The sequence below is a fragment of the Streptomyces sp. 7N604 genome (assembly GCF_052245475.1).
In the GTDB taxonomy this organism is placed as follows: Bacteria; Actinomycetota; Actinomycetes; order Streptomycetales; family Streptomycetaceae; genus Streptomyces.
Map to the genome: position 1 here is coordinate 115,344 of NZ_JBQQBX010000004.1, position 115,343 is coordinate 230,686.

Consider the following 115,343-nt stretch of genomic DNA (forward strand, 5'->3'; position numbering starts at 1 on the left):
GTCATCATCATCACCCACGACCTGGGCGTCGTCGCCGAGCTGGCCGACGACATCCTGGTGATGTACGGCGGCCGGTGCGTGGAGCGGGGAAGCGCCGAGAAGGTCTTCTACGAGCCCCGGCACCCGTACACCTGGGGCCTGCTCGGCTCGATGCCGCGCATCGACAAGGAGCAGACCGAGCGGCTGATCCCGGTCGAAGGGGCCCCGCCGTCGCTGATCAACGTCCCGAGCGGCTGCGCCTTCAACCCGCGCTGCCCGTACGCGGACGTACCCAAGGGCGGTGTCACCCGCACCGAGCGGCCCGAGCTGCGCGAGGTGGGCAGCGGCCACTTCTCCGCCTGCCACATGTCGCCGGAGGACCGGCAGCGGATCTGGACCGAAGAGATTGCGCCGAAGCTGTGAGCGAGGACGAGCACATGACGATCCCCGACCAGGCCGGCGCGGCCGGGACCGCTGTGACCAAGGCGGACCCGGCACCCGGTGAGCCCCTGCTCAGGGTGACGGGCCTGAAGAAGCACTTCCCCATCACCAAGGGTGTGCTCAAACGCCAGGTGGGCGCGGTCAAGGCGGTCGACGGCATCGACTTCGACGTACGGGCGGGGGAGACCCTCGGCGTCGTCGGCGAGTCCGGCTGTGGCAAGTCGACCATGGGCCGGCTGATCACCCGGCTGCTCGAACCCTCCGGCGGGAAGGTCGAGTTCGAGGGACAGGACATCACGCACCTGAGCACGGGCAGGATGCGCCCGCTGCGCCGGGACGTCCAGATGATCTTCCAGGACCCGTACTCGTCGCTGAACCCGCGGCACACGGTCGGCGCCATCGTCAGCGCCCCCTTCAGGCTGCAGGGGGTGCGGCCGGAAGGCGGCGTCAAGCGCGAGGTCCAGCGCCTCCTGGAGATCGTCGGGCTCAACCCCGAGCACTACAACCGCTATCCGCACGAGTTCTCCGGCGGTCAGCGGCAGCGCATCGGCATCGCGCGGGCGCTGGCCCTGAAGCCGAAGCTGGTGGTGGCGGACGAGCCGGTCTCCGCGCTCGACGTGTCGATCCAGGCCCAGGTGGTCAACCTGCTGGACGACCTCCAGGACGAGATGGGCCTGACGTACGTGATCATCGCCCATGACCTGTCGGTCATCCGGCACGTCTCGGACCGGATCGCGGTGATGTACCTCGGCAAGATCGTCGAGCTGACCGACCGCAAGTCGCTGTACGAGTCGCCCATGCACCCGTACACCCGCGCCCTGCTCTCCGCGGTGCCGGTGCCGGACCCCAAGCGGCGTGCCAAGCGCGACCGCATCCTGCTCCAGGGCGACGTTCCCTCGCCGATCTCGCCGCCGAGCGGCTGCCGGTTCCACACTCGCTGCTGGAAGGCAACGGAGATCTGCAAGACGCAGGAGCCGCCGCTGCTGGCGCTGAAGACGGGGCACCAGGTGGCCTGCCACCACCCGGAGAACGCGCCGGACCAGGCGCCGGCGGACGCCCCGCTGCCGGGTGCGGCGGAGGCTGTGCAGGTCGTCAAGGCCGAGAAGGGCGACGCCTGAGGAGCCGTACGGTGCCCCGGCGCGCGCCGGGGCACCGCAGGGGCAGTGCCGGGCACCTGCCGGTTTACGCGGTCCGGTCCGGCCGGTTGCCGTGCGGCCGCGGCAGGTGCAGCCCGAAGTAGACGGCGGCGATGCGCAGGGCGAAGACCAGCCCCGCCGACAGAGCGGCGTTCGGCTCGTCGCTCACGCCCGCCGCGTCGAGCGCGAGATAGAGCGCGGCTCCGGCCGCCGCGGCCGTCGCGTACACGTCCTCGCGGAGCAGCAGCGGCGGGAACTCCCCGCACAGCACGTCGCGGATCACCTCGCCCGTCACCCCGGTGATGACGCCGAAGATGACCACGGCGAGGGGCGTGACGTCCGAGTCGATGGCCGCGCGGGCGCCGATCACCGTCACGACCGCGAGCCCGGTCGCGTCGACGACCAGCAGGGAGCGCTGGGGCAGCTGCCAGAAGCGCAGATACGCGATGGTGGCCACGCCGACCCCCATGATCACGGTCAGCAGCACCCAGTCGTGCGTCCAGTACAGCGGGTGCCGGTTGAGCATCAGATCCCGCAGCGTGCCGCCCGAGATGGAGGCGGCGAAGGCCAGCGCCAGCCCGCCGAACGGATCCATGTTCGCCCGGTGTGCGGCGAGCACCCCGCTCGCCGCGAACGCCGAGACGCCCACCAGGTACAGCACGTGCAGCATGATCTTTCCCAGCGTCGGTCCGTGCCCCAGCCGCCGGAGCACCGGCGCATCATCTCAGGTCCCGGGATGTTGTTGAAAATGGGGCTACCCGCGAGTAATAAATCCGTGTAGCCTGCATGCCCATGGCACAGGGCATCGCACAGGCAACCATCGGGGACAGCGAGTTCGACCGCGACACGACGGTCACGCGCCGCGCCCCGGGGGTCTACGGCGTCGAGCTCTCCGAGGGCTGGACGATCATCCACGCCGTCAACGGCGGCTATCTGCTCGCGCTGCTCGGCCGGGCCCTGGGCGAGGCGCTCCCGCACCCCGACCCGCTCACGATCACCGCCCACTACCTCACTGCATCGCGGCCGGGACCGGCCGAGATCCGCACCGAGACCGTGCGCGCCGGGCGGAGCATGTCCACCGGCCAGGCCTCCCTGTTCCAGCGCGACGAGGACGGCGCCGAGGTCGAGCGCATCCGCGTCACCGCCCACTACGGGGACCTGTCCGCCCTGCCCCATGACGTCCGTACGTCCGCCGAGCCGCCGGCCATCCCGCCGTACGAGCACTGCCTCGGCCGCGGGGACGCGCCGGACGGCTCCTCGCCCATCCCCGGCAGCACGGCGATCACCGACCGCCTCGACCTGCGGCTCGACCCGGCCACGGCGGGCTGGGCCGTGGGGGCGCCGTCCGGACGGGGCGAGATGCGCGCCTGGTTCGGCCTGGCCGACGGGCGGGACGCCGACCCGCTCTCCCTGTTGCTCGCCGTTGACGCCCTGCCGCCCACCGCCTTCGAACTCGGCCTCATGGGATGGGTTCCCACCCTCGAACTCACCGTCCACATACGCCACCGCCCCGCGCCGGGCCCGCTGCGGGTGGCGGTCACCACCCGGAATCTCGCGGGCGGTCTCCTGGAGGAGGACGCGGAGGTCTGGGACAGCGAGGACCGCCTGGTGGCCCAATCCCGCCAGCTGGCGCGGGCCGTGATCGCCTGACGGCGTCCGGCCCTGATCGCCTGAGGCGCTCGGCCCTGATCGCCTGAGGCGCTCGGCCCTGATCGCCTGAGGCGCTCGGCCCTGATTGCCTGAGGCGCTCGGCTCTGACGCCTGACGGCGCCCGGCGCCGCGGGCGCGGGGCGGAGGCCCGGGCCGCGCTCGTAGAATCGGGGGCATCATGGCCTACCTCGACCACGCCGCCACCACCCCGATGCTCCCGGAGGCGGTGCAGGCGATGACCGCCCAGCTGACCGTCACCGGGAACGCCTCCTCCCTGCACGCGGCCGGGCGGCGAGCCCGCCGTACGGTCGAGGAGTCCCGCGAAGTCCTCGCCGCCGCGCTGGGCGCGCGGCCCAGCGAAGTGGTCTTCACCGCGGGCGGCACGGAGTCCGACAACCTCGCCGTCAAGGGGCTGTACTGGGCCCGCAGGGCTGCCGACCAGCGGCGCACGCGGGTGCTGGCCAGCCCGGTCGAGCACCACGCGGTGCTCGACGCCGTCGACTGGCTCGCCGAGCACGAGGGCGCGCGCGTCGAGTATCTGCCGGTCGACCCGTACGGCCGGGTCCACGCGGATGCGCTGCGCGAGGCCATCGCCCGCGATCCCTCGGACGTCGCGCTCGCGACCGTCATGTGGGCCAACAACGAGATCGGCACGGTCATGCCGGTGCGCGAACTCGCCGACGCGGCCGGTGAGTTCGGGATTCCGCTGCACGCGGACGCCGTGCAGGCCTTCGGGCAGCTGCCGGTCGACTTCGCGGCCTCCGGCCTCGCCGCGATGACCGTCAGCGGGCACAAGATCGGCGGCCCGTACGGCATCGGCGCGCTCCTGCTGCGCCGCGAGGAGGCCCCGGTCCCGCTCCTCCACGGCGGCGGGCAGGAGCGGCACGTACGCTCCGGCACCCTCGATGTGCCCGCCGTCGCGGCGTTCGCGGCCGCGGCCGGGCACGCCGCCGGGCACCACGACGACTTCGCCCGCGAGATCGGCGCGCTGCGCGACAAGCTGATCACCGCCGTCCGTACGGCGGTTCCGGACGCCGTCCTGGGCGGCGATCCGGACCCGGCGGGCAGGCTGCCCGCCAACGCGCACTTCTCCTTCCCCGGCTGCGAGGGCGACTCGCTGCTGCTGCTCCTGGACGCTCAGGGCATCGAGTGCTCCACCGGCTCGGCCTGCACCGCAGGGGTCGCGCAGCCCAGCCACGTCCTGCTGGCCACCGGCACGGACCCGGACCTGGCCCGCGGCACCCTTCGCTTCTCGTTCGGCCACACCTCCACGGCCGAGGACGTGGACGCGGTCGCCGAGGCGATCGGCCCGGCCGTCGAGCGGGCACGCACCGCGGGTCTGTCGTAACGCGGCAGGGCCGCGGGTCGGGGGATCAGGCCTCGCGTATGAGCTTCATGTAGCGGTCCCAGTCCCAGTGCGGGCCCGGGTCGGTGTGGTCGGTCCCGGGCACCTCCACGTGGCCGACGATGTGCTCGCGGTCCCTCGTTATGCCGTACCGCGCGCAGATCCCGGCGGCCAGGCGCGCCGACGAGCGGTACATCGCGTCGGTGAACGAGCCCGGACGGTCCACGAAGCCCTCGTGCTCGATCCCGACGCTGCGCTCGTTGTAGCCCAGGTTCCCCGCGTGATACGCGACATCGAGCTCGCGGATCATCTGCGCGACATGCCCGTCCTTGCGCACCACGTAGTGAGAGGCGGCGCCGTGCTCCGGATCCTGGAAGACCTTGAGCGCCACCGCGTAGCTGCCCTGCACGACATGGATGACCACACGGTCGATCACGTAGTCGGCGGGCCGGTCCGCGCGGCGCCAGTTGGCGGTCGAGGCCGGTATCCACTCGGCGCCCCTGTGGTCGAGCTCGCCCTCCTTGCGGGGCTTGTCCACGCCCGGCAGGCGCCACCACCACCGGGGAGGGCCCTCCGCCGCCACGTAACCGGCCGAACCGGCCGTGCCCAGCAACGCCGCGCCGCCGATCAGCAGACCACGGCGGCCGATGCCCGTACGGCGGTCACGGCGGTCGCGGTTTCCACGGCTGTCGTGACGTTCAGGGTTGTCGTCGCTGTCGTAGCTTTCACGGCTGACCTTGCGGGCGTCCTCGCCGGTCCGCTGCTCCATCCGCCCCCCTCCTCCCCGGCTCTCCCCGGCCCCGGCACGTACGCCGTCGTTCCCCGGCCACAGCCCGTCTGCCGTTCACCGCACCGATAACGCTTTCGGGGCCCCGGCTGGTTCCCCTTACTCTGGTAGAGCTATGAACAACTTCCCAGGCGCACCGACCGGTCCCAGCGACGGGCGCCGCCTCCGTGTACTCGCCGCCATGTCCGGCGGCGTCGACTCCGCAGTCGCCGCGGCCCGCGCCGCCGAGGCGGGTCACGACGTGACCGGCGTCCACCTCGCCCTCTCCGCCAACCCGCAGTCCTTCAGGACCGGAGCCCGCGGCTGCTGCACGATCGAGGACTCCCGCGACGCGCGCCGGGCGGCCGACGTGATCGGCATCCCCTTCTACGTCTGGGATCTCGCCGACCGGTTCCGGCAGGACGTCGTCGAGGACTTCGTCGCCGAGTACGCGGCGGGCCGCACGCCCAACCCCTGCCTGCGCTGCAACGAGAAGATCAAGTTCGCTGCGCTGCTGGACAAGGCCCTCGCCCTCGGCTTCGACGCCGTCTGCACCGGCCACTACGCGCGCGTGGACGTCCGCGAGGACGGTACCCGCGAGCTGCACCGCGCCACCGACATGGCCAAGGACCAGTCGTACGTCCTCGGGGTCCTTGACGAGCGCCAGCTGGCCCACGCGATGTTCCCGCTCGGCGACACCCGTACCACCAAGGACGAGATCCGCGCGGAGGCAGAGGCCCGCGGCCTCGCCGTGGCCAAGAAGCCGGACAGCCACGACATCTGCTTCATCGCCGACGGCGACACCCAGGGCTTCCTCACGCGCCGTCTCGGCACGGCCGAGGGCGACATCGTCGACGAGAACGGCGCCAAGCTGGGCACCCACTCCGGCGCGTACGGCTACACCATCGGCCAGCGCAAGGGCCTGCGCCTCGGCGTCCCCGCCCCCGACGGCAAGCCGCGCTACGTCCTGGACATCTCCCCGGTGGACAACACCGTCACTGTCGGCCCCTCCGAGGCCCTCGACGTCATCGCCCTCACCGGCACCAAGCCCCGCTGGTGTGGCACGCCCCCTCCAGGACCCGGCACGTACACCGCGCAGCTGCGCGCCCACGGCGGCGAGACCGAGGTCAGCGCGGAGCTGGTGGACGGCGCGCTGCGCGTGACCTTCTCCGAGCCCGTCCGCGGCGTGGCCCCGGGCCAGGCGGTCGTCCTCTACGAGGGCACGCGCGTCGTCGGCTCCGCGACGATCGCGACGACGGAGCGGCGGGAGCGGGCGGCCGCGGCGCAGAGCTGAGGGCGGCGGCGCAGAGCTGACAGCCGCGGCGCAGAGCTGAGGGCGAGCCAAGGGGTAGCGCTGCGTAAGCGTTCACGCACGGCAGTGGCCGGTTGCAAGGCCGGTCCTCACCGTGCGGCAAGCTGGGTCCATGACTGCACATCTGATCACCGGAGCGGGCTCCGGCATCGGCGCGAAGGTCACCGAGCGGCTGGCCGAGCGGGGTGACGAGCTGTGGCTGCTGGCGCGTGACGCGGGCCGCGCCAAGGAGCTGGAGCGGCGCTTCGCCGGGGCCCGTACGGTCGTCGGAGACCTGGCCAACCCGGAGAAGCTGTCCTGGGCGCTGAGCCACCAGGAGCTCCCGGACCGGCTCGACTCGCTCCTGCACATCGCGGGCGTCGTGGAACTCGGCGACATCGGCGAGTTGACCCCCAAGGCGTGGAACGCGCAGCTCGCCGCCAACCTCGTTGCCCCCGCGGAGCTGACCCGGCTGCTGCTGCCCCAACTGCGGGCCACCCGCGGCCATGTGGTGTTCGTCAACTCCGGCGCCGGGCTGCGGGCCAACGCCCAGTGGGGCGCCTACGCCGCCAGCAAGCACGGCCTCAAGGCGCTGGCCGACTCCCTCCGCGCCGAGGAGCACGACAACGGTGTGCGCGTCACCTCCGTCTACCCCGGCCGTACGGCCACAGCCATGCAGGCCGACGTACACCGGCAGGAGGGCAAGGCGTACGACGAGTCCCGCTGGATCGACCCCGCCTCGGTCGCGACGACGATCCTGACCGCCCTGGACCTGCCGCGCGACGCCGAGATCACGGACCTGTCCGTACGGCCGGGGCGGTGAGCGGCATGACGGGCATGAACTCTCCTTGGCGCCCGGCGACCGCCACCGGCGTCGGGTCGATGCCGGGGACGGACGCGCGGGAGGCCGCGAAGACGGTCACCGGGTCGCTGGAGGAGTTCCCGCACCTGCCGGAACTCCCCGCCCGCGGGCCCGGCGCGGACATGATCGGCCGTACGGCGGGGCTGCTGGCCGAGATGTACGCGCGCGTGGAGCCGAGCGGCTGGCGGTTCGGTGACCGGCCGGGCCGGGACACCCGGCGCGCCTGGTCCTGGCTGGGCGAGGACCTCGACGCGCTCGAGGAGTTCACCCAGGGCTACGAGGGCCCGCTGAAGGTGCAGGCCGTCGGACCGTGGACACTCGCGGCCGCGCTGGAGCTGAAGAACGGCGAGGCCGCCCTGTCCGACGCGGGAGCCTGCCGGGACCTCGCCGGGTCGCTGGCCGAGGGGCTGCGGGGCCACCTCGCCGAGGTGCGCAGGCGAGTGCCGGGCGCCCAGGCCGTCCTGCAGCTCGACGAGCCGTCGCTCACCGACGTGCTGCGCGGCCGGGTGAAGACAGCCAGCGGCTACCGCACGCACCGGGCCGTCGACCGGGCCGTGGTCGAGGGCGCGCTCCGGGACGTGCTCGCCGTGGCCGGGGACGGCCCGGCCGTCGTCCACTCCTGCGCGCCGGACGTGCCGTTCGGGCTGCTGCGGCGTGCCGGGGCCACCGGCATCTCCTTCGATCTCGGACTTCTCACGGAGCGTGACGAGGAACAGATCGGCGAGGCCGTCGAGGGCGGCACGGCGCTCTTCGCAGGAATCGTGCCGGGCACGGACGGTCCATTGTCAGACCCTGCCGGTAGCGTCGGGGGTGTCAGGACGCTGTGGCGCAGGCTGGGGCTGTCGCCGGGGACACTGAGCGAGTCCGTGGTGATCACTCCGGCGTGCGGTCTCGCGGGTGCCTCGCCGGGGTACGCCCGCGCGGCGCTCGCCCACTGCGTCCGGGCGGCGAGATCGCTCGCGGACAACCCTGAGTGACGGGAGGATGCAACGGTGGCTGGCGAACAGCAGGCGACAGTGCCCGCCGAGATGCGGGAACAGCACCGACAGCTCGCTGAGCAGGTCGAGGAGCACCGCTTCCGGTACTACGTGAAGGACGCCCCGGTCATCAGCGACGCGGAGTTCGACCAGCTCCTGCGGTCCCTTGAGGCGCTGGAGAACGAGTATCCGGAGCTGCGCACCCCCGACTCTCCCACCCAGAAGGTCGCCGGGCAGTACGAGACCGAGTTCACCGCCGTCCAGCACCGCGAGCGGATGCTCAGCCTCGACAACGCCTTCGACGATGCGGAGCTGGAGTCCTGGGTCGACAGGATCGCCCGCGAACTGGGCGATTCCTCCTATCACTTCCTGTGCGAGCTCAAGGTCGACGGCCTCGCCGTCAACCTCACCTACGAGCGCGGGCGGCTCACCCGCGCCGCCACCCGCGGCGACGGCCGCACGGGCGAGGACATCACGCCCAACGTCCGTACGATCGCCGAGATCCCGGAGCGGCTGCGCGGGGACCGCATCCCGGACCTTGTGGAGATCCGCGGCGAGGTCTTCTTCCCGATGGAGAAGTTCGAGGAGCTCAACGCGGCCCTGGTGGAGGCGGGCAAGCCGCCGTTCGCCAACCCGCGCAACGCCGCGGCCGGTTCGCTGCGCCAGAAGGACCCCAAGGTCACCGCCACCCGCCCGCTCCACATGGTGGTGCACGGTATCGGGGCCCGCGAGGGCTTCGGCATCAGCCGCCTGTCGGAGGCGTACGGGCTGCTGCGCGAGTGGGGCCTGCCCACCGCGAAGGCGTACAAGGTGGTGGACTCCCTGGAGGGCGTGCGGGAGTTCATCGCGTACTACGGCGAGCACCGCCACTCGGTGGAGCACGAGATCGACGGAGTGGTCGTCAAGCTCGACGAGGTGCCGCTGCAGGGCCGCCTCGGCTCCACCTCGCGCGCCCCTCGCTGGGCCATCGCGTGGAAGTACGCGCCCGAGGAGGTCAACACCAAGCTGGTGGACATCCGGGTGGGCGTGGGCCGAACGGGCCGGGTGACGCCCTACGCGGTAGTGGAGCCGGTCAAGGTCGCAGGCTCCGAGGTCGAGTTCGCCACGCTGCACAACCAGGACGTGGTCAAGGCCAAGGGCGTGCTGATCGGGGACACCGTCGTGCTGCGCAAGGCGGGCGATGTGATCCCGGAGATCCTCGGTCCCGTCGTGGACCTGCGGGACGGCACCGAGCGGGAGTTCGTGATGCCGGCCCGGTGCCCGGACTGCGGCAGCGAACTGCGCCCCGAGAAGGAGGGCGATGTCGACCTGCGCTGCCCCAACGCCCGGTCCTGTCCTGCCCAGTTGCGGGAGCGGATCTTCTATCTCGCGGGCCGCAGATGCCTGGACATCGAGAGCTTCGGCTATGTGGTGGCCAGCGCCCTCACCCAGCCCCTGGAGCCGTCCGAGCCCCCGCTGACGGACGAGGGCGATCTGTTCAACCTCACGGTCGAGCAGCTGCTGCCCATCAAGTCGTATGTCCTGGACCAGGACACCGGCCTGCCCAAGCGCGACCCCAAGACGGGCGAGGAGAAGGTCGTCACCCTCTTCGCGAACCAGAAGGGCGAGCCGAAGAAGAACACCCTGGCGATGCTGGAGAACATCGAGGCCGCCAAGCAGCGCCCGCTCGCGCGGATCATCACCGGTCTCTCGATCCGTCATGTCGGCCCGGTGGCGGCGGAGGCCCTGGCCAGAGAGTTCCGCTCGCTGGACCGGATCGCGCAGGCGGACGAGGCCGAGCTTGCGGCTGTAGAAGGGGTCGGACCGAGGATCGCGGCCTCGGTGAAGCAGTGGTTCGAGGAGGACTGGCACCGCGAGATCGTGGAGAAGTGGCGGGCCGCCGGGGTGCGGCTGGAGGAGGAGGGCGGCGAGGAGCGAGGGCCCCGGCCCCTCGACGGCCTCACGGTCGTCGTCACCGGCACCCTCGACTCGTACACCCGCGACGGCGCGAAGGAGGCGCTGCAGAACCTCGGCGCGAAGGTGGCCGGTTCCGTTTCGAAGAAGACCGGTTTCGTCGTCGTGGGTGACAACCCGGGATCGAAGTACGACAAGGCCCTCCAGCTGAAGGTGCCCGTGCTTGACGAGGACGGCTTCGCGGTGCTGCTCGAGCAAGGGCCGGGCGCGGCGCGGGAAGTTGCCGAAATGTCAGAGGCGTCCGCCGAATAGCCGTCAGAGATCACCCGTTCAGCGCATACCGGACCGTTCCGGGTTCCTGGGTCGCATTCGGGCAACCGCAGCCGATCGCTGCCCGTTCAAGCGTTTTGCAGCCTACTGTTGAAGTGTGCGCCTCCCGTGCACAGCTGCGCGGTGGGAACTGACGTGGTGGCATCGGAAGGGGTGCCGCTTCATGGCGTGGGCACCGCCGGCTGTGAGAGGGACGGGAGATGAAACCCACCGAAAGCGCCGATCCGGCGTCACGGCTGCGCCGGATCACCGTGCCCGGCATGCCGGTCGCCGTGATCCTCCTGGCCGTACTGGCCCTGGTCACCGGCGTCGTACGGGTGCTCGGCGAGGGGCATGCGCTCTTCCCCGACGCCACCGCCGGCTGGTCGCTCGCCGTCCTCACCGGCATCATCGTCGGCCATCTGGTCGCGCTCGGCCGTGACCGCTGGTGGGGCGGCACCGGCTCCGGCGCCGCCCTCACCCTCGCGGTCCTGCTGCTCTACGGCTGGGTGTCGGCCGTACTGGTCAGCCTCGCTGTCGTGGTCCTGGTCAGCGCCGCCCGCAGGCACCGCTGGAAACAAGGGGTGTTGCACGGCGCCGTGGACATCCTCGGCATCGGGGCCGCGGCGCTCACGCTGGCCGCCTTCGGCACCGTGCCCACCGTCGAGGCGCCCTGGTCGCCCCGGACCTGGGGCTTCCTCGACCTCCCCGAGGTGGTGCTGGCCGCGCTCGCGTATCTCGCGGTGACCCGCGCCCTGCTCTGGTCCTCGATGGCACCGCGCGGCGGCGGGCTGCCGACCATCGCCCGGACGGCCCTGGCCCGGCAGGCACTCGTCGGAGTTGCGCTGCTCGGCATCGCCCCCCTCATCTGCGTCGTGGCGGTCGCCAAGCCGGTGCTGCTGCCGCTGTTCGCCGTCCCCTTAATCGCCCTGGACTCCACGCTGTGGATCGCCCGCGCCCGGGCGGAGGAGCAGCTCCGCGACCCGCTCACCGGGCTCCCGAACCGTCAGTGGCTGCTGGAGCGCACCTGGACCGCGCTCGACGAAGCCGAGCGGATCGGCGCGCGATCCGCACTGGTCCTGATCGACCTCGACCGGTTCCGGTCGGTCAATGACACGCTCGGGCATCTGGCCGGAGACCGCCTGCTGCTGCAGATCGCCGAGCGGCTGCGCGTCGCCCTGCCCCGCGGCGCGGAGGCGGCCCGCCTCGGCGGCGACGAGTTCGCGGTCCTCCTCCCCACCGCCGACTCCACCACCAGCGCCACGCGCGTGGCCCGCCAGCTCGTCGCCGCCCTCGGCTCCCCGCTCGACCTCGACGGGCTCACGCTCGTCCTGGAGGCCAGCGCCGGAGTCGCCGTCTTCCCCGAGCACGCGCTGGATGCCGAAGGGCTGCTGCGCCGTGCCGACGTGGCGATGTACCAGGCCAAGCGGGACCGCAGCGGTGTCGAGGTGTACGAGGCGAAGCGGGACGGCAACACCCCCGACCGCCTTGGTCTGCTGGGCGATCTGCGACGCGCGCTCGACGCGGGCGATGTCGAGCTGCACTACCAGCCCAAGGTCGGCTTCGACGGGCGGGTCGCGGGACTCGAGGCGCTCGTACGGTGGGTGCATCCGGAGCGCGGCCGGGTCAGCCCCGACGAGTTCATCGCCATCGCCGAGTCCTCCGGCCTGATGCCGCACCTCACCGAGTACGTCCTGGAGACCGCGCTCGCCCAGGTCGCCAAGTGGCGCGCTTCGGGCCTTGAAGTGCCGGTCGCCGTGAACGTCTCGCCGCGCGACGTCCATACGCCCGGCTTTGCGGGCGCGGTCGCCGCCCGGCTCGCCCGGCACGGCGTCCCGCCGGGTGCGCTGCAGCTGGAGATCACGGAACACGTCCTGCTCGAGGACCCGCAGCGCGCCGCGGACACCCTGGCCGGGCTGACCGGCCACGGCGTGAAGATGTCGCTCGACGACTTCGGCACGGGTTACTCGTCGCTGGTGCACCTGCGGCGGCTGCCGGTGAGCGAGCTCAAGATCGACCGGTCTTTCGTGGCCCGTCTCGCGGTCGACACCGAGGACGCCGAGATCGTCCGGTGCACCGTCGACCTCGCGCACTCGCTCGGGCTGCTCGTCGTCGCGGAGGGCGTCGAGGACGACGAGACGTGGGAGCGCCTCCGCGACCTCGGCTGCGACGCGGTCCAGGGCTGGCTGGTCGCCGCTGCGATGCCGCCGGACGAGACGACGGCGTGGCTCCGCCTGCGCGGCGAGCGCGGCTGGCACCGCCTCGCCTCGGGCGAGACCGAAGACGAACCGGAGCCTGAACACGCGGCGATCGAAGGCGCCGAAAGCCCCACCGGCCAGCCGGTGAAGTAACCCCCAAGTAACCCCCGACGTGGCACCTGCCCGGCCGCGCGCCCCCGTACGCCGTGCGCACCCCCGGCACCCTGCGGCCGGTCCGGCGCACGGCCGGGCCCCGCCGCGGCGGGAAATCTCCCGGCGGCCGGTCCGGCGCCGCCGGACCCGCTACGACGGAAGACCTCCCGGTCAGGAAACCCGCCCCAGGCGAACCGCACCCGCCGCGCACGGACTCGTACCGCCCCTTGCGCGCCTGGTGTCCCGTGCGTTGACACCGCGGCCGGTCCGGCGCACGGCCGGACCCCGCCGCGGTGGGAAGCCCTCCCGGCCGGGCGAGACGCCCAGGCGAATCCGCCCCGCCGCGGGCGCGGACCCGTACGGCCCTTGCGTGGCCGGCGTACCGCGCGTTGCGGTCGGCCCGTGCTTGGGCACCCCCGGACAGCACCGCGGGCGCTGCCCGCCGCGCGGGCGCCTTTCTCCGCCCCGCCGCGGGCGGGCCGCCGGTGCGGTGGGCGGAGGCTGCGCGGGGTGGGTGAGCGGGGTGGGTGAAGAGGTGCGGCCCCTTCTTGATTTTGGGGCGGGTGGGCGGGGACGAAGCGGTGCCGGGCGCAGCCCGGTGGCCCTCAACCCACAGCGGGAGGCGAAAGGGTTTCGCGACCACCGTCGCCGCCGCCATAGGATTGGCCCGGAACCTACACACTCACCCTGAGGATCGCTGCATGCCTGGCATCACGCGCGAGGAGGTCGCCCACCTCGCCCGGCTGTCACGTCTGGAGCTGACGGACGAAGAGCTCGACCACTTCGCCGAACAGCTCGACGTGATCATCGGCGCGGTCGCCCGCGTTTCCGATGTGGCCGACGAGGACGTACCCCCGACCTCCCACCCGCTGCCGCTGACCAATGTCATGCGGGCCGACGAGGTCCGACCTTCGCTCACCCAGGAGCAGGCCCTGTCCGGCGCCCCGGCGCAGGAGCAGCAGCGTTTCAAGGTGCCGCAGATCCTGGGGGAGGAGTGAGCATGACCGACCTGACCAGGCTCACGGCCGCCGAGACCGCCGCGAAGATCGCCTCCGGCGAGCTGACCGCGGTCGCCGTCGCCGAGGCCCACCTGGCCCGGATCGAGGCCGTCGACGAGAAGGTGCACGCCTTCCTCCACGTCGATCGCGAGGGCGCGCTCGCCCAGGCCCGCGCCGTCGACGAGAAGCGCGCCCGCGGCGAGAAGCTCGGCCCGCTCGCCGGCGTCCCGCTCGCCCTGAAGGACGTCTTCACCACCGAGGGCATCCCGACCACCTGCGGCTCGAAGATCCTCGAGGGCTGGATCCCGCCGTACGACGCGACGCTCACCAAGCGCCTCAAGGAAGCGGACGTCGTCGTCCTCGGCAAGACCAACATGGACGAGTTCGCCATGGGGTCCTCCACCGAGAACAGCGCGTACGGCCCGACCGGCAACCCGTGGGACCTCACCCGTATCCCCGGCGGCTCCGGGGGCGGGTCCTCCGCCTCCCTCGCCTCCTTCCAGGCCCCGCTCGCCATCGGCACGGACACCGGCGGCTCCATCCGCCAGCCCGCCGCCGTCACCGGCACCGTCGGCGTCAAGCCGACCTACGGCGGCGTCTCCCGCTTCGGCCTCGTCGCCTTCTCCTCGTCCCTCGACCAGGGCGGCCCCTGCGCCCGTACGGTCCTGGACGCGGCGCTGCTCCACGAGGTGATCGCCGGGCACGACCCGCTCGACTCCACCTCCATCGACGCCCCGGTCCCGCCGGTCGTCGAGGCGGCGCTGGGCGGCGACGTCCGCGGCATGCGGATCGGCGTCGTCAAGGAGTTCGCGGGCGAGGGCTACCAGGCCGGCGTGATGCAGCGGTTCAGCGAGTCCGTCGAGCTGCTGCGCGAGCTGGGCGCCGAGGTCACCGAGATCTCCTGTCCGTCCTTCGACAAGGCGCTCGCCGCGTACTACCTGATCGCGCCGAGCGAGTGCTCCTCGAACCTCGCCCGTTTCGACGGCCTGCGCTACGGCCTGCGGACCGGCGACGACGGCACCCGCCCCGCCGAGGACGTCACGTCCCTCACCCGCGCCGAAGGCTTCGGCCCCGAGGTCAAGCGCCGCATCATGCTCGGCACGTACGCGCTCAGCTCCGGCTACTACGACGCGTACTACGGCTCCGCTCAGAAGGTCCGCACGCTCATCAAGCGCGACTTCGAGAAGGCCTTCGAGCAGGTCGACGTGCTGGTCTCGCCGACCACCCCGACCACCGCGTTCCCGATCGGAGAGCGCGTCGACGACCCGATGGCGATGTACCTCGCCGACCTGTGCACCATCCCGTCCAACCTGGCCGGCAACGCCGCCATGTCGCTGCCCTGCGGCCTCGCGCCGGAGGACGGGCTCCCGGTGGGGCTGCAGATCATCGCCCCCGCCATGAAGGACGACCGGCTCTACAAGGTCGGCGCCGCGGTCGAGGCCGCGTTCACCGCCCGCTGGGGACACCCGCTTCTCGAGGAGGCTCCGTCGCTGTGAGCAAGCTGCAGAAGGCCAAGGGCTTCAAGAAGTCGAAGGCCGGCACGTACCTGTCCATCGGCACCTCGCTGTTCGGCGCGGTCGGCATCGTCAAGCAGGCGAAGAAGGCCCGCCTGGAGAGCGACCGGCTGATGCTCGCCGACGCGGTGATCTCCGCGGCCGCCATCGTCACCGGCGTCGCCCTGCTCGTACGCGAGCTGCGCCGCCTCGGTGACGACGACGTCCTCGCGGGCTGAAGGGTTGAAGCTGAAGTGACCGTCACTGAACTGGTGTCGTACGAGGACGCGCTGACGGCGTACGAGCCCGTGATGGGCCTCGAGGTCCACGTCGAACTCGGCACCGCCACCAAGATGTTCTGCGGGTGCTCCACCGCCCTGGGCGCCGAGCCCAACTCGCAGACCTGCCCGACCTGTCTCGGCCTGCCCGGCGCGCTCCCGGTCATGAACGCGGCCGGCGTCGAGTCCGCCATCCGGATCGGCCTCGCGCTCAACTGCGAGATCGCGGAGTGGTGCCGCTTCGCCCGGAAGAACTACTTCTATCCGGACATGCCGAAGAACTTCCAGACCTCGCAGTACGACGAGCCGATCGCCTACAACGGCTATCTGGACGTCGAGGTCGACGGCGAGACCTTCCGGGTCGAGATCGAGCGTGCCCACATGGAGGAGGACACCGGCAAGTCCACGCACGTGGGCGGTGCGACGGGCCGTATCCACGGTGCGACGCACTCGCTGCTGGACTACAACCGGGCCGGCATCCCGCTCATCGAGATCGTCACCAAGCCGATCGTCGGGGCCGGGGACAAGGCCCCGGAGGTCGCGCGGGCGTACGTCGCCGAGCTGCGCGAGCTCATCAAGGCGCTCGGCGTCTCCGAGGCCCGCATGGAGATGGGCCAGATGCGCTGCGACGTGAACCTCTCGCTCCGCCCCATCGGCGAGGAGAAGTTCGGCATCCGCTCCGAGACGAAGAACGTCAACTCACTGCGCAGCGTGGAGCGGGCGACCCGCTTCGAGATCATGCGGCACGCCGCGATCCTCGGCGACGGCGGGAAGGTCATTCAGGAGACCCGGCACTTTCATGAGGAGGACGGCTCCACGACCTCCGGCCGCGTGAAGGAGGAGGCCGAGGACTACCGCTACTTCCCGGAGCCCGACCTGGTGCCGGTCGCCCCGACGCGGGAGTGGGTCGAGGAGCTGCGGACCACGCTGCCCGAGCTGCCGCGCGTACGGCGGATCCGGCTGCGCGAGGAGTGGGGCATCTCGCAGCACGAGATGCAGTCCGTGCTCAACGCGGGCGCGATCGGCCCGATCGTCGCCACGATCGAGGCGGGCGCCCCGGCCGACCAGGCCCGCAAGTGGTGGATGGGCGAACTGGCCCGCCGCTCCAACGAGGAGGGCGTCGAGCTGACCGCCCTGCCGATCACGCCGGAGCAGGTCGCCCGGGTGTGCGCGCTGGTCGCCGAGGGGTCGCTCAACGACAAGCTGGCGCGGCAGGTCATCGAGGGCGTGCTGGCGGGGGAGGGCGACCCGGACACGGTCGTCGAGAAGCGCGGCCTGAAGGTCGTCTCGGACGACGCGGCGCTCGGCGCGGCGGTGGACGAGGCCATCGCGGGCAATGCGGCCATCGCGGACAAGATCCGCGGCGGCAAGGTGCAGGCGGCGGGCGCGCTGGTCGGCGCGGTCATGAAGGCCACCCGCGGCCAGGCGGACGCGGCGCGCGTCCGCGAGCTGATCCTGCAGAAGCTGGGCGTCGAGGCCTGACGCCCGCAGCGACGCGACCGCCCGAGGGGCGGGCCTCCCCAGTGGAGGCCCGCCCTTCTGAGGTCGGGTCGGCCGGAGGCTTGGGGTCCGGCCGTGTGCGCGAGGGTCTGCGCCTGTGAGGTCGGGCGGGCCGGAGGCTGGTGGGGTCCGGCCGTTTGCGCGAGGGTCTGCGCCTGTGAGGTCGGGCTGGCCGGAGGCTGGTGGGATCCGACCGTTTTCCGCCAAGCCGTCCGCAGGACTATCCGCGGCCACCTCCCATCACTACCGTCCCGGCGTCACTTGACGATCGGGAGGCTCTCTTGGCTACGGACATCTCACGGCGGCGGCTGCTCGCCCTGGGCGCGGGCACGGCCGGCGCGGCGGCAGCGGGCTCCCTGCTGCCCCCCTCGCTGCAGTCGGCGCTCGCCGCCGAGCCCCCACCAGGCGGCCTGAGCGCGATCAAGCACGTGGTGATGCTGATGCAGGAAAACCGTTCTTTCGACCACTACTTCGGCACCCTGCGCGGCGTACGCGGCTTCGGCGACCGGAACGCCATCCAGCTGCCCTCCGGCAAGTCCGTCTTCGAGCAGCCCAGCGGCCCGCAGAAGACCGTCCTGCCCTTCCCCGTCCGCGACGCCGCCGAGGCGCAGAAGAAGGACCTGCAGTACATCGGCGACCTCGACCACAGCTGGGACGGCGGCGCCACGGCCTGGAACAACGGCTGGATGGACAACTGGGTCCCGGCCAAGACCGCGGCCACCATGGCGTACTACGACCGCCGGGACGTGCCGCTGCACTACGAGCTCGCGGACACCTTCACCATCTGCGACGCCTACCACTCCTCCATCCACAGCTCCACCAGCCCCAACCGCAACCACCTGGTCAGCGGCTGGACCGGCTACGAGGCGAACGGCAACCGGGCCGTCGGCAACGACCCGTACGACGAAGACAGCCACCCTGGCTACACCTGGACCACCTACGCCGAGCGGCTGGAGAAGGCCGGCCGGAACTGGAAGACGTACCAGGAGTGGGACAACTTCCAGGACAACAATCTCGAGTTCTTCGCCGGCTTCAAGGCGGTCGCCCGCAAGGCTCTCGCCAAGGCCGGGGACTTCAAGAACACCGAGGGCTTCTACGCCAAGGTGCGCGACAGCGCGACGCCCGAGGACGAGCGCAGGCGGCTGCTCGGCCTCCTTGAGGAGGGCGTCGCCGCCCTGACCCCTGCCGAGCGCAGCCTGTTCGAGCGCGGGCTGCGCCGCGGCGAGAGCGGCAGCCTGGCCGAGAACTTCCGCAAGGACGTCGCCGCGGGCACGCTGCCCGAGGTGTCGTACCTGGTGCCCTCGGCGGCCGACTCCGAGCACCCCGGCGCGTCCTCGCCGGTCGCCAGCGCCACCATCGTCTACAAGGTGCTCGACGCCCTCGCCTCCCACCCGGACGTCTGGCGGCACACCGCCGTCTTCATCGACTACGACGAGAACGACGGCTTCTTCGACCATGTCCCGCCGCCCGTCCCGCCCCAGGACGGCCAGGACTCCGAGGACGAGATCTGGAAGGGCCGCCCCACCGGCCTGGGCGTCCGCGCCCCGATGCTTGTGATCTCGCCCTGGACGGTCGGCGGCTACGTCTGCTCCGAGGTCTTCGACCACACCTCCGTGGTCCGCTTCCTCGAGAAGTGGACCGGCGTCGAGGAGCCGAACATCACCCCCTGGCGCCGCAGGGTCACCGGCGACCTCACCTCCGCCTTCGACTTCCGGAGCGGCCGCCCGCTGCCCGAGCTCGACCGGCCGGCCCCGATCCCGCCCTTCACCGGCCGCTGGCGGCCGGTGCCGCCCGCCGAACAGCAGATGCCGGTTCAAGAGCCCGGCACCCGGCGGGCGCGCCCGCTGCCGTACCAGCCGGACGCCCACGCCCGGATCGACGGGCGGAAGGTCCGCCTCCTGCTGGTCAACACGGGCAGCTCCAGCGCGCACTTCGCGCTCTACCCGTACGCGGGCGAGTTCAAGGATCCGCAGCACAAGGACGTCAAGGGCATCGCGGGGTGGGAGGTGCCGGTCGCAGGGGACGCGTACCGCTTCACGGTCACCGGGCCGAACGGCTTCCGGCGTGAGTTCGCCGGTCCCGCGGCGGGCAAGCACGCGGGCGTCGGCGCCGCGGCCGAGGTCGCCACCCGTATCGACCCGCGCGACCGCGACGTCGTCCTCACGCTCGCCAACCGGGGCACCGAGCCGCTCACCTTCACCGTGCGCCCCACCGGTTACGTGGATGAGGCGGACCTGTGGGACTGGACGCGGGAGGTCGTGGTGAAGCCGGGCCGCAGCCGGACGGTCGTCCACTCGGCCGCGGACGCCCACGGCTGGTACGACCTGACCGTCGCCGTCACGGAGGACCCGGCCTTCCACCGCCGCCTCATGGGTCACATCGAGAACGGCCGGGAGAGCGTCAGCGGCTGATCCCGGCGCGTACCGCTGGACAGCCGGTCCGCAGATGGACGGCTGGTGCGCAGATGTCGGCATCCGCAAGGACGGCTCGCTCCGCGAGACCGTCCTTTCGGACATTTCGGTGTGACTAACCACACGAAACGGTCAATTGATCTCTCTCGGCTGCCACAGTGTTCGGCGTACGTATCGGGTCCTTTGAGGGCTCTTGTCCGAAAAAGATCCACGTAACGCACAGGGAGCACTGAATGCCCGCGCTTGCCCGGTGGTGTCTTCGTCGCCGTTTCTCCGTCATCCTGCTGTGGCTCCTCGCCTTCATAGGCGTCGCCGTCGCGGCGGCCACGGCGGGATCGTCGTACTCCAACGACTACGACATCCCCGGCACCGAAGCCGGCAAGGCAGGCCAGCTCGTCCAGGAGGCCTTCCCGGGCCAGAGCGGCGACAGCGACACCATCGTCTGGCACACCGACACCGGCAGCACCGTGCGCGCCCCGGGTGTCGAGGACCGGATGGCCGACACGCTCCGCGACGTGGAGCAGCTGCCCGGGGTCGCCGGCGTCACCAGCCCGTACGGCACCGAGGGCGCGGGCCAGATAAGCAAGGACGGCCACACCGCGTACGCCACCGTCACCTTCGACAAGGCGGCCGACGACCTCGAGCGCGGCGACGTGCAGAAGGTCGTCGACACCGCGAAGTCCGCCGAGGCCGAGGGACTCCAGGTCGAGCTGGGCGGCGCGGGCATCGGCCTCACCGAGAAGTCCACTGCGCACGTCAGCGAGGTCGTGGGCATCCTCGCCGCCGCCGCCGTCCTCTTCCTCGCCTTCGGCTCGCTCTTCGCGATGCTGCTGCCGATCGCGACCGCGCTGGTGAGCGTCGGAACCGGCTATCTGGCCATCGGGCTGCTCGGCCACGCGATGACCGTCGCCGACTTCGCGCCCATGCTCGGCATGCTCATCGGGCTCGGCGTCGGCATCGATTACGCGCTCTTCATCGTCACCCGGCACCGAAGGGGCCTGCGGCAGGGGCTGCCGGTCGCGGAGGCCGCGGCACGGGCCGTATCCACCTCGGGACGCGCCGTCGTCTTCGCGGGCGTGACCGTCTGCATCGCCCTGCTGGGCATGCTGATCCTCCGGCTGAACTTCCTCAACGGCGTGGCGCTCGCCGCCTCCCTCACCGTCGTCCTGACCGTGGCCGCCTCGATCACCCTGCTGCCCGCGCTGCTCGGCGTCATCGGGATGCGGGCCCTCAGCCGCCGCGAGCGCAGGCACCTGGCCGAACACGGGCCGCAGCCCGAGCTGCCCACCGGTGTCGCCGCCCGCTGGTCGGCCTTCGTCGAGCGGCACCCGAAGCTGCTCGGCGCCGTCGCGGCCGTGGTGATGGTCGTCCTCGCGATCCCGACCTTCCATCTGCACCTCGGCAGTTCCGACCAGGGCAACAACCCGTCCACGTCCACGACCCGGCAGGCGTACGACCTGCTGTCCGACGGCTTCGGGCCCGGCTTCAACGGGCCGCTGACGCTCGCCGCCGACATCGACGACGCCGCGGGGCGGCTGGCCTTCGACAAGCTGCCCGAGACCCTGCGGACCACGGACGGCGTCGCCCAGGTGTCGCCCGCCACGCTCAGCGATGGCGGCGACACCGGCGTGATCACCGTCGTCCCGGACAGCTCGCCGCAGTCCCCGGACACCACGGAGCTCATCCATCACCTCCGTGACGACGTGCTGCCGCAGGCGCAGGAGGGCACCTCGCTGGACACCCACGTCGGCGGGCAGACCGCGGCCTATGAGGACTTCGGGTCCGTGATCGTCGGCAAGCTGCCGCTGTTCGTCGGAGTCGTGGTCGCGCTCGGCTGCGCGCTGCTGCTGCTCGCCTTCCGGAGCATCGGAGTCCCGCTCAAGGCGGCCGCGATGAACATCGCCGCCGTCGCCGCCTCCTTCGGAATCGTCGTCGCGATCTTCCAGTGGGGCTGGGGCAGCGATCTCCTCGGCCTCGGCAGCGCGGGCCCGATCGAACCCTTCCTGCCAGTGATCATGGTGGCGGTGCTCTTCGGACTCTCCATGGACTACCAGGTCTTCCTGGTGAGCCGGATGTACGAGGAGTGGCGGCAGACCGGCGACAACCGGCGCGCCGTACGGGTCGGCCTCGCCGAGACGAGCCGGGTGATCAACTCCGCGGCCGTCATCATGATCTCTGTCTTCGGCGCGTTCGTGCTCAGCGGCGACCGGATCATCGCGATGTTCGGCATCGGGCTCGCCGCTGCCGTGGCACTGGACGCCTTCGTCCTGCGTACGCTCCTGGTTCCGGCCCTGATGCACATGCTGGGCGGCGCCAACTGGTGGCTCCCGGGATGGATGGACCGGCTCCTGCCGCGCTTCAGCATCGAGGCCCCGGAGGAGGTCCGCGAGCCCGTGGACGAGCGCGAGCGCGAGCTGGAGTCGGAGCTTGAGTCCGAGCTCGAGTCGGAGCTTGATACGGGGCTCCCGTCCGGGCTCGGGTCGGGGCCCAGGCGCGCGCACCGCGCGGACAAGGTCCTGCTGCCGACGCAGCGCGCGGGCAGCGCGGACGGCGCGGGCGGCGCGGACCGTACGGATCCGACGGACGACGGGACGGGCTCGCTCACGGCGTAGTCGTATGTCGTATGAGGCCCCCGGGCGGGCCTCTGAGGTCCGTAAGACCTCCCGTTCCCGGGAACTAAGGCATCCGTCCCCGAAGAGATCGGGAAGTCGCCCGATGTGGCGACCCCACCTGGGAGACGAGGGTGGAAGCAGAACAGGAACCTTCGTCAGGGGGAGACCGAGATGCTCGAGTTCGAGATGCAGCGAGTCCGCCGCGAGCAGCTGATGCGCGAGGCCGAGGAGTACCGCCTCGCCCGTCAGGCCCGGGGCGGCGGCCGCGGAAGCCGCGACGGCGCGCGCGAGTCCGCCGACTCCGAATCCGAGGGGCGGGTGAGCAGGCGCGCACGGCGGGCGGCGCGCCGGTCCGTACGGGCCGCCCGCGCCTGACGGCGTCCACGATGGGAAAAGTCAGTGCCGCACTGTCGGACCCCTGTGCGATGCTCAGCCGCGTGGAGAGCCGATCCGTCAGCCCCGTCTTCGTAGGTCGCACCGACGAACTGACCGCCCTCACCGACGCGCTCGCCCGTGCCTCCACGGGAGAGCCGCAGGCGCTGCTCGTCGGTGGCGAGGCAGGGGGCGGCAAGACCCGGCTGCTGGAGGAGTTCCTGGCCGTGGCGCAGCGGACCGGGGCGGTCACCGCGGTCGGCGGCTGCCTCGAACTCGGCGCGGACGGGCTGCCGTTCGCGCCGGTCGCCACGGCCCTGCGCGCCCTGCACCGGCAGCTCGGCGACGAGCTGGAGCAGGCGGCGGCAGGGCGCGAGGACGAACTGGCCCGGCTGCTGCCCGACATCGGTTCCGTGTCCCGCGAGAAGCAGAGCCACGACCAGGAGGGCCGGGCCCGCCTCTTCGAGCTCACCGCCCAACTGCTGGAGCGGCTCGCCGCGGACCGCACGCTCGTCGTCGCCATCGAGGACCTGCACTGGGCCGACCGCTCCACCCGCGAGCTGCTCGGCTATCTCTTCCGCTCCCTCCAGCGCTCCCGGCTCGTCGTCCTCGCCACCTACCGCACGGACGACATCCACCGGCGGCATCCGCTGCGGCCCTTTCTCGCCGAGCTGGACCGGCTGCGCACCGTCCGGCGCATCGAGCTGCCCCGGCTCAGCCGCGAGGAGGTTCACGGGCAGCTCGCCGGGATCCAGGGCGCCGAGCCCGACCGGGACCTGGCGGACGAGATCTTCGAGCGCTCCGAGGGCAACCCCTTCTTCGTCGAGGAGCTGGCCACCAGCGACTACGACTCCTGCGGGCTCAGCGACTCGCTGCGCGACCTTCTGCTGGTGCGGGTCGAGGCGCTGCCCGACGTGGCCCAGCGGGTCGTACGGATCGCGGCCCGCAACACCACCGTCGAGTACGCGCTGCTCGCGGCCGTCTCCGGGCTCGACGACGACGAGCTGATCGAGGGGCTGCGCGCCGCGGTCGGCGCCAATGTGCTGCTCCCCACGGACGACGGTGACGGCTACCGCTTCCGGCACGCACTGCTCCGCGAGGCGGTCGTGGACGACCTGCTGCCGGGCGAGCGCTCCCGGCTCAGCAGGCGCTACGCGGAGGCGCTGGAGGCCGACCCCACGCTGGTGCGCGCCGAGCAGCGCGCCACCCGCCTGGCCAGCTACTGGTACTCGGCGCACGACGCCGCCAAGGCGCTCCCCGCGGTGCTGGCGGCCGCGGGCGAAGCGCGGCGGCGGCATGCGTACGCCGAGCAACTCAAGCTCCTGGAACGGGCGATGGAGCTGTGGGACGACGTATCGTCCGAGCAGCGGGCGGATCTGCCGGGCGCCGGGACCACCGAGTCGTACCCGCCCTGCGGCTGCTACCCGGACAGCACGCAGCGGCATGTGCACTTCCTCGACCTGGTGGCGGAGGCCGCCGTCGCGGCCCGCTGGGACGACGCGCTCGAGCGGGCCTACGCGCTGGTGAAGAAGGCGCTCAAGCTGATCGACGAGCAGCAGGACCCCGCGCGGGCGGCGTGGTTCTGGATGCAGCGGTCCCGGCTGGTGACCGCCATGGGGCGGGGGGACGGCTGGGCCGAGATATCGACGGCCCAGGAGCTGGTGAGCGGGCTCCCGCCGTCCGCCGTGCACGCCGATGTGCTGGCCCACGCGGCGGCCTGGCACAGCCTCCACGTCTCGGACGAGGAGACCGTGCCCCTGGCCGAACGGGCCGTGGAGCTCGCCCGGCTGGTCGGGGCCCGCGAGGTCGAGCTCAACGCGCGTGTCACCCACGCCTGCCTCCGCTCCCAGGCGGGCGAAGCGGACCTGGGCATCGCCGAACTGTACGAGCTGCGCGAGCTGGTCGAGCACATCTGGGCTCCCCGCGCGCTCGGCCGGGTCCACGGCAATCTCGTCGACGCCCTCCACAAGCTCGGCCGGACCGCGGAGGCCGTGCGGGAGGCCGAGGCCGGAATCGAGGCACTGGGCCGGCACGGGCTGCGCGACAGCGCGACCTTCGTGGCGGGGAACTGTGCCGAGGCGCTGACCATGTTGGGGGAGTGGGACCGGGCCGACGCCATCCTGAGCGAGTGGCGCGACCGCGGCCGCACCTCCCGCCCCATGGCCACCATGGAGCTGCGCGGTCTCGACCTCGCGCTGTACCGCGGCGACTACGACGGGGTGCCCGCGATGATCGCCGCCTGCCGGGACCACCTGGGCAAGAACGACATGGAGCCGCAGTACGAACTCCCCCTGGCCCAGGCCGAGATGCGCTTCCACGCCGCCCACGGGCGGTTCGGCAGGGCCGTCTCCGCCCTGTACTGCGCCCTGAACCTGCTGCCGCTGCTCGGACAGGAGACCTACGTCTGGCAGTTGCTGGTCAGCGGTGCGACCGTGGCTGCGGACGGGCGGGGGCTGCCCGGCACCGACGACGAGGAGCACCGGAAGCTGCTGGTGCGCATCAAGGACGCCGCCCGCCGACTCGCCTGCCCATCCCCGCTGTGGACCGCCTGGTCACGCCGGTTCGACGCGGAACTCGCCCGCGCCCACGGGAGATTCGAGCCCCGGCTGTGGGCCGAGGCCGCGGCCGCCTTCGAGCCGTACCCCTACCCGTACGTCCAGGCCGACCTGCACCACCGCTGGGCGGAGGCCCTGCTGGAGTCCGGCGGCGGAATCGGGGGCGGAAACGGCGGTGGAAGCGGAAGCTCAAGCAGAAACGGAGGCTCAAGCAGAAACGGAGGCTCAAGCAGAAACGGAGGCTCAAGCAGAAACGGAAGCAATAACGGAAGTAACGGAAGCAATAACGGAAGTAGTGGAGTCGGCGGGGGAAGCGGCAACGGAGACGGAGGGGCGGAGGCAGCGGACGGCGGCGCCGTCCGCGACCGCGCCGCCGGGCTGCTGACCCAGGCGCACGAGGTCGCGGTCCGGCTGGGCGCCCGTCCGCTGCGCGAGGACATCGAGCTGCTCGTCCGGCGCGCCCGCCTGACCCTGGCAGTCGACGGCAACGGGGCCCCGGCCGCGGACGAGGGTGCCCGCGCCGCCGAGGCGGCCAGTCCCGGCGCGGGAGGCGGGCCACTCGGGCTCACCCGGCGGGAACACGACGTGCTCCGCCTGGTCGCGGCCGGGCGCACCAACCGGCAGATCGCCGAGGAGCTGTTCATCTCGCCCAAGACCGCCAGCGTCCACGTCTCCAACATCCTCGGCAAGCTGGGCGTCTCCGGCCGTGGGGAAGCCGCCGCGCTGGCCCACCGCATGCGGCTGTTCGCCGAGCCGGAATCGACGGCCTGACGGTTGCGGGCTGCCGGTCACCGTGCCTGGGCCCAGCCGGCCCTCAGGTCACCCGCAGCTGCAGGATGCGGTCGTCCCCGCTCTCCGGTGCGCCCCGGCCATCGGTCTCACTGGTGACCAGCCACAGCCCGCCCGCGCCGTCGGGCACCACCGTGCGCAGCCTGCCGTACCGGCCGTCGAGGAAGGCCTGCGGCTCCGCGACCGGCTTCGTGCCGGCCAGGGGAATCCGCCAGAGCCGCTCGCCGCGCAGCCCCGCCATCCATATCGAGCCCTTCACATACGCGATACCGCTCGGCGAGGCCTCGTCGGTCGTCCACTGCTCGACCGGATCGACATAACCGGACTTGCCGCCCTTGCCCTCCGCCAGCGGCCAGCCGTAGTTCTTCCCCGGCTCGACGAGATTGAGTTCGTCCCAGGTGTTCTGGCCGAACTCGGCCGCCCACAGCCGCTTTTCCGCGTCCCAGGCCAGTCCCTGCACATTGCGGTGGCCGTACGAGTAGACCACCGAGTCCGGGTCCGGATTGCCGTGGACCGGCTCGCCGTCGTGCGTCATCCGCAGGATCTTGCCGCCGAGTGAGGTCTTGTCCTGGGAGAGGCCCTGGTCGCCGCTCTCGCCCGTCCCCGCGTAGAGCATCCGGTCCGGGCCGAAGGCGATCCGGCCGCCGTTGTGGATGGTTCCCTTGGGGATGCCCTTCAAGACCGTGTCGGGCGCGCCCAGTTGGCTGGCCGCGGGCCTCTTCTCGTCGTAGAGCAGCCGGGCGATGCGGTTGTCGGAGTCGGTGGTGAAGTAGGCGTACACCAGGTGGTCCTCGCCGTAGGTCGGCGCGACGGCGATGCCCAGCAGACCGCCTTCACCCGCGGGCGAGACGCCGGGCACGGAGCCCAGCTCGGTCTTTTTCCCGCTGCCGGCCGCGATCCGGAAGATCTTCCCGGTGTCGCGGGAGGAGACCAGCAGGTCGCCGCCGGGCAGCGGCGCCAGCCCCCAGGGCGACTCCAGCCCCTCCGCGACGGTGCGCACCACTTTCACCGAGCCCTTCGCCGGTGCCGCAGGCGAGGTGCCCTGCGGGGCGGGAGAGCCACCGGGCTCACGCGAGGCGGAGGTGCCCGGTGATCGCTCGGGCGGGCCGGAGTCCCCGTCGCCGGACGAACAGCCCACGGCCAGCAGAAGCACGGCGGCAGCGGCAGATACGGCGGTCACAGCAAGTCGTCGCACGGTGGCCGGTCCTCTCGCTCGTAACAAGTGCACCACACACTGCTCATACACCGGTGGAACGAACGAGGTTCCCGATCAGTCCCAGGAGCCCTTCGCGGGCGGCAGCGCCGCGATCTCCGCGAGATCCTCCGCCGTCAGCCGGAGCGCCGCGGCCCGCGCATTCTCCGCCGCCCAGCGCTCCTTCTTCGTGCCCGGCACCGGAACCACGTGCCGCCCCTGCGCCAGCACCCACGCCAGCGCCACCTGCGCCGGAGTCGCCCCGTGCCGCTCGCCGACCCGCCGCAGTCCGGCCACGATCGGCTGGTTCGCGGCCATCATCTCCGCCGTGAACCGCGGGTGCCGGGCCCGTACGTCGTCCTGCTCGAATCCCTGACCCGGCGTCAGAGTCCCGGTCAGGAAGCCGTTTCCGAGCGGCATGGCGGCGAGGAAGCCTATGCCGCGCGACTCGCACCACGGCAGCAGCGCTTCCAGAGCCTCCGGCGACCACACCGACAGCTCCGCCTCCACACTCGTCACGGGAAAGACCTGCTGCACCCGTGCCAGCTGCCGGATCGTCTCGTCGTGCATGCCCGCGCCCGCGCGCCGCTGCGCCGCCCGCTCCCACCCGTCGCCCGCCACCACCCTTCTGGGGAAGCGCTGCGCGCCCTTTTGAAGCGCACACAGCCCCAGTGCCCGTATCTTGCCCGCCGTGACGAGCTCGGCCATCGCGCCCCAGGTCTCCTCGACCGGCACTTCCGGGTCCGCCCGGTGCAGCTGGTAGAGGTCGATGACATCGGTCTGCAGCCGCCGCAGCGAGGCGTCGCAGGCCCGCTTCACGTACCCCGGGCGCCCGTTGGCGACGATGTGCTGCTCGCCTACCAGCAGCCCGCACTTGGTGGAGACGAACGCGTCCGTGCGCCGTTCCTTCAGCACCCGGCCCACCAGCAGCTCGTTGGTGAACGGCCCGTACATGTCGGCGGTGTCGAGCAGGGACATGCCCCGGTCGAGGGCGGCGTGCACGGTCCGCAGCGAGCTCTCGCCGTTCTGCTGGGATGCGGTGTACGCCCAGCTCATCGGCATGCACCCGAGGCCGATCGCGCCCACCGTGAGCGCCCCGGCACCGACTGTCCTGAGCTCCACCTCGTCCTGCACCCCTCCCTGGTCGGTCCTCCAAACTAACCTCTGCCGCCGACACGTCTTCGCATAGCCTCTCGACCATGAGTGCTGACAGTGCCGACGTCTGGCTGCCCCTACCCCCCGGCGAGATCGAGGGGCTTCCCGAGGGCCTCGACTACCTCTTCTGGGACGGCGACCAGGACTTCCCCGCGGACCCGGCCCGCTGCGTCTTCTACGGCGTCCCCTATATGAAGGGCCCGGGGATCCCGGTCCGCCCGCTGCCGCGTATGAAGGCCCTGCGCGTGATCCAGACCCTCACCGCGGGCATCGACCACGTGCTGCCCGCCCTGCCCGGGCTGCCGCCCGGCGTCCGGCTGTGCAACGCCCGCGGCGTGCACGAGGCGAGCACGGCCGAGCTCGCGCTCGCCCTCACCCTCGCGTCCCTGCGCGGCATCCCCGACTTCGTGCGCGGCCAGGACGCCGAGGAGTGGCGGCAGGGCTTCTACCCGGCGCTCGCCGACAAGTCCGTGCTGATCGTCGGCTACGGCGCCATCGGCAGCGCCATCGAGGACCGGCTCGCGCCCTTCGAATGTGCGCGGGTGGCACGGGTCGCACGCTCCGCGCGCACCACTCCGCGCGGCCCCGTGCACCCGCTCGCCGACCTGCCCGCGCTTCTCCCGGACGCGGACGTCGTGATCCTCTCCACCCCGCTCACCGAAGCCACCCGCGGCCTGGCCGGCGCCGACTTCCTCTCCCGTATGAAGGACGGGGCGCTGCTGGTGAACGTTGCCCGGGGCCCGGTCGTCGACACCAAATCCCTTCTGGCGGAGCTGGAGTCGGGCAGGCTGCGGGCCGCGCTGGACGTCACGGACCCCGAGCCGCTGCCCGCGGGCCACCCGCTGTGGCACGCCCCCGGGGTGCTCATCACCCCGCACGTGGGCGGGCCGACGTCGGCCTTCCTGCCGCGCGCGAGGCGGCTGTTGCGCGAGCAGCTCGTCCGGTTCGCCGCCGGTGAGCCTCTCGCCAATGTGGTCGCGACAACGGGCTGAGCTCTGGCCCGAGGTCATTCTCTGCTCGTTTCGGCACGCTCCGAGTCCGTTCGATTGCGCTCAGTTTTCGGAATTCGCCAGGTAGTTACGCTGTGTAGAGACGCTATGTCCCTGTGTGACCGCTCTGGTGTATCGTCCGGACGGGGGCTGCGCCGCGGGAAATTTCGGCGGCCGGCAGCGACAGACAGGATCATGAGGGGGGCGACGGGCGATGCACGGCCGACGGACCAACTTCCCGGAACGGTGCGTACGCGGCAGCAGACAGCGACTCCTGTACGTATCCCTGCTCATACAGAAGCGCAGGACCGAGCCCCCGAGGGCGGTCCGGTGAGCGCCCAGGGGGCGGTGATCTCCCGCCGGACGGTCTCCCGTGCCGGGACCGGGTTGCTCCCCCAGATCACTCTCGCCCTCGTTTGCGGGGGATACGCCATCGGCGCGGCGCTGGGCTGGGGATCAACCTGGCTGGCCCTCGTCATGGGCGACTTCGGCCTGGCAGCCGCCGCCCTGGCCGCCGCCGTTTCCTGTCTGTGCTACGCGCGCGGCACCTGCAGCCGACTCCGGCCCGCCTGGGTGCTCTTCGCCGTCTCCTCCGCCATGGCCGGGTTCGGGGACCTGGTCTGGGGCTGGTACGAGGTGGTGCTGCGGCAGCCCGTACCCACCCCCTCGGCAGCCGACTTCTGCTTTCTGCTGTTCGCGCCGCCCGCCATCGTCGGGCTGCTCGTGCTCGCCAAGCGGCCCGTCACCAAGGCCGGGTGGACCTGCCTGGGCCTCGACGCCTGGCTCATCGGCGGCTCGCTGCTCACCATCTCCTGGAGCCTGGCGCTCGCCCACACCGCCCACTGGCACGGCGAGTCCGTGGCCGAGGCCGCGCTCTCCCTCGCCTACCCGCTCCTCGACATCGTGCTGGTCAGCATCGTGCTGGTGCTGCACTTCCGGCGCTCGACCAACCGGTCCGCCATCAACACCGCCATCGCCGCGCTGGCCCTCACCGTGCTCTGCGACGCCCTGTTCACCTCGCCCCTCCTGCGCGAGCACTACCGCTCGGGCCAGCTCCTCGACGCCGGCTGGTTCGCCGGCTCCATACTCCTGGCCTACGCACCCTGGGTGGGCCGTCGCGACAGCGACGGATGTGACCGGGCGCCCACCCCCTCGCGGTACCGCCGCGCCCACCCCAGCGGCCGGCCCCTCGTCGGCTCCCTCGCCGCGCTCACCCCGTATCTGGCCGCCGCCGTCTGCACGTTGGGGATTCTCTACAACGTCTTCAAAGGCGGGATGCCCGACCGCGTAGTGATCTTCACGGCCTGCACGGTCGTCCTCGCCCTGGTCGTGCGGCAGGGCATCATGCTGCTCGACAACATCAACCTCACCCATGAGCTGGCGCAGAAGGAGAACCACTTCCGCTCGCTGGTGCAGGGCTCGAGCGATGTCATCATGATCGCCGGCCCGACCGGAGTGCTGCGCTACGTCAGCCCGGCCGCGGCCGGTGTCTACGGGATCGACCCCGACGACCTCGAGGGCACCGAACTCGCCTCCCACATCCACCCGGAGGATCTGGGAGCGGTGGTCCACGAACTGCGCAGGTTCCTCACCGCCCAGCCCGCGGAGGAGCCCACCACCCGGATCGAGTGCCGCTTCCGGGCAGGACGGAGCCGCGCGGGCGGCGCCCAGTGGCTCAACGTCGAGTCCACGGTCAACCGCCACCACGGCGGCCTCATCCTCAACAGCCGCGATGTGACCGAGCGGGTCCGCCTCCAGGAGCAGTTGCAGCACAACGCGGAGCACGACCCGCTCACCGATCTCCCCAACCGCGCCCTGTTCACCGAGCGGGTCCGGCAGGCCCTCAGCGGCCGCCGCACCACCGACCCGGGCACCGCCGCGCTCTTCATCGACCTCGACGGCTTCAAGGCGGTGAACGACACGATCGGACACCAGGCGGGTGACGAGCTGCTGATCCATGCGGCCCGCCGCCTGCAGGAGTCCGTACGGGCAGGGGACACCGCGGCCCGGCTCGGCGGAGACGAGTTCGCCGCCCTCATCCTGGGCGACGGTAGTCCCGGGGCCGCCGCACGCGAGTGCCGCATCCTCGAGATCGCCGACCGGCTCCGCGACCGCCTGTCCCGCCCCTACCGCGTGGCCGGCACCGACGTGCGGGTCGCCGCCAGCATCGGCGTGGCCTTCGCCGAACCCGGGATCACCCCGACCGACCTGATGCGCAACGCCGACCTGGCGATGTACCGCGCCAAGGCCGCGGGCAAGGGCCGGGTCGAGCTGTACGCGCCGCAGATGCAGGCCGACATCGTCCGCCGCGGCTCACTGGCCGGCCGGCTGCGGACCGCGTTCCGCGACGGCGAGTTCGCCCTGCTCCACCAGCCGGTGGTGGCCCTCGACAGCGGCCGGATCACCGCGGTCGCGGCCCAGGCCCGCTGGCGTTCCCAGCAGGGCATCCTCTTCACCCCGGACGAGTTCCTGCGCGTCTGGGAGAACGGCGGCGGCCATCCGGGGTCCCGGACCCCGGGCGACGAGGCCACCCGGGGGGCAGAGCTCGTCCGCTGCCTGCTGGACGAGGCCGTCGCCCAGGCGGCCGAGCGCCACCGCGCAGGCCACACCGCCCCCGTCGCCGTACGGCTCTCGCCCCGCCGTGTCATGGACCGCGGCATGGCCCAGCGCAGCGTCGAGACGCTGCTCACGCGGCACGGCCTGCCCTCCGGTTCGCTCATCCTCGAGCTCGCCGAGAGCGATCCGCGGATCCCGCTGGATGATCTCGAGCGCCGTCTGGCAGCGCTGCGCCGCCTCGGTGTGCGGATCGCGCTCGACGGCTTCGGCGGTGGCGACGCCGCCTTCGGCGCCCTGCGCAGGCTCCCCGTGGATGTGCTGAAGCTCGACCGCTCCCTGATCGAGGGCGTCGTCGAGTCGGCGAGGCTCCACAAGATCACGGCCGGGCTGCTGCGGATCGCGACCGACCTGGGCGTCCAGTCCGTCGCGGACGGCGTCGACCTGCCCGAGCAGGTCGTCGCGCTCCAGGCCATGGGCTGTACGCACGGCCAGGGCATGGCCTTCTCCGGCCCGCTCGACGAGCACCGGCTGCGCCGTGCTCTCACCTTGGGGGAGTACCCGGTGCCGGACCCCGCCGACGCGAGGCAGGATGACCGCAAAGCGGTCCTGACCAGCAGCGCACTGCCCGTACGCATGGGCGGGGCGGCCGCTCCCGACTCGGTTGTGCATCCACCATTGCGCTCAAATAATGAGACCTCTGTCCCACCCACTTGACACTCGCTATGCGCCGGGGAGAGGGTCATGCCATGCGCACCCGAATTCTCGTACTTGGAAAGCGCGTCGGCTGAAGCTGGGCCTCATGATCGCCCTGCGGACCGCAACCGGCGCGCTCCCCTCGCTTGCCTTATGGCACGAGGGGTTTTTTGTTGCACTGGAACCTCGCAGAACACCTCAAAACCCTCATCTTCGAGAAGAGTATGTCGATGACCGAGCAGGCCACCGGGGCCCACCATCCGCAGCCGCGGGCCCGTAGCGGCGGACAGCAGCCCGCCATCACCGAGCACGTCACGGGTGCGCAGTCCCTCATCCGGTCTCTCGAGGAAGTCGGCGCCGACACCGTATTCGGCATTCCGGGTGGCGCCATCCTCCCCGCGTACGACCCGCTGATGGACTCCTCGAAGGTCCGTCACATTCTGGTCCGGCATGAGCAGGGCGCAGGGCATGCGGCCACCGGTTACGCGCAGGCGACCGGCAAGGTCGGCGTGTGCATGGCCACTTCGGGGCCCGGCGCCACGAACCTGGTCACCCCGATCGCCGACGCCCACATGGACTCCGTCCCGCTGGTGGCGATCACCGGCCAGGTGGCCTCGAAGGCGATCGGTACGGACGCCTTCCAAGAGGCGGACATCTGCGGCATCACGATGCCGATCACCAAGCACAACTTCCTGGTCACCGACGCGGCGGAGATCCCGAAGACGATCGCGGAGGCGTTCCACATCGCGGCCAGCGGCCGCCCGGGGCCGGTGCTGGTGGACATCGCCAAGGACGCCCTGCAGGCGCGGACGACGTTCGTGTGGCCGCCGCAGACCGACCTGCCCGGCTACCGTCCGGTGACCAAGCCGCACGCCAAGCAGATCCGCGAGGCGGCCCGGCTGATCGCGGAGGCCAAGCGCCCGGTGCTGTATGTCGGCGGCGGCGTGCTCAAGGCGCGGGCCACCGCCGAGCTGAAGGTGCTGGCCGAGCTGACCGGCGCGCCGGTGACCACCACCCTGATGGCGCTGGGCGCCTTCCCCGACACCCACCCGCTGCACGTCGGCATGCCCGGGATGCACGGCTCGGTCACCGCGGTCACGGCGCTGCAGAAGGCCGACCTGATCGTGGCGCTCGGTGCCCGCTTCGACGACCGGGTGACCGGCAAGCTGGACTCCTTCGCCCCGTACGCCAAGATCGTGCACGCGGACATCGACCCGGCCGAGATCGGCAAGAACCGCGCCGCGGACGTTCCGATCGTCGGCGACGCACGCGAGGTCATCGCCGACCTCGTCGTCGCCGTCCAGGCGGAGCACGACGAGGGCCGCTCCGGGGACTACACCGAGTGGTGGGAGTCGCTGAACCGGTGGCGTACGACGTATCCGCTGGGCTACGACCAGCCGGAGGACGGAAGTCTGGCGCCGCAGCAAGTGATCCAGCGGATCGGCGAGCTGGCGCCGGAGAACACCATCTACGCGGCCGGGGTCGGGCAGCACCAGATGTGGGCCGCGCATTACATCGACTACCAGCAGCCGGGCACCTGGCTGAACTCCGGTGGCGCGGGGACGATGGGGTACGCGGTTCCGGCGGCGATGGGCGCCAAGGCCGGGGCCCCGGACCGTACGGTGTGGGCGATCGACGGTGACGGCTGCTTCCAGATGACCAACCAGGAGCTGGTCACCTGCGCGCTGAACAACATCCCGATCAAGGTCGCGATCATCAACAACGGTGCGCTGGGCATGGTCCGCCAGTGGCAGACCCTCTTCTACAACCAGCGCTACTCCAACACCGTCCTGCACTCAGGCCCCGCTGAGTCGAATAGCGGCTCCGCCGCGGGCTCCGGCAAGCAGCCCAGCGCGGGCACCCGCGTCCCCGACTTCGTCAAGCTGTCCGAGGCCATGGGCTGTGCGGCGCTGCGCTGCGAGGACCCGGCCGAGCTGGACAAGGTCATCGCGGAGGCCAACGCCATCAACGACCGCCCGGTCGTCGTGGACTTCATCGTCCACGAGGACGCCATGGTCTGGCCGATGGTCGCCGCCGGCACCTCCAACGACGAGGTCATGGCCGCCCGCGGCGTCCGCCCCGACTTCGGCGACAGCGAAGACGACTGAGACCCGGGACTTAGGAAGAGAGAACGAGCAGCCCATGTCCAAGCACACGCTCTCCGTCCTGGTGGAGAACAAGCCCGGTGTCCTCGCCCGGATCACCGCCCTGTTCTCCCGCCGCGGCTTCAACATCGACTCCCTCGCGGTCGGCACCACCGAGCACCCCGACATCTCCCGTATCACCATCGTCGTGAACGTCGAGTCGCTGCCGCTGGAGCAGGTCACCAAGCAGCTCAACAAGCTCGTCAACGTGCTGAAGATCGTCGAGCTCGAGCCGAGCGCGGCCGTTCAGCGGGAACTCGTCCTGGTGAAGGTCCGCGCCGACAACGAGACCCGCTCCCAGATCATCGAGATCGTCCAGCTGTTCCGCGCCAAGACCGTCGACGTGTCCCCGGAGGCCGTCACCATCGAGGCCACGGGCAGCAGCGACAAGCTCGACGCCATGCTGAGGATGCTGGAGCCGTACGGCATCAAGGAGCTGGTCCAGTCCGGCACGATCGCCATAGGGCGCGGCGCCCGCTCCATCACCGACCGTTCGCTGCGCGCGCTCGACCGGTCCGCGTGACGCGCACCGGGTGACGCGCGCCGATCCGCATAGCGAGACCCCGACCCCCCACCCCGCCCAACCGTCATACGGTGGGACGCACAACCCCAATCAAGGAGAAACCCGAAGTGGCCGAGCTCTTCTACGACGACGACGCCGACCTGTCCATCATCCAGGGCCGTAAGGTCGCGATTCTCGGCTACGGCAGCCAGGGCCACGCCCACGCGCTGTCGCTGCGCGACTCGGGTGTCGACGTGCGCGTCGGCCTCCCCGAGGGCTCCAAGTCGCGTGCGAAGGCCGAGGAGCAGGGCCTGCGTGTGACCACTCCGTCCGAGGCCGCCGCCGAAGCCGACGTGATCATGGTTCTGGTGCCGGACCCGATCCAGTCCCAGGTCTACGAGGAGTCCATCAAGGACAACCTGAAGGACGGCGACGCGCTGTTCTTCGGACACGGCTTCAACATCCGCTTCGGCTTCATCAAGCCCCCGGCCAACGTGGACGTCTGCATGGTGGCCCCGAAGGGCCCGGGCCACCTGGTCCGCCGCCAGTACGAGGAGGGCCGCGGCGTGCCGTGCATCGCGGCCGTCGAGCAGGACGCGTCCGGGAACGCCTTCGCGCTCGCGCTCTCCTACGCCAAGGGCATCGGCGGCACCCGCGCCGGCGTCATCAAGACCACCTTCACCGAAGAGACCGAGACCGACCTCTTCGGCGAGCAGGCGGTGCTGTGCGGCGGCGCCTCCGCCCTGGTCAAGGCGGGCTTCGAGACGCTGGTCGAGGCCGGCTACCAGCCGGAGATCGCGTACTTCGAGTGCCTCCACGAGCTCAAGCTGATCGTGGACCTCATGTACGAGGGCGGTCTTGAGAAGATGCGCTGGTCGATCTCGGAGACCGCCGAGTGGGGCGACTACGTCACCGGGCCGCGCATCATCACCGACCAGACCAAGGCCGAGATGAAGAAGGTCCTCACCGAGATCCAGGACGGCAGCTTCGCCCGCAAGTGGATGGAGGAGTACCACGCCGGTCTGCCGAAGTACAACGAGTACAAGAAGGCCGACGCCGACCACAAGCTGGAGACCACGGGCAAGGAGCTGCGCAAGCTCATGAGCTGGGTGAACGAGGAGGCGTAGGCAGTCATGCGCCGAGGGGCCGCGGTGTCGCGAGCGAGCGGGAACACCGCCGCGGCCCCTTGTCCACCGTGGCCAGCCACGACCGAGTGATCCTTACGCGGAGGCGCAAGACGCGCCCCTGTCCGCCGATACACTTCATGAACAAGCGCGTCAGGCTCACAGCGTCGTGCGTCTTCCACGCGGCTGCCCCCTTCACCGCCTGCGGCCGTCGGGACGGCCGTCCGCCAAGGACAAGTGAGGACTGAGGACCCCGTGAGCCCGAAACCCGTCGTACTCATCGCCGAAGAGCTGTCGCCCGCCACCGTCGACGCTCTCGGCCCCGACTTCGAGATCAGGCGCTGCAACGGCGCCGACCGAGCCGAGCTCATCCCCGCCATCGCCGAGGTCGACGCGATCCTCGTGCGCAGCGCCACCCAGGTCGACGCCGAGGCCATCGCCGCGGCGAAGAAGCTCAAGGTCGTCGCGCGAGCCGGGGTCGGGCTCGACAACGTCGACGTGTCCGCCGCCACCAAGGCCGGCGTGATGGTCGTGAACGCCCCGACCTCCAACATCGTCACCGCCGCCGAGCTGGCCTGCGGCCTGATCATCGCGTCGGCCCGCAACATCCCGCAGGCCAATGCCGCCCTCAAGGACGGCGAGTGGAAGCGCAGCAAGTACACCGGCGTGGAGCTGGCCGAGAAGACGCTGGGCGTCGTCGGCCTCGGCCGGATCGGCGTGCTGGTCGCCCAGCGGATGTCCGCCTTCGGCATGAAGATCGTCGCGTACGACCCGTACGTCCAGCCCGCGCGCGCCGCGCAGATGGGCGTCAAGCTCCTCTCCCTCGACGAGCTGCTCGAGGTCTCGGACTTCATCACCGTCCACCTCCCCAAGACCCCGGAGACGGTCGGCCTGATCGGCGACGAGGCGCTGCGCCGGGTCAAGCCCGAGGTGCGCATCGTCAACGCCGCGCGCGGCGGCATCGTGGACGAGGCCGCGCTGGCGAGTGCGCTGAAGGAGGGCCGGGTCGCGGGCGCGGGCCTGGACGTCTTCGCCAAGGAGCCGTGCACCGACTCTCCGCTCTTCGAGTTCGACAACGTGGTGGCCACCCCGCACCTGGGCGCCTCGACCGGCGAGGCCCAGGAGAAGGCGGGCATCGCGGTCGCCAAGTCCGTACGGCTGGCGCTTGCGGGCGAGCTCGTGCCGGACGCGGTCAACGTCCAGGGCGGCGTCATCGCCGAGGACGTCAAGCCCGGTCTGCCGCTCGCCGAGAACCTCGGGCGGATCTTCACCGCGCTGGCGGGCGAGGTCGCTGTCCGGCTCGACGTCGAGGTGTACGGCGAGATCACCCAGCACGACGTCAAGGTGCTCGAACTCTCCGCGCTGAAGGGCGTGTTCGAGGACGTCGTCGACGAGACCGTGTCGTACGTGAACGCGCCGCTGTTCGCGCAGGAGCGCGGAGTCGAGGTCCGGCTGACCACCAGCTCGGAGTCGCCCGACCACCGCAATGTGGTGACCGTGCGCGGCACCCTCGCCGACGGCGAGGAGGTCGCGGTCTCCGGCACCCTGGCCGGTCCCAAGCACATCCAGAAGATCGTCGCCGTGGGTGACTACGACGTGGACCTGGCGATGGCGGACCACCTGGTCTTCCTGCGCTACGCCGACCGGCCGGGCGTCGTCGGCACCGTCGGCCGCATCCTGGGCGAGGCGGGCCTCAACATCGCGGGTATGCAGGTGTCCCGCGCGGTTCCGGGCGGCGAGGCGCTGGTCGTCCTCACCGTGGATGACAGCGTTCCGGCGGCGGTTCTCACCGAGATCGCCGAGGAGATCGGCGCGACCTCGGCCCGCACGGTCAACCTGGAGAACTGACCGGCGGTCGGTCCTCAGCAGCGAGTACTGGTCCCGTTCCGCCTGACGCAGGCGGACCGGGCCCGTTCGCGTCAGAGGCGGGCGACCTTGAGGGCCATGTGGAGGAGCAGGCGGTCCTCGCCCTCGTTCAGGTCGAGGCCGGTGAGCTTCTCCACGCGCGACAAGCGGTAGTAGAGCGTCTGCCGGTGGATGCCGAGGGCTGCCGCCGCGCGGCTCGCCTGGCCCGCGCAGTCGAGGAAGACCTCCGCCGTGTGCGCCAGCTGAGCCTGGGCGGGTTCGAGGAGCGGGGCGCCGGCGGGGTCCGGCGGGGCGGCGGCGGGGAGCCGGGTGAGCGTACGGTACGGGCCGATCGCGGCCCATTCGGCGATCGCGCCCAGCCGGGGGTCGGCGCGCGCGGCGCGGGCCGCCGCCACCGCCTCACGCCACGCGGCGGGCAGGTCGTCCAGGCCGCGGCGTGGGCCGCTGATCCCCGCCGCGGCGCCCGGCGCACCTCCCTCCGCTCCGACGGGAGCGGCACGGACCGCCGCTGCCGCGAGGCCGCCGCCCGGGCGGGCTGCGGCCGGCTCCGCGCGTGGCGAGCGCAGCAGACGCTCCGCCGCCGTGAGCGCGGGTTCGAGAGCGGTCGCCGCGCGCAGCCGCACCAGCGCGGCAAGACCGTCCGCCGCCCCGCCGGGAACGGGCGCCACGCATATCGCCGCCACTCCTGGCTGCCCTGCGAGCGCCGAGCCGGGGCTGTCGGCGGCCGTGCCGGCGTCCTCGTCACCCCTCAGCCACGGCGCGACCGCGACCACCGCCAGCAGCCCGTCGGCAGATGCGCCGAGCGCGCCCCGCAGCCCGGCCACGGCTGCGTCCTGGCCACCCGGCGGGCCGGTCAGCAGCTCGCGCAGCAGCTCGCTCGCCTCGGCACCGGCCTGCGCCTCGGCAGCCAGCTGCGCCCCGATGCGGGCCGCGGTGTCCATCGCCTGGGCCAGCCGCGGATCGGGCGGTACGCCGGGGCCGCCGGTCTCGAGCCGCGACAGATGACCGTCGTCGAGCAGCCAGACGTATCCGTGCACGACGCCCGCATGGCGTACGGGCAGGCAGATCCTGCCCATGACCACACCGGCCGCAGGGTCGGGCGGAATGCGGACGGGGCCGGTGGCGCGGGCGATGCCGAAGGCCTCGAACCAGGCGCGCACGGCTGCGGTCGAGCGGCGGTGCAGGATCGAGCGCGTACGGACCGGGTCCATCGTCAGCTTGCTGTCGTCGTCCGTGACGCTGCCGTGCGCGCCGAAGGCGATCAGCCCGAAGTCGCGGTCCTCGAGGGTCGCCGGCGCGCGGAGCACCGCCGAGATCTCATCCACGAGCTGCTGGTAGTCGCCCCGCATCAAGTCGCTCCGCTCCTCCGCGATTCCGCCGTCGAGGCCATTCTCATACATCTGTCTGAGATCCGGGCCACGGATGCGTGACAGCTGTCGATGGCCGACGATCGGAGCGATCCTTAGGTTTCACGGTGGTTCTCCTTGCCGTCGCGGAGCAGTCCGCCATGCGGCCGTTTCATCCCCATCGTGGAGGTGCCCTGTGCTGGGTCCTGTGCTCCTCGCCGCCGCGCGCAGCGACAGCATTCGCCGTATGGTCTCGGCCGCGCCGGTCACCCGCCCCGTGGTGGAACGCTTCGTCGCCGGCGAGCGTCTCGACGAGACGATGGCGGTCGTGCGGTCGCTGACCGGCCGCGGCCTGGAGGTCACGCTCGACCACCTCGGCGAGGACGTCACCGACCCGGCCGAGGCGCTGCGCGCCCGCGACGCCTATCTCGCGCTCGCCGAGGCCCTCAAAGGCGAGGAACTGGGTGTACGCGCCGAGGTGTCGGTGAAGCTGTCGGCCTTCGGGCAGGCGCTGGCCGGCGGTCACGACCTGGCGCTGGCCCATGTGACCCCCGTCGTGGAGGCCGCGGCCGAGGCCGGGACGACCGTGACCCTCGACATGGAGGACCACACCACCGTCGACTCCACCCTGGCCATCCTCGCGGAGCTGCGGAAGCGGTTCCCGCAGACCGGTGCCGTCGTGCAGTCGTACCTCTTCCGCACCGAGGACGACTGCCGTGCCCTGGCCGGGGAAGGCTCGAGGGTGCGACTGGTGAAGGGCGCGTACAAGGAGCCCGCGTCCGTCGCCTACCAGGACAAACGCGAGGTCGACAAGGCGTACGTCCGCTGCCTGAAGATCCTCATGGCGGGCCGGGGCTACCCCATGATCGGCTCCCACGACCCGCGCATGGTGGCCATCGCGCAGGAGCTGGCCGGCCGCGTCGGCCGCAAGCCGGACGAGTACGAGTTCCAGATGCTGTACGGCATCCGCGAGGCCGAGCAGCTGCGGCTCGTGGCGGAAGGACACCGTATGCGGGTTTACGTCCCGTATGGCACAGACTGGTACGGGTACTTCATGCGGCGGCTGGCGGAGCGCCCGGCCAACCTCGCCTTCTTCCTCCGCTCGCTGGCCACCCGCGGCTGAGGCCCCAGGACTCCCGCCGAGTCCACGCCGACTCCGTCCCCGACTCCGTCCCCGACTCCGTCCCCACGACCTCGATCGATCGAAGGAGAGTACGGCCACCATGGACGCTGTGACCCAGGTCCCCGCGCCGGTGAACGAGCCGGTGCACACCTACGCACCCGGCAGCCCCGAACGGGCCCGGCTCGAGAAGAAGCTCAAGGAGCTCGCGGGCAACCAGCGTGAGCTGCCGATGACCATCGGCGGCCAGAAGCGGATGGGCGGCGGCGAGCGCTTCGACGTCGTGCAGCCGCACAACCACTCGGCCAAGCTCGGCACGTACGCCAACGCCACCCACCGGGACGCGCAGGACGCGATCGACGCGGCCCTGGCCGCCGCCCCGGCGTGGCGTGCCCTGTCGTTCGACGACCGCGCCGCGATCATCCTCAGGGCGGCCGAGCTGCTGTCGGGCCCGTGGCGCGAGACCCTGGCCGCCGCGACGATGCTGGGGCAGGGGAAGACCGTGCAGCAGGCCGAGATCGACGCCCCCTGCGAGCTGATCGACTTCTGGCGCTTCAACGTGCACTTCGCGCGCCAGATCCTGGCCGAGCAGCCGGTGACGAACTCCAAGGGCGTGTGGAACCGCACCGACCACCGCCCGCTGGAGGGCTTCGTCTACGCGATCACGCCCTTCAACTTCAGCGCCATCGCGGGCAACCTCCCGACCGCGCCCGCCCTGATGGGCAACGTGGTCGTCTGGAAGCCGTCCCCGACCCAGACCCTCGCCGCCGTGCTGCTCATGGAGCTGCTGGAGGAGGCCGGGCTGCCGAAGGGCGTCATCAACCTGGTGACCGGTGATGGCAAGGAGGTCTCCGAGGTCGCGCTCGAGCACCCGGACCTGGCCGGTATCCACTTCACCGGCTCGACCAGGACCTTCCAGTACCTGTGGAAGACGGTCGGCAACAACATCGAGAAGTACAAGACGTACCCGCGCCTCGTCGGCGAGACGGGCGGCAAGGACTTCATCGTCGCCCATCCGTCGGCCGATCCGGCGGTCCTGAAGACGGCGATGACCCGCGGCGCCTTCGAGTACCAGGGCCAGAAGTGCTCGGCGGCCTCGCGCGCGTACGTCCCGCGCTCCCTGTGGGAGGGCGGTCTGAAGGAGGAGTTCGCGGCCGAGGTCGACTCGCTCCCCATGGGCGATGTCACCGACCTCTCGAACTTCATGGGCGCCGTCATCGACGAGCGCGCCTTCGCCAAGAACAAGGCGGCGATCGACCGGGCCAAGTCCGACCCGACGGTCGAGATCGTGGCGGGCGGCACGTACGACGACAGCGAGGGCTGGTTCATCCGCCCGACCGTCCTCGTCTCCACGGACCCGGACAACGAGATCTTCACGACCGAGTACTTCGGCCCGATCCTCGGAGTCCACGTCTACGACGACGAGAACTACGAGGAGCTGCTCCAGCAGATGGAGTCCGCCGCGCCGTACGGCCTGACCGGCTGCGTCATCGCCCAGGACCGAGCGGCCGCCGCGCACACCAGCGAGGTGCTGCGCTTCGCGGCGGGCAACTTCTACATCAACGACAAGCCGACGGGCGCCGTCGTCGGCCAGCAGCCCTTCGGCGGCGGACGTGCCTCCGGTACGAACGACAAGGCGGGCTCCAAGCAGAACCTGATGCGCTGGACCTCCACCCGCTCCATCAAGGAAACCCTGGTCCCCCCGACGGACTACCGCTACCCGCACATGGGCTGACTCCCTGGGCATAGCCCACGCGCCTGCCCTGACACACCCCCGCCCCCGCCCGTTCCCCTCCGGGCGGGGGCGGTTGTTCATGTTGTCGTCCGTGGTGAGCACGGGCCACCAAGTCTGTTCTGTCAACGGTTTGTTGACCCTGCTCCTGCGATAGGTTCGTACGGCATACGTGGTGTGGCTGCGGCTGTGACGGGGATTGTTCGGGGTGGGGTAGCGGCCGACGAATTGGCATGTCCTTGACCTGGATTCCGCTCCGGTTCCGGGGGATCCGGAGCGGGTCAAGGGTCTGGCGCGCAGACTGCATGCGTTCGCCGACGATGTCGGGGACGCGCTGCGGCAGATCAAGGGCATGGCCGAGGATGACGCGCTGCTGAAGTGGGCGGGCAAGTCGGCTGTCGCTTTCACGTCCGAGTTCGAGGACGTTCCGAAGAACTTGCGGAAGCTGAAGAAGTCCTACGACTTGGCCGGGGACGCTTTGGCGGCGTACTGGCCGGAGTTGGAGAAGGCGCAGGACGATTCGAAGCGGGCGCTGGAGAAGGCGAATCCAGAAGCTGCCGCCCGCGATGGATTCGGCCGAAGGATCTGACAGGGAGCATTCCATGGCACTGTCGTTTCACGCATCACTGATCGGTAGCTCGCGGGGGGTGCATCTGTACCGCGTCGTTCTGGACGGGGAAGGGGGCTCACACCTAATCCTTCGGGAGGTCGGCCAGGAGATACTCTCGGCAAGCGCTTCTGGGGAGCCCAACGGGGGAATGAGGATGACCCTCCAGGATGGGAACGTGGAGTCCCCGGCCGAAGAAGAGGGGCGAGAGGAATTCGCGCTTGTCTCCACTCATATTCGGTCCCAATGGCTTAAGACGGGTACACCTCCCACGGAGGTCAGGAAGTTCTTCGGCTGAGCTGTCGGCTCGAGGAAATGCAGCTCGCACCCGGCTTGCCGTGCCGTCTGGCCCACGTTGCCAGGTTGACCGTCTGCTTTGCCCCGCGGCGGAAGTTCGACTTCGGTGTTGGGCACGCGGATTCGGCTTTGCCAGGCGGTTCCCGGACGGTCGGCGCGGATGTCGGCAAGACATCCGTGTGCAGGCCCACTGCGCCAGAATGCGGCTCGGCGGTGAAGACCGGTCGAGCAGCGCCTGCTCTGCCCGGAGCGCCCACCCCTATATGTGTTGTTCCGCTCGACAGCGGTACCAGGTTCGCAAATTCACTCTGAAACCAAGCCCCCATGGATAGTGTCACTTCACCTGAAGTCGCGCTTGCCCACCGGGAGTTGACTGGGAACCGCCGCCCTCGCTCGTTGCTGCTGCTCTTGCCGTCTCCGCGACGCTGCTCCAGACCGCCTGCAGTCGCAGCGAAGAACTGCAGCGGCGAAGGCGCCGGCCCCGTGGCCCCGGTCGGCGACTGGCCACCGCGCTCCACTGGCCTGAAGGGCAGCTGCTCCCCGGGCAGCTTCGGGGCCACCACCGGCGTCACCGTCCAGGAGATCCAGGCGATCAACCGCTGACACCGTCGGCGCCGAGGGCCTGTCCGCGCAATGCGGGCGGGCCCATCCGTGTGATCCGTGCCGCCGCCGTCTCAGATAGTAGGAAGTCCGAGTAATTGTGCAGACAGCCGCGCCCGGCTGTCCTAACTTTGTAGGAGCCGAACGTCTCGCTCGATCCAGCGATCGGCGGGTGAGGGCCGGCGCTCCTTCGCAGGTGATCCCTGTTGCGCCCTGGCTCCCCGCCTCTCCGGCCACCTCCCACGCACTCTCGGGGATCTTCTTCGCTCTGGTTATTGGAGACGTGCACCCATGAACGAGACCACCCGCAAGCTCCGCCACCGCGCAGCCCTCCCCCATGGCCTTAGGGGCATGGGCGTTACCCCCATCGCCGACAGCGTCGCCCGCAAGAACGCCGCCGCCGCCCTCCAGCGGGCGCTCGACCGGCGGGACAACGGCGGCGCCACCGGGCACTGACCCCGGCCGCGGCCGAGGTGTCAGCGTCCGCGTTACGACGTACCGCGGACGATCTGGAACGCGTCGATGCGCTCGCCGTTCTCCGCCAGCGCCGTGACCTTCAGCTTCGGTTGCGCCCCTGGCTCCGCCTCCACCGCGAGGAACGAGAACCCGGTGTAGCGGACTCGCGACCACTCCACCGTGTCCGGGTCCGGCAGGCGCGGCTTCGTCCAGTGGAAGGTCAGGATGTGGTCGTGGTCGTGGACATGGCCCTCGTAGCTGTCCTTCACGCCCACACCGAAACTGTAGAGATCCTTGCCCGCGCCGCCCGCCGTCACGTAGACGATGCCGTCGCGCTTCGGGTCCGTCGTCGTACCGATCGGCACGGGGTTGCCGACCTCGCCGCCCTTGATCGCGTCGGTGCGCTCGTAGACGTGGTTGTGGCCGTTGATCACCAGGTCGACCTGGTGCTTCTCGAAGAGACCGACCCAGGCGTCCCGCACGCCGCCGTCCGAGGCGTGCGTGCTCGTCGAGTATGCGCAGTGGTGGAAGAAGACCACGATGAAGTCGATCCCCGGGTCGGCCCGCAGCGCGCGCAGGCGCTTGTCGAGCCACGCCGTCTGCTTGCCGTTCGTGTAGCCCTGGTTCGCCGGGATCTCGTACGAGACGTCGTTGGCGTCGAGCGCGACCACGCCCACGTTCCCGTACGTGAAGGAGTAGACGCCCGGGGCCTGCGCGGCGTCGGGGCCGTTCTCCGGGAGGGACCAGCGGGCGGACTGGCCGCCGTAGCCGTTGGGGGAGTACCACGCCTCCATGTCGTGGTTGCCGGTGGTCACCATCCACGGCACGCTCGCTGCCACCGACTCCGTCTGCGCCAGGAACTGGTCCCACACGCGGGCGTCGTAGGTGTCCGACTCCTCGCCGTGGCCGGAGGAGTCCGCGTAGCAGATGTCCCCCGCATGCAGGTGGAAGGACGGGTTCTGACCCAGGATCAACTGGTCGTTGCCGAGCGCGTCGTAGCTCACGCCCTGATCGCCGAAGGCCGTGAAGACGAACTTCTCCGCGCCTGCCGGGGCCGTGCGGAAGGAGCCGATCGTGGACAGCCGGCTCGCCTCGGCCGGGTCGAAGCCGTCGTGCCCGACGCCGTAGTAGTACATCGTCCCCGGGCGCAGGCCGTCCAGCGCGGCGTGCAGGTAGTACTGGTCCACGGCCGGGAGCTTCTTCGACAGCGAGGGCGTGTGCAGATCGCGCACCTCCGCCTCGATCTTCCGGCTGAGCTCCCAGGGCTTCAGCCCCACACGCACGTACGGCCGCCTGACCGCGAACGGCACCTGCCAGGAGATCCGCATCTGGGTCTTCGGGTCGGCGCCGAAGGCCAGATGACGGCCGAAGGGGGCGACCAGCGAGCCGTCGACCTCGGCGGTCGCGGGGGCGGTGACCAGGGTGGGCGCGCCCGCGCTCGCGGTGCTCGCCGAGCCTGCCAGCACGCCGATGCCGCCGGCCGCGCCCGCCGTCGCGACTCCCCCGATCAGCGCGCTGCGGCGGGACACCTTGCGGTGCGACACCTTCGTGCGCAGGTACTCGTGCTGCTCCGGCATGCTCATCCGGCGCTGCAGGTGCTCCGGAATCCCGACGCGTGGGGTATCAGTCATGCCGAATAACTTGCCAGTAACTTCCAACTCCCCGCCATACAGCGGGTGAACTGGAGTCGACCGGAGCGTCACCTGTCCGGATGGCGGACATGACGTGTCGATCGATGGGACGAAGAGTAGGGTGCGACCATGTCTCGCAGCATCGATCTCGCAGTGATCCCCGGTGACGGCATCGGCCAGGAAGTCGTGGCCCAGGGCCTCAAGGTCCTCTCCGCCGTCCTCCCGCAGGATGTGAAGCTGGAGACCAGGAAGTACGACCTGGGCGCCCGGCGCTGGCACGCGACCGGCGAGACCCTTCCGGACGCGGAGCTGGAGTCCCTCAAGCAGCACGACGCCATCCTGCTCGGCGCGATCGGCGACCCGTCCGTGCCGTCCGGCGTGCTCGAGCGCGGGCTGCTGCTCAAACTCCGGTTCGCCTTCGACCACTTCATCAACCTGCGCCCGTCGAAGCTGTTCCCCAGCACGGCGACGCCGCTGGCCGGCCGCCCCGACATCGACTTCGTCGTCGTCCGCGAGGGCACCGAGGGCCCGTACGTGGGCAACGGCGGCTCGCTGCGCACCGGCACGCCCGCCGAGGTGGCCACCGAGGTCAGCCTCAACACCGCGTACGGCGTGGAGCGGGTGGTCCGGGACGCGTACGAGCGGGCGAAGGCGCGGCCGCGCAAAAAGCTGACGCTCGTGCACAAGAACAACGTCCTCGTGCACGCGGGCCACCTCTGGAAGCGGATCTTCGACAAGGTCGGCGAGGAGTACCCCGAGGTCACCACCGACTATCTGCACGTGGACGCGGCGACGATCTTCTTCGTCACGCAGCCCGAGCGGTTCGATGTGATCGTCACCGACAACCTCTTCGGCGACATCCTCACCGACCTCGCCGCGGCCGTCACCGGTGGCATCGGCCTCGCGGCCTCCGGCAACATCAACCCCACCCGCGCCTTCCCGTCGATGTTCGAGCCGGTCCACGGCTCCGCGCCGGACATCGCGGGCCAGGGCAAGGCCGACCCGACGGCGACGATCCTCTCCGTCGCGCTGCTGCTCGAGCACCTCGGGTACGCGGACGAGGCCGCCCGTATCGAGGCCGCCGTCGCCGCGGACCTCGCCGACCGGGACTCCGCGAAGCCGCGGACCACCGACGAGATCGGCGACGCGCTCGCCGCCCGAGTATCCGGCTGATCAGCCGGGAGCCCGCCGCTCACCGGCCCTCGTCCCTCTCCCGGGACGGGGGCCGCTGTGCGGTCTCGTACACGCGCCAGCCCACCCGGCCGGTCAGTGACTCACCTCTATACCTCGCGGCTGACGGCCCGGCCCGCTGACAACGGCGGTGCCGGGTGCCACCATCGACCCAGGGCCGCGCTGCCGAGCCCGCCGAGGCCCCTGTTTCTCCCCTGCGGCACGATTCGCGATAATCGGACGAGGGCCGCACCTCGGGGGGAAGCTCGGACGTCCTAGCATCGCCGGAGGCGAATCGCTACGGCGCAGGCGACGCGAGCGGTCCGCCACGATCTCACGGTGAAGGACACGCAGACATGACGACCCCCTCGATCGAGCTCAAGCCATCCTCGCACCCGCTCTCCGGTGACGAGCGGGAAGCGATCCTGGCCAACCCCGGCTTCGGCCGCCACTTCACCGACAACATGGTGACGATCAAGTGGACGGAGGGGCGCGGCTGGCACGACGCCCAGCTCGTGCCGTACGCCCCGATCTCGATCGACCCGGCCAACATGACGCTGCACTACGCGCAGACGATCTTCGAGGGGCTCAAGGCGTACCGCCAGCCCGACGGCAGCGTCGCCACCTTCCGGCCCGAGGAGAACGCCAAGCGCTTCCAGGCGTCGGCCCGCCGTCTCGCCATGCCCGAGCTGCCCGTCGAGACCTTCATCGCCGCCTGCGACGCGCTGGTCACGCAGGACAGGGCGTGGGTGCCGAGCGAGGGCGAGCAGTCGCTCTACCTGCGGCCGTTCCTGTTCGCCACCGAGGTCGGGCTCGGCGTCCGGCCCTCCAACGAGTACCTCTTCATGGTCATCGCCTCGCCCGCCGGCGCGTACTTCCCCGGCGGCGTGAAGCCGGTCTCCGTCTGGCTGTCCGAGGAGTATGTGCGGGCCGCGCCCGGCGGCACCGGCGCGGCGAAGGCGGGCGGCAACTACGCGGCCTCCCTGGTCGCCCAGGCCCAGGCCGCCGAGCACGGCTGCGACCAGGTGGTCTGGCTGGACGCGATCGAGCGCCGCTGGATCGAGGAAATGGGCGGCATGAACCTGTACTTCGTGTACGGGGAGGAGGACGGCAGGCAGCGGATCGTCACGCCTGAGCTGTCCGGCTCGCTGCTGCCCGGCATCACCCGCGCCTCGCTGCTGCAGATCGCCGCCGACCTGGGCTACGAGGTCTCCGAGGGCCGTATCTCGGTGGAGGAGTGGCGGGAGGGCAACGCGGACGGTTCGCTGACCGAGGTGTTCGCATGCGGTACGGCGGCCGTGATCACCCCGGTCGGCTCGGTGAAGTCGACCCGCGCGAACTGGACGGTGGGCGACGGGCAGCCGGGCGAGGTCACGATGAGGCTCCGCAAGGCGCTGCTGGACATCCAGATGGGCCTGGCCCCGGACACCCACGGCTGGATGCACCCCCTGGGCGGTTGACCGGGCCGTTGACGCTCCGCTGAGGAAAGCGGGTTGAAGGGCGCACCCGACGATCGTCGGGTGCGCCCTTCTGCGTACGTCACGCCGTACGGACCGGATCGCGGAAGGGGCCGCCGAGCTGTCCGCTTCGAGCGCAGAGACCAGGCGGGGTGCCCGCCGTCAGGGCGGTGTACGCGACACGGTCTGCGAGGCGGCCCGCCGGGGCGACTGAGCAGGCGCCCGGGTGCTCGGCTCCGAGGACGTGCTGTCTGGTGTCGCGGACGTGGTCACCGAGGTGCATGTGGAGGCGGTCTGCCAGGGAGGAGGCGCTGCACCGCGGCGCCGCCTGCGGCTACCTCGGCGTGCCGGGTGCACCTGGCGCACCTGGCGTACGGCCAGGAGGCGTACAGGCGAAGGGAGTTCACCCCGTGGGCGTTCAGGCGGAGGAGGAGGCGGTGTGACCGTCAGTGATCCGCGCGAGTACGCCGCGGCGCACGGGCCGCGCGCCCGCGGTGTGACCGCGGGAGCCACCGGGGGGAACGAGGAAGTAGTGTTCGGTCCCGCTCGCCCCCCCCGCAAGCGCCGGCCCCCGTCGCCGCTGATTCCCGGCGCCGCGCCCACATCGTGAGACCTTGCCCCGCTCGCAGCCGTTCCGTGCAAGACTGCCCCCGTGCTCTCGTTCGCCATGATTATTGGCAGGGCGCGCCGGTCCGCAGTGACCGCCCCGTAGGACCAGCTTCGGAGCGGGCACCGTGTCCCAAGACCCGCGCGCAGACCTCTCGCACCCGCGAGGGGTTTTTTCGTTTCCCGGCCCACTCACGCCGGACGCGGAGCGCAGGGGGATCATTGAGGGACGGTGGAGCCGGATTCCCCCGGCGTTCGGCTTGGGGAACCCCAGGTAGACCGAGATCCAACAGGAGTCAGATCAGCATGACGGACGCAACCGGTCCCTCTTCCCCCGGGGACGACTTCCACGTCTTCGACACCACGCTGCGCGACGGCGCGCAGCGTGAGGGCATCAACCTCACCGTCGCGGACAAGCTGACCATCGCCCGGCACCTGGACGACTTCGGCGTCGGTTTCATCGAGGGCGGCTGGCCCGGCGCGAACCCCCGGGACACCGAGTTCTTCACCCGCGCCCAGACCGAGATCGACTTCAAACACGCCCAGCTGGTCGCCTTCGGCTCGACGAGGCGGGCAGGCGTGGCGGCCGCCGACGACCCGCAGGTGCAGGCGCTGCTCGACTCCGGCGCCCCGGTGATCACGCTGGTCGCCAAGTCGCACGACCGCCATGTGGAGCTGGCCCTGCGGACCACGCTCGAGGAGAACCTCGCGATGGTGCGCGACACCGTCTCCTACCTCCGCTCCCAGGGCCGCCGCGTCTTCGTCGACTGCGAGCACTTCTTCGACGGCTACCGGGCGAATCCGGGATACGCCAAGGAGGTCGTGCGCACCGCATCCGAGGCCGGTGCGGACGTGGTGGTGCTGTGCGACACCAACGGCGGCATGCTGCCCGCCCAGGTCCAGGCCGTCGTCGGGACCGTACTGGCCGACACCGGCGCCCGGATCGGCATCCACGCCCAGGACGACACCGGCTGCGCCGTCGCCAACACGCTCGCGGCCGTCGACGCCGGCGCCACGCACGTCCAGTGCACGGCCAACGGCTACGGCGAGCGGGTGGGCAACGCCAACCTCTTCCCGGTCGTCGCCGCGCTCCAGCTGAAGTACGGGCGCCAGGTGCTGCCCGCGGGCGCGCTGGAGGAGATGACCCGGATCTCACACGCCATCGCCGAGGTCGTCAACCTCACCCCGTCCACCCACCAGCCGTACGTCGGGGTCTCCGCCTTCGCCCACAAGGCCGGGCTGCACGCCTCCGCCATCAAGGTCGACCCGGACCTGTACCAGCACATCGACCCCGAACTGGTCGGCAACACCATGCGGATGCTGGTCTCGGACATGGCCGGCCGCGCCTCCGTCGAGCTCAAGGGCAAGGAGCTCGGCATCGATCTGGGCGGGGACCGGGAGCTGGTCGGGCGGGTCGTCGAGCGGGTCAAGGAGCGTGAGCTCGCGGGCTACACGTACGAGGCCGCCGACGCCTCCTTCGAACTTCTGCTCCGCGAGGAGGTCGAGGGCCGGGCCCGGCGCTACTTCCGGATCGAGTCCTGGCGGGGGATCGTCGAGACCCGCCCGGACGGCACGCACGCCAACGAGGCCACGGTGAAGCTGTGGGCGAAGGGTGAGCGGATCGTCGCCACCGCGGAGGGAAACGGCCCGGTGAACGCCCTCGACCGGGCGCTGCGGGTGGGGCTGGAGCGGATCTATCCGCAGCTGGCCAATATGGAGCTGGTGGACTACAAGGTCCGCATCCTCGAGGGCACGCACGGCACGGAGTCCACCACCCGCGTGCTGGTCTCCACGAGCGACGGCGCCGGCGAGTGGTCGACGGTCGGTGTGGCGGCCAACGTCATCGCCGCGTCCTGGCAGGCGCTGGAGGACGCGTACACCTACGGGCTGCTCCGCGCGGGAGTCGAGCCGCAGGAGTAAGTCGTACGAGGAGGTCTCAAGGCCGCCACGCGGCCTTGAGACCTACGGACTTCGGGCTCGCGGCCCGCGTTCACGCAGCCTGCGGCGCGGACTTGATCGCGGAGATGTCGAAGGCGAGCTTGACCTTGTCGCTGACCATGACGCCACCGGTCTCCAGGGCAGCGTTCCAGGTCAGGCCCCAGTCGGAGCGGAGGATCTCGGCGCGGCCCTCGAAGCCGACGCGCTCGTTGCCGTAGACGTCGGTGGCGGAGCCGTTGAACTCCAGGTCGATGGTGACCGGGCGGGTCACGTCCTTGATCGTCAGGTCGCCGGTGATCCGGTATTCGTCGCCGCCCGCGTGCTCCGCGGCGGTCGAGCGGAAGGTCATCAGCGGGAACTTCTCGGCGTCGAAGAAGTCGCCGCTCCGCAGGTGGCCGTCGCGGTCCTCGATGCCGGTGTCGACGCTGGCGATGCGCACGTCGAGGGAGGCGCCGGAGCGGGACGGGTCGCTGCCGTCGAGCCGGAGCGTGCCGTCGTAGTCGCCGAAGGCGCCACGGACGTTGGTGACCATGGCGTGGCGCACCGTGAAGCCGATGCTGCTGTGGGCCGGGTCGATGGTGTAGTCGCCGGTCAGGGCGGCGAGGGCCGACTCCGCGTCGCCTGCGGCGGGGGTGGCGGCGGCGGGGGCGTCATCGCGCTTGCGGTTGAACAGAGCCATGAGATTCTCCAGTGCCAGTTTTTGAACCTTCAACGAAACGCCTACTCTAGGGGCGTGTCGTTCAAGATTCAACATCTAGAGTGGGCAGGGATATTCCTTGGCCGCCGGAGGCGCGAAACCGGACCCCGGGGTCCGTGTTCCACACGCATGGCTGTACGGTCTCCATCACATGAACGCGGGGGACATGGCGGACCACATTTGTGGAGGGTCAACAGCGCCGAGCCGCTCCAGTAGTGGCGACTGGGGGTAAAGGTGGTGGTTCTGTCCAAGGGTTCCAGGAAAACCGCTGGGAGACTGTGAGAAGTCGACGGACCGTTTTCGGGGTCCCTTTTCGTAGGGTCAGTACATGACCCTTCTCGACGAGTCGCCCACCGAGGCGAGCGATGCCCGTGGGCGAGTGGCCGAGCTTCACGCGATCCGTGAGCAGGCCCGCCGCGGTCCCAGTGACCGTGCCACCGAGGCTCAGAAGGCCAAGGGCAAGCTGACCGTCCGCGAGCGTATCGACCTCCTCCTCGACGAGGGGTCGTTTCATGAGGTGGAGCCGCTGCGCCGGCACCGCGCGACCGGATTCGGCCTCGAGGCCAAGAAGCCGTACACCGACGGTGTGGTCACCGGCTGGGGCACGGTCGAGGGCCGCACGGTCTTCGTCTACGCACACGACTTCCGGATCTTCGGCGGCGCGCTGGGCGAGGCCCACGCCACGAAGATCCACAAGATCATGGACATGGCCATCTCGGCCGGAGCCCCGCTGGTCTCCCTCAACGACGGCGCCGGGGCCCGTATCCAGGAAGGCGTCTCCGCGCTGGCCGGCTACGGCGGCATCTTCCAGCGCAACACCCGCGCCTCCGGCGTCATCCCGCAGATTAGCGTGATGCTCGGCCCGTGCGCGGGCGGCGCCGCCTACTCCCCGGCCCTGACCGACTTCGTCTTCATGGTCCGCGAGACCTCGCAGATGTTCATCACCGGACCGGACGTGGTCAAGGCCGTCACCGGTGAGGAGATCAGCCAGAACGGGCTGGGCGGCGCCGATGTGCACGCCGAGACCTCCGGGGTGTGCCACTTCGCGTACGACGACGAGGAGACGTGCCTGGCCGAGGTGCGCTACCTGCTGGCGATGCTCCCGTCCAACAACCGGGAGAACCCCCCGGCCGTGTCCTCCGAGGATCCCGCCGACCGCCGTTCCGACGTGCTGCTGGACCTGGTCCCGGCCGACGGCAACCGCCCCTACGACATGCACAAGGTCATCGAGGAGCTCGTCGACGACGGCGACTACCTCGAGGTCCACGAGCGCTGGGCCCGCAACATCATCTGCGCCCTCGCCCGGCTCGACGGCCAGGTGGTGGGCATCATCGCCAACCAGCCGCAGACCCTCGCCGGCGTCCTGGACATCGAGGCGAGTGAGAAGGCCGCACGCTTTGTCCAGATGTGCGACGCCTTCAACATCCCCATCGTCACCCTGCTCGACGTCCCCGGCTTCCTGCCCGGCGTCGACCAGGAACACGGCGGCATCATCCGGCACGGCGCCAAGCTCCTCTACGCCTACTGCAACGCCACCGTCCCCCGCATCTCGCTGATCCTGCGCAAGGCCTACGGCGGCGCCTACATCGTCATGGACTCCCAGTCCATCGGCGCCGATCTGACCTACGCCTGGCCCACCAACGAGATCGCCGTGATGGGCGCAGAAGGCGCGGCCAACGTCATCTTCCGCAAGCAGATCGCCGAGGCCGACGACCCCGAAGCGATGCGGCAGAAAATGGTCAAGGAGTACAAGGCCGAGCTGATGCACCCCTACTACGCGGCCGAGCGCGGCCTGGTCGACGACGTCATCGACCCCACCGAGACCCGCGCCGTCCTCATCCACTCCCTGGCCATGCTGCGCACCAAGCACGCCGACCTGCCTGCCCGCAAGCACGGCAACCCCCCGCAGTAACGCGCCGACGAAAGGCACGAGACCCACCATGAGTTCCGAGAACTTCCTGCGCGTCGAGAAGGGTCACGCCGAGCCCGAGGAGCTGGCCGCCCTCACCGCGGTCCTGCTCGCCCGCGCCGCCGGCAGCGGCCACCACCACCGCGCCCCGGCCCGCCCGCACCGCTCGGCTGCCCGCTGGCGCCGGCTGGAGCGCCAGTCCGGCTTCCGCGCGCCGCACAGCTGGCAGCGCTGAGCCACCACCGGAGCGCCACGCTCGGCGCTCCACGTTCGACGCGAAGGGCCCCGCAACTCCGAGGAGTTGCGGGGCCCTTCGCAGGTTCGCGGGGGGTTACCGCAGCCGCGCCATCAGCGCGTGCTCGACGAGCGTGATGAGGGCGCTCTTGGCCTCGCTGCGGTGCCGGGCGTCGGTGGTGATGATCGGGGCGTCCGGGCCGATCTGCAGCGCCTCGCGGACTTCTTCCGGCGTGTACGGCTGGTGCCCGTCGAAGCCGTTGAGGGCGATGACGAAGGGCAGACCGCTGTTCTCGAAGTAGTCGACCGCGGGGAAGCAGTCGGCGAGACGGCGGGTGTCGACCAGCACGACCGCGCCGATGGCGCCGCGGACCAGGTCGTCCCACATGAACCAGAAGCGGTCCTGTCCCGGCGTACCGAAGAGGTACAGGATCAGGTCCTGGTCCAGGGTGATACGGCCGAAGTCCATCGCCACGGTCGTCGTGGTCTTGTCCGGCGCGTGTGTGAGGTCGTCGATGCCCGCGGAGGCGGATGTCATCACGGCTTCGGTGCGCAGCGGGTTGATCTCCGAGACCGCGCCGACGAACGTGGTCTTGCCCACGCCGAAGCCGCCCGCCACCACGATCTTCGCGGAGGTGGTGGAGCGGGCTGCACCGCTAGAGCTTCCGAAGTCCACTGAGCACCCTTTCGAGCAGTGTCACGTCTGGCTGACCACCGGCGGCCGCGTCGCCGCCGGGCTGATGGATGGCTACGAGCCCGGCCTCGGCCAAGTCGGCGACGAGGATTCGGGCGACGCCGAGGGGAATGGTGAGCAGGGCGGAGATCTCGGCGACGGACTTGATCTCCCGGCAGAGGTGGCAGATGCGCTGGTGCTCCGGCAGCTGCCCCTGCAGTTGGTTGGGCGCCGCCGTCGTGTGCACCAGCGCCTCAATCGCGAGCTGGTAGCGCGGCCGGGTCCGGCCGCCCGTCATCGCGTACGGCCGGACCAGAGGGTTCGAGCTGCCGCCCGCCTGGGACGGCTGCGCGGCGGGGCGCTGCGGCTGCACCGGCTGGATGCGCGGTACCGGCGGGTCGTGCGGCTCGTAGTGCTCGGGCTGCTGGCGCTGGTGGCGACGCGGCGGCGGCGTCGGACGGCTCGGCGTGGAGGGGAAGTTGAAGCGGTTCGGCTGCTCACCACCCTGCGGATGAGGCTGCTGACCACCGCCATACGGGTAGCCGCTCGGGGGTGTTGCCACGTTTCTCCTCCTCCAACTGCCTGTCTGCCGGTCCCTGCTGAGGGTCCGCGCCACCGCACCTTATGGCGCGGTGGCGCGAAACGCACTGCCTATCTGCTAGTTGAGAAGGCTTCCTTGCAGTTCGGCGCGCAGATCCGGGGTCAGGACGCTGCCCGCGCGGTCGACAAGGAGCGCCATCTCGTAACCCACGAGACCGATGTCGCACTCGGGGTGGGCGAGAACGGCCAGCGAGGAACCGTCGGAGACGGACATGATGAAGAGGAAGCCGCGCTCCATCTCCACGACGGTCTGGTTGACCGAGCCGCCTTCGAAGATGCGGGAGGCGCCGGCCGTCAGCGAGGTCAGGCCGGAGGCCACGGCCGCAAGCTGGTCGGCGCGGTCGCGCGGGAACCCTTCGGACATCGCGAGAAGGAGTCCGTCGGCGGAGACCACCACGGTGTGGGACACACCCGGGGTGTTGTCCACGAAGTTGGTGATCAACCAGTTCAGGTTCTGCGCCGCCTGGCTCATCGGGCTCACACTAACGCTCCTGATCGTAGGTGCTGCCGCCGGGGCCGAAGCCCTGGCCGTTGGTGTTCGTCCCTGCGTTGCGTCCCTGCTGGACCCCTCGCCGCAGGTTGCTCAACCTGCCGCGGACGTCCTCGGGAGCGCGGGAGACCTGGGGGCCGCCCTGCGGGGTCTGCTCTGCGGTGCCCTCGACCAGGTTGGCCTTGGGCACTCGCCGGGGGAGTCCGGACGGAGTGACTCCGCCGGCCTTGGGGTCGCGGAGCTGCTCGGCACGCTTCCAGCGCTCGTCGTTCGCCGAGCGCCAGTCGACGCGGCCCTCCTGCCGCTGGTCCTGCGGGGCCTGCGGGGTCTGCTGGACCTGCGGGACCTGCCCGGTCCGCTCCGCCTCCTCGGGCTGCTGCCACGCCTTGTCACGGCGCGGCAGGCCGGCGCCGGTCAGGGAGTGGGTGCCGCTCGAGGTCGGACCCGGACGGTCGAAGGCTACCCGCTCAGGGGCTTCCGCGGGACCCGCCGGAGATTCCGATTCTGCTCCGTATTCCGGCTCGTAGCGGCTCTCGTACGAGGCGGGCGCATCCCAGTCGCTCTGCTGCGGCACGCCGTCGTACTGGGCGTACGCGCCGTGCCCGTTGGTCGAGGGCTCGCCGTAGGCCGTCTCCTGATAGCCGCTCTGCGGGTACCCGCCGTCCTCGTACCCGGATTCCGGATAGGCGGCTCGCGGGAACTCGGCGGTGTCGTAGCCGCCCTGAGCGTCCTGGTAGCCGCCCTGCTCGGTCTGGTCCTGGTACGTCTCTTCCTGGTACGTCTCGTCCTGGTAGTTCTGGCGCTCGGCGGCCGCGGTCTGCGCCTCGAGCTGCGCCCGCCGCTCCTCGCGCATCAGCGAGCGGCCCACCGGGTCGAGGTCCCGGGCGTCGTCCGGCACCTCGTAGCGGCTGTCGTCGAAGCCCAGCTCGGCCGCGGTGCGCATGGGCGCCTGCGGCGGGTAGGCGTTGTACGACGGCTGCCCCTGCTCCGGCATGATCCGGGAGACCGTGAAGTCGTCCTCGGGGATCTCCTCGCCGCCACCGCCGTGGGTGATCGCCTCCGGGAGCATGACCAGCGACGTCGTACCGGCCTGCTCGCCCGAGGGGCGCAGCTGGACGCGGATGCCGTGCCGGTCGGCCAGCCGGCCGACCACGAAGAGGCCCATGCGGCGCGAGACCGCGGCGTCCACGGTCGGCGGGTTGGCCAGCTTGTGGTTGATGTCCGCGAAATCCTCGGCGGTGAGGCCGATGCCCTTGTCGTGGATCTCGATCATGACGCGGCTGTCGGGCAGCCGGGTCGCGGTGACCCGCACCTTCGTCTGCGGAGAGGAGAATGTGGTGGCGTTCTCCAGCAGCTCGGCGAGCAGGTGCACGAGGTCGGTCACGGCGGTGCCGTGGATCTCGGTCTCCGGGACGCCGGTGAGCTCGATCCGCTCGTACGCCTCCACCTCGGAGGTCGCGGCGCGCAGCACGTCGATGAGCGGGATGGGCTGGTTCCAGCGGCGTCCGGGCTCCTCGCCCGCGAGGATCAGGAGGTTCTCGCCGTTGCGGCGCATACGGGTCGCCAGGTGGTCCAGCTTGAACAGGCTCTCCAGCTGGTCCGGGTCGGCCTCGTTGTTCTCCAGCTCGGTGATCAGCGTCAGCTGGCCCTCGATGAGGCCCTGGTTACGGGTCGAGAGGTTGGTGAAGATCGCGTTGACGTTGCCCCGCAGCAGCGCCTGCTCGGCGGCGAGCCGCACTGCCTCGCGGTGCACCTGGTCGAAGGCGCGGGCGACTTCGCCGATCTCGTCCTGGCTGGTGATCGGGATCGCCTGGACGCGGGTGTCCACGCGGCCCGGGTCCGTACGGGACAGCTGGTCGACCAGCATCGGCAGCCGCTGCTCGGCCACGTCGAAGGCGGCGTTGCGCAGCTGCCGCATGCTGCGGCTCATCGAGCGGGCCATCAGCCCGGCGATGACGAAGGCGACGAGCAGGGCGATGATCACGATGGCGCCGTTGACGATGGCGTCCCGCCGGGCGTCGTCGGAGATCTGCGCGGCCTCGTTCACGGCCTTGTCGATGAGGTCCTGCTCGACCGCGCGGTAGGCGTCGAACTTGCCGGTCGCCGTGGCGAACCAGCTCTCCGTGGTGATGCCCTGCGTCTTGAGGTCCTTGGCGCCGGCGCCCCGGCCGATGGCCTTGACCATGTCCGCCATCTCCGGCGGCTTCACGAACGGCACGCCCGCGGCCTCGGCCTTCTGCCGGGCCTGTGCGACCTGCTTCTTGCCCTCCGCCTGCGCGGCCGCCATGGCCTTCTTGAGGGCGGTCTGGTCCGCTTCCGTGCCACCGGATATGTACTCGGCGAGGGCGATGTTCTCCAGGTACGCGTACGAGGTGAAGGCGGTGATCTGGGCGCTGCGGTCCCTGGCGCCGGGGCCGGGCTTGACCAGCAGGTGGGTGCCGATGGAGCGCTGAAGCGATTCGGCGCCCTTGGCCAGGGAGATCGCGTAGACCGTGCGGCCGTAGCTGGTGATGTTGCCGGTGCCGAGGCCGAGCTCGTTGGCGAACTCCAGCAGCGGGTGCTGGACGAGGGTGTAGCCCTCTTCGGTCTTCACGGCGTTCAGCACGGGGCTGTAGGCGCCCTTACGGAGCCGGGGGAGCTGGTCCTCGACGTCCCGGAAGGCCTTGAGCCGCCGCTGGAGGCCCGGCCGGTCCGGCATGTCCTCGACGGCTGCCTCGAACTCCTGCCGCGCGCTGTCGCTCGCGGCGTGCGCGTCGGCGACGATCTTGCTGTCCCGGTCTCCGCTGAGGAGCGGAACCGCGGTGCGGTCACGCTCGTCAATCAGAGCGTGGCCGTACGATTCTGCGGCCCGGACGAGGCGGGCGGTGCGCTCGGCGTCCTGCGCTTCGCGCCAGGTCTCGATGGAGCTGTTGACCTGGAAGCCGCCGAAGACGAGGGCGACGAGCACGGGTATGAGCAGGATGGCGTTCAGCCTGGTGGGCACTCGCCAGTTGCGAGGGGACAGCCGGCTGCCGCTCGCGGGGGCGATGTCGGGCACGTCGGCGGGCGACGCCGCTGTGCGCGACGGCGGGCTGAAGTTGCCTCGCGACGCTTGTTGCGACGCGGGGCCGGGCTTGCTGCGCCTCACTCGACCAACAACCTCTCGGCGTCGGCACCCAAGGGTGTGCCGTTGACTTTCTTCGGCCGTGACTACTCGGCAGTTCAAGGAATTGCAGCACGTCAGGGGCGTGCATTCCAAACACTGGGAGGTGGCCGTTCCCGAGGAGATAAGGGTGAGATAAAAGGGGCATCAAGGGCGAGTTCCGACAAAAAGCAGGCTGATCGTGAGCACAGCGAAGCCGCCCGGATGCATCGGGTGTTGACCGCTGAACAATTCTCTGTCGAAACGTTATGAACACAACGGCGGGCCGTGTCAAAAGACAGGGCCCGCCGGTCGATCAACTTCCGCTCCCAGCCGCCTACTTGAGACGCGCCATGAGGGCGTGCTCGACGAGCGTGATGAGGGCGCTCTTGGCCTCGCTGCGGTGCCGGGCGTCGGTGGTGATGATCGGGGCGTCCGGGCCGATCTGCAGCGCCTCGCGGACCTCGTGCGGGCCGTACGGCTGGTGGCCGTCGAAGCCGTTGAGGGCGATGACGAAGGGCAGACCGCTGTTCTCGAAGTAGTCGACCGCGGGGAAGCAGTCGGCCAGCCGCCGCGTGTCCACGAGCACGACCGCGCCTATGGCGCCGCGCACCAGGTCGTCCCACATGAACCAGAAACGGTCCTGTCCCGGCGTACCGAAGAGGTACAGGATCAGGTCCTGGTCCAGGGTGATACGGCCGAAGTCCATCGCCACCGTGGTGGTGGTCTTGTCCTGGACGTGGCTCAGATCGTCGATGCCCGCGGAGGCGGAGGTCATCACGGCTTCGGTGCGCAGCGGGTTGATCTCCGAGACCGCGCCGACGAACGTGGTCTTGCCCACGCCGAAGCCGCCCGCCACCACGATCTTCGCGGAGGTGGTGGAGCGGGCCGCCCCGACGCTAGAGCTTGCGAAGTCCACTGAGCACCCTTTCGAGCAGTGTCACATCCGGCGTACCGCCGGCCTCGTCTGCACCGCCCGGCTGGTGGATGGCCACCATCCCGGCCTCCGCCAGGTCGGCGACGAGGATCCGCGCGACGCCCAGCGGGATCGCCAGCAGCGCGGAGACCTCGGCGACGGATTTGACCTCGCGGCACAGGTGGCAGATGCGCTGGTGCTCAGGGAGCAGCCCGCCCAGCTGGGCCGGATCGGCGGTGGTGCTGACCAGGGCCTCGATGGCGAGCTGGTAGCGCGGCCGGGTCCGGCCCCCGGTCATGGCGTACGGCCGCACCAGCGGCTGGTCGCCATCGTCCCCGTACGACGCGTCCTGGTAGGCGCCGTACGGGCCGGGCGAATGGGGCGGGGTCATGAGTCCTCCGGGCGGGACAACGGTCGTCGTCTGGCGTGGCCGGTGGGGGAAGATGCGATCGGCCGGACGATAGCGGTCGGTTGACTGTACGTCGGACGGTCGTATCGGTCAGTCGGTTCGGTCAGATCGGTCACGTGGATCACGTGGGTCATGGCGTTCAGTTGAGAAGGCTTCCTTGCAGTTCGGCGCGCAGATCCGGGGTCAGGACGCTGCCCGCGCGGTCGACGAGGAGTGCCATCTCGTAACCCACGAGACCGATGTCGCAGTCCGGGTGGGCGAGAACGGCCAGGGAGGAGCCGTCCGAGATGGACATGATGAAGAGGAAGCCGCGCTCCATCTCCACGACGGTCTGGTTGACCGAGCCGCCTTCGAAGATGCGGGAGGCGCCGGCCGTCAGCGAGGTCAGGCCGGAGGCCACGGCCGCAAGCTGGTCGGCGCGGTCGCGCGGGAACCCTTCGGACATCGCGAGGAGCAGTCCGTCGGCGGAGACCACCACGGTGTGGGACACACCCGGGGTGTTGTCCACGAAGTTGGTGATCAACCAGTTCAGATTCTGCGCCGCCTGGCTCATCGGACTCAACTAGCGCTCCTGCTGGTAAGTGGGGCCGTAGCCCTGGTTGTTACTGCCGCGGCCGTCCGTGCCGGCCTGGCGGCCGCGCTGGATGCCCCGTCGGAGGTTGGTCAGCCGCCCGCGCACTTCGTCGGGCGCGCGCGACACCTGGGGACCTGTGGGGTGGGTCTGCTGAGCCGCGGTGCCCGCGACGAGGTTCGCGCGCGGCACCCGGCGCGGCAGTCCCGATGTGGTGACCCCGCCGGAGGCGGGCTGGCGGACCCGTTCGGCCTGGCGGCCGAGCTCGTCGTTGGGCGACGAACGCCAGGAGAAGTCCGCGCCGTTCTGGCCACGGGCTGGCTCGCGCCGCGGCGGGGCGGGCGGCTGCGGCGGGGCGGGCGGCTGCGGGGGAATGGGGGACGCGGGACGCCCTGCGGACTGCGGCGGTACGGACCGGGTGTCAGGGCCGGACCGGGTGGTGTCCGTGCCCTGCGGCTCGCCGTGCCGTTCGCTGTCCCGGCCACCGCCGCGGAACCAGTCCGACTCCAGGGTGTCGAAGAGCGGCGTACGGTCGTCGCCCGGGCCGGTCGCGGGCGGCAGCGAGTCCAGCTCGGACGGCGGCAGCGCGTACTGCCCCGTGGTCTGCGACTGCTCCTGCGGGGAGTTGTAGTCCGGTCGCTCGAACTGCGCGGTCGACTCGACATCCTCGTGGCCGCGCGGAGTGTCGGCGGCGTCGCGGGGAGCCGTGGTCGGCCAGTCGTCGGCACCGGCCTCGCGGCGAGCGCCCCAACCGGTGCCCTGCTGACGGCTGCCCGGGCCGCCGGAACCGCCCGGCAGCTCGGGAGCGGGCTCGCGCGGCGGCAACTGCGGCCGGCCGTCCCGGCCGGAGCCGGAGACCGGGCCACGGTGAGCGCCCTGACCGCTTCGACCGCTCTGACCGCCTTGGCCCGGACCACTCTGGCCGCCCGGACCGCCCTGGCCGCTTGCCGCACCGGCGCGCGGCGGCAGTGCCACGGGACGTCCCGGCGGGCCGTCGGCGCGGCCCGGTCCGGACGGGGGCGACCCCGTACGGCCGCCCGAACCGGGGGCGTTGCCCGCGCCCGTACCGAGGCGGCCTCGGTCGGGGCCCGGTCCCGCGCCGCGGCCGGAGGGCGGGCCGCCGAAGGAGTCGGGGGCGTCGGAGCCGAAGTTCGCGGCCGTGCCCGCGGGGTCGCCGGAACCCGTGGTGGAGCCCGTACGGCCCGCGGGGCCCGTGGGGGCGAACCCCGAGCCCTCGCGCGCGTCGGAGGAGTCGTCGGAGCCGCCGGGGCGGCCGGGGCGGCCGCCCGGGGCGAAGGCGCCGCCCGCACCGCCCGGTGCGCCGGAGTCGCCGCGGCTCGGGAGCGCGGCGCGCGCGCCGCCGCCCGACACCTGGCCGCGCGGAGTCATGCCCGCGAGGCGGCTGGTTCCGGGGGCGGGGACGTTGCCGGAGGCGCCCGTGGGCGCTCCCGGCTTGCCGGCGGCCTTGGCGCCGCCCTGGGCGACATCGACGGGCAGCATGACGAGCGCGGTCGTACCGCCGGAGTCCGACGGGCGCAGCTGGATACGGATGCCGTGCCGCAGGGACAGCCGGCCGACCACGAAGAGGCCCATGCGGCGGGAGACCGAGACGTCCACCGTCGGCGGGCTGGCGAGGCGCTCGTTGATCGCCGCGAGGTCCTCGGGCGAGAGGCCGATGCCGGTGTCGTGGATCTCGACCAGCACGCGCCCGTCGGGAAGCGCGTGTCCCGTCACCTTCACCTTGGTCTGCGGGGACGAGAACGACGTCGCGTTCTCCAGCAGCTCGGCGAGCAGGTGCACGAGGTCGTTGACGACCCGGCCCGCGACCTCGGTCGCCGGTACGGCGCTCAGCTCGATCCGCTCGTACTGCTCCACCTCGGAGGCCGCGGCGCGGAGCACGTCGACCAGCGGCACCGGGCGGGTCCACCGGCGGCCCGGCTCCTCGCCCGCGAGGACGAGGAGGTTCTCGCCGTTCCGGCGCATACGGGTCGCGAGGTGGTCCAGCTTGAACAGCGAGGACAGCTGGTCCGGGTCGGCCTCGCGGCTCTCCAGCTCGGAGATCAGCGACAGCTGGCGCTGGATGAGGCCCTGGCTGCGGCGCGAGAGGTTGGTGAACATCGCGTTGACGTTGCCCCGCAGCAGCGCCTGCTCGGCGGCGAGGCGGACCGCCTCGCGGTGCACGTCGTCGAACGCCGCGGCCACCTGGCCGATTTCGTCCCGGCTGTGCACACCGACCGACTCGACGGAGGTGTCCACGTCCTGCGGGTCGGCCTCGGAGAGCTGCTTGACCAGCTCGGGCAGCCGCTTCTGTGAGACCTCCTGCGCGGTGTCCTGCAGCCGGCGCAGCGAGCGCACCATGGAGCGGGCCACGACGAACGCGCCGACCAGCGAGACGCCCAGGACGAGGAGGATCAGGACACCGTTGATGATGGCGACCTGCTGGGCCTCGGAGCGCAGCTCGCGGGCCTTCTCCTCCATCTCGGAGAGCAGCGTCTGCTCGATCCGGGCCATCTCGTCGATCTTGGTGCTGTCCTGGTCGTACCAGTCCTTGTACGAGCGCTTCTCGCTGGAGATCTGGCCGTCGGTCTTCAGGACCCGGGCGGCGTAGGTGTCCGCCAGGATGATCTCGGAGTTGCCGCCGTCCTCCAGCGCCTGCAGCAGCTCCGAGGACTCGGACTTGCCGTCGTAGACCTGGATGAACTGGGCGAGGGAGGACTCCTCGCTCTGCTGCGCCGACTGGCCGAAGAGCCGGTCGTTGGCCGACAGCTTGGGCTTGGGCTGGTGGGCGAGGCCGGCGGAGATGACCGCGCGCTGGATGGACGCGAACTCCTTGGCCGAGGAGAAGGCGGCGAGGGCGCGGGTGGAGCGGATCATCTCGCTGTTGCTGGTGGCCTGGGCCATGTCCTGGGACAGCGAGAGCAGCGAGTTGATGAGCTCGTTGTAGCTGGAGACGGTCTGCGCGACGTAGTCGGCGTCGTCGTACGCGTTGGCGCGGATCGTCTTGATCTTCTCGAGCTGCTTCAGGATGTTGACCAGCGACGAGTTGACGCCGACCAGTTCCTCGGAGTTGGAGGCCTCGATGTCCTGGGTGGCCTCGCGGAACGACTGCTTCGCCCGGTCGGACTTGATCCGGGAGTAGACGACGTCGTCGTTCTTGGCGTCCTTCTGGGCCAGCGGGCCGGCCGAGTGGTCGCGTTCCTCCTGGAGCGCGGACGCCAGTTCGGTCGCCTGTTTGGTCATCTCGGTCAGCAGCTTCATGTTCTCGAGCTGCTGGAGGTTGTCCATCGAGCTGTCGATGCGCAGCGCGCCCAGCGTCGTCGCAGCGACGACGGGCAGGGTCAGCAGGGCGACCAGGCGGGTGCTGATGTGCCAGTTGCGCAGGGCCATGCGCGAGCCGGGGCCCGGTAGCGGCTTGGGCTGCGGGCGGGCGTCGGATTCACCGCCGCCCTTCTGCGCGCCCGTGTGTACGGGGCTCGTGGAGCCCGTGCTCTCCGGCGTGGCGCCGGTGCCCTGGACACGCTGGGGTGAGGAGCCACGGTCGGTCCCACCGCGCGGCTCCGGGTCCGCCGCAGCGCTGCCATCCCTCTTGAAACGTCCCTGCACTAGCGTCGCAACCTCTGGACCAGGCGCCCCTCCGCGCGAGCGGCGGGACGGTGTCGAGTCATTGTGGGGAACAGTGGCCCCGGCGGTCCGTGGAATTCCAGCACAGTGCCGGATCTCCAACAAGGGCGGCGGGTGAGAGCGTGACACAGATGACGCTGAGTGCGGGGGGAATGACGGGACGTGGATAGCGAAGCCCGCGATAACGGACTTTTTTCCACGAGTCGCTCACCACGGACGAGTGTCCCAGTAGCGGTGATCGGGAGCGGAACATTCACTTCAGTGCGCATTGCCCGATTCGAGTGGCTGTAAAAGGCGACCGTTATGCACGTTTTGCCGGTCTGCTGGTGAGCAAAATCACACGAAGATCAAGGCTTCTTCCGGCGAGCTGCTGGGAATGGCGCGTCTAGCCTGACGCTTTACACAGACAGGCAAAACGACAAGCGACCGACGCGAGGCACACACCGGTGAAGACGACGATGCTGTTCCGCAACATAGCCAACCCGCGACGCACCACTCTGGCGCACCTCGAGGATGCCGAAGAGCTGCAGGCCGTGGGCGCCGAGGCGCCGGAGCACAGCGTCGAGCTGCCGACGCAGACGGCCAACCCGCGGCGCACGGTCCTGATGGACGCCCCCGAGAGCTGACGCGGCCCCGGCGAGAGCCGAGGCGCACCCGGCCGGCGAGCGACCGGCCGGGCCGCGCTCGCCCGGAGGCGAGCGAGCGCCGAAAAAGGGGCGATAGCCTGGAGTGTCAGTCTCCAGCAGTGATCAGAGGGGCAGCGGCTACCCGTGCGCATCGCCAGGTTCTCCATCGACGGCAACGTCGCCTTCGGCGTGGTGGAGGGTGACCCCTCCTCCAAGGAGGGGCCCGTACTCGACATCATCAAGGGCCACCCCTTCGCCGAGTTCGAGCGCTCGGGACAGAAGATCCCGCTCAGCAAGGTCCGGCTGCTGCCGCCCGTGCTGCCCAACAAGGTCGTCGCGATCGGCCGCAACTACGCCGAGCACGCCGCCGAGCTGGGCAACGAGGTCCCTGACGTACCCGTCGCCTTCTTCAAGCCGTCCACCGCGGTGATCGGCCCGGGCGACCCCATCGCGTACCCCTCGTTCTCCAGCGAGCTGCACCACGAGGCCGAGCTGGCCGTGGTCATCGGCCGGATGTGCCGCGAGGTCCCGCGCGACCGGGTCCAGGACGTCATCCTCGGCTACACCTGCGCCAACGACGTCACCGCACGGGACGTCCAGAAGCGCGAGTCGCAGTGGGCCAGGGCCAAGGGCTTCGACACCTCCTGCCCGCTCGGCCCCTGGGTGGAGACCGAACTCGACCCCAGCGACCTCGGCATCATGTGCACGGTCAACGGCGAACAGCGCCAGCTGGGGCGTACGAGCGACATGGTGCGCTCGATCGCGGACCTGATCGTGCACATCACCGAGGCGATGACGCTGCTCCCCGGCGACGTCGTCCTCACGGGCACCCCGGCAGGGGTCGGCCCGATCAACGTCGGCGACGAGGTCGCCGTCACCATCGAAGGCATCGGCACTCTCACCAACAAGGTGATCAAGCGTGGCTAGCGCACCGGCAGCATCCCCCGCGTCTTCCGTACGAGTACGTTTCTGTCCCTCGCCGACCGGCAACCCCCACGTGGGCCTGGTCCGCACCGCCCTCTTCAACTGGGCGTTCGCCCGCCACCACGGCGGCACCCTGGTCTTCCGCATCGAGGACACCGACGCGGCCCGCGACTCCGAGGAGTCGTACGAGGCGCTGCTGGACGCGATGCGCTGGCTGGGCTTCGACTGGGACGAGGGCCCTGAGGTCGGCGGCCCGCACGCGCCGTACCGCCAGTCGCAGCGCATGGAGGTCTACGCCGACGTCGCCCGCCGGCTCCAGGAGCGCGGTTTCGCCTACCCGTGCTACTGCACCACCCAGGAGCTGGACGAGCGCCGCGAGGCCGCCCGCGCCGCAGGCAAGCCCTCCGGCTACGACGGCAAGTGCCGTGATCTGCGGCCCGAGCAGATCGAGGCGTACGAGCGCGAGGGCCGCACGCCGATCATCCGCTTCCGGATGCCCGACGAGCCGATCACCTTCACCGACCTGGTGCGCGGCGAGCTGACCTTCACCCCGGAGAACGTCTCCGACTACGGGATCGTCCGGGCCAACGGCGCCCCGCTCTACACGCTGGTCAACCCGGTCGACGACGCGCTGATGGAGATCACGCACGTGCTGCGCGGCGAGGACCTGCTGTCCTCCACCCCGCGTCAGATCGCGCTGTACGCGGCGCTCGCCGAGATCGGCGTGGGCAACGGCACCACCCCGCAGTTCGGGCACCTGCCGTACGTCATGGGCGACGGCAACAAGAAGCTCTCCAAGCGCGACCCGCAGTCCTCGCTCAACCTCTACCGCGAGCGCGGCTTCCTGCCCGAGGGCTTGCTCAACTACCTTTCGCTGCTGGGCTGGTCGCTCGCCGAGGACCGCGACATCTTCTCGATGGACGAGATGATCGCCGCCTTCGATATCAAGGACGTCAACGCCAACCCGGCGCGTTTCGACATCAAGAAGGCCGAGGCGATCAACGCGGTGCACCTGCGGGAGCTGGCGCCCGACGAGTTCGTCCGCCGCCTGGCGCCGTACCTCTTCGACGAGGAGCCGACCGCCGAGCAGCTGGAGCTGCTGGCCGAGGCGGCGCCGCTGACCCAGGAGCGCATGGTCGTCCTGAGCGAGGTCAGGGGCATGCTCGGCTTCCTGTTCGTGAAGCCTGAGGACTTCCGGGTGGACGAGGCCGACGCGGCGAAGGTGCTGAACCAGGACGCGGCGCCCGTCCTGGACGCGTCCGTCAAGGCCCTGGAGTCCCTGGGGGACTACACCGCGGAGCCGATCCAGGCCGTGCTGCGCGAGGCCCTGGTGGACGGTCTGGGCCTCAAGCCCAAGCACGCCTTCACGCCGCTGCGGGTCGCCGTCACCGGCCGCCGCGTCTCCCCGCCGCTCTTCGAGTCGATGGAGCTGCTGGGGCGCGAGGAGACACTGCGCCGGCTGCGCGCGGCGCTGGACGCGATCACCGCGTAAGGCCGCTTGCTGTCAAAGGGGTGGCAGCGGGAAGGCTGCCACCCCTTCGGCATGTTGCTCTGCTGCTCCTTCGGCAGGCGTTGCCGTGCCCACGTGGAACACCGCCGCCTCGACGTCCGGCGCGTCCCCGGCCGCCTCGGACCGTCCAGCTCGTCAGCTCGCCGGTCACCGTCAGTTCGGCGCTGCGCAGTTGCCGGATCGCGGCGCCGACATCGTCCGCGGCTCGCTGCGGGTCGATGCCGTAGGAGGCGGTGAGGTCGGCTGCGATGGTCTCGGAGGTGTCTCCGTCCAGCAGACGGCGCAGTACGCGGCTGCCGGTGATGTTGAGCTGCCAGTAGCGGCCGGTGCGCTGGTGCAGCAGCACCGTGCCGTCGTCGGTGTCCGTCAGGGATACGTCGGGGGGAGCCGCATACGGGTCAACGACCCGGTCCATGTCCCGGCAGCCGGGAGATGCCGGTGGCGAGCCGTTCCAGCCGGTCCGCGGTGACCGGGCATGGCCCGATCACGGCCAGACAGTGTGATCCGTGCCTCGCGGACCGTGTCGCCGCTGCCCGCCGACCCATGCAGCAGTGGTCGGCCTGGCGGCGCCCGTCGCGGGGCGATACCCGTTTTGGAGCGCCGTCCGCGATCAGGTAATGTTCTTCCTGCGCCGCCGGGCGGGCCGCGAGGCCGGGCCGGGGCGCAACCCGAACAAAACCCCCACAGGGGGTTGCGTTTTGGTGGGGTATGGTGTAATTGGCAGCACGACTGATTCTGGTTCAGTTAGTCTAGGTTCGAGTCCTGGTACCCCAGCAAGAGTTCCGGTCACGAAGCTCTTGATCACGAAGTGCCAAGCCCCCGTTGTGTAGCGGCCTAGCACGCTGCCCTCTCAAGGCAGTAGCGCCGGTTCGAATCCGGTCGGGGGTACAGATCCTTCCTTCCGCCACCATCCGGGTCGCTCCCGGAGGCGGCGATGAGTAAAGGATCGCCAGGGCCCCCGTTGTGTAGCGGCCTAGCACGCCGCCCTCTCAAGGCGGTAGCGCCGGTTCGAATCCGGTCGGGGGTACGCGGAGCGAAGCCTCCCGCAGTACGGCTGCGGGAGGCTTTCGTATGTCCCCAGCGTGCATGGGGCATCGGTGGCCCGGCTGATTCCGGCTCAGTTGGTCCGGCCTCGAAGTGAAAGCCTTCCTCGCGGGAGGCTTTTCGCGTGTCAGGGCGCGAACCGCCGTGCCGACTCCTCCGCGTGCGCCATCCGCCGCAGGCTCAGCAGCACCGGCTCGTACAGCACCGTCAGCGCCACCGCCGCCTCCACCTGCTCGGCGGGCCGCTCGTACTCCTCCACAAGATCCAGGTCGTGGACGGCGACTCCGGTCGCGGCGCGCGCGTAGTTCGCCAGGTGTGCGGGGTCGCAGGGGTAACCGAGGCGCTCCAGGGCGGCGACCGAGGCGACCAGCGTGCCGTGGGCCGGGGAGGGCTGCCCGCCGCTCTCGTCATGGCGCCAGCCGAGCTCCCGCAGCACCTCGGCCACGGTCGCGCGCGCCGTCTCCGTCGCGGGGTCCTCCGCGTCCGGCTCCGGCCCGTGCGGCAGAGCCCACGTCGCCGCGCCGAGCCGCATGTGCTGGTCCAGCGACTCGTCGTCGACCGCGGCGAGCACTTCGCGGGCCGTGGCCACGGGCATCCGGCCGACCTGGATCAGCGCCCGTACGAGACGGAGCCGGCGCAGGTGCTCCTCGCCGTACTCGGCCTGGGTGGCGGTGATCCGTTGGCCCGGCGGCAGCAGGCGCTCACGCAGGTAGTACTTGATCGTCGCCGTCGGGACCCCGCTCCGCTCGCTCAGTTCCGCCAGCCGCATCGCCCTTGCACCTTTCCTTGGGGAGTGGCACTATCCAAGCATGGATAGCGGCACTATCCAAAACGTGGGCGACCAGCAGCGACAAGGGGAGAGATCATGAGCGACAAGCCGATTCCAGGGCGCCGGACCGCGGCCGCGGACGGGGACGTCACCGTTTTCCACATCGGGATGCGGATCAACCGCCTTCGCGCCGTGCGCAGTTGGTGGCCCGTCTTCACCGCGATGCCGCGGATGCTGAAGGAGCTGTCGGGGGACAAGGGCAGCGGGATGCTGGGATTCCGCATCCTGCTGGGCGGCCCGCGTGTGCTGTACCTGGTGCAGTACTGGGACTCGCACGAGAAGCTGATCGCGTACGCCGCGGACCCGGGCAAGGAACACCGGCCGGCGTGGGCCGCGTTCAACCGCCGCGTGCGGGAGGGCAAGGGACACGTCGGCTTCTGGCACGAGACGTACGTCGTCCCGGCCGGCTCGTACGAGTCCGTCTACCTCAACATGCCGGAGTTCGGACTGGGCGCGGCCACCGGCACGGAGCCGGTGGGCAAGCGCGGAGAACGCGCCGCGGACCGGCTGAAGCTGAACCCGGCCGCCTGAGCTGAAGCCGACTCGGCCGCCTGAAGCCGGACGCCGGCCCGGAGGTGCGACTCAGCCGCTGCGCCGCAGAGCCTCGCTCAGCCGCGCGGCCGCGTCCACGACCGCCTGGGCGTGCATCCGGCCCGGGTGGCGGGTCAGCCGCTCGATCGGTCCGGAGACCGAGACGGCGGCGACCACGCGGTTGGACGGGCCGCGCACCGGCGCGGAGACCGAGGCCACGCCCGGCTCGCGCTCGCCGATGGACTGAGCCCAGCCACGGCGCCGTACGCCCGAGAGCGCGGTCGCCGTGAAGCGCGCGCCCTGGAGGCCGCGGTGCAGCCGCTCCGGCTCCTCCCAGGCCATGAGGATCTGCGCCGCGGAGCCGGCCTTCATGGGCAGCGTGGAGCCGACCGGCACGGTGTCCCGCAGTCCGGACAGCCGCTCGGCCGCGGCCACGCAGATCCGCATGTCGCCCTGGCGCCGGTAGAGCTGGGCGCTCTCCCCGGTCATGTCCCGCAGGTGCGTGAGCACGGGCCCTGCCGTGGCCAGCAGCCGGTCCTCGCCGGCGGCCGCGGCCAGTTCGGCGAGGCGCGGTCCCAGGATGAAACGCCCCTGCATGTCGCGCGCCACCAGGCGGTGGTGCTCCAGGGCCACCGCGAGCCGGTGCGCCGTGGGGCGGGCGAGACCGGTCGCGGCGACGAGCCCGGCCAGGGTGGCCGGACCTGATTCGAGGGCGCTGAGAACCAGCGCTGCCTTGTCGAGAACGCCGACACCGCTAGAGTTGTCCATGCAACGATACTCACGTCTCACTCTGTGAAACGCAAGTTCAATTTTCTGCGGAACACGTCACTCTTGAGTGGCGGGTCGCAGACCACGCCCCGCAGGCGCCGCCCGGAATACGGATACGGGGTCGGGCCGGGGCCCAGGGAATCGAGCAGGGCCGGCGCAGCAGCCGGCCGGAGGGAAAGCGATGGGACGGACACTCGCGGAGAAGGTCTGGGACGACCACGTCGTCCGGCGCGCCGAAGGCGAGCCCGATCTCCTCTTCATCGATCTGCACCTGCTGCACGAGGTGACCAGCCCGCAGGCGTTCGACGGGCTCCGCAAGAGCGGCCGCCGGGTCCGGCGCACCGATCTCACCATCGCCACCGAGGACCACAACACCCCCACCCTTGACATCGACAAGCCGATCGCCGACCCGGTCTCGCGTACGCAGTTGGAGACGCTGCGCAAGAACTGTGCCGAGTTCGGCGTGCGGCTGCACCCGCTGGGCGACGTCGAGCAGGGCGTCGTCCACGTCGTGGGACCGCAGCTGGGACTGACCCAGCCCGGCACGACCGTGGTCTGCGGCGACAGCCACACCTCCACCCACGGCGCGTTCGGCGCGCTGGCCTTCGGTATCGGCACCAGTCAGGTCGAGCACGTGCTGGCCACCCAGACGCTGCCGATGGCCCCCTTCAGGACCATGGCGATCACGGTCGAGGGCGAGCTGCCCGAAGATGTCACCGCCAAGGACCTGATCCTGGCGATCATCGCGCGCATCGGCACCGGCGGCGGCCAGGGCTACGTCATCGAGTACCGCGGCTCGGCCATCGAGCGGCTGTCGATGGAAGCCCGGATGACCATCTGCAACATGTCGATCGAGGCGGGCGCCCGGGCGGGCATGATCGCCCCGGACGAGACCACCTTCGCGTACCTGAAGGACCGGCCGCACGCCCCCAAGGGCGCCGACTGGGACGCCGCGGTCGACTACTGGCGGACCCTGCGCACCGACGACGACGCCGTCTTCGACCACGAGGTCGTCATCGACGCCGCCGGGCTCGCGCCGTTCGTCACCTGGGGCACCAACCCGGGCCAGGGCGCGCCGCTGTCGGCCGCCGTGCCCGACCCGGCTTCGTACGAGGACGCTTCGGAGCGCTTCGCCGCGGAAAAGGCCCTGGAATACATGGGGTTGACGGCGGGTCAGCGGCTGCGCGAGATCTCCGTCGACACCGTCTTCGTAGGCTCGTGCACCAACGGCCGGATCGAGGACCTGCGCTCGGCCGCGTCGGTGATCGAGGGCCGCCAGGTCGCCGACGGCGTCCGGATGTTGATCGTTCCCGGCTCCGTACGCGTCGCGCTGCAGGCCGTCGAGGAGGGCCTGGACAAGGTCTTCATCGCTGCCGGCGCCGAGTGGCGACACGCGGGCTGCTCAATGTGCCTGGGCATGAACCCGGACCAGCTGAAGCCGGGCGAGCGCTCCGCTTCCACCTCCAACCGCAACTTCGAGGGACGGCAGGGCAAGGGCGGCCGCACCCACCTCGTCTCCCCGCAGGTGGCCGCGGCCACAGCCGTCCTGGGGCACCTCGCCTCCCCGGCCGACCTGTCCGACGTCGACGCACGCACGCCCGAGGGGGTCTGAGAATCATGGAAGCTTTCACGACGCACACCGGCCGTGCCGTCCCGCTGCGCCGCAGCAACGTCGACACGGACCAGATCATCCCGGCCCACTGGCTGAAGAAGGTCACCCGCGACGGCTTCGAGGACGGTCTCTTCGAGGCCTGGCGCAAGGATTCCGAGTTCGTGCTGAACCGCCCGGAGCGGCAGGGCGCGACCGTGCTCGTCGCGGGGCCCGACTTCGGTACCGGCTCCTCCCGCGAGCACGCGGTCTGGGCGCTGCAGAACTACGGCTTCAAAGCCGTGATCTCATCCCGCTTCGCCGACATCTTCCGCGGCAACTCGCTCAAGAACGGCCTGCTCACGGTCGTGCTGCCGCAGGAGACGGTGGACAGGCTGTGGGAGCTGAGCGAGGCCGACCCGACCGCGGAGATCACCGTCGACCTGGTCGCGCGGCAGGTCCGAGCCGAGGGCGTCAGCGCCGAGTTCGAGCTCGACGAGAACGCCCGCTGGCGGCTCCTCGAGGGTCTCGACGACATCAGTCTCACTCTCAAGAACGAAGCCGACATCGCGGCGTACGAGGCCGGCCGCCCGTCCTTCAAACCGCGCACGCTAGAGGTCTGATCAGCACGGATTCCGCACTGCGCCCCCTGCCGCACGGCAGGGGGCGCAGTGGCGTGTGAGGCTGGCGTTGAAACCCTGCCAAGCGACAACTCGCCCCAGGTGGCACAATCGGTGCATGGACCGCGAAAGCCAACTCGAGCTTCACCGGCTCGTCGCGGACCGGCTCAAGGAGGCGCACACCAGGGTGCGCTCCCTGCAAGTCCCGGAGGACGTGCGTATGGCGCTGTCCCGGAAGCTGCTGATCATCACGTCCGTGGCCAAGCACGATCTCGCCGGTGCGGCAAGGCGTCTGGACCGCTTGATGAAGGACATCGACGAAGGCCGCTTTCCCCAAGGGGGCTGAGGCCCTACCGAGCCGACGCGGCGGTCGAGTCGGTTGCGGCACAAGGGTGATTAGCCCGTTTCGTGTTTGATTTGCGGTATATATCTGCCTAACGTGCGAAAAGGCTTGAACAGTTTCGTTCCGGCAATGTCTCCGAAGGGGAAGACGTGAACAAGGCGCAGCTCGTAGAAGCGATTGCCGACAAGATGGGCGGCAGGCAGAACGCCGCCGAGGCTGTCGACGCGGTACTGGACGCGATCGTGCGTGCAGTTGTCTCCGGGGAACGGGTCTCGGTCACCGGCTTCGGCTCGTTCGAGAAGGTGGACCGCCCCGCCCGGTACGCCCGGAACCCGCAGACCGGCGAGCGCGTCCGGGTCAAGAAGACCTCGGTGCCCCGCTTCCGCGCGGGTCAGGGCTTCAAGGACCTGGTCAGTGGCTCCAAGAAACTGCCGCGGGGCGGCGAGGTCGCCGTCAAGAAGGCGCCCAAGGGCAGCCTCCAGGTCGCGGCGGCCAAGAAGGCCGTCACCAAGAAGGCGGCCGCGAAGAAGGTCACGGGGAAGAAGGCCGCACCGGGCAAGAAGGCCGCGGCGAAGAAGGCCCCGGCGAAGAAGGCCCCCGCGAAGAAGGTGACCGCGAAGAAGGCCGCGGCGAAGAAGGCCCCCGCGAAGAAGGTGACCGCGAAGAAGGCCGCGGCGAAGAAGACCACCGCGAAGAAGGCCCCGGCCAGGAAGGCCGCGGCCAAGAAGGCACCGGCGCGCAAGACCAGCGCCCGCAAGACCACCGCGAAGAGGGCGGCAGCAAGGTAGTAACTCCTTAAGCGCCGGGCCGGACTCCCCTCGGGGAGCCCGGCCCGCGGTGTGTCCGGGGGGCTTACGGGGACCTGGTGCGGGTACGAGGACCCGGCGCGCGTGCGGGAACCGGGCAGGCCGACCGTTTCAGAGGGCCTGCGGCTTCAGAATGCCTGCGGCTTCAGAGGGCCTGCGGCTTCAGAGGGGCCCAGTTTCAGAGGGTCTGCAGCGTCACCAGGGCGATCCGGCGGCCCTCGCCCTCGCCCTCCACCTCGATCCGCACCCGCTGACCGGGCCGCAGCAGCCGCAGCCCGCCCGCGTCGAACGCCGCCGCCTCGAAGGCCAGCGGAGTCCCGTCGTCGAGCAGCACGCTGCCGCTCCGGGTCTCGGAGTCGTACGTGAACGCGGTCGCCTGCATGCGCTTCAGCCTAGTCCGTGATCAGCAGCAAGGCCGCAGCGGCCGCCGTCCTGGGGCCCACGCCCAGGGCCAGCGCCGCGAGCAAGTCCTCGCGGGTGTCCACGTCGCGCCGTACGGACTCCACTCCGTCCAGCAGGATCTCGCGCGCCCCGGAGGCCCTGTGCCGGTCTCGCGAGGGCCCTCCGAACGCCGGGGCCAGGTCCGCCCCGTGCGCTGCCGCCAGAAATGTCGTGCCGATCCCCGCCGCATCGGCCAGAAACGTCCGCGGAAATGCCCCTGCCGCCGCCAGAACGCGGGCCAGCTCGGCAGGGCGCAGTGCCGGCAGGTCGGCGTTGAGCGCCGCCACCCGCGCCTCCGGGCGCTCACCCCGCACCCACCGCGCCCCGTGCGCGAGCGCCGCGTTCAGCCCCGCTCCCGGGGCGTCCGGCAGGGTACGGGCGCCGAGCGCGGACAGTTCGGCCCGCGCGAGCGGATCGTCGGTGACCACCACCACATCCCGTACGTCCGCACAGCCGAGCGCGGCGGCCACCGTGTCCTGGGCGAACGCGAGCGCGAGGCCGGGGCGCAGGCCGGCCCCCGCCGCCTCCGCGAGCCTGCTCTTGGCCAAGGACAGCGGCTTGAGGGGGACCACAAGGGACCATCCGCCGCCCGCCGCGGCCTCTCCGAGTCTTCGCATCGCCCTCATTCTCGCCTGCCACGGAAGACGCCCTCGCGGCCGCCCGGGAGCAGCGGGGTTACGGTGTTCTCGACAGACCGGGACCCTGGGGCGACACTTGTGCGGCTGTCCGTCCGCAGCTCAGCAGGTCCCACGAGGAGGGTGTCCGAGTGTCCCGCCGCAGAATCGGCTTCTGGTACCGCCTGGCCGCGGTCATCGCAAAACCGCCGCTGGTGGTGCTGTTCAAGCGGGACTGGCATGGAATGGAGCACATTCCGGCCGACGGTGGATTCATCACGGCGGTCAATCACAACTCGTATCTCGACCCGCTGTCGTATGCGCACTTCCAGTACAACAGCGGACGCGTCCCGCGATTCCTCGCAAAGGCCGGACTCTTCAAGGCGCCGTTCGTCGGCGCGATGCTCCGCGGAACCGGCCAGATCCCCGTCTACCGCGAGTCCACCGACGCCATAGACGCCTTCCGGGCCGCCGTCGACGCGATCGAGCGCGGCGAGTGCGTGGCCTTCTACCCCGAGGGCACCCTCACCCGCGACCCCGACCACTGGCCGATGCAGGGCAAGACCGGCGCGGCCCGCGTCGCGCTGCTCACCAAGGTGCCCGTCATCCCCGTCGCGCAGTGGGGCGCCAACCACGTCATGCCGCCGTACGCCAGGGAGAAGAAGCTGCGCCTCGTCCCGCGCAAGACGCTGCGCGTGAAGGCCGGTCCGCCGGTGGACCTCTCGGCCTACTACGGGCTCGAGCCGACCGCCGAGGTGCTGCGCGCCGCCACCGACAAGATCATGGCGGCCATCACGGAACTCCTCGCCGATCTGCGCGACGAGCCCGCGCCCGCCGAGCCGTACGACCACCGTCGCGCCCGCGCGGAACAGCGCAGGAAGGCGCGGCAGCAGGCGGCGGAGAAGCAGGCCGTGAAGGAGAAGGCGGCGAAGGAGCAGGGGGAGAGCAAGTGACGCGCTGCGCCGTCTTCGGCACCGGATCCTGGGGCACGGCCTTCGCGATGGTGCTCGCCGACGCGGGCTGCGAGGTGACCCTGTGGGGCCGCCGCGCCGAGCTGGCCGAGGCCATCAACACCGGCCGTACGAACCCCGACTACCTCCCCGGGACCGAGCTGCCCGCCTCCGTGACCGCCACCACCGACCCCGCGGAGGCCGCCCGCGGTGCCGAGTTCACGGTCCTCGCGGTGCCCTCCCAGACGCTGCGCGGCAACCTCGCCCAGTGGGCGCCGCTGCTGCCCGCGGACACCGTGCTCGTCAGTCTGATGAAGGGCGTCGAACTCGGCACCGCCAAGCGCATGAGCGAGGTCGTCGAGGAGGTGGTCGCCAAGGCCTCCGCTGGGGGTCCCCCCGACGAAGTCAGGAGGAGGGTCGCCGTGCTCACCGGGCCCAATCTCGCCCGGGAGATCGCCGCCCGGCAGCCCGCCGCGGCCGTCGTCGCCTGCATCGACGAAGCGGTGGCCCAGCGCCTCCAGACCGCCTGCCACACCCCGTACTTCCGCCCGTACACCAACACCGACGTGGTCGGCTGCGAGCTGGGCGGCGCGGTCAAGAACGTCATCGCGCTGGCGGTCGGCATCGCCGACGGCATGGGGCTCGGCGACAACGCCAAGGCCTCCCTCATCACCCGCGGGCTGGCCGAGACCACCCGGCTCGGTCTCGCGATGGGCGCGGTCGCGCACACCTTCGCCGGCCTCGCGGGCATGGGCGACCTCGTCGCCACCTGCTCATCCCCGCTGTCCCGCAACCACACCTTCGGCACCAACCTCGGCCGGGGCATGACGCTGGAGGAGACCATCGCGGTCACCAGCCAGACCGCGGAGGGCGTCAAGTCCTGCGAGTCCGTGCTCGATCTGGCCCGGAGGCACGGCGTCGACATGCCTATCACGGAGACCGTCGTCGGCATCGTCCACGAGGGAAAGCAGCCGCTCGTCGCGCTGAAGGAGCTGATGTCGCGCAGCGCCAAGGCCGAGCGGCACTGACGTGGCCCGAACTGTTCGGTAGGGTCGTCGCGATATGAGCAGCGAGCACTCCTCCCAGAGCCCCAAGCCGCGCGTGGCCGTCGTCTTCGGCGGACGCAGCTCGGAACACGCCATCTCCGTGGTTACCGCGGGCGCCGTCCTGCGTGCCATCGACCGCACGCGGTACGACGTGCTGCCGATCGGCATCACGCCCGACGGCCGCTGGGCGCTGACCGCCGATGCCCCCGAGCGGATGGCGATCGCCGACCGGAAGCTGCCCAGCGTCGAGCAGCTCGCCGAGTCGTCCGAGGGCGCCGTGCTGCTGCCGGTCGATCCGGCCAGCCGCGAGGTCGTCTACACCGAGCCGGGCTCGGTGCCCAAGGTGCTCGGCGAGGTCGACGTCGTCTTCCCCGTGCTGCACGGCCCTTACGGCGAGGACGGCACCATCCAGGGCCTGCTGGAGCTCTCCGGGGTGCCGTACGTCGGCTCGGGCGTCCTCGCCTCGGCCGTCGGCATGGACAAGGAGTACATGAAGCGGGTGTTCATCTCCTACGGGCTGCCCGTCGGCCCGTACGAGGTGATCAGGCCCCGCGAGTGGGAGCGCGATCCGGCCGCCGCCCGCAAGAAGATCGTGGACTTCGCCGGCGACCACGGCTGGCCGGTCTTCGTCAAGCCCTCGCGCGCGGGCTCCTCCATGGGCATCACCAAGGTCGACGGACTCGAGGGCCTGGACGAGGCCATCGAGGAGGCCAGGCGCCACGACCCCAAGATCCTTGTGGAGTCGCTGCTGCGCGGTCGGGAGATCGAGTGCGGAGTGCTGGAGTTCGAGGACGGGCCGCGCGCGAGTGTCCCCGCCGAGATCCCCGCGGTGTCGGCCCACGACTTCTACGACTTCGAGGCCAAGTACATCGACTCCGCTGCGGGAATCGTGCCCGCGCCGCTCACCGAAGAGGAGACCGCGCGCGTCCAGGACCTGGCCGTACGGGCCTTCGACGCCGCCTCCTGCGAGGGCCTGGTCCGCGCGGACTTCTTCCTGCTGGAGAACGGGGAGTTCGTGATCAACGAGATCAACACGATGCCGGGCTTCACGCCGATCTCGATGTACCCGCGGATGTGGCAGGAGAGCGGCGTGAGCTACCCGGAGCTGGTGGACCGGCTGATTCAGGCCGCGCTGCGCCGCCCCACCGGGCTGCGCTGAGCGCGGCTCCCCACAAGCCGTACGCGCGGCTCCCCACTAGCCATACGCGCGGCTCCCCACAAGCCATACGCGCGGCTCCCCACAAGCCGTACAGGCCCCGGGGTCCTCGGTCCGGGGCTCACAGCTCCGTCGGCACGGTCTTCTTCACGGCATCCGCGAATTCGGTCAGGGCGCCGGTCTCGGGGGCGTACTTCCCCGGGACCGTCACCTCGACGAACGCCTTGCGCCCCGTGGTGGTGAACCGGAACCCGTCCTCCTGCTTCTCCAGCAGCCACAGGACGCCGTTGACCTCCACCCCCTCCGCCGTGGGGTTGTAATGTGCACTCCCAGGCGTCAGCAGCTCGGGCCGCGGCACCCCGCAGCGCAGCTGCACCGCGGGGTCGCCCCAGTCCGCGGCGAAGTCGGAATCGGGCCCGTCCTCGCTCCGGTCGAGCCCGTCAACGGTCCTGGGCAGCCGCTGGTGCAGCGCCCGGCAGACCTCGGCGGCCTGCGCCGACGGCGTGGGAACCGGGCGGGCGCCGTCGTCGTCGGTGAAGGAACAGCCCACGATGCCGGACACGCCGAGCGCGGTCAGGAGCACGGCGGCGGGCAGGCGGAACAGCCGGCGAGGAAAATCACTCACCGGCCGAGCATAGACGGGGGCTACAGATGAACGACCGGGCAGGTCAGGGTGCGCGTGATGCCGTCCACTTGCTGAACCTTCGCGACCACCATGCGGCCGAGCTCGTCGACCGTGTCGGCTTGCGCGCGCACGATCACGTCGTAAGGTCCGGTCACGTCCTCGGCCTGGATCACCCCCGGGATCTTGGCAATCGTCTCGGCGACGGTCGACGCCTTGCCGACCTCGGTCTGGATCAGGATGTACGCCTGTACCACGGAACCTCCAGGGCGGCCACGAGGATCATGTGGAGAGAAGGGACGCCACGGTATCGCGTCGCCGAGCGGCACGGGGAGACCCGCGCGGCCCACGGCGTGCTCCGCGCGGCGGACAGGAACGACTTGTTGACGGTACCGACACCATTGTGGGCACGCGAGCGCAATACCACTGGGGCAGAAGGGGCACACCGATGAAGGGCACCGTGGGCGAGCTGGGGGAGTTCGGGCTCATCAGGGAGCTGACCTCACGGCTCACCACCACCCCCGCCGTACGGCTCGGACCGGGGGACGACGCCGCGGTCGTCGCCGCGCCGGACCGGCGGGTCGTGGCCAGTACGGATGTACTGCTGGAGGGCCGGCACTTCCGCCGCGACTGGTCCACGGCGTACGACGTCGGGCGCAAGGCCGCCGCGCAGAACCTCGCCGACATCGCGGCCATGGGCGCCGTACCGACCGCCCTGCTGCTCGGCCTGGTCGTCCCCGCAGACCTGCCCGTGACCTGGACGACCGAGCTGATGGACGGCATCCGCGACGAATGCCAGGTGGCGGGCGCGGCGGTGGTCGGCGGCGACGTCGTACGCGGCGACACCATCACCGTCGCCATCACCGCGCTCGGCGACCTGCGCAACCACGAGCCGGTGACGCGGGCCGGGGCCCAGCCGGGAGACGTGGTCGCGGTCACCGGGTGGCTGGGCTGGTCGGCGGCCGGGCACGCGGTGCTCTCCCGCGGCTTCCGCTCCCCGCGCGCGTTCGTCGAGGCGCACCGGCGTCCGGAGCCGCCGTACCACGCGGGTCCCGCGGCCGCAGGGCTCGGTGCCACCGCGATGACGGATGTCAGCGACGGACTCGTCGCCGACCTCGGGCACATCGCCGAGGCGAGCAAGGTGCGGATCAACCTGCGCTCCTCGGCGATCGACATCCCCACGCAGATGTCGGACATCGGGCAGGCGGTCGGCATCGATCCGCTGACCTGGGTGCTGGGCGGGGGAGAGGACCACGCCATCGTGGCGACCTTCCCGCAGGACGTGAAGCTGCCGGCCCGCTGGCGGGTCATCGGCGACGTGCTCAACCCCTCGGCGCTGCCGCAGGTGACGGTGGACGGGGCGCCCTGGGACAAGGCGGGCTGGGACCATTTCGGGGACATCGAGGACGCCCGCCAGACCCACTAGATTCGCCGGTATGCAGAACCATCCACGGGTGCCGCCCCGCGTGCTGACCGTCGCCGGATCCGACTCCGGCGGGGGCGCGGGCATTCAGGCCGACCTCAAGACGATGCTGGCGCTCGGCGTGCACGGCATGAGCGTGCTCACGGCGGTCACGGCCCAGAACTCGCAGGGCGTTCAGGGCGCGTGGGAACTGCCCGCCGATGCCGTACGAGCGCAGTTCCGCAGCGTCGTCGACGACATCGGCGCAGAGGCCGTGAAGACCGGCATGCTCGCCACGGCGGAGCTGGTGGACACGGTCGCGGAGTTGCTGGCGGGCGTCCAAGCGCCGGTCGTCGTCGACCCGGTGAGCGTCTCCAAGCACGGCGATCCGCTGCTCGCCGCCTCGGCGCTTGATTCGGTCCGCACGAAACTGCTGCCGCGCGCGACGGTCGCCACCCCGAACACGGACGAGGTGGCACAACTCACCGGTGTGCGGGTGTCGGCGGAGGAGGATCTGCGCAGGGCGGCGGAAGCGGTGCTCGAATTCGGCCCGCGCTGGGCCCTGATCAAGGGCGGGCACCTGGACGGCGACGCCGTGGATCTGCTGACGGACGGCGCGGAGGAGCACTGGCTCAGGGCCGGCCGGCTCGACAACCGGCACACGCACGGCACCGGCTGCACGCTCGCGAGCGCGATCGCGGCGCAGCTGGCGAAGGGGCAGTCGGTGCCGGAGGCGGTGACCGCGGCGAAGGAGTACGTGACGGGCGCGATAGCGGCGGGCTTCCCGCTGGGAAGGGGTATCGGCCCCGTGGACCACGGCTGGCGCCGGCGCTGAGCGCGCGTTGTGGGCAGTCGTTCCGCGGGGCTGGGGGCACCCCCAGGCGAAGCTCTGGGGGAGGGTGGGCACGACGCGACCACCGGCCCGCACCCGACCACGAAACCGGAAATCGGACGGACCCCAACACAAAAAGCCGGTCCACCGCGAGGTGGACCGGCTCAGGCAACCGGCGAGGGCTGCGCTACGACGGAAACGTCAGCGCGAGACCTTGCCCGCCTTGATGCACGAGGTGCAGACGTTGAGCCGCTTCGGCGTCCGCCCGACCACAGCGCGCACCGTCTGGATGTTGGGGTTCCAACGACGGCGAGTACGGCGGTGCGAGTGCGAAATGTTGTTGCCGAAGCCCGGCCCCTTGCCGCAGACGTCGCAGTTGGCAGCCACGGGTCACTCCAAAGACTTCAGATGCACTTACAGTGAAATCCGGCGTCGCCGAGATCAGTCGCTGACCGGCAGTGCCAGGTGGGAAATGCCCGATTCTCATCGGGCAACCGGAGCAGCATACAACGACCGCTTCCGTACAACGAAACTACCATGGTCGGCCGGGCCCCCCGCCCCTGGCAGGCCCCGGCCCCGCGGCTACCCTGCGGAGCAATTCCCTCCGCCCCGGTCCGAGGAGGACGCAGGTGCCGCACACCCTCGACGCCACCACGGTACGTACGTGGTGCGGGCTGGCCCTCGAGGCTCTGGGCCAGGCCCGTGAGGGAATCGACGCGATCAACGTCTATCCGGTCGCGGACGGGGACACGGGCACAAATCTCTATCTCACGCTCGAGTCGGCGGCGCAGGCCGTCGACGCCGTCTTCGCGGCCCATGCGGCGGTGGCCGACGAGGAAGGCCCCGCGCTCCCCGACGCCGTACGCGCCATGGCCCACGGCGCGCTGATCGGTGCGCGCGGCAACTCCGGCACGATCCTCGCGCAACTGCTGCGCGGCATGGCGGAGGTGCTGGCCGCGGCCGCGTCCGAGGGCGGCGCCCCCTCGGCTCGGTCCGCCGTATCCGCTCCGTCCACCGCTCGGTCCGCTTCGTCCGCCGTGGACGCGGAACTGCTGCGTCGGGCGCTGCGCCGGGCCGCAGAGTCCGCCTACGAGGCCGTCGCGCACCCGGTCGAGGGCACGGTCCTCACGGTGGCGGGCGCCGCGGCCGATGCGGGCGAGCGCGCGGTGGGCGGTGCGGCGGACGTGGCCCGCGCTGCGTACGAGGGGGCGTGTGCCGCCCTTGACGCGACCCCCGCGCAGCTCGACGTCCTGGCCAGTGCCGGGGTGGTCGACGCGGGCGGCTGCGGCCTCGTCACCGTCCTGGGCTCCCTGGTCGAGGCCGTGACGGGCGAAACGGCGATGGGCCCCATCGGAGCGGTCCCGGCCCCGTACGGGGGAACCGCCTCCCGCCATCCCACGGCGGCGGGCAGTCGGCTGCCTGCCGGGGCCGGAAGCGCCGAGGCGTCATCGAGATGCGGGGACACGGCAGCTGCCCCGGCGGGCGACCGCCACGCCACAGCCGCGGCCCCGGCCCCGAGGCGTGCCGAAGCTGCTGGCCCGGGGCGTGCCGAGGCCGCGGGCCGGGGGCGCGCCGACGCCGCCTCGGGGAGCGCCGACGCCGCGGCCGGGCTGCCGGGCCCCACCGGGCCGACAGCCCGCGGGGCAGTCGGCGCCGCTGCCCGCGAGCCGGGCACCCGACCGGACGCCGCGTCCGCCCGGTCCCCCGTCTCCGGTCTCGCGGACGGAGGCTCGGCGGAGGAGTCCGCTTCGGCCGTCGCAGCGCCCGCCCTCCTCGACGGCGAACAGGTCACCGGTCCCCCCGGCAAGGGGCCCGACGCTGCCTTCGGCGTCCCCGGTGGAGGTTCCGCCGGAGCGGAGGCCGCATCTTCCGAGGGTTGCTCGGCCGCCGCGTCCAGCGGGACGGGCGACGCCCGCCGGCCCGTCGTCCATGACACCGACGCCGCCTCCGGCCGTCCGGGCGAGGGAACGAGCCTGTGGCCCGCGGCGCCCGAGGAGCAGGCCCCGGCGGGCTCGGCCTGCGCGCCGCCCGCCGTGGGTGCGGACGCCGCCGCCTCCGTTCCCCAGGGCCGCCCGGACGAGGCACCCGGCGCCGTCTCCGGCCACCCCGGCGAGGGGGCCCGCCCCGGGCCCGCCTACGAGGTGATCTACCTGCTGGAGGCGTCCGACGACGCGGTCGCCGGACTGCGGGAGCGGCTCGACGTGCTCGGGGACTCGCTCGTCGTCGTCGGCGGCGACGGACTGTGGAATGTGCATGTGCACGTGGACGACGCGGGTGCGGCCGTCGAGGCCGGAGTCGACGCCGGGCGTCCGTACCGGATCCGGATCACCCACTTCGGCGCGGCCGCCATGGCCCCGGAGAGCGCACCGGGCCCACCGGGAGCCTCCGGCGCCCCGCGCGAGGAGCACGAGCGCGTGCAGCGCGCCGTCGTGGCCGTCGTACCCGGCGAAGGGCTCGCCGGGCTGTGCCGGGAGGCCGGCGCGACCGTGGTCACCGCGCGCCCCGGGGAGCCGCCCGCCAGCGGAGAGCTCGTGGAGGCCATCCGCCGGGCCCACGCGCGCGAGGTCGTGCTGCTGCCCAACGACCCGGCCCTGCGGCACACCGCCGCCGCGGCCGTCGAGCAGGCGCGCGCCGAGGGCGTACGGGTCGCGCTCATCCCGACCCGCTCCAGCGTCCAGGGCATCGCCGCGCTCGCCGTGCACGAGCCGGACCGCCGCTTCGACGAGGACGTCGTCGCCATGACCTCCGCGGCCGGCGCCACCCGGTACGGCGAACTCGCCGTCGCCGAGCGGCAGTCGTGGACCACGGCCGGAGTCTGCGAGGCCGGGGACGTCCTCGGCCTGATCGACGGGGACGTCGCCGTGATCGGCGCCGACCTGTTCGGAACCGCCACGACCGTGCTCGACCGGATGCTCGCCGCGGGAGGCGAGCTGGTCACGCTGGTGCTCGGCTCGGGGATCCCCGACGACCTCGGGGAGCGGCTCGAGGCGCACGTACGGGACGCTCATCTCGCCGTCGACACCGTGGTCTACCGGGGCGGCCAGCCGTCCGTACCGCTGCTCATGGGCGTGGAGTGAGGCGGCGGCCGAGCCGCGCGGGCACGCCGCAGGGCCCGTTCTGTCACACCGATGGTGTGCAATGGACAACGTGCCCGCGCTGGATGAATCCCTGAAGAAGACGGTCGGCGGCAACACCGCGAAGGTGATGGCCGACCAGCTCGGCCTGCACACGGTGGGCGACCTCCTCCACCACTACCCGCGGCGGTATGCCGAGCGCGGCGAGCTGACCCGGCTCGCCGACCTCCCCCTCGACGAGCACGTGACGGTCGTCGCGCAGGTCGCCAAGGCGGCGAAGAAGACCTTCAACCGCGGCAAGGGCGTCCGGCTCGAGGTCGTGGTCACCGACGGCAGCGGCTCGCTCACGCTGGTCTTCTTCGGCCGTGCCGCGCACCACCACGAGCGGGAGCTGCTGCCGGGCCGGCGCGGCATGTTCGCGGGCAAGGTCTCCGTCTTCAACCGCGTGCGCCAGCTCGCCCACCCCGACTACGAGCTGCTGGACCGCGCCGGGGGCGCCGACGCGGCCGAGGCGGTGGACGCGTTCGCGGGCCGGCTGCTGCCGCTCTATCCCGCCTGCAAGCAGCTCCCGTCCTGGAAGATCGCCAAGTCGGTGGACGCGCTCCTGGACACCTTCGAGGCCGACGGCTGGCGGGACCTCGCCGACCCGCTGCCCGCCGGGCTGCGGGAGAGCCGCGGCCTTGCGGCCCTCCCCGAGGCGTTCCGCAAGGTCCACCGGCCGCGCACCAAGGCCGACATCGCCGAGGCCCGTGACCGCCTCAAGTGGGATGAGGCGTTCGTGCTCCAGGTCGCCCTGGCCCGCCGCCGGTTCGCGGACGCGAAGCTGCCCGCCGTACCGCGCCTGCCGCGCGAGGGCGGGCTGCTCGACGCCTTCGACGGCAAGCTGCCGTTCACCCTCACCGAGGGCCAGCGGAAGGTCTCGCAGGAGATCTTCGGCGACCTCGCCACCGAACACCCCATGCACCGGCTCCTCCAGGGCGAGGTGGGCTCCGGCAAGACCATGGTCGCCCTGCGCGCGATGCTCGGCGTCGTGGACGCGGGCGGGCAGGCCGCGATGCTCGCGCCGACCGAAGTGCTCGCCCAGCAGCACCACCGCTCCATCGTCGAGATGATGGGCGAGCTCGCCGAGGGAGGCATGCTGGGCGGAGCGGAACAGGCCACCAAGGTGGTGCTGCTGACCGGTTCGATGGGCGTCGCGGCCCGCCGCCAGGCGCTGCTCGACCTGGTCACCGGCGAGGCCGGAATCGTCATCGGTACGCATGCGCTGATCGAGGACAAGGTCCAGTTCCACGACCTGGGTCTGGTCGTGGTCGACGAGCAGCACCGCTTCGGTGTGGAGCAGCGGGACGCGCTGCGCTCCAAGGGCAAGCAGCCCCCGCACCTGCTGGTGATGACCGCGACCCCGATCCCGCGCACCGTCGCGATGACCGTCTTCGGCGACCTGGAGACCTCCGTCCTCGACGAGCTGCCGGCCGGGCGGTCGCCGATCGCCAGCCATGTCGTACCGGCCCAGGACAAACCGCACTTCCTCACGCGCGCGTGGGAGCGGGTGCGCGAGGAGGTCGAGGGCGGGCACCAGGCGTACGTGGTGTGCCCGCGTATCGGCGACGAGGAGGACGACAAGGCGGCGAAGGCGCGGAAGTCGCCTGAGGACGAAGCGGAACGGCGGCCGCCGCTGGCCGTGCTGGAGGTCGCGGAGCAACTGACGAAGGGGCCGCTCGGCGGCCTGCGGGTGGAGATCCTGCACGGCAGGATGCAGCCCGACGCCAAGGACGACGTGATGCGCCGGTTCGCCGCGGGGGAGGTGGACGTCCTCGTCGCGACCACGGTCATCGAGGTGGGGGTGAACGTGCCGAATGCCACAATGATGGTGATCATGGACGCGGACCGGTTCGGCGTCTCGCAGCTGCACCAGCTGCGCGGCCGGGTCGGCCGCGGCACGGCCCCCGGACTGTGCCTGCTGGTCAGCGACATGCCCGAGGCGAGCCCGGCGCGGGCCCGGCTGGCCGCCGTGGCCGCCACCCTCGACGGCTTCGAGCTGTCCCGGATCGACCTGGAGCAGCGGCGCGAGGGGGACGTGCTGGGACAGGCGCAGTCGGGCGTCCGCTCCTCCCTGCGGATGCTCGCCGTCATCGAGGACGAGGAGGTGATCGCGGCGGCCCGCGAGGAGGCCGTGGCGATCGTCTCCGCGGACCCTGAGCTGACCGGACTTCCGGAACTGCGCACGGCATTGGACGCCCTGCTGGACGCCGAGCGCGAACAGTTCCTGGACAAGGGCTGACGCCCGCGGCGAAGCGACGGGAGCGGCATGCCCCCCCCCGCGACAGCGGCATGCGCCCCGCGCGACGGCGGCATGCGCCCCAACTCCCCTTGGCCGCTGGGCCGGTTGTCAGCCCCCCTTGGGAGAATGGAGCGAGTCCGACCGATCCGACCGGTGATCGGCTGACCGTGGACGACAGGGGGCTCAACTCATGGCATTCCGGCATCTCAACGAACTGCCGCTCGGCGACAAGATCTTCCGGATCGAGCTGGCGAGCGACGACGACTCCACCGTCACCATCACCCTGACCGGCTGGCACGAGGACGCCCCGGAGATCCTGCTCGCCTCCGGCGCGCTCACCGTGCCGCTCACCGAGGTTCCGCCTCTCCGCATCGCGCTCAACCGGGCCCTGCGCGCCCTCGCTCTCGTCGCCGACGTCGCCGAGCCGATCCCCGACCGGGACGTCCTGCGCGAGCTGTTCCCCGGCCATGGCGCGCCCTGGGTGCCCAAGCACGAGGAGGACCTCACCCGCCGTTTCCACGACGGCGAGACGATCGCCCGGATAGCCGCCCGCTTCGGCCGTACCCCCGACTCGGTGCGTACGAAGCTCCGCGAGCTCGGCCACGACCCGCGCCGCCCCGAGTACTGCCCGCCCGACGGCTGTCTGTCCTGGTCGCGGTACGCCTCGCCCGCGCTCGTCGGCGGGGCCGAGGATCCGGCACAGGACTGACGGAAACGGCCGGAGGCGTCCGGCCGGGGCCCGACGCCATATCGTGGAGGGGCAGCGGCCGTGCGGGGCCGCTGCCCCGCCCACGAAGAAGGCACGAAGAAGGACCGGACACCCCATGACCCGCGTGATCGCCGGAGCCGCCGGCGGACGCCGCCTGGCCGTACCGCCGGGCACCGGCACCCGTCCCACCTCCGACCGGGCGCGCGAGGGCCTGTTCTCCACCTGGGAGTCCCTGCTCGGCACCCTGCACGGCACCCGGGTCCTGGACCTGTACGGCGGCTCCGGCGCCGTCGGCCTGGAGGCGCTCTCCCGCGGCGCCGCGCATGTGCTGCTGGTCGAGGCCGACACCCGGGCCGCCCGGGTCATACGGGAGAACGTCCGCGTGATCGGCCTGCCGGGCGCCGAGGTCCGTGCCGGCAAGGCCGAGCAGCTCCTCTCGGGACCGGCCCCCGAGGCCCCGTACGACGTGGTGTTCCTCGACCCCCCGTACGCGGTCACCGACGACGATCTCCGCGAGATCCTCCTCACACTCCGCACGGAAGGGTGGCTCGCGGGTGATGCACTCGCCACCGTGGAGCGCAGCACCAGAGGCGGGGAATTCCGGTGGCCGGCCGGATTCGAGGGCCTGCGCGCCCGTCGCTACGGCGAGGGCACGCTTTGGTACGGTCGCGCCGCCTCGACGCGCACCACAGCACCACCCACCCGCGTGTCATGACCGGACCGGAGAGCGAGGAACCACTGTTGCGCCGCGCCGTCTGTCCGGGGTCCTTCGACCCCGTCACCAATGGACACCTCGACATCATCGGCCGCGCCTCGAAGCTGTACGACGAGGTGTACGTAGCCGTGATGATCAACAAGTCGAAGCAGGGCCTGTTCACCGTCGAGGAGCGGATAGATCTCCTCCGCCAGGTCACCGCCGAGTACGGCAATGTCAAGGTCGAGGCCTTCCACGGCCTCCTGGTCGACTTCTGCAAGCAGCGCGACATCCCGGCCATCGTCAAGGGCCTGCGCGCCGTCAGTGACTTCGACTACGAGCTGCAGATGGCCCAGATGAACAACGGCCTCTCCGGCGTCGAGACCCTCTTCGTCCCCACCAACCCCACCTACAGCTTCCTCTCCTCCAGCCTGGTCAAGGAGGTCGCGGCCTGGGGCGGCGACGTCTCCCACCTCGTCCCGCCGCTGGTCCTGGAGGCGCTGAAAAAGCGGTTCGGCGAGCGCGACGCGTGACCGCGGGCGCCACCCCGCCCGGCACCGTCGATCTGACAGCCCGTCAGCAGGTGTCGGCAAGGTGCCCCGAAGTCGTACAGTCGTCACGACCCGACCCATCCCGGTAGAGAGTGGCGAGCGCCAAGGTGGACGTGCAGAAGAAGCTCGACGAGATCGTCGGGACCGTCGGCAGCGCCCGGTCCATGCCCATGTCGGCCTCGTGCGTGGTCAACCGCGCCGAGCTGCTCGCCATGCTCGAAGAGGTCCGCGCCGCCCTCCCCGGCTCCCTCGCCCAGGCACAGGAGCTGCTCGGCGGCCGCGACCGGATGGTCGAGGAGGCCCGCGCCGAGGCCGAGCGGATCATCCAGTCCGCGCACGCCGAGCGCGGCTCGCTGGTCTCCGGCACCGAAGTGGCCCGCAGATCCCAGGAGGAGGCCGACCGCATCCTCGCCGAGGCCCGCCGCGAGGCCGAGGAGATCCGCGCCGAGGCCGACGACTACGTCGACAGCAAGCTCGCCAACTTCGAAGTGGTCCTCACCAAGACCCTCGGCTCCGTCGACCGCGGCCGCGAGAAACTGCTCGGCCGCGGCCCCGGCCTGGACGAGCACGGCTACGCGGACGAGGACGCGCCCGAGCACAGCACCGACCCCGCCACCCTCCGCGAGCGCGCCGACGCGTACGTGGACACCAAGCTCGGCGCCTTCGAGGCCGTACTCGCCAAGACCCTGGATGCGGTCGGTCGCGGGCGGCAGAAGCTGCACGGCCGGCACGCCACGGACGAGCTGGGCGCGCACCTGGCCGCCCAGGACGGCATGGCGCACTCCCCGCAGACGAGCGACGCCGAGTACCTGGCCGGTCTGGCCGACTCCCAGGAGCAGCCGCATCAGCCCCAGCAACCCCAAACCCAGCCGCAGGCGCAGCCCGAGCTCCAGCCTCAGCAGGACTACTACGCGACCGCCGCGGCCTACCAGCAGGACCCGTACGGCTACCAGCAGCAGACCTACGCGCAGCAGGACGCCTACGGCTACCAGCAGCAGGACGCGTACGCGTACCAGCAGCCGTACGACCCCAACGCGGGCTACGGCCACCAGCAGCAACAGCAGCACCAACAGCAGCCAGAGCAGCACCAGCCCCCCGCGGCGGCGCTGGACGAGACGAGCCTGTTCGACACCAGCATGATCGACCTCGACCAGCTGCGGCAGTACGAGCAGGGCCGCTGACCGCTCACGGCAGGCGCGGATTGGGTCTCCGGCGGCCCGTCCAGTATCCTGTTTCTTCGGTCGCGCGTACGTCCGTGATCTCGGCTGCCCACAACACCGCGAGGTGTGCGGCAGCCAGTACCGCAGCGTAGAAAGCAGGAAGCCCTGAACGCCCGCCTCGACCACCGCAACCCCCTCGTGTTCGACACACACGAGCTGGGTCGGCGGCCTGGTGCGCTCCAGCGGCTGGCCCGCTCCGTCGATGCTCCCGCGGACCTCGGCATCGAGGTCATCGGGGTGCCCGGCGACGCGACCGTGGAGCTCGACCTCCGCCTGGAGTCGGTCATGGAAGGGGTGCTCGTCACGGGCACCGCCCGTGCACCGCTGACAGGGGAGTGCGTAAGGTGTCTGGAGCCGCTGGAGCGAGTGCTCGAAGCGGACTTCCAGGAGATGTTCTCCTACCCCGACGCCGATGACCGGAGCCGCGAAGCGGAGTCCGGCGACGACGCCGAGGACGAGGACTTGCTCTTCCTCGAGGACGGCATGTTCGACCTCGAGCCCGTGCTGCGCGACGCGGTGGTGCTCGCACTGCCGCTGCAGCCGGTGTGCCGGGAGGACTGCCCCGGACTGTGCCCCGAGTGCGGGGCGCGGCTCGCGGACGACCCGGACCACCACCACGACGCCGTCGACACCCGTTGGGCGGCACTGCAGGGACTCGCCGATTCACTCACGGGCGGCGAGAAGGACGACATGAGCGGCGCCGAAGCGGGCGTCGACGAGAAGCAGGAGAAGTAGCCGTGGCCGTTCCCAAGCGGAAGATGTCGCGCAGCAACACGCGTCACCGCCGGTCGCAGTGGAAGGCTGCGGTCCCCACCCTGGTGGCGTGCGAGCGCTGCCACGAGCCGAAGCAGCAGCACATCGCGTGCCCAAGCTGCGGCACCTACAACAAGCGTCAGGTCCTCGAGGTCTGATCGGCAGGGGATACGGCTCCATGTCAGACGCCAACAAGCCGAAAAAGGCTCAGGCGGACACGGCCTCGTCCCACACGCTCCTGGAAGGGCGGCTCGGGTACCAGCTCGAGTCCGCCCTTCTGGTGCGTGCGCTGACTCACCGGTCCTACGCGTACGAGAACGGCGGGCTGCCCACCAACGAGCGCCTGGAGTTCCTCGGTGACTCCGTGCTCGGCCTGGTGGTCACCGACACGCTGTACCGCGTCCACCCCGACCTGCCCGAAGGCCAGCTGGCCAAGCTGCGGGCCGCGGTGGTCAACTCGCGCGCGCTGGCGGACGTCGGCCGCGGCCTCGACCTGGGCTCCTTCATCCGGCTCGGCCGGGGCGAAGAGGGCACCGGGGGCCGGGACAAGGCATCGATCCTGGCCGACACCCTCGAAGCGGTGATCGGCGCGGTCTACCTGGACAAGGGTCTCGACGCGGCCGCTGAGCTGGTGCACCGGCTCTTCGACCCGCTGATCGAGCGGTCCTCGAACCTCGGTGCGGGCCTGGACTGGAAGACCAGCCTCCAGGAGCTGACCGCGACGGAGGGGCTCGGGGTTCCCGAGTACCTGGTCACCGAGACCGGGCCCGACCACGAGAAGACCTTCACGGCTGCTGCCCGCGTCGGTGGTGTCGCGTACGGCACCGGCACCGGCCGCAGCAAGAAGGAAGCCGAGCAGCAGGCGGCGGAGACCGCGTGGCGCGCGATCCGCGAGGCCGCGGATGCGGCTGCCGCGAATGCGGAAGGCGCATCCGGCAACGGCACGCCCCCCGCCGCTCGCGACGCCGCGAAGGCGGATGGCAAGTCCGGCAACGGGACGCCTTCCGCCCCGCGCGACGCCGCGGAAGGCGCCCGCCCCGCGGGCGCCGACCGCTCGGCTCACTAGCCACTCCCAGCGGATCAGTCACCAGCGGCGGGCTTCTCCCCTAACCCCTCCCCGACCCCAGGGGGCTACGCCCCCTGGACCCCTGGGGTCCTGGGCGCGAGCTCAGCTCCCCATCCCGCAGCCAGGGCGGTGCCCCTGGCGCCCGCGGGGCCGGGGTTCCGGGTTGGGCAAGGGGAGACCCGGGTTCCACAAGCAGGCGCCGCGTCCCGGCTCCCCGTATTCGGGCGGCAGCTCCGGTTTCGGGTAGGGCTGTGTCCCTGTCCCTCGGGGTTCGGTGTGGAGCCCGGCTCGTCCTCTTGTCCGGAGGGCCCTGGCCCTGGGGTTCGGGGCGGAGTCCCGTTTCCGGGAGGGGGACGGTCCTCCGGCTGTTGTGGGGACTCTCGCCCCCTGGGCAGGGCCGTGCGGTGGCCTTCGGGTCTGGGAGTGGAGCCCAGTTCCGGGTTGAGGCGGGCCTACGGCTCCGCCGGTGGAGCCTCGTCCTGTGAGCAGGGCCCTCGGGTCCGGGGCGGAGCCCCAGCCTTCCCTTCCTGCCCACCCACCTGCCCAAAAGGGGGCGGGCAGGTGGGAAAATACCGGCGCGGAGCGCCGAGCAGCGGCCCCGCGGCCCGGCCGCAGAACGACGGGGGCGCACCCCCGTCGTATCAGCAACCCCCTCCGGAGGAGACCCCGTGCCAGAGCTGCCCGAAGTCGAGGTGGTCCGCCGCGGCCTGGACCGCTGGGTCTCCGGCCGCACCATCGCCGCCGTCGAAGTCCGGCACTCCCGCGCGATACGCCGCCACCTTGCCGGGGCGGCCGACTTCGCCGACCGGCTCGCCGGCGCCACCTTCGGCCCGGCCCAGCGCCGCGGCAAGTACCTCTGGCTGCCCGTCGAGGGCACCGGCACCTCCGTACTCGGCCACCTCGGCATGAGCGGCCAACTGCTTCTCCAGCCCGAGACCGCCCCCGACGAGTCCCACCTCCGCATCCGCATCCGCTTCGCGGACGACGCCCGGACCGAGCTCCGCTTCGTCGACCAGCGCACCTTCGGCGGCCTCTCGCTGCACCCCCAGGTGCCGGGGCAGGCCGACGGCCTCCCGGACGCCATCGCGCACATCGCGCGCGACCCGCTGGACCCCGCATTCGACGAGCCCGCCTTCCATGCCGCGCTGCGCCGCCGCCGTACGACGATCAAGCGCGCGCTGCTCGACCAGGCCCTCGTCAGCGGGGTCGGCAACATCTACGCCGACGAGGCGTTGTGGCGGTCGAAGCTGCACTACGACCGGCCGACGGCCACCATGACCCGGCCGCGGAGCGCAGAACTCCTGGGCCACGTAAGGGATGTGCTGAACGCCGCCCTCGCCGTCGGCGGCACCAGCTTCGACAGCCTCTACGTCAACGTGAACGGCGAATCCGGCTACTTCGACCGCTCCCTGGACGCGTACGGCCGCGAGGACGAGCCGTGCCGCCGCTGCGGCACCCCGATCCGGCGCCGCCCCTGGATGAACCGGTCCAGCTACTACTGCCCCCGCTGCCAGCGCCGTCCGGCACGCAGAACCCTCGCGCCCCGCTGAGCGCGTCCCGGGCAGCTCCACACAGATCCCGGACCGACCCCGGCCCGGCGCGGGTGAGCCACCCGAGGTCACTAATTGCCTATATTCAATGAGGTTTGTCCCACTTCGGTTCAGGGATTCCTCAAGATTCCTCATCGGTATATGCGGAGGCGATGGTGACGGACGCGCCCACGGCGGTCGGCCTGGATAAGCCCAGTTCAGCGCTCGGCGCCGCCCCGCCGGCCGCGCGTACGGAGAGCCCGGCGCATACGGAGAGCCCGGCCCCCGCCCCCGCCGCCCCCGGCAACCGCCTCCGCTGGTACCGGCCGCACACCTGGCCGCGCGAATGGCTCGTCCTCGCCGCGTACTGGGGCGCCTCCCGGCTGCTGATGCTCGCGCTGCTCCGCCAGGGCCACGACGACATCGCGCGCGAGGTCCACGTGCTCTACCACCGGTGGGACGCGCAGCTCAGGGGCGGCTCCTTCCCCGTCGGCGACGTCAGCTGGCAGTACCCGCCCGGCGCCGCCCTCGTCATGGTCGCGCCGGGCCTGGTGCCCGCCGTCAGCTATCTGCAGGGCTTCGTGCTGCTCATGCTGGCCTCCGACGCCGCGGTGCTGCTCGCGCTGACCGCGGCCGTGCACCGCCGCCGCGGGCGCAGCCTGGCGGGCGCATGGCTGTGGGCGGTCGGCCTGCCGCTGCTGCTGAGCCTGCCTCTCGCCCGCTACGACGTGCTGGTCACCGGCCTCACCGTCATCGCGCTGCTCGCGCTCCCCGCCGGCCCCCGGCTCGGCGGGACGCTCGCCGGGCTCGCCGCGGTGATCAAGGTGTGGCCGGTGCTGACCCTGCTGGGCACCCCGCGCGGCCGGACGACCCGGGACTCCTGGCTCGCGCTCGCCGCATCCGCGGGGCTTCTGCTCCTGCTGCTCGGGACCGCCTTCCGGGGCGCGTTCGACTTCCTCTTCGCACAGCAGGAGCGGGGCGTTGAGATCGAGTCGCTGGGCGGTACGGCGCTGCATGCGGCGCGGCTGTTCGGCTGGCCGGGACAGGTGCGGCACCAGTACGGCTCGTTCGAGTTCATCGGTCCGTACGTCTCCTCAGTGGCGCTGGCCTCGCTGCTGCTCACCGCCGCGGCCTTCGCGTGGCTGGTGCTGTGGCGGGTGCGGGCCCGCCGCTGGACCGAGGCCACGCCGTACGACGCGGCGCTCGCGGCCGTACTGCTCTTCACGGCGACCAGCCGGGTCATCAGCCCGCAGTACCTGATCTGGCTGTTCGGTCTCGCCGCCGTGTGCCTCACGGTGGGACGGACCACGCAGCGGCCGGCCGCTGTGCTGCTGCTCCTGGCGGCCGCGGTGACCACCGTCGACTATCCGCTGTTCTTCGGTGCGGTGGTGGGCAGTTCCTGGCAGGGCGTCGCGGTGGTGGTGCTGCGGAACGCCCTGCTGCTCGCGGCGACGCTGCTCTCCTGCGCCCGGCTGTGGCGGGCGACCGTACCGCGCCGCCCGCGCTCCACGGGCCGCGTGTCATAGCGCCGCCGACCCGGAAGCCGCCGGTCCAGAGGCCCAGAAGGCCGTCGGCGCAAAAGCTCGGAAGGCCGGCGGCTCAGAAGCCGAAGTCCTGCGTCCACCAAGGGCCGCCGTCGCCGAACACCGCACCGACACCCAGCTTCTTGTAATCGCAGTTGAGGATGTTGGCGCGGTGTCCCGGGCTCTCCATCCAGGCGTCCATCACGGCCCGCGGGTCCTGCTGGCCGCGCGCGATGTTCTCGCCGCCCAGGCCGATGATGCCGAGGACGCCCGCCCGGTCCCACGGGTTCTCGCCGTCCGGGTCGGTGTGGTCGAAGAAGCCGCGATCCGCCATGTCCTCGCTGAAGGCCCCGGCCAGATCGGCGAGTTCCGGATCCGCGGCCACCGGGCGGCAGCCCGCCTGCTTCCGCTCCTTGTTGACCAGGCTCAGCACCTGGGCCTCGGCGGCCTTCTCGGTGCTCGGCACCTCGGGTGCGGGGGGCCTCGGCTTCTTCGGCGGGGGCGTGGCCGTACGGGACGGGCGCGGCGCCTTGCTGCGGTCCGCGGGCTTGGACGGCCGCTGCGACGGGGGCGCGGAGGGCTTCTCCGGGCTGCGGGTCTGGGAGGGGATCGCGGTGGGGGAGTGCGAGGCGGCCGAGCCGCGGTCCGACGGTGTCGAGCCGCGGCCCGCCGGGGTGGAGGACGGGGTGCCCTGCGGCTCGAGGTCCGGCAGGTCACCGGTCGGTACCCGGCTGCCCGGGTCGCTGCCACTGCCGACCGTGTACTCGCTGCCGCCGGGCACCAGCCCGGAGGCCATGGCGACGGCGCCCATCGCCATGGCGGCGGACGCGCCGAGGAGACCGGTCCGCACGGGAGCGTAGCCGCGGCGCGCACCCCGGTGCCGGCCCGCGCCGGTCCTGGGCAGGGGAGTGGGGGCAGTGCGTCGGTGGCGGCCCATAGCTGCCTTCCTCCACATGCGTGGGAGCCAACACCTTCACTCGTCCGAGTGAGATTTCGTTGTGGCGTGACTGTACGGCATGACGCGTGGGGTTGGAGTGCTCACTGAGCAATTGGCCGGTTAGCGTGCAGACATGAACATAGATGTCCGGCTAACGGCGTGGGTCCGTGGCCGCGTCCAGGGCGTCGGCTTCCGCTGGTTCACCCGTGCGGAGGCCCTGGAGATCGGCGGACTCTCCGGCTTCGCATCGAACCTCTACGACGGCCGGGTGCAGGTCGTCGCCGAGGGACCGCGGGAGCGATGCGAGAAGTTGCTGGACTGGCTGCGCACCGGTGACACGCCCGGGGAGGTCAGCGGTGTAACGGATATCTGGGACATCCCGCGGGGCGGATACGACGGCTTCGAGATTCGCTGATCCGGGCCCCGCCCCGCCCCTCCCGTAAGGCCTCCGCAACGGTTCCGAAGTGCTCCTGTCATGTGCGTGTGGCAGCCATGACCTGGTGGTTGCCAAGAACGCGCCGCCATGGAAGGCTGCGGCCGTAAGGATGATCTCCACGCCCCCGCGGGCCCCCCGGAGAGAGCCGCGCCGCGCACGCTGCCGCCGCGTGTCCCCGGGCCGCCCGGCTCTACGGCGTGTGATCGTGTTGACCGTCAAACCTTTTGGTGAGACGCTGGAATCCCCGCGCACCCTACCTGTTTGACATTGAGAACGACGGTGATGGCAGACACCGCGGGTGCGATATTCCCTCACGACCCACACCGCTTCGGTCGGTCACTCATTGTGGAGGACCATCCATCATGGCAAAGGCGCTTCTCGGTTACGTCGGCGGCTCCGACCCGCGACTCCTCGCCGAGATGCGACGGCTGCAGCAGCGCGTCCAGGACCTCGAATCCGAGCTCGTACGGATCCAGGCCGAGAACGACGCGCTCACGGCTGCCGCGCACCACGGCGACTCGCTGCTCGAAAGCATCGATATCGACGTACCCAAGGCGGAGCCTGCGCTCACCTGACCGAGCCATCACGATCGGCCGGTCGGGCTGCAACGTCAGCCGCTTGAGAATCTGCAAGGGACGCCTCGGCGTCCCTTCTTCCTTGTCCAGCTCGTCCAGCGGTCTTCCGTGGGCGCCTCCCTTACCGACTGATGTGCCCTGCGTTTCCTCACATGAAACTCGGTGAAACCCGAAGGCGAAGGTAGAGTCCGACGGCGTGCACCTCAAGAGCCTGACCCTGCGCGGGTTCAAATCCTTCGCGTCGGCCACGACACTGCGCTTCGAGCCCGGCATCACGTGCGTCGTGGGCCCCAACGGCTCCGGCAAGTCGAACGTCGTGGACGCGCTGTCCTGGGTCATGGGCGAGCAGGGTGCCAAGTCGCTGCGTGGCGGCAAGATGGAGGACGTGATCTTCGCCGGGACCACCGGCCGGCCGCCGCTCGGGCGCGCCGAGGTCTCCCTCACGATCGACAACTCCGACGGTGCGCTGCCCATCGACTATGCCGAAGTGACCATTACGCGGATCATGTTCCGCAACGGCGGCAGCGAATACCAGATCAACGGTGACACCTGCCGGCTGCTGGACATCCAGGAGCTGCTCTCCGACTCCGGCATCGGCCGCGAGATGCACGTCATCGTCGGCCAGGGCCAGCTCGACTCCGTACTGCACGCCGACCCGATGGGCCGCCGGGCCTTCATCGAAGAGGCGGCCGGCGTCCTCAAGCACCGCAAGCGCAAGGAGAAGGCGCTGCGGAAACTCGACGCGATGCAGGCCAACCTCGCGCGCGTGCAGGACCTCACCGACGAGTTGCGGCGGCAGCTCAAGCCGCTCGGGCGGCAGGCCGCGGTGGCGCGGCGGGCCGCCGTCATCCAGGCCGACCTGCGTGACGCCCGGCTGCGGCTGCTGGCCGACGACCTGGTCACCCAGCGGGAGGCGCTGCGCGCCGAGGTCGCGGACGAGGCCGCGCTCAAGGAGCGCAAGGACGCCGCGGAGGCCGAGCTGCGCGCGGCGCTGCAGCGCGAGGCGGCGCTCGAGGACGAGGTGCGGAGGCTGACGCCGCGGCTGCAGCAGGCGCAGCAGACCTGGTACGAGCTGTCCCAGCTCGCCGAGAGGGTGCGCGGCACGATCAGCCTCGCGGACGCGCGCGTGAAGAGCGCGACCGCAGCGCCCCCGGACGAACGGCGCGGACGCGACCCGGAGGACATGGAGCGCGAGGCGGCCAGGATCCGCGAGCAGGAGGCGGAGCTGGAGGCCGCGCTGGATGCGGCGACCCGGGCCCTGGACGACACGGTGGCGCACCGGGCCGAACTGGAGCGCGAGTTGGCCCTGGAGGAGCGGCGCCTGAAGGACGCCGCCCGCGCCATCGCCGACCGGCGCGAGGGCCTGGCCCGGCTGCACGGACAGGTCAACGCGGCCCGCAGCAGGGCCGGTTCTGCCCAGGCCGAGATCGACCGGCTGGCGAGCGCGCGGGACGAGGCGCAGGAGCGGGCGGTCACGGCGCAGGAGGAGTACGAGCAGCTCAAGGCCGAGGTCGACGGACTCGACGCGGGCGACGCGGAGTTGGCGGAGCGGCACGAGCAGGCGAAGCGCGAGCTCGCCGAGGCCGAGGCCGCGCTCGGCGCCGCCCGCGAGGCCGCGACGGCCGCCGAGCGCAGGCGCGCGGCCACGTCGGCCCGGCATGACGCGCTGGCTCTGGGTCTGCGCCGCAAGGACGGCACGGGCGCGCTCCTGGCCGCCGCCGACCGCCTGAGCGGGCTGCTGGGGCCTGCCGCGGAGCTGCTCACCGTCGCCCCCGGCTTCGAGATCCCGGTGGCCGCCGCCCTGGGCGCCGCGGCCGACGCGGTCGCGGTCGCCGACCCGGCCACCGCGGCCGATGCCCTCCGCCTCCTGCGCAAACAGGACGCGGGCCGCGCGGCGATACTGCTCGGCGCAGGCCCGGAGCAGGACTCCGACGCGTCGGCACACGGGTCCGCGCCCGGAGCGCCCGGAGCCGGTCTGGTGCCCTCACCGACCGGCGAGAGCGGCCCTCCCGCGACCGCCGCCGACTCCGCGGACGCAGCCCCGCCCGTCCCCGCGCCCGGCGCGCCGGTGCTGGGTGCCGGGGGCGCCCTGGGAGCGGAGCGCGATGATTCGCCCGCGGGCGGCCCGGGGCCGGGCGCGGCGGGTGCGGTGTCGGCATCGGCGGGCGCCGACCGCCTCGGCGGCGACGCAGCCGTCGGTCGTGACGCGATCGCACCGCAGCCCGGGCCGCACGGTGCCCGCGAGCTGCCGGGCGGGTCCGAGGCCGTAGCCGTCGGCGGCGCCGTGGCCGCGGCCGGGGCCACGGCGCTGCCCGGACAGCGGGCCGACGGGCCGGGCACGGTCGCGGAGCCGGACGGGCGCCCGTATGCCGCCGATCTGGTGCGCGGCCCCGGGCAGCTCATGCCCGCCGTGCGGCGGCTGCTGCGGGACGTCGTGGTCGTCGGGACGCTGGAGGACGCCGAGGACCTGGTCGCCGCGCGGCCCGGGCTCATCGCCGTCACCGCGGAAGGCGACGTGCTGGGCGCGCACTTCGCGCAGGGCGGCTCCGCAGGGGCGCCGAGTCTGCTGGAGGTGCAGGCGTCGGTCGACGAGGCGGCGGCCGAGCTCGAGGAGCTGGCCGTACGGTGCGAGGAGCTGGCCGGCGCGCAGCACCGCGCGGGCGAGCGGCGCACCGAATGCGCCGCGCTCGTGGAGGAGTTGGCCGCGGAGCGGAGCGCTGCCGACCGGGAGAAGTCCAGGACCGCGCAGTCGCTCGGGCGGCTCGCGGGACAGGCGCGGGCCGCCGCGGGCGAGGCCGAGCGCATGACCGCGGCCGCCGCCAAGGCCGAGGATGCGCTCGTACGGGCCACCGAGGAGGTCGAGGAGCTCGCCGAGCGGCTGCGTACCGCCGAGGAGATTCCGGCGGAGGAGGAGCCCGACACCTCCGTACGGGACCGGCTCGCGGCCGACGGCGCCAACGCGCGGCAGACCGAGATGGAGGCGCGGCTGCAGGTCCGTACCCACGAGGAGCGGGTCAAGGGGCTCGCGGGGCGGGCGGACTCGCTCGACCGGGCCGCGCGCGCCGAGCGCGAGGCACGGGCGCGCGCGGAGCAGCGGCGCGCGCGGCTGCGCCACGAGGCCGCGGTCGCCTCGGCCGTCGCGGACGGCGCCCGCCAGCTGCTCGCACACGTCGAGGTCTCGCTCGTCCGCGCGGAGGAGGAGCGCGCGGCGGCCGAGCGGGCGAAGGGCGAGCGCGAGCAGGAGCTGGCGGCCGAGCGCAACCACGGGCGCGATCTGAAGGCGGAGCTCGACAAGCTGACCGACTCGGTGCACCGGGGCGAAGTGCTGGGCGCCGAGAAACGGCTGCGGATCGAGCAGCTGGAGACCAAGGCGCTGGAGGAGCTGGGCGTCGAGCCGGCCGGACTGATCGCCGACTACGGGCCCGACCAGCTCGTACCGCCGTCGCCGCCCGCCGAGGGCGAGGTGCTGCCGGAGGACCCGGAGCATCCGCGCAACCAGCCCGTGCCGTACGTGCGTGCGCAGCAGGAGAAGCGGCTCAAGGCAGCCGAGCGGGCGTACCAGCAGCTGGGCAAGGTGAACCCGCTGGCGCTGGAGGAGTTCGCGGCGCTGGAGGAACGTCACAAGTTCCTGAGCGAGCAGCTCGAGGACCTGAAGAAGACCCGCGCCGACCTGCTCCAGGTCGTGAAGGAGGTCGACGAGCGGGTCGAGCAGGTCTTCACCGAGGCGTTCCGGGACACGGCCCGCGAGTTCGAGGGGGTCTTCTCCCGTCTCTTCCCGGGCGGCGAGGGCCGACTCATTCTGACCGATCCCGACAACATGCTCACCACGGGCGTGGACGTCGAGGCACGCCCGCCGGGCAAGAAGGTCAAGCGGCTTTCGCTGCTGTCGGGTGGCGAGCGGTCGCTGACGGCGGTGGCCATGCTGGTGTCGATCTTCAAGGCCCGGCCCAGCCCGTTCTACGTGATGGACGAGGTCGAGGCCGCGCTCGATGACACCAACCTGCAGCGGCTGATCCGGATCATGGAGGAGCTGCAGGAGAGTTCGCAGCTGATCGTGATCACGCACCAGAAGCGGACGATGGAGGTCGCCGACGCGCTCTACGGCGTGTCGATGCAGGGCGACGGCGTCTCGAAGGTCATCAGCCAGCGGCTTCGCTGACCACCGAGATCAGCTACAAGTCTTGAACTCAACCCCCACGTCCGGTCAGGGAAACTTCTTGGCCATGGTCTATTGACTTCGATACTTGAAGGAATAAGGTCTGCAACGTTGCTTTTACCTTCAAGTGGTGGCGCTCCTCATGGATGCGCCCTCACCGGAAGGGCCATGCCCCCCACGCCCGGCGGCGCTGCCGGGCCAAGGAGTACACGTTGACCACCACCGCGCAGCCACCCCGGACCGAAGGGCGCAAGGCCCAGCCGGAGCACCTCGGCCACGTCATCTTCATCACGGCCGCCGCAGCGATGGGCGGCTTTCTCTTCGGCTACGACAGCTCCGTCATCAACGGCGCAGTCGAGGCCATCCGCGGCAAGTTCGGGGTCGGCTCCGAAGCCCTCGCCCAGGTCATCGCGGCCGCGCTGATCGGCTGCGCCGTGGGCGCCGCGACCGCGGGCCGGATGGCCGACCGCATCGGCCGGATCCGCGTGATGCAGATCGCCGCCGTGCTCTTCACCGTCAGCGCCATCGGCTCGGCGCTGCCGTTCACCCTCTGGGACCTCGCCATGTGGCGTGTCCTCGGCGGCGTCGCCATCGGCATGGCCTCGGTCATCGGCCCCGCCTACATAGCCGAGGTCGCACCGCCCGCGTACCGCGGCCGGCTCGCCTCCTTCCAGCAGGCCGCCATCGTCATCGGCATCGCCGTATCCCAGCTCGTCAACTGGGGCGTCCTCAGCCTCGCGGGCGGCGAGCAGCGCGGTGAACTGGCCGGGCTCGAGGCCTGGCAGTGGATGCTCGGCGTGATGGTGATCCCCGCCGTCCTCTACGGTCTGCTGTCCTTCGCGATCCCCGAGTCCCCCCGCTTCCTGATCTCCGCCGGCCGCGCCGCCCAGGCGAAGCAGGTACTCGCCGAGGTCGAGGGCAAGGGCGTCGACCTCGACACCCGCGTCGCCGAGATCGAGACCGCGATGCGCAGCGAGCACAAGTCGACCTTCCGGGACCTGCTCGGCGGCCGCGGCGGTCTGCTGCCGATCGTCTGGATCGGTATCGGCCTCTCGGTCTTCCAGCAGCTCGTCGGCATCAACGTGATCTTCTACTACTCGTCGTCGCTGTGGCAGTCCGTCGGCATCGACCCGAGCAGCTCGTTCTTCTACAGCTTCACCACGTCGATCATCAACATCGCCGGCACCGTCATCGCGATGCTGTTCGTCGACAAGATCGGCCGCAAGCCGCTCGCCCTCATCGGCTCCGCGGGCATGGCGCTCTCGCTCGGCCTCGCCGCCTGGGCCTTCTCGTACAAGACCGGCAGCGGCGCGGACATCTCCATGCCCGACCTCCAGGGCACCGTGGCGCTCGTCGCGGCGCACGCCTTCGTGCTCTTCTTCGCGCTCTCCTGGGGCGTGGTGGTCTGGGTGCTGCTCGGCGAGATGTTCCCGAACCGGATCCGGGCCGCGGCGCTGGGCGTCGCCGCCTCGGCCCAGTGGGTCGCCAACTGGCTGATCACCGTGAGCTTCCCGTCCCTGTCGGACTGGAACCTCTCGGGCGCGTACGTCATCTACACGGTCTTCGCCGTGCTCTCGATCCCCTTCATCCTCAAGTGGGTGCCGGAGACCAAGGGCAAGGCGTTGGAGGAGATGGGCTAACCCCCCCGCTGCCCCTCTCCTCACGACAGGTGCTGCCCCGGCTCACTCCCCGAGCCGGGGCAGTACTTTTTCGCCGAACAGATGCAGGCTCCGCCAGCCCTCGTCGACCGGCATGCCACCGCACAGCGGGTGCATGACCAGGCTGCCGCCGCCGTCCGCCGAACTCGCGAACTCCACGCACTCCTCGGGCGTGAGGATGCGGTAGACGCCCTCGCGGCGCAGCTCCGCCACACCGTGAGCCCGGGAACGCACGTTGGAGTGGATGGCGGCCCCGGTCTGCCAGGACGCGTACGTCCGCGCCTCGTGCAGCAGATGCTCGCCGTACAGCGCCCACGCCCGTTCCGGATCCTCGGAGATGTGCAGCAGCGGGGTCTGCGCGGGCGGCATCATGCACCAGCCCTCGGTGCCGAACTCCTCCCGGCAGGCGTGGAAGTACGCCTCCAGCTCCGGCAGATGGGCACTCGGGAAGAACGGCAGGCCGAGGCGGGCGGCGCGGCGGGCGGCCGCCTTCGAGCTGCCGCCGACCAGCAGCAGCGGATGGGGCCGGGTGTACGGGCGCGGGGTGACGCGGACCCTACGGCCCTGATGCTCGAACGGCTCGCCCGTCCAGGCCTTCAGCAGGGTCTCGAGCGTCTCGTCCTGGAGGCGGCCGCGCCGGAGCCAGTCGCGGCCGAGCATCGCGTACTCCTCCGGCCGGTAGCCGATGCCCGCGACCGTCACCAGCCTTCCGCCGCTGGTGAGATCGAGCACGGCCAGCTCCTCGGCCAGCCGCAGTGGGTCGTAGAGCGGCGCGATGAGGGCGGAGACGGTGACCGAGATACGGCGGGTGGCGCCGAGGACGGCCCCGGCGAACACCAGCGGCGAGGGCAGCCAGGCGTTGTCGGCGCCGTGGTGCTCCTCGGTCTGGACGGTGGTGATGCCGCGGTCGTCGGCGTAGGCGGCCATCTCGACGGCGGCGCGGTACCGCTCCGACAGGGTCGCGGGCGTGGCGGCGGGATCGACGAGGTTGAACCGGACGACTGTGACGGGCATGGCTGACGTCCCCTTCGCCGTGGGCGGGCGAGAGGGACGGTAACTGACGTCGCGTCAGATCGCCAGAGCCGTCAGCCCGCGGCGGCCGGTTCCCGGACCGGCTCGTCCGCCCTCGTCGTCTGGGCGGTGAACCCGGCCGAGTACATCGACAGGCTGTTGATCAGCAGCATGCCGGCCGGCGCGGTGACCAGACCGCCGCGCTCACCGTCCGCGACGGGTTCGATGCCGCGTGTCTCGACCGTCCCGACGGCTCGGTCGGTGTCGGGCGCGGACGTGGGCGCGGTGGACGCAGGGGTGCCCATGAAGAAGCGGCTCCGTGGTGGTTCGCGGCAGCGGAAACGGCCTGGTGGGGGGAGGGGGAGGGGGCCTTAGGGGCGCTGCGCGCGCTACGTGGCTCCGAGCCATTGTGGGTGGCTCCGGGCACGCGCCCCGGCGGGGCGATTTGCGCGCTTTGGTGCCGCGGGTGTCCGACGGTCTCGCCATTCCGGCCGAGTGGCCGATACTGGGTCCGTTATGGACACCGTCATCCTTGCTGTAGTCATCGCCGTGGTCGCGCTCGTCGCGATCAGCGGGCTCGTGATCGGCAGCCGCCGGAAGAAGAAGCCCGAGGCCCCGCCGAGTCCCCCCACCATCACCGCGCCGCCCGCCGAACCGCACGTCGGCGAGGAGGCCGAAACCCCGCGCGAGGAACCGCGCCGCACCATCGAAGAAGTCGGCCTGCCCGAGGCCGAGGCCCCGGCCGCCCCCGGGGCGGAAGCGCCGATCGTCACCGAGCCGGTCCCCCCGGTCGAGGTCCCGGCACCCACCGCCGGCCGCCTCGTACGGCTGCGCGCCCGGCTCTCCCGATCCCAGAACACGCTGGGCAAGGGCCTCCTCACGCTGCTCTCGCGGGAGCACCTGGACGAGGAGACCTGGGAGGAGATCGAGGACACGCTGCTCACCGCCGACGTCGGCGTCGCGCCGACCCAGGAGCTGGTCGAGCGGTTGCGCGAGCGCGTGAAGGTGCTCGGCACCCGTACGCCGGAGGAGCTGCGCGGCCTGCTGCGCGAGGAACTCCTCCACCTGATCGGCACCGAGGCCGACCGCTCGGTGAACACCGACGGCTCCGTGGGCGCCGACGGCGACGGGGAGATCCCGGGCGTGGTCATGGTCGTCGGCGTCAACGGCACCGGAAAGACCACCACCACCGGCAAGCTCGCGCGCGTGCTCATCGCCGACGGGCGCAGCGTGGTGCTCGGCGCGGCCGACACCTTCCGTGCCGCGGCCTCCGACCAGCTGCAGACGTGGGGCGAGCGGGTCGGCGCCCGTACGGTCCGCGGTCCCGAGGCGGGCGACCCGGCGTCGGTCGCCTACGACGCGGTGAAGGAAGGCATCGCGGAGGGCGCGGACGTCGTTCTGATCGACACCGCGGGTCGGCTGCACACCAAGACCGGCCTCATGGACGAGCTGGGCAAGGTCAAGCGGGTCGTGGAGAAGCACGGGCCCGTGGGCGAGGTCCTGCTCGTGCTCGACGCCACCACGGGCCAGAACGGCCTGGTGCAGGCGCGGGTCTTCGCGGAGGTCGTGGACATCACCGGCATCGTCCTCACCAAGCTGGACGGCACCGCCAAGGGCGGCATCGTCGTCGCCGTGCAGCGCGAGCTGGGCGTGCCGGTCAAGCTCATTGGCCTCGGCGAGGGCGCGGACGACCTGGCGCCGTTCGAGCCGGAGGCTTTTGTGGACGCCCTGATCGGCGAGTGACGCCCACGTTCAGGACAGCCCCGCCGCATGCGAGCTTGATGCGGCGGGGCTGATCTTCTGTTGCGGCAATCATCAATGGAGGAACCCCAACGGCGAGCAACCAGGTCCGCGAGAGCGGCGCCGGCTGAGGCCAAAAGGGGGCGAGAGCGGCGCCGGCCTAGGCGCAAAAAGGTGCGCGGTGGCTCACGTACGCGAGCGTGCCCAGCAGGAGCCGGGCCTGCGGGGGGCGCCCGGCGGTGTCGAGCGTGGGCGGCCGCAGCCAGCGCACCGGCCCCAGTCCCGCCAGGTCCGACGGCGGGGCCGTGACATGGCTCCCGGTGCCGAGGCCGTGCAGGTCGAGCCCGGCGTCGTCCCAGCCCATCCGGTACAGGAGCTCCGGGAGCTCGTCCGCGGCGCCCGGGGCGACGAAGAACTGCGCCCGGCCGTGCGGGGTCACGGTGACCGGGCCGAGCGGCAGCCCCATCCGCTCGAGGCGGACCAGGGCGTGGCGCCCCGCGGGCTCGGCGACCTCGATGACATCGAACGACCGGCCCACCGGCAGGAGCACGGCGGCGCCCGGCACTTCGGCCCACGCGGCGGTGACCTCGTCGAGAGTGGCGCCCGCCTTCACCTCGGGTGCGAAGCCGAGCGGGTGGGCGCCGGGGGAGCGGCAGTCGGCGGCCCCGCACGAGCACTCGCCCGCGCTGCCGCCGTCGCCGGGGCCGCGTTTCGCGCGGGCGCCCGGTGTCACGTCCCATCCCCACAGGCCGGTGTACTCCGCCACCGTCGTGCACTCGGACGTACGGGCACGCCGCCGCGAGCCGGACCGCATGTCGCGGATGCCGCCGATCGTGAAGCCCATGCTCCCTCCAACGGGTCACATTCGCCGATGGTTACGTCATGGAGTCTCGCCGTGACCGTCCGTTGTCACCCCGTTCTCGTCCCGGCGTGGCGTGGCTCGGCGGGTGGTGCACGGCAAAGAACGCGCCCCCGTGAGCGTCACTCCGCCGGTTTCGCATCGCCCCAAGTCAAGTGAATCGCGAAGAGTCGCAGGGGAGTTCATTCGAAGGGGTGGCGAATGGTGGCGATTCCGGGAAACGCGTCGCCGGGCCAGTGATCGTAGGATTACTTTCGGTGTACGAACCTCCGTGAATACGCCCGCTGTTGGGTATGCCGATGGCATGACGCCCCGTCTGCCGGCCCCGCCCGAAGGCAACTTCGCGGGACAGATGCCGCACCGGGCGGCATCCTTAGACGGTTCGCGGACGGCATGAAGGCGGGATGGGGGCGTTCCAGTGGGCGGCAACGGCGGTAGCGGGTCCAACGCTGACAAGCGCCCCAACGAGCAGCTCGGTTCGTGGTTCGTGCGCAGCGGCTGGTCGAAGGGCGAGCTGGCGCGTCAGGTGAACCGCCGCGCCCGCCAGATGGGCGCGCACCACATCAGCACGGACACCTCCCGGGTGCGCCGCTGGCTCGACGGCGAGCAGCCCCGCGAGCCGATTCCGCGGATCCTCTCCGAGCTGTTCTCCGAGCGCTTCGGCTGCGTCGTCGCGATCGAGGAGCTCGGGCTGCGCTGCGCGCACCAGTCACTCTCGGTGTCCGGGATCGACCTGCCCTGGGCCGGGCCCCAGACCGTCGAGCTGATCAGCGAGTTCTCGCGCAGCGACCTCATGCTGGCGCGGCGGGGCTTCCTGGGGACCTCGCTCGCGCTCGCCGCGGGCCCCGCCCTCATCGAGCCGATGCAGCGCTGGCTGGTGCCCTCGCCCGCGGGCGGCCCGCCCGAGGCCCCCGTGCTGCCCGTCCAGTCCGCGTCACGGCGCGGCACCAAGCTGTCGGGGCCCGAGCTGGACCTGCTCGAGTCCACCACCCGGATGTTCCGGCAGTGGGACGCCCAGTGCGGAGGCGGGCTGCGCCGCAAGGCGGTGGTGGGCCAGCTGCACGAGGTCACCGACCTGCTGCAGGAGCCGCAGCCCGGGGCGGTCTCGAGGCGGCTGTTCAAGGTCGCCGCGGAGCTCGCCGAGCTGGCCGGCTGGATGAGCTACGACGTCGGCCTCCAGCCCACCGCGCAGAAGTACTTCGTCCTCGCCCTGCACGCGTCGAAGGAGGCCGGGGAGAAGCCCCTCGGCTCGTACATCCTGTCCAACATGAGCCGCCAGATGATCCACGTCGGGCGGCCGGACGACGCCCTCGAGCTGATCCACCTCGCGCAGTACGGCAGCCGGGACTGCTCGACCGCGCGGACGCAGGCGATGCTGTATGCGATGGAAGCCCGGGCGTACGCCAACATGGGCCAGCCGAACAAGTGCCACCGCGCGGTGCGGATGGCCCAGGAGGCCTTCGCCGAGACCTCCGCGTCCGACCAGGACCCGGACTGGATCCGCTTCTTCTCCGAGGCCGAGCTGCACGCCGAGAACGCGCACTCCTACCGCGACCTGGCCTATGTGGCCGGACGCAGCCCGACGTACGCCTCGCTCGCCCGGCCGGAGATGCAGAAGGCCGTCGAGCTCTTCGGCCAGGACGATGAGCACCAGCGGTCGTATGCGCTCAACCTCATCGGTATGGCCACCGTCCACCTGCTGGAGAAGGAGCCCGAGCAGTCCGCGGCCGTGGCCGAGAAGGCGCTGGTCGTGGCCAAACGGGTGCGCTCGGAGCGGGTGAACACGCGGCTCCGCAAGACCGTGGACACCGCCTCCCGGGACTTCTCGGGTGTGGCGGAGGTCACCCACCTCGCCGAGCAGCTCGCCCTGCAGCTGCCGGACAGCGTGGACGCCGCCCAGGCGGTCTGAGAAGGCGGCGGCCGCCTGGTGGGGGTGGCCGGATCGCGCCACCACCTCGACGTCGGCCGCGACGGCACTGCGTACAGTCCGGCCCGCTCCCCCGCCCGGTCAACCGGATGGCGGTCGCGGCCGGTACCTGTATCGGCGGGAGAGTATCGGGGGTGCCGCACGGACCACTGCAAGTTCATCTGCGCGTAACACAGGCAGGCCCTTCGTCACGGCGCCGAAACACCGTGCGGCATCGACTGAAACCGGCCTGCGCCAACCTCGTGGCGCATAACCGGCCCATCGCTCTTTCCGTAATGGCTTTCCCGCACGGGCCGCACCGACGACGAGGAGACGCCGATGCCCCCAGGCATCACCACGCTTGCCGCAGACGCTCCAGAGCTGTCTGCCGCCAACACCGGATTCATGCTCATCTGTTCCGCCCTGGTGATGCTCATGACGCCGGGCCTGGCCTTCTTCTACGGAGGCATGGTCCGGGTCAAGAGCACCCTCAACATGCTGATGATGAGCTTCATCAGCTTGGGGATCGTCACCATCCTCTGGGTGCTGTACGGCTTCAGCCTCGCCTTCGGCACCGACAAGGGCAGCGTGATCGGCTGGTCCACCGACTACCTCGGGCTGAGCGGCCTCGGCCTCACCCAGCTCTGGGACGGTTACACCATCCCGATCTACGTGTTCGCTGTCTTCCAGCTGATGTTCGCCATCATCACGCCCGCGCTGATCAGCGGCGCTCTGGCCGACCGCGTGAAGTTCACCGCCTGGGCGCTGTTCATCACGCTGTGGGTCACGGTGGTCTACTTCCCGATCGCGCACTGGGTGTGGGGGACCGGCGGCTGGGCCTTCGAGCTCGGTGTGATCGACTTCGCCGGTGGTACGGCGGTCCACATCAACGCCGGTGCCGCGGCGCTCGGCGTGATCCTGGTGATCGGCAAGCGCGTCGGCTTCAAGAAGGACCCGATGCGGCCGCACAGCCTGCCGCTGGTCATGCTCGGCGCCGGGCTCCTGTGGTTCGGCTGGTTCGGATTCAACGCCGGTTCCTGGCTCGGCAACGACGACGGTGTCGGCGCGGTGATGTTCTTCAACACCCAGATCGCCACCGCCGCCGCGATGCTCGCCTGGCTCGCATACGAGAAGATCCGCCACGGTGCGTTCACCACCCTCGGCGCCGCCTCCGGCGCGGTCGCGGGCCTGGTCGCCATCACCCCGTCCGGCGGCTCCGTCAGCCCGCTCGGCGCGATCGCCGTCGGCGCCATCGCCGGTGTGCTGTGCGCCATGGCCGTCGGCCTGAAGTACAAGCTGGGCTACGACGACTCCCTCGACGTCGTCGGCGTCCACCTGGTCGGCGGTATCGTCGGCTCGCTCCTGGTCGGCTTCTTCGCCACCGGCGGCGTGCAGTCGGACGTCGCGGGCCTCTTCTACGGCGGTGGCCTGGGCCAGCTCGGCAAGCAGGCCGCTGGTGTCGGCGCGACCCTCGCGTACTCTCTGATCGTCTCCGCGATCCTCGCCTTCCTGATCGACAAGACGATCGGGATGCGGGTCTCCGAGGACGACGAGATCTCCGGCATCGACCAGGTCGAGCACGCCGAGACCGCGTACGACTTCAGCGGTGCCGGCGGCGGCGCGGCTGACCGTACCGCCGTCCCCGCCGCCCCGAACCAGGACGCGTCGGCTGTGGTCGCCAAGAACAAGAAGGTGGACGCATGAAGCTCATCACGGCAGTCGTGAAGCCGCACCGGCTCGACGAGATCAAGGAAGCCCTGCAGGCCTTCGGCGTCCAGGGGCTGACCGTCACCGAGGCGAGCGGCTACGGGCGGCAGCGCGGCCACACCGAGGTCTACCGGGGCGCGGAGTACACCGTCGACCTGGTGCCGAAGATCCGGATCGAGGTGCTGGTCGAGGACGCGGACGCGGAGCAGCTGATCGATGTCATCGTGAAGGCGGCCCGCACCGGCAAGATCGGCGATGGCAAGGTCTGGAGCATCCCGGTCGACTCGGCGGTCCGGGTACGGACCGGCGAGCGCGGCCCGGACGCGCTCTGACCACGACGAGTCAGGAGCCCGAGTGACGGCGGAAAGCCTCGAAGACCTCGACGAGCAGAGCCTCGGAGAGAAGAAGGAAACGTCCGACTCGGGACCCGGCGGCTACGCGGCGGCCCGGCTGCGACTCCTCCAGGAGGAGTCGCAGTCCGGGCCGTCCCGGCGTGCCGCGCTGGCCAGACTCACCGACGAGTGGCTGGCCGCCCTGCTCCACAGCGGTGCCAGGGCCGCGGGCACGAGCGGCGTCGCGCTGGTGTCCGTCGGGGGCTACGGGCGCGGCGAGCTGTCCCCGCGCAGCGATCTCGATCTGCTGCTTCTGCACGACGGGTCCGCGGACGCCGGTGCGGTGGCGACGCTCGCGGACCGCGTCTGGTACCCGGTCTGGGACCTCGGCCTGGCCCTCGACCACTCCGTCCGCACCCCGGCGGAGGCCCGCAAGACCGCGGGGGAGGACCTCAAGGTGCAGCTGGGGCTGCTGGACGCCCGGCATGTCGCGGGCGACGCCGCGCTGACGGCGGGGATGCGCACGGCCGTGCTCGCCGACTGGCGCAACCAGGCGCCCAAGCGGCTGCCGGAGCTGAACGAGTTGTGCCAGGAGCGCGCCGAGCGGCAGGGGGAGTTGCAGTTCCTGCTCGAACCGGACCTCAAGGAGGCGCGGGGCGGGCTGCGGGACGTGACCGCGCTGCGCGCCGTCGCCGCGTCCTGGCTCGCCGACGCGCCCCGTGAAGGCCTCGAGGACGCGCGCAGGCGGCTCCTGGACGCCCGCGACGCGCTGCATCTGTCCACAGGGCGGGCCACCGACCGGCTGGCGCTCCAGGAGCAGGACCAGGTCGCCGCGGACCTCGGCCTGCTGGACGCCGACGCGCTGCTGCGCCAGGTGTACGAAGCCGCGCGCACCGTTTCGTACGCCGGCGACGTGACCTGGCGCGAGGTCGGCCGGGTGCTGCGTGCCCGCGCCGCGCGGCCCCGCCTCCGGTCGCTGCTCGGCGGCCGCGGCGGGCGCGCGGGCTCCGGCCGCGCGCACGGAGACGGCGCCGAGCGAACGCCGCTCGCCGAGGGCGTCGTGGAGCTGGAGGGCGAGGTGGTGCTCGCCCGCACCGCGCGGCCCGACCGCGATCCCGTGCTCCCGCTGCGGGCCGCGGCCGCGGCGGCGCAGGCGGGACTGCCGCTCTCGCTGCACGCCGTACGACGCATGACCGCGACCGCACGCCCCCTGCCCGTACCGTGGCCGGCCGAGGCCAGGGAGCAGCTCGTCACGCTGCTCGGCGCGGGCGAGCCCACCGTCCCGGTATGGGAGGCGCTGGAGGCCGAAGGGCTGATCACCCGGCTGCTGCCGGACTGGGAGCGGGTCCGCTGCCGCCCGCAGCGCAACCCGGTGCACCGCTGGACCGTCGACCGCCACCTCGTGGAGACCGCCGTACGGGCCTCCGCGCTCACCCGCCGCGTCGGCCGCCCCGACCTGCTGCTGGTCGCGGCGCTGCTGCACGACATCGGCAAGGGCTGGCCCGGCGACCACTCGGTGGCCGGCGAGGTCATCGCCAAGGACGTGGCCTCCCGGATCGGCTTCGACCGCGCGGATGTCGGGGTGCTCGCCACGCTCGTACGCCACCACCTGCTGCTCGTGGAGACCGCGACCCGGCGGGACCTCGACGACCCCGCCACCGTCCGCTCGGTCGCCCGGGCCGTCGGCAGCATCGGCACCCTCGAGCTGCTGCACGCCCTCACCGAGGCCGACGCGCTGGCCACGGGCCCGGCGGCGTGGAGCTCGTGGCGCGGCGGGCTGGTGGCCGATCTGGTGAAACGGGTCACAGCGGTGCTCAGCGGCGAACCGGTCGAGGACCAGGGCACGCCTTCGGAGCCGACCGCCGAGCAGGAGCGGCTCGCCATCGAGGCGCTCCGCACCGGCGGGCCCGTCCTCGCGCTGCACGCCCAGACCGAGCTCGCCCTGCCGGGCGAGGAGGACGCCGAGGCCAGCGGCCGCGACGTGGAGTCCGGTCCAGAACCGGTCGGTGTGGAGCTGCTCATCGCCGTTCCCGATCAGTCGGGCGTGCTGCCCGCGGTGGCGGGTGTGCTGGCGATGCACCGGCTGACCGTACGGGCGGCGGATCTGCGCGCCATCGAGCTGCCGGAGGCGCTGGCCGGGCGGGAGGGGGACGAGAAGCCCTCGGAAGGGAAGCGGCCGGGCGGCGGCGTGCTGCTGCTGAGCTGGCGGGTGGCCGCCGAGTACGGCTCGCTGCCCCAGGCGGCCCGGCTGCGCAACGACCTCGTCCGGGCGCTGAACGGCTCGCTGGACATCCCCGCCCGGCTCGCCGAGCGCGAGGCCGCCTACCCGCGCCGCCGCGGCGTACAGGCCCCGCCGCCACGCGTGACCGTCGCTCCCGCGGGCTCCCGGCTCGCCACCGTCATCGAGGTGCGCACCCAGGACGCGCCCGGGCTGCTGCACCGCATCGGCAGGGCGCTGGACGCGGCCGCGGTACGGGTGCGCAGCGCGCATGTCAGCACGCTGGGCGCGAACGCGGTGGACGCCTTCTACGTCACGGATCCGGCGGGTGATCCGCTGCCCGACGAGCGGGCCCTGGCGGTCGCCCAGGCCGTGGAGAGCGCTCTGCGCTGAGCCTGGCTCGAAGGATCGGTCCGGGTACGGGGCAGACCATACCCGGACCGGGCAGATACCCTTGGGAGTCATCTGCCCGACCGCACCCCGATACGAGGATTCGCGACCGCCGTGTTCGACACTCTTTCCGACCGCCTCGCAGCGACGTTCAAGAACCTTCGGGGCAAGGGCCGCCTTTCCGAGGCGGACATCGACGCCACGGCGCGGGAGATCCGTATCGCCCTGCTGGAGGCGGACGTCGCGCTGCCCGTCGTGCGGGCCTTCATCAAGCACCTCAAGGAGCGCGCGCTCGGCGCCGAGGTCTCCCAGGCGCTGAACCCCGCACAGCAGGTCATCAAGATCGTCAACGATGAGCTGATCGGCATCCTCGGCGGCGAGACCCGGCGCCTGCGGTTCGCCAAGCAGCCGCCGACGGTGATCATGCTCGCCGGTCTGCAAGGTGCGGGTAAGACCACCCTCGCCGGAAAGCTGGGCCGCTGGCTCAAGGCACAGGGCCACGCGCCCGTGCTCGTCGCCGCCGACCTCCAGCGCCCCAACGCCGTGAACCAACTGGAGGTGGTCGCCGAGCGCGCGGGCGTCGCCGTCTTCGCGCCCGAGGCGGGCAACGGCTCCGGCGATCCGGTGCAGGTCGCCAAGGACTCGATCGAGTTCGCCAGGACCAAGCAGCACGATGTCGTGATCGTCGACACCGCGGGCCGCCTCGGCATCGACGCCGAGATGATGCAGCAGGCCGCGGACATCCGGGATGCGGTCAGCCCGGACGAGATCCTCTTCATCGTCGACGCGATGATCGGCCAGGACGCGGTCAACACGGCCGAGGCCTTCCGCGACGGCGTCGGCTTCGACGGCGTGGTGCTCTCCAAGCTGGACGGCGACGCGCGCGGTGGCGCCGCGCTCTCGATCGCGCATGTGACGGGCCGCCAGATCATGTTCGCCTCCAACGGCGAGAAGCTGGACGACTTCGACGCGTTCCACCCCGACCGCATGGCGTCCCGCATCCTCGGCATGGGCGACATGCTCAGCCTGATCGAGAAGGCCGAGCAGACCTTCAGCCAGGCCGAGGCCGAGAAGATGGCGGCCAAGCTGGCGAAGGGCCCCAAGGAGTTCACGCTCGACGACTTCCTGGCCCAGATGGAGCAGGTCCGCAAGATGGGCTCCATCTCCAAGCTGCTCGGGATGCTGCCGGGCATGGGCCAGATCAAGGACCAGATCAACAACCTCGACGAGCGGGACGTGGACCGCACGGCCGCGATCATCAAGTCGATGACGCCGGGCGAGCGCCAGGACCCGAACATCATCAACGGCTCGCGCCGCGCTCGTATCGCCCGGGGTTCCGGCGTGGACGTCAGCGCGGTGAAGAACCTCGTCGAGCGCTTCTTCGAGGCGCGCAAGATGATGTCGCGCATGGCGCAGGGCGGCGGCATGCCGGGGATGCCCGGGGTGCCGGGCATGGGCGGTGGGCCCGGCCGGCAGAAGAAGAAGCAGAAGCAGGCCAAGGGCAAGCAGCGCAGCGGGAACCCGATGAAGCGCAAGGCCGAGGAGCAGGCGGCGGCTCAGCGCAAGGCGGCGGGCGCGGGCAGCCCGCAGGGCGGCGCGTTCGGCCTCCCGGGCGCCGGCGCGGACGCGGACTCCTTCGAACTCCCCAAGGAATTCCGGGACTTGCTTCCGCCGCAGGACAAGTAGCGATACGCGTACGGCGACAGCGGCCGGGGAGCGATCCCCGGCCGCTGGTCGTGAGCGAGATCGGACGAGTTGGGACGAGTTCAGACGGGTTCAGACGCGGGCGATGAGATAGCGGAAGACGTTCGGCATCCAGACCGTGCCGTCCGGGCGCGTGTGCGGGTGCAGGGCCTCGGTCAGCTCCTTGTCGACCTGCGACCGGTCGGTGGCCGCCACCGCCGCGTCGAACAGCCCGGTCGACAGCAGGCCACGCACCGCGCTGTCCATGTCGGCGTATCCGAACGGGCAGGCGACCCGCCCCGAGCCGTCCGGCCGCAGCCCCGCCCGGTGCGCCAGCTCCTCCAGGTCGTCCCTCCCGCGGGGCCGCCAGCCCCCGGGCGTCCGCAGCGGGTCGGCGAGCCGGGACGCCACCCGCAGCACCGACGAGGTGGCACACCGCTCGGCAGGACCCCACCCGGCCAGGACGACCGGAGTTCCGCGCTCCGCCATCGCGGCCGCCTCCGACAGCGCCGATACGAGATCGCCCTCGGCGAACGGCTGCGGGTCGAAGGCCGTCACCAGGTTGAACCCGGGCCCACCGGGCTCCGCGACCTCGCCGGGGACGCTCCCCAGCAGCCGCGTACGGGCCGTGCGCACCCGCGCGCCGTCATCGGGCAGCAGCCGCTCCCGCGCCAGCGCGAGACGCTCGGCATCCGCCTCGGTCCCGGTGACGTGCGCGCCCCTGGCGGCCGCCATGAGCAGGGCGAGCCCCGAGCCGCAGCCCAGGCCCAGCACTCGCGTCGCAGGACCCACTTCCAGGCGCTCGTACACCGCCTCGTAGAGCGGCACCAGCATGCGTTCCTGGATCTCCGCCCAGTCCCGGGCGCGCCAGGACCGTGCGGGATCCGGGGGTGAAGCGGGGTGGACGTGGTGCTGCCGTACGAGCGTGGGTGTCATCGATGCGCCCCAATCCGCCGAGAGCTGTTGCCGCTTCTGCCTGACCCGCCCCCCTGACCGTGCCTGTTGCCGCATCCCCCAAGGGGCCTCTCCGGGCCGGAAGGTCCGGTGGAGGCCCGCATCCCCGATGCCAGATAACTGCCGATCCGTACCCGAGTCCAGAGGGTGTGCGAGGGGTGCTTGCGCGCACGCTTCCGTGCACCCCGCGTGCGCCCCCGGTTCCGGTCCGTGCACCCGCCGATTCACATTTCAGGGTGACACCGCCGTACCATCTCCGCCATGGCAAAGGCTCCCGTGCTCACACCCCAGGCGGACGA

The 115,343-nt window shown here is 71.4% G+C and carries 93 protein-coding genes, 4 tRNA genes and 3 pseudogenes (2 of these 100 cut by a window edge); 71 read left to right on the forward strand and 29 right to left on the reverse strand.

The annotated features are described in order from the left end of the window. Positions 1-402, forward strand: the final stretch of a protein-coding gene (locus tag ACTWP8_RS05785) for an ABC transporter ATP-binding protein (RefSeq protein WP_443321055.1). Its footprint begins 699 nt before the window's first position; 402 of the gene's 1,101 nt are visible here — the last part of the coding sequence; its start codon lies off the left edge, out of view; the stop codon is at positions 400-402. 14 nt (positions 403-416) lie between these two features. Next, the gene (locus ACTWP8_RS05790; RefSeq protein WP_443321056.1) at positions 417-1,538 is read left to right on the forward strand and encodes an ABC transporter ATP-binding protein; all 1,122 of its coding nucleotides are present in this window, start codon (positions 417-419) and stop codon (positions 1,536-1,538) included. Between the two features lie 64 nt (positions 1,539-1,602). Here ACTWP8_RS05790 and ACTWP8_RS05795 read toward each other — a convergent pair whose 3' ends face one another. Next, on the reverse strand, positions 1,603-2,226 hold the full coding sequence (locus ACTWP8_RS05795; protein ID WP_443321204.1) for a trimeric intracellular cation channel family protein: 624 nt from the start codon (positions 2,224-2,226) through the stop codon (positions 1,603-1,605). 122 nt (positions 2,227-2,348) lie between these two features. Between ACTWP8_RS05795 and ACTWP8_RS05800 the strand changes: the two genes are divergently transcribed. Both ACTWP8_RS05800 and ACTWP8_RS05805 read left to right on the forward strand, forming a co-directional pair. Beyond that, positions 2,349-3,206, forward strand: a complete 858-nt coding sequence (locus ACTWP8_RS05800) for a thioesterase family protein (protein WP_443321057.1) — start codon at positions 2,349-2,351, stop codon at positions 3,204-3,206. Between the two features lie 178 nt (positions 3,207-3,384). Continuing rightward, positions 3,385-4,554 (forward strand): cysteine desulfurase family protein, encoded by a 1,170-nt coding sequence (locus ACTWP8_RS05805; RefSeq protein ID WP_443321058.1) that lies wholly within the window; start codon positions 3,385-3,387, stop codon positions 4,552-4,554. Between the two features lie 25 nt (positions 4,555-4,579). On the opposite strand, the gene ACTWP8_RS05810 is transcribed toward ACTWP8_RS05805, so the two are convergent. Further along, positions 4,580-5,320, reverse strand: a complete 741-nt coding sequence (locus ACTWP8_RS05810; RefSeq protein ID WP_443321059.1) for an N-acetylmuramoyl-L-alanine amidase — start codon at positions 5,318-5,320, stop codon at positions 4,580-4,582. A 133-nt stretch (positions 5,321-5,453) separates the two neighbouring features. Here ACTWP8_RS05810 and mnmA point away from each other — a divergent pair, with 133 nt between their 5' ends. From mnmA to ACTWP8_RS05875, 13 genes and pseudogenes are all read left to right on the forward strand, one after another. After that, positions 5,454-6,611 (forward strand): tRNA 2-thiouridine(34) synthase MnmA, encoded by a 1,158-nt coding sequence (mnmA, locus tag ACTWP8_RS05815; protein ID WP_443321060.1) that lies wholly within the window; start codon positions 5,454-5,456, stop codon positions 6,609-6,611. A gap of 130 nt (positions 6,612-6,741) precedes the next feature. Next, positions 6,742-7,431 carry an SDR family oxidoreductase gene (locus ACTWP8_RS05820; protein WP_443321061.1) on the forward strand — a complete coding sequence of 230 codons (690 nt, stop codon included), beginning with the start codon at positions 6,742-6,744 and terminating at the stop codon, positions 7,429-7,431. A 5-nt stretch (positions 7,432-7,436) separates the two neighbouring features. After that, positions 7,437-8,447, forward strand: a complete 1,011-nt coding sequence (locus tag ACTWP8_RS05825) for a methionine synthase (RefSeq protein ID WP_443321205.1) — start codon at positions 7,437-7,439, stop codon at positions 8,445-8,447. A 15-nt stretch (positions 8,448-8,462) separates the two neighbouring features. Then, positions 8,463-10,652 (forward strand): NAD-dependent DNA ligase LigA, encoded by a 2,190-nt coding sequence (gene ligA / locus ACTWP8_RS05830; protein ID WP_443321062.1) that lies wholly within the window; start codon positions 8,463-8,465, stop codon positions 10,650-10,652. Between the two features lie 218 nt (positions 10,653-10,870). After that, entirely contained in the window at positions 10,871-13,000 is a 2,130-nt protein-coding gene (locus ACTWP8_RS05835; RefSeq protein WP_443321063.1) for a putative bifunctional diguanylate cyclase/phosphodiesterase, read from the forward strand. Positions 13,001-13,701: 701 nt separating this feature from the next. Beyond that, a complete protein-coding gene (gatC, locus tag ACTWP8_RS05840) occupies positions 13,702-13,998 on the forward strand; it encodes an Asp-tRNA(Asn)/Glu-tRNA(Gln) amidotransferase subunit GatC (RefSeq protein WP_443321064.1) in 297 nt (98 codons plus the stop codon). A 2-nt stretch (positions 13,999-14,000) separates the two neighbouring features. Next, on the forward strand, positions 14,001-15,494 hold the full coding sequence (gatA, locus tag ACTWP8_RS05845; RefSeq protein WP_443321065.1) for an Asp-tRNA(Asn)/Glu-tRNA(Gln) amidotransferase subunit GatA: 1,494 nt from the start codon (positions 14,001-14,003) through the stop codon (positions 15,492-15,494). Next, entirely contained in the window at positions 15,491-15,730 is a 240-nt protein-coding gene (locus tag ACTWP8_RS05850; protein ID WP_443321066.1) for a hypothetical protein, read from the forward strand. The genes gatA and ACTWP8_RS05850 overlap by 4 nt, the downstream gene beginning before the upstream one ends. Positions 15,731-15,745: 15 nt before the next feature. Continuing rightward, entirely contained in the window at positions 15,746-17,251 is a 1,506-nt protein-coding gene (gene gatB, locus ACTWP8_RS05855; protein WP_443321067.1) for an Asp-tRNA(Asn)/Glu-tRNA(Gln) amidotransferase subunit GatB, read from the forward strand. Positions 17,252-17,550: 299 nt separating this feature from the next. Continuing rightward, entirely contained in the window at positions 17,551-19,680 is a 2,130-nt protein-coding gene (locus ACTWP8_RS05860; RefSeq protein WP_443321068.1) for a phosphocholine-specific phospholipase C, read from the forward strand. A 233-nt stretch (positions 19,681-19,913) separates the two neighbouring features. After that, positions 19,914-22,058 (forward strand): annotated as a pseudogene (locus tag ACTWP8_RS05865) (MMPL family transporter); the annotation flags it as partial. Between the two features lie 405 nt (positions 22,059-22,463). After that, positions 22,464-22,667 (forward strand): hypothetical protein, encoded by a 204-nt coding sequence (locus tag ACTWP8_RS05870; RefSeq protein WP_443321069.1) that lies wholly within the window; start codon positions 22,464-22,466, stop codon positions 22,665-22,667. Positions 22,668-22,717: 50 nt separating this feature from the next. Beyond that, a complete protein-coding gene (locus ACTWP8_RS05875) occupies positions 22,718-25,990 on the forward strand; it encodes a helix-turn-helix transcriptional regulator (protein WP_443321070.1) in 3,273 nt (1,090 codons plus the stop codon). 43 nt (positions 25,991-26,033) lie between these two features. On the opposite strand, the gene ACTWP8_RS05880 is transcribed toward ACTWP8_RS05875, so the two are convergent. Continuing rightward, positions 26,034-27,203, reverse strand: a complete 1,170-nt coding sequence (locus tag ACTWP8_RS05880) for a PQQ-dependent sugar dehydrogenase (RefSeq protein WP_443321071.1) — start codon at positions 27,201-27,203, stop codon at positions 26,034-26,036. 75 nt (positions 27,204-27,278) lie between these two features. Continuing rightward, complete coding sequence (locus ACTWP8_RS05885) at positions 27,279-28,322, reverse strand: aldo/keto reductase (RefSeq protein WP_443321072.1); 1,044 nt, start codon at positions 28,320-28,322, stop codon at positions 27,279-27,281. A gap of 77 nt (positions 28,323-28,399) precedes the next feature. Here ACTWP8_RS05885 and ACTWP8_RS05890 point away from each other — a divergent pair, with 77 nt between their 5' ends. The 6 genes from ACTWP8_RS05890 (at position 28,400) to serA (ending at position 38,211) form a co-directional block, all read left to right on the forward strand. After that, the gene (locus tag ACTWP8_RS05890; protein WP_443321073.1) at positions 28,400-29,347 is read left to right on the forward strand and encodes a 2-hydroxyacid dehydrogenase; all 948 of its coding nucleotides are present in this window, start codon (positions 28,400-28,402) and stop codon (positions 29,345-29,347) included. 327 nt (positions 29,348-29,674) lie between these two features. Further along, entirely contained in the window at positions 29,675-32,614 is a 2,940-nt protein-coding gene (locus tag ACTWP8_RS05895) for a putative bifunctional diguanylate cyclase/phosphodiesterase (protein ID WP_443321074.1), read from the forward strand. Between the two features lie 209 nt (positions 32,615-32,823). Continuing rightward, positions 32,824-34,701: an acetolactate synthase large subunit gene (locus ACTWP8_RS05900; protein ID WP_443321206.1), complete on the forward strand. Its 1,878-nt coding sequence runs from the start codon at positions 32,824-32,826 to the stop codon at positions 34,699-34,701. Positions 34,702-34,735: 34 nt separating this feature from the next. Then, on the forward strand, positions 34,736-35,260 hold the full coding sequence (gene ilvN, locus ACTWP8_RS05905) for an acetolactate synthase small subunit (protein ID WP_365254674.1): 525 nt from the start codon (positions 34,736-34,738) through the stop codon (positions 35,258-35,260). A gap of 107 nt (positions 35,261-35,367) precedes the next feature. Then, a complete protein-coding gene (gene ilvC, locus ACTWP8_RS05910; RefSeq protein ID WP_443321075.1) occupies positions 35,368-36,366 on the forward strand; it encodes a ketol-acid reductoisomerase in 999 nt (332 codons plus the stop codon). Positions 36,367-36,618: 252 nt separating this feature from the next. After that, positions 36,619-38,211 carry a phosphoglycerate dehydrogenase gene (serA, locus tag ACTWP8_RS05915; RefSeq protein ID WP_443321076.1) on the forward strand — a complete coding sequence of 531 codons (1,593 nt, stop codon included), beginning with the start codon at positions 36,619-36,621 and terminating at the stop codon, positions 38,209-38,211. Positions 38,212-38,282: 71 nt separating this feature from the next. Here the strand turns inward: serA and ACTWP8_RS05920 are convergent, their stop codons facing one another. Beyond that, positions 38,283-39,578: a PucR family transcriptional regulator gene (locus ACTWP8_RS05920; protein WP_443321207.1), complete on the reverse strand. Its 1,296-nt coding sequence runs from the start codon at positions 39,576-39,578 to the stop codon at positions 38,283-38,285. A gap of 193 nt (positions 39,579-39,771) precedes the next feature. Between ACTWP8_RS05920 and ACTWP8_RS05925 the strand changes: the two genes are divergently transcribed. The 4 genes and pseudogenes from ACTWP8_RS05925 (at position 39,772) to ACTWP8_RS05940 (ending at position 44,387) form a co-directional block, all read left to right on the forward strand. Next, positions 39,772-40,698 (forward strand): proline dehydrogenase family protein, encoded by a 927-nt coding sequence (locus ACTWP8_RS05925; RefSeq protein ID WP_443321077.1) that lies wholly within the window; start codon positions 39,772-39,774, stop codon positions 40,696-40,698. A gap of 100 nt (positions 40,699-40,798) precedes the next feature. Next, positions 40,799-42,430, forward strand: a complete 1,632-nt coding sequence (gene pruA / locus ACTWP8_RS05930) for an L-glutamate gamma-semialdehyde dehydrogenase (RefSeq protein WP_443321078.1) — start codon at positions 40,799-40,801, stop codon at positions 42,428-42,430. A 241-nt stretch (positions 42,431-42,671) separates the two neighbouring features. Continuing rightward, a pseudogene (locus tag ACTWP8_RS05935) lies at positions 42,672-42,968 on the forward strand (WXG100 family type VII secretion target); the annotation flags it as partial. A gap of 1,254 nt (positions 42,969-44,222) precedes the next feature. Continuing rightward, entirely contained in the window at positions 44,223-44,387 is a 165-nt protein-coding gene (locus ACTWP8_RS05940) for a hypothetical protein (RefSeq protein ID WP_443317898.1), read from the forward strand. Between the two features lie 32 nt (positions 44,388-44,419). On the opposite strand, the gene ACTWP8_RS05945 is transcribed toward ACTWP8_RS05940, so the two are convergent. Further along, positions 44,420-46,018: a purple acid phosphatase family protein gene (locus ACTWP8_RS05945; RefSeq protein ID WP_443321079.1), complete on the reverse strand. Its 1,599-nt coding sequence runs from the start codon at positions 46,016-46,018 to the stop codon at positions 44,420-44,422. Positions 46,019-46,147: 129 nt separating this feature from the next. Between ACTWP8_RS05945 and ACTWP8_RS05950 the strand changes: the two genes are divergently transcribed. Both ACTWP8_RS05950 and ACTWP8_RS05955 read left to right on the forward strand, forming a co-directional pair. After that, a complete protein-coding gene (locus tag ACTWP8_RS05950; RefSeq protein ID WP_443321080.1) occupies positions 46,148-47,191 on the forward strand; it encodes a 3-isopropylmalate dehydrogenase in 1,044 nt (347 codons plus the stop codon). Positions 47,192-47,544: 353 nt separating this feature from the next. Further along, entirely contained in the window at positions 47,545-48,648 is a 1,104-nt protein-coding gene (locus tag ACTWP8_RS05955) for a branched-chain amino acid aminotransferase (RefSeq protein ID WP_443321081.1), read from the forward strand. Between the two features lie 79 nt (positions 48,649-48,727). On the opposite strand, the gene ACTWP8_RS05960 is transcribed toward ACTWP8_RS05955, so the two are convergent. Next, positions 48,728-48,928, reverse strand: a complete 201-nt coding sequence (locus ACTWP8_RS05960; RefSeq protein ID WP_443321082.1) for a hypothetical protein — start codon at positions 48,926-48,928, stop codon at positions 48,728-48,730. Positions 48,929-49,557: 629 nt separating this feature from the next. Here ACTWP8_RS05960 and cimA point away from each other — a divergent pair. Beyond that, positions 49,558-51,171, forward strand: a complete 1,614-nt coding sequence (gene cimA / locus ACTWP8_RS05965; protein WP_443321083.1) for a citramalate synthase — start codon at positions 49,558-49,560, stop codon at positions 51,169-51,171. Between the two features lie 70 nt (positions 51,172-51,241). On the opposite strand, the gene ACTWP8_RS05970 is transcribed toward cimA, so the two are convergent. Further along, positions 51,242-51,868, reverse strand: a complete 627-nt coding sequence (locus ACTWP8_RS05970) for a YceI family protein (RefSeq protein ID WP_443321084.1) — start codon at positions 51,866-51,868, stop codon at positions 51,242-51,244. Positions 51,869-52,214: 346 nt separating this feature from the next. Here ACTWP8_RS05970 and ACTWP8_RS05975 point away from each other — a divergent pair, with 346 nt between their 5' ends. Together ACTWP8_RS05975 and ACTWP8_RS05980 are read left to right on the forward strand one after the other, a co-directional pair. Further along, on the forward strand, positions 52,215-53,798 hold the full coding sequence (locus ACTWP8_RS05975; protein ID WP_443321085.1) for an acyl-CoA carboxylase subunit beta: 1,584 nt from the start codon (positions 52,215-52,217) through the stop codon (positions 53,796-53,798). A gap of 28 nt (positions 53,799-53,826) precedes the next feature. Next, positions 53,827-54,030, forward strand: a complete 204-nt coding sequence (locus tag ACTWP8_RS05980; RefSeq protein WP_443321086.1) for an acyl-CoA carboxylase epsilon subunit — start codon at positions 53,827-53,829, stop codon at positions 54,028-54,030. A 96-nt stretch (positions 54,031-54,126) separates the two neighbouring features. On the opposite strand, the gene ACTWP8_RS05985 is transcribed toward ACTWP8_RS05980, so the two are convergent. The 8 genes from ACTWP8_RS05985 to ACTWP8_RS06020 all read right to left on the reverse strand — a co-directional run bounded on the left by ACTWP8_RS05985 (position 54,127) and on the right by ACTWP8_RS06020 (position 64,412). Continuing rightward, positions 54,127-54,705 (reverse strand): GTP-binding protein, encoded by a 579-nt coding sequence (locus ACTWP8_RS05985; protein ID WP_360846600.1) that lies wholly within the window; start codon positions 54,703-54,705, stop codon positions 54,127-54,129. After that, positions 54,686-55,264 (reverse strand): DUF742 domain-containing protein, encoded by a 579-nt coding sequence (locus ACTWP8_RS05990; RefSeq protein WP_443321087.1) that lies wholly within the window; start codon positions 55,262-55,264, stop codon positions 54,686-54,688. The genes ACTWP8_RS05985 and ACTWP8_RS05990 overlap by 20 nt, the downstream gene beginning before the upstream one ends. Before the next feature lie 96 nt (positions 55,265-55,360). Then, on the reverse strand, positions 55,361-55,774 hold the full coding sequence (locus ACTWP8_RS05995; protein WP_098749732.1) for a roadblock/LC7 domain-containing protein: 414 nt from the start codon (positions 55,772-55,774) through the stop codon (positions 55,361-55,363). 10 nt (positions 55,775-55,784) lie between these two features. Next, positions 55,785-58,919: a nitrate- and nitrite sensing domain-containing protein gene (locus tag ACTWP8_RS06000; protein WP_443321088.1), complete on the reverse strand. Its 3,135-nt coding sequence runs from the start codon at positions 58,917-58,919 to the stop codon at positions 55,785-55,787. A 331-nt stretch (positions 58,920-59,250) separates the two neighbouring features. Further along, positions 59,251-59,832, reverse strand: a complete 582-nt coding sequence (locus ACTWP8_RS06005; protein WP_443321089.1) for a GTP-binding protein — start codon at positions 59,830-59,832, stop codon at positions 59,251-59,253. Further along, on the reverse strand, positions 59,813-60,220 hold the full coding sequence (locus tag ACTWP8_RS06010; protein WP_443321090.1) for a DUF742 domain-containing protein: 408 nt from the start codon (positions 60,218-60,220) through the stop codon (positions 59,813-59,815). Before ACTWP8_RS06010 ends, ACTWP8_RS06005 begins: the two co-directional genes overlap by 20 nt. A 157-nt stretch (positions 60,221-60,377) precedes the next feature. Further along, positions 60,378-60,791, reverse strand: coding sequence for a roadblock/LC7 domain-containing protein (locus tag ACTWP8_RS06015; RefSeq protein ID WP_443317977.1), 414 nt, complete (start codon positions 60,789-60,791; stop codon positions 60,378-60,380). Between the two features lie 9 nt (positions 60,792-60,800). Continuing rightward, the gene (locus tag ACTWP8_RS06020) at positions 60,801-64,412 is read right to left on the reverse strand and encodes a nitrate- and nitrite sensing domain-containing protein (protein ID WP_443321091.1); all 3,612 of its coding nucleotides are present in this window, start codon (positions 64,410-64,412) and stop codon (positions 60,801-60,803) included. A gap of 464 nt (positions 64,413-64,876) precedes the next feature. Here ACTWP8_RS06020 and ACTWP8_RS06025 point away from each other — a divergent pair, with 464 nt between their 5' ends. The 3 genes from ACTWP8_RS06025 to gltX all read left to right on the forward strand — a co-directional run bounded on the left by ACTWP8_RS06025 (position 64,877) and on the right by gltX (position 67,472). After that, positions 64,877-65,056 (forward strand): hypothetical protein, encoded by a 180-nt coding sequence (locus ACTWP8_RS06025; RefSeq protein WP_443321092.1) that lies wholly within the window; start codon positions 64,877-64,879, stop codon positions 65,054-65,056. Positions 65,057-65,200: 144 nt separating this feature from the next. Next, on the forward strand, positions 65,201-65,983 hold the full coding sequence (locus ACTWP8_RS06030) for a fumarylacetoacetate hydrolase family protein (RefSeq protein WP_443321093.1): 783 nt from the start codon (positions 65,201-65,203) through the stop codon (positions 65,981-65,983). Continuing rightward, positions 65,976-67,472, forward strand: a complete 1,497-nt coding sequence (gltX, locus tag ACTWP8_RS06035) for a glutamate--tRNA ligase (RefSeq protein ID WP_443321094.1) — start codon at positions 65,976-65,978, stop codon at positions 67,470-67,472. Before ACTWP8_RS06030 ends, gltX begins: the two co-directional genes overlap by 8 nt. On the opposite strand, the gene ACTWP8_RS06040 is transcribed toward gltX, so the two are convergent. Continuing rightward, the gene (locus tag ACTWP8_RS06040; RefSeq protein ID WP_443321095.1) at positions 67,462-67,905 is read right to left on the reverse strand and encodes a lasso peptide biosynthesis PqqD family chaperone; all 444 of its coding nucleotides are present in this window, start codon (positions 67,903-67,905) and stop codon (positions 67,462-67,464) included. The genes gltX and ACTWP8_RS06040 overlap by 11 nt on opposite strands. 287 nt (positions 67,906-68,192) lie before the next feature. Between ACTWP8_RS06040 and ACTWP8_RS06045 the strand changes: the two genes are divergently transcribed. From ACTWP8_RS06045 to ACTWP8_RS06060, 4 genes are all read left to right on the forward strand, one after another. Beyond that, positions 68,193-68,264: transfer RNA gene (locus ACTWP8_RS06045), tRNA-Gln, on the forward strand. Between the two features lie 41 nt (positions 68,265-68,305). Further along, positions 68,306-68,378 (forward strand) — tRNA-Glu (locus tag ACTWP8_RS06050). A 66-nt stretch (positions 68,379-68,444) separates the two neighbouring features. Beyond that, a tRNA-Glu gene (locus ACTWP8_RS06055) sits at positions 68,445-68,517 on the forward strand. 53 nt (positions 68,518-68,570) lie between these two features. Beyond that, a tRNA-Arg gene (locus tag ACTWP8_RS06060) sits at positions 68,571-68,702 on the forward strand. Here ACTWP8_RS06060 and ACTWP8_RS06065 read toward each other — a convergent pair. Then, on the reverse strand, positions 68,662-69,303 hold the full coding sequence (locus ACTWP8_RS06065; RefSeq protein WP_443321096.1) for a MerR family transcriptional regulator: 642 nt from the start codon (positions 69,301-69,303) through the stop codon (positions 68,662-68,664). The genes ACTWP8_RS06060 and ACTWP8_RS06065 overlap by 41 nt on opposite strands. 96 nt (positions 69,304-69,399) lie before the next feature. Here ACTWP8_RS06065 and ACTWP8_RS06070 point away from each other — a divergent pair, with 96 nt between their 5' ends. Continuing rightward, a complete protein-coding gene (locus tag ACTWP8_RS06070; protein ID WP_443321097.1) occupies positions 69,400-69,894 on the forward strand; it encodes a DUF4188 domain-containing protein in 495 nt (164 codons plus the stop codon). Between the two features lie 51 nt (positions 69,895-69,945). Here the strand turns inward: ACTWP8_RS06070 and ndgR are convergent, their stop codons facing one another. Continuing rightward, positions 69,946-70,662 (reverse strand): IclR family transcriptional regulator NdgR, encoded by a 717-nt coding sequence (gene ndgR / locus ACTWP8_RS06075; protein WP_443317916.1) that lies wholly within the window; start codon positions 70,660-70,662, stop codon positions 69,946-69,948. A 181-nt stretch (positions 70,663-70,843) separates the two neighbouring features. Here ndgR and leuC point away from each other — a divergent pair, with 181 nt between their 5' ends. The 4 genes from leuC to ACTWP8_RS06095 all read left to right on the forward strand — a co-directional run bounded on the left by leuC (position 70,844) and on the right by ACTWP8_RS06095 (position 74,001). Then, positions 70,844-72,274: a 3-isopropylmalate dehydratase large subunit gene (gene leuC / locus ACTWP8_RS06080; RefSeq protein WP_443321098.1), complete on the forward strand. Its 1,431-nt coding sequence runs from the start codon at positions 70,844-70,846 to the stop codon at positions 72,272-72,274. Between the two features lie 5 nt (positions 72,275-72,279). Beyond that, entirely contained in the window at positions 72,280-72,873 is a 594-nt protein-coding gene (gene leuD / locus ACTWP8_RS06085) for a 3-isopropylmalate dehydratase small subunit (protein WP_443321099.1), read from the forward strand. A 115-nt stretch (positions 72,874-72,988) separates the two neighbouring features. Further along, positions 72,989-73,216, forward strand: a complete 228-nt coding sequence (locus tag ACTWP8_RS06090) for a hypothetical protein (RefSeq protein ID WP_443321100.1) — start codon at positions 72,989-72,991, stop codon at positions 73,214-73,216. A gap of 146 nt (positions 73,217-73,362) precedes the next feature. Continuing rightward, positions 73,363-74,001 carry an HU family DNA-binding protein gene (locus tag ACTWP8_RS06095; RefSeq protein ID WP_443321101.1) on the forward strand — a complete coding sequence of 213 codons (639 nt, stop codon included), beginning with the start codon at positions 73,363-73,365 and terminating at the stop codon, positions 73,999-74,001. A gap of 196 nt (positions 74,002-74,197) precedes the next feature. On the opposite strand, the gene ACTWP8_RS06100 is transcribed toward ACTWP8_RS06095, so the two are convergent. Both ACTWP8_RS06100 and cofC read right to left on the reverse strand, forming a co-directional pair. Next, positions 74,198-74,401, reverse strand: a complete 204-nt coding sequence (locus ACTWP8_RS06100) for a hypothetical protein (protein ID WP_443321102.1) — start codon at positions 74,399-74,401, stop codon at positions 74,198-74,200. 10 nt (positions 74,402-74,411) lie between these two features. Then, on the reverse strand, positions 74,412-75,077 hold the full coding sequence (cofC, locus tag ACTWP8_RS06105; RefSeq protein ID WP_443321103.1) for a 2-phospho-L-lactate guanylyltransferase: 666 nt from the start codon (positions 75,075-75,077) through the stop codon (positions 74,412-74,414). A 149-nt stretch (positions 75,078-75,226) separates the two neighbouring features. Here cofC and ACTWP8_RS06110 point away from each other — a divergent pair, with 149 nt between their 5' ends. From ACTWP8_RS06110 to ACTWP8_RS06120, 3 genes are read left to right on the forward strand one after another with little or no spacing between them, the layout of a single operon-like run. Further along, positions 75,227-76,027, forward strand: a complete 801-nt coding sequence (locus ACTWP8_RS06110; protein WP_443321104.1) for a lysophospholipid acyltransferase family protein — start codon at positions 75,227-75,229, stop codon at positions 76,025-76,027. After that, a complete protein-coding gene (locus ACTWP8_RS06115; RefSeq protein WP_443321105.1) occupies positions 76,024-77,052 on the forward strand; it encodes an NAD(P)H-dependent glycerol-3-phosphate dehydrogenase in 1,029 nt (342 codons plus the stop codon). Before ACTWP8_RS06110 ends, ACTWP8_RS06115 begins: the two co-directional genes overlap by 4 nt. A 34-nt stretch (positions 77,053-77,086) precedes the next feature. Next, positions 77,087-78,229 (forward strand): D-alanine--D-alanine ligase family protein, encoded by a 1,143-nt coding sequence (locus ACTWP8_RS06120; protein WP_443321106.1) that lies wholly within the window; start codon positions 77,087-77,089, stop codon positions 78,227-78,229. Positions 78,230-78,347: 118 nt separating this feature from the next. Here ACTWP8_RS06120 and ACTWP8_RS06125 read toward each other — a convergent pair whose 3' ends face one another. Together ACTWP8_RS06125 and ACTWP8_RS06130 are read right to left on the reverse strand one after the other, a co-directional pair. After that, complete coding sequence (locus tag ACTWP8_RS06125; RefSeq protein WP_443321107.1) at positions 78,348-78,851, reverse strand: DUF3515 domain-containing protein; 504 nt, start codon at positions 78,849-78,851, stop codon at positions 78,348-78,350. 20 nt (positions 78,852-78,871) lie between these two features. After that, positions 78,872-79,105, reverse strand: a complete 234-nt coding sequence (locus tag ACTWP8_RS06130; RefSeq protein WP_064070330.1) for an Lrp/AsnC family transcriptional regulator — start codon at positions 79,103-79,105, stop codon at positions 78,872-78,874. 191 nt (positions 79,106-79,296) lie between these two features. On the opposite strand from ACTWP8_RS06130, the gene ACTWP8_RS06135 reads away from it, so the two are divergent. Together ACTWP8_RS06135 and thiD are read left to right on the forward strand one after the other, a co-directional pair. Beyond that, positions 79,297-80,274, forward strand: a complete 978-nt coding sequence (locus ACTWP8_RS06135) for a thiamine-phosphate kinase (RefSeq protein WP_443321108.1) — start codon at positions 79,297-79,299, stop codon at positions 80,272-80,274. A 10-nt stretch (positions 80,275-80,284) separates the two neighbouring features. Beyond that, a complete protein-coding gene (thiD, locus tag ACTWP8_RS06140; protein WP_443321109.1) occupies positions 80,285-81,085 on the forward strand; it encodes a bifunctional hydroxymethylpyrimidine kinase/phosphomethylpyrimidine kinase in 801 nt (266 codons plus the stop codon). A 273-nt stretch (positions 81,086-81,358) separates the two neighbouring features. Here the strand turns inward: thiD and rpmB are convergent. Beyond that, positions 81,359-81,469: pseudogene (gene rpmB / locus ACTWP8_RS06145) on the reverse strand (50S ribosomal protein L28); the annotation flags it as partial. A gap of 242 nt (positions 81,470-81,711) precedes the next feature. Between rpmB and ACTWP8_RS06150 the strand changes: the two are divergent. From ACTWP8_RS06150 to ACTWP8_RS06200, 11 genes are all read left to right on the forward strand, one after another. Then, positions 81,712-84,159: a DAK2 domain-containing protein gene (locus tag ACTWP8_RS06150; RefSeq protein ID WP_443321110.1), complete on the forward strand. Its 2,448-nt coding sequence runs from the start codon at positions 81,712-81,714 to the stop codon at positions 84,157-84,159. Positions 84,160-84,220: 61 nt separating this feature from the next. Then, entirely contained in the window at positions 84,221-86,437 is a 2,217-nt protein-coding gene (gene recG, locus ACTWP8_RS06155; protein ID WP_443321111.1) for an ATP-dependent DNA helicase RecG, read from the forward strand. A gap of 190 nt (positions 86,438-86,627) precedes the next feature. After that, positions 86,628-87,146, forward strand: coding sequence for a hypothetical protein (locus tag ACTWP8_RS06160; RefSeq protein ID WP_443321112.1), 519 nt, complete (start codon positions 86,628-86,630; stop codon positions 87,144-87,146). 115 nt (positions 87,147-87,261) lie between these two features. Further along, positions 87,262-87,861, forward strand: coding sequence for a 16S rRNA (guanine(966)-N(2))-methyltransferase RsmD (rsmD, locus tag ACTWP8_RS06165; RefSeq protein ID WP_443321113.1), 600 nt, complete (start codon positions 87,262-87,264; stop codon positions 87,859-87,861). Beyond that, positions 87,858-88,373 carry a pantetheine-phosphate adenylyltransferase gene (gene coaD, locus ACTWP8_RS06170; RefSeq protein ID WP_443321114.1) on the forward strand — a complete coding sequence of 172 codons (516 nt, stop codon included), beginning with the start codon at positions 87,858-87,860 and terminating at the stop codon, positions 88,371-88,373. Before rsmD ends, coaD begins: the two co-directional genes overlap by 4 nt. A 125-nt stretch (positions 88,374-88,498) precedes the next feature. Continuing rightward, positions 88,499-89,572: an ATP synthase F0 subunit B gene (locus ACTWP8_RS06175; protein ID WP_443321208.1), complete on the forward strand. Its 1,074-nt coding sequence runs from the start codon at positions 88,499-88,501 to the stop codon at positions 89,570-89,572. Positions 89,573-89,716: 144 nt separating this feature from the next. After that, entirely contained in the window at positions 89,717-90,346 is a 630-nt protein-coding gene (locus ACTWP8_RS06180) for a YceD family protein (protein WP_443321209.1), read from the forward strand. A gap of 2 nt (positions 90,347-90,348) precedes the next feature. Continuing rightward, entirely contained in the window at positions 90,349-90,522 is a 174-nt protein-coding gene (rpmF, locus tag ACTWP8_RS06185; RefSeq protein ID WP_003951102.1) for a 50S ribosomal protein L32, read from the forward strand. A gap of 20 nt (positions 90,523-90,542) precedes the next feature. Further along, positions 90,543-91,430: a ribonuclease III gene (rnc, locus tag ACTWP8_RS06190; RefSeq protein WP_443321115.1), complete on the forward strand. Its 888-nt coding sequence runs from the start codon at positions 90,543-90,545 to the stop codon at positions 91,428-91,430. 668 nt (positions 91,431-92,098) lie between these two features. Further along, positions 92,099-92,980 (forward strand): bifunctional DNA-formamidopyrimidine glycosylase/DNA-(apurinic or apyrimidinic site) lyase, encoded by an 882-nt coding sequence (mutM, locus tag ACTWP8_RS06195; protein WP_443321116.1) that lies wholly within the window; start codon positions 92,099-92,101, stop codon positions 92,978-92,980. A gap of 152 nt (positions 92,981-93,132) precedes the next feature. After that, positions 93,133-94,485, forward strand: a complete 1,353-nt coding sequence (locus tag ACTWP8_RS06200; RefSeq protein WP_443321117.1) for a glycosyltransferase family 87 protein — start codon at positions 93,133-93,135, stop codon at positions 94,483-94,485. 73 nt (positions 94,486-94,558) lie between these two features. Here the strand turns inward: ACTWP8_RS06200 and ACTWP8_RS06205 are convergent, their stop codons facing one another. After that, the gene (locus ACTWP8_RS06205; protein ID WP_443321118.1) at positions 94,559-95,419 is read right to left on the reverse strand and encodes a CAP domain-containing protein; all 861 of its coding nucleotides are present in this window, start codon (positions 95,417-95,419) and stop codon (positions 94,559-94,561) included. A 133-nt stretch (positions 95,420-95,552) separates the two neighbouring features. On the opposite strand from ACTWP8_RS06205, the gene ACTWP8_RS06210 reads away from it, so the two are divergent. The 4 genes from ACTWP8_RS06210 (at position 95,553) to ACTWP8_RS06225 (ending at position 102,226) form a co-directional block, all read left to right on the forward strand. After that, positions 95,553-95,834, forward strand: coding sequence for an acylphosphatase (locus ACTWP8_RS06210; protein ID WP_443321119.1), 282 nt, complete (start codon positions 95,553-95,555; stop codon positions 95,832-95,834). Between the two features lie 383 nt (positions 95,835-96,217). Continuing rightward, positions 96,218-96,430 (forward strand): hypothetical protein, encoded by a 213-nt coding sequence (locus ACTWP8_RS06215; RefSeq protein WP_443317939.1) that lies wholly within the window; start codon positions 96,218-96,220, stop codon positions 96,428-96,430. Between the two features lie 196 nt (positions 96,431-96,626). Beyond that, on the forward strand, positions 96,627-100,589 hold the full coding sequence (locus ACTWP8_RS06220) for an AAA family ATPase (protein WP_443321120.1): 3,963 nt from the start codon (positions 96,627-96,629) through the stop codon (positions 100,587-100,589). A gap of 209 nt (positions 100,590-100,798) precedes the next feature. Further along, positions 100,799-102,226, forward strand: a complete 1,428-nt coding sequence (locus tag ACTWP8_RS06225) for a sugar porter family MFS transporter (protein ID WP_443321121.1) — start codon at positions 100,799-100,801, stop codon at positions 102,224-102,226. A gap of 42 nt (positions 102,227-102,268) precedes the next feature. Here the strand turns inward: ACTWP8_RS06225 and ACTWP8_RS06230 are convergent, their stop codons facing one another. Next, a complete protein-coding gene (locus tag ACTWP8_RS06230; protein WP_443321122.1) occupies positions 102,269-103,258 on the reverse strand; it encodes an LLM class flavin-dependent oxidoreductase in 990 nt (329 codons plus the stop codon). Positions 103,259-103,329: 71 nt separating this feature from the next. Next, positions 103,330-103,560, reverse strand: a complete 231-nt coding sequence (locus tag ACTWP8_RS06235; RefSeq protein WP_443321213.1) for a hypothetical protein — start codon at positions 103,558-103,560, stop codon at positions 103,330-103,332. 211 nt (positions 103,561-103,771) lie between these two features. Here ACTWP8_RS06235 and ftsY point away from each other — a divergent pair, with 211 nt between their 5' ends. Next, entirely contained in the window at positions 103,772-104,998 is a 1,227-nt protein-coding gene (ftsY, locus tag ACTWP8_RS06240) for a signal recognition particle-docking protein FtsY (RefSeq protein WP_443321123.1), read from the forward strand. 157 nt (positions 104,999-105,155) lie between these two features. Here the strand turns inward: ftsY and ACTWP8_RS06245 are convergent, their stop codons facing one another. Next, positions 105,156-105,839, reverse strand: a complete 684-nt coding sequence (locus tag ACTWP8_RS06245; protein WP_443321124.1) for a bifunctional DNA primase/polymerase — start codon at positions 105,837-105,839, stop codon at positions 105,156-105,158. A 433-nt stretch (positions 105,840-106,272) separates the two neighbouring features. On the opposite strand from ACTWP8_RS06245, the gene nsdA reads away from it, so the two are divergent. From nsdA to ffh, 5 genes are all read left to right on the forward strand, one after another. Then, the gene (gene nsdA, locus ACTWP8_RS06250; RefSeq protein WP_443321125.1) at positions 106,273-107,763 is read left to right on the forward strand and encodes a transcriptional repressor NsdA; all 1,491 of its coding nucleotides are present in this window, start codon (positions 106,273-106,275) and stop codon (positions 107,761-107,763) included. A gap of 336 nt (positions 107,764-108,099) precedes the next feature. Then, complete coding sequence (locus ACTWP8_RS06255; RefSeq protein WP_443317946.1) at positions 108,100-109,464, forward strand: ammonium transporter; 1,365 nt, start codon at positions 108,100-108,102, stop codon at positions 109,462-109,464. Then, positions 109,461-109,799, forward strand: coding sequence for a P-II family nitrogen regulator (locus tag ACTWP8_RS06260; protein ID WP_443317947.1), 339 nt, complete (start codon positions 109,461-109,463; stop codon positions 109,797-109,799). The genes ACTWP8_RS06255 and ACTWP8_RS06260 overlap by 4 nt, the downstream gene beginning before the upstream one ends. Positions 109,800-109,821: 22 nt before the next feature. After that, entirely contained in the window at positions 109,822-112,410 is a 2,589-nt protein-coding gene (locus ACTWP8_RS06265; protein WP_443321126.1) for a [protein-PII] uridylyltransferase, read from the forward strand. Between the two features lie 111 nt (positions 112,411-112,521). Beyond that, positions 112,522-114,093, forward strand: a complete 1,572-nt coding sequence (gene ffh, locus ACTWP8_RS06270; protein ID WP_443321127.1) for a signal recognition particle protein — start codon at positions 112,522-112,524, stop codon at positions 114,091-114,093. A 90-nt stretch (positions 114,094-114,183) separates the two neighbouring features. Here ffh and ACTWP8_RS06275 read toward each other — a convergent pair whose 3' ends face one another. Continuing rightward, entirely contained in the window at positions 114,184-115,026 is an 843-nt protein-coding gene (locus ACTWP8_RS06275; RefSeq protein WP_443321128.1) for a class I SAM-dependent methyltransferase, read from the reverse strand. Between the two features lie 279 nt (positions 115,027-115,305). Here ACTWP8_RS06275 and proS point away from each other — a divergent pair, with 279 nt between their 5' ends. Beyond that, a protein-coding gene (gene proS / locus ACTWP8_RS06280; protein ID WP_443321129.1) for a proline--tRNA ligase crosses the window boundary here: on the forward strand, positions 115,306-115,343 show its start. It continues 1,378 nt past the right edge of the window; 38 of the gene's 1,416 nt are visible here — the first part of the coding sequence; it begins with the start codon at positions 115,306-115,308; its stop codon lies off the right edge, out of view.

Coding starts and splice junctions, on each gene's coding strand:
- ACTWP8_RS05790 (WP_443321056.1), top strand. CDS start 417: ATGACGATCCCCGACCAGGCCGGCGCGGCCGGGACCGCTGTGACCAAG.
- ACTWP8_RS05795 (WP_443321204.1), bottom strand. CDS start 2,226: ATGCTGCACGTGCTGTACCTGGTGGGCGTCTCGGCGTTCGCGGCGAGC.
- ACTWP8_RS05800 (WP_443321057.1), top strand. CDS start 2,349: ATGGCACAGGGCATCGCACAGGCAACCATCGGGGACAGCGAGTTCGAC.
- ACTWP8_RS05805 (WP_443321058.1), top strand. CDS start 3,385: ATGGCCTACCTCGACCACGCCGCCACCACCCCGATGCTCCCGGAGGCG.
- ACTWP8_RS05810 (WP_443321059.1), bottom strand. CDS start 5,320: ATGGAGCAGCGGACCGGCGAGGACGCCCGCAAGGTCAGCCGTGAAAGC.
- mnmA (WP_443321060.1), top strand. CDS start 5,454: ATGAACAACTTCCCAGGCGCACCGACCGGTCCCAGCGACGGGCGCCGC.
- ACTWP8_RS05820 (WP_443321061.1), top strand. CDS start 6,742: ATGACTGCACATCTGATCACCGGAGCGGGCTCCGGCATCGGCGCGAAG.
- ACTWP8_RS05825 (WP_443321205.1), top strand. CDS start 7,437: ATGACGGGCATGAACTCTCCTTGGCGCCCGGCGACCGCCACCGGCGTC.
- ACTWP8_RS05835 (WP_443321063.1), top strand. CDS start 10,871: ATGAAACCCACCGAAAGCGCCGATCCGGCGTCACGGCTGCGCCGGATC.
- gatC (WP_443321064.1), top strand. CDS start 13,702: ATGCCTGGCATCACGCGCGAGGAGGTCGCCCACCTCGCCCGGCTGTCA.
- gatA (WP_443321065.1), top strand. CDS start 14,001: ATGACCGACCTGACCAGGCTCACGGCCGCCGAGACCGCCGCGAAGATC.
- ACTWP8_RS05870 (WP_443321069.1), top strand. CDS start 22,464: ATGCTCGAGTTCGAGATGCAGCGAGTCCGCCGCGAGCAGCTGATGCGC.
- ACTWP8_RS05875 (WP_443321070.1), top strand. CDS start 22,718: ATGCTCAGCCGCGTGGAGAGCCGATCCGTCAGCCCCGTCTTCGTAGGT.
- ACTWP8_RS05890 (WP_443321073.1), top strand. CDS start 28,400: ATGAGTGCTGACAGTGCCGACGTCTGGCTGCCCCTACCCCCCGGCGAG.
- ACTWP8_RS05900 (WP_443321206.1), top strand. CDS start 32,824: ATGACCGAGCAGGCCACCGGGGCCCACCATCCGCAGCCGCGGGCCCGT.
- ilvN (WP_365254674.1), top strand. CDS start 34,736: ATGTCCAAGCACACGCTCTCCGTCCTGGTGGAGAACAAGCCCGGTGTC.
- ACTWP8_RS05920 (WP_443321207.1), bottom strand. CDS start 39,578: ATGCGGGGCGACTACCAGCAGCTCGTGGATGAGATCTCGGCGGTGCTC.
- pruA (WP_443321078.1), top strand. CDS start 40,799: ATGGACGCTGTGACCCAGGTCCCCGCGCCGGTGAACGAGCCGGTGCAC.
- ACTWP8_RS05940 (WP_443317898.1), top strand. CDS start 44,223: ATGAACGAGACCACCCGCAAGCTCCGCCACCGCGCAGCCCTCCCCCAT.
- ACTWP8_RS05945 (WP_443321079.1), bottom strand. CDS start 46,018: ATGACTGATACCCCACGCGTCGGGATTCCGGAGCACCTGCAGCGCCGG.
- ACTWP8_RS05950 (WP_443321080.1), top strand. CDS start 46,148: ATGTCTCGCAGCATCGATCTCGCAGTGATCCCCGGTGACGGCATCGGC.
- ACTWP8_RS05955 (WP_443321081.1), top strand. CDS start 47,545: ATGACGACCCCCTCGATCGAGCTCAAGCCATCCTCGCACCCGCTCTCC.
- ACTWP8_RS05960 (WP_443321082.1), bottom strand. CDS start 48,928: ATGCACCTCGGTGACCACGTCCGCGACACCAGACAGCACGTCCTCGGA.
- cimA (WP_443321083.1), top strand. CDS start 49,558: ATGACGGACGCAACCGGTCCCTCTTCCCCCGGGGACGACTTCCACGTC.
- ACTWP8_RS05970 (WP_443321084.1), bottom strand. CDS start 51,868: ATGGCTCTGTTCAACCGCAAGCGCGATGACGCCCCCGCCGCCGCCACC.
- ACTWP8_RS05975 (WP_443321085.1), top strand. CDS start 52,215: ATGACCCTTCTCGACGAGTCGCCCACCGAGGCGAGCGATGCCCGTGGG.
- ACTWP8_RS05980 (WP_443321086.1), top strand. CDS start 53,827: ATGAGTTCCGAGAACTTCCTGCGCGTCGAGAAGGGTCACGCCGAGCCC.
- ACTWP8_RS05995 (WP_098749732.1), bottom strand. CDS start 55,774: ATGAGCCAGGCGGCGCAGAACCTGAACTGGTTGATCACCAACTTCGTG.
- ACTWP8_RS06010 (WP_443321090.1), bottom strand. CDS start 60,220: ATGACCCCGCCCCATTCGCCCGGCCCGTACGGCGCCTACCAGGACGCG.
- ACTWP8_RS06015 (WP_443317977.1), bottom strand. CDS start 60,791: ATGAGCCAGGCGGCGCAGAATCTGAACTGGTTGATCACCAACTTCGTG.
- ACTWP8_RS06040 (WP_443321095.1), bottom strand. CDS start 67,905: ATGGACCGGGTCGTTGACCCGTATGCGGCTCCCCCCGACGTATCCCTG.
- ACTWP8_RS06065 (WP_443321096.1), bottom strand. CDS start 69,303: ATGCGGCTGGCGGAACTGAGCGAGCGGAGCGGGGTCCCGACGGCGACG.
- ACTWP8_RS06070 (WP_443321097.1), top strand. CDS start 69,400: ATGAGCGACAAGCCGATTCCAGGGCGCCGGACCGCGGCCGCGGACGGG.
- ndgR (WP_443317916.1), bottom strand. CDS start 70,662: ATGGACAACTCTAGCGGTGTCGGCGTTCTCGACAAGGCAGCGCTGGTT.
- leuC (WP_443321098.1), top strand. CDS start 70,844: ATGGGACGGACACTCGCGGAGAAGGTCTGGGACGACCACGTCGTCCGG.
- leuD (WP_443321099.1), top strand. CDS start 72,280: ATGGAAGCTTTCACGACGCACACCGGCCGTGCCGTCCCGCTGCGCCGC.
- ACTWP8_RS06090 (WP_443321100.1), top strand. CDS start 72,989: ATGGACCGCGAAAGCCAACTCGAGCTTCACCGGCTCGTCGCGGACCGG.
- ACTWP8_RS06100 (WP_443321102.1), bottom strand. CDS start 74,401: ATGCAGGCGACCGCGTTCACGTACGACTCCGAGACCCGGAGCGGCAGC.
- cofC (WP_443321103.1), bottom strand. CDS start 75,077: ATGCGAAGACTCGGAGAGGCCGCGGCGGGCGGCGGATGGTCCCTTGTG.
- ACTWP8_RS06120 (WP_443321106.1), top strand. CDS start 77,087: ATGAGCAGCGAGCACTCCTCCCAGAGCCCCAAGCCGCGCGTGGCCGTC.
- ACTWP8_RS06135 (WP_443321108.1), top strand. CDS start 79,297: ATGAAGGGCACCGTGGGCGAGCTGGGGGAGTTCGGGCTCATCAGGGAG.
- thiD (WP_443321109.1), top strand. CDS start 80,285: ATGCAGAACCATCCACGGGTGCCGCCCCGCGTGCTGACCGTCGCCGGA.
- recG (WP_443321111.1), top strand. CDS start 84,221: ATGGACAACGTGCCCGCGCTGGATGAATCCCTGAAGAAGACGGTCGGC.
- ACTWP8_RS06160 (WP_443321112.1), top strand. CDS start 86,628: ATGGCATTCCGGCATCTCAACGAACTGCCGCTCGGCGACAAGATCTTC.
- rsmD (WP_443321113.1), top strand. CDS start 87,262: ATGACCCGCGTGATCGCCGGAGCCGCCGGCGGACGCCGCCTGGCCGTA.
- coaD (WP_443321114.1), top strand. CDS start 87,858: ATGACCGGACCGGAGAGCGAGGAACCACTGTTGCGCCGCGCCGTCTGT.
- rnc (WP_443321115.1), top strand. CDS start 90,543: ATGTCAGACGCCAACAAGCCGAAAAAGGCTCAGGCGGACACGGCCTCG.
- ACTWP8_RS06200 (WP_443321117.1), top strand. CDS start 93,133: ATGGTGACGGACGCGCCCACGGCGGTCGGCCTGGATAAGCCCAGTTCA.
- ACTWP8_RS06205 (WP_443321118.1), bottom strand. CDS start 95,419: ATGGGCCGCCACCGACGCACTGCCCCCACTCCCCTGCCCAGGACCGGC.
- ACTWP8_RS06210 (WP_443321119.1), top strand. CDS start 95,553: ATGAACATAGATGTCCGGCTAACGGCGTGGGTCCGTGGCCGCGTCCAG.
- ACTWP8_RS06215 (WP_443317939.1), top strand. CDS start 96,218: ATGGCAAAGGCGCTTCTCGGTTACGTCGGCGGCTCCGACCCGCGACTC.
- ACTWP8_RS06230 (WP_443321122.1), bottom strand. CDS start 103,258: ATGCCCGTCACAGTCGTCCGGTTCAACCTCGTCGATCCCGCCGCCACG.
- ACTWP8_RS06235 (WP_443321213.1), bottom strand. CDS start 103,560: ATGGGCACCCCTGCGTCCACCGCGCCCACGTCCGCGCCCGACACCGAC.
- ftsY (WP_443321123.1), top strand. CDS start 103,772: ATGGACACCGTCATCCTTGCTGTAGTCATCGCCGTGGTCGCGCTCGTC.
- ACTWP8_RS06245 (WP_443321124.1), bottom strand. CDS start 105,839: ATGGGCTTCACGATCGGCGGCATCCGCGACATGCGGTCCGGCTCGCGG.
- ACTWP8_RS06255 (WP_443317946.1), top strand. CDS start 108,100: ATGCCCCCAGGCATCACCACGCTTGCCGCAGACGCTCCAGAGCTGTCT.
- ACTWP8_RS06260 (WP_443317947.1), top strand. CDS start 109,461: ATGAAGCTCATCACGGCAGTCGTGAAGCCGCACCGGCTCGACGAGATC.
- ACTWP8_RS06275 (WP_443321128.1), bottom strand. CDS start 115,026: ATGACACCCACGCTCGTACGGCAGCACCACGTCCACCCCGCTTCACCC.